Consider the following 113,313-nt stretch of genomic DNA (forward strand, 5'->3'; position numbering starts at 1 on the left):
AAGAGCTATCAGGGATCGCTCTACGTCATGTCGGGTTCGGCACAGGCCGGTGCGGTTCGAGCTAGCATCACGGTCGGGTGCAACGTGTCGTCCGCGACGGTTGTCGACGAGAACAGGACGATCCCCATCAAGAACGGAACGTTCAGCGATGATTTCGCCGACGGCAATGCCGTCCACATCTACAAGATCGACGGAGCCGGGTCGTGCTTGCCGTCCTGATCAGCGGCTGCTGAGATCCCGCTGCCACCCAGCGTCCGACGAGCGGCGCGCAACAACACGGCCGGCCAACGCGAAAGCGGCGTAGGTGGCCGCATCGAGAAAGCTCACCGGACCCCGCACGTGGCCGATCAGCTCTTGAATCGACTGCTGCACAACCGTGTTGGCTTCCACACCGGCATTACCTCGATAATTGCGATTCAACACGGTGACGAGACTTCGCACATCACGCGGAACCGAGATCACCACAGGATCGGTGACCACCGATCTCTTCTCGATCGCATCGAACTGGTTGTCCACGTGAACGTCGTCGGCTATGACATCGGGGAACGAGCCGAGCCGTCGGTGACCGTCCTCGCTCAGTGCGTAGCAACCTGCGCCCCACAGCGCGTGACGGAAGGACGGTATTCGCGACCTCGCCGCGTAATACCGTCTCACCCAGAAGGAGGCGTCGTCGACGGCGTACGTCGACGACGGACGAGCAGCGAGCACGCGGCCCTCGCTCAGTGAGGTGAGTACCTCGACCGCAGCATCGGCCGTGAGCACGACGTCGGCGTCGAGATAGATCCTCGGCCACAGCGTCGCCGATGCGTCACCCGCGTTCAGAGCTGCGACCTTCGACGCGGTCTCGATCTCGATCACCCGCACACCCTCGATCGCACGAGCCCTCTCGGCGGTGTCGTCCGAGCACCCGTTGCACACCACGAGGATCTCGACGATTCCCTCCGCGGCAAGCGATCCGAGCGGAACGAGCGTCCGGGTGATCACCGACGACTCGTCGTGCGCCGGCACCACGATGGACCCCATGTCCGGCCGCCGCGGCAGGGTGCGACGCGGCAGAGACGGCCAGGCCTCCCGATTGGCCACCATGCGGGCGGTGCCATGGTTCCCGCGCACCGCCTCCGAGAGGACGACCACGATCAGGAAGGCGAGAGCGTAGAAAGCCGAGTGGTACTTCTCGATGTACTTGACTCGGTTCACTGCCATGAGGCTCGTCAGGGCTGTGCTGGTTCCCGAGCCGCCGCCGTGATGGCAGGCATGCGCAGCCGGGTCGTACATCACCGTCCACCCGCGGTCCCGCGTGCGGCGGAAGAAGTCGGTTTCCTCCGAGTACAGAAAGAACTGTTCGTCCCATTCGCCGACTGCATCCATCACATCGCGGCGCACGAGGAGCGCTGCACCGGTGGACCATTCGATGTCCTGCGGGTACTCGTATCGCCAACGGTTGTAGAGGGTTTCGCTCGACCATTCCGGTCTCCGAGTCACATGGCTTCCCACCATGGCGTCGATGGTCGCCGAGAGCAGGGAGGGCTCTCTACGGATGGACGTGTACGTGGTGCCGGACTCGTCGACGAGGCGTGGAACGACAACTCCCACAACCGGATCGATCAGATGACCGAGCATCGAATGCACGGCGTCCGCGGCGAGGACGAGATCCGGGTTGAGCACGAGGACCGATTCACAGACACCGAGATGAGCTCGTGCTGCGTTGATTCCTCCGGCATAACCAGTGTTCGCTCCCGGCCGTACCAGCTGGACGTCTCCATGCGCCGACACACGCTGACGCGTGTCGTCCGTCGACTCGTTGTCGACCACCACCAACCTGGCCGAGATTCCCCTCGTGGCGCGTCTGACGCTGGCGATCAGGTTGTCGATCACGGCAGCACTGTCGTAGGTCACCACGATCACCGCCACCTCGACGGGCACACCGACCGACGCAAATTTCGTCATGCCACACCATCAGCACTCTCGGCGAAGGACCGCCCACACGTGCAGCTCAGCGCGTCATCCAATCGCTCCCCACAGATGCACACCCACCCGAGCTGCCGCGCCGGGTTCCCCACGACGAAAGCATGTGCGGGCACGTCACGCGTCACCACAGCTCCCGCGCCCACGAAGGCATGGTTCCCGATCGTTGTTCCGCACACCACCACGACACCGGCCCCCAGAGTGGCGCCGGCTCGCACGAGGGTCTTCGACAGTGCGTCACCGCCGCGTCGGATATGGGCACGCGGCCTCGAATCGTTGGTGAAGGTGACCGACGGTCCGAGGAACACGTCGTCCTCGATCGTCACTCCTTCGAAGATGCTCACACGGTTCTTCACCGTCACGCGATCGCCGACCACGGCACCGCCTTCGATGTAGGCGTGGTCGCACACATTGCACTCCACCCCGACAACAGCGCCGTCCAGGACGTGTGCGAACGCCCATACCCTGGTGCCCGAGCCCACCTCGGAGCTCTCGCAAAGCCCCAGTGGGTGCACGAACGGTCCCTCGGGTTGCTCGGTGTCGGAGCCCGAATCGGACGGCATCGCGGTTCTCCAACTGGCGGAGTGACAGGCTGATCGAATCAGAACGATTGTGCACCATCGGTTTGCTATGTGTACCCGAAAAGGGTGAATCAACCGTTTCGATTTCACGCCGCAGCAATCGAACTCATGCACGGTGTCGAATGTTCGATGTCCGAAACCTAACCAAGGAGTTTTTGTGCCTATCGCAGCAGTCGACTACAACCACGTCCGACTCACCGTCACCGACATCGAGAAGTCGCGCGCGTTCTACGATTCCGTCTTCGGCTTCGACGTGGCCTTCGAGCTGCCCCCGAACCCGGACGAGGCGACCAAGGAAGCGCTCGCGTTCCTCTTCGGCGGCGTCATCTACAAGTTCGGCGGCGGATTGCTCGGCTTGCGCCCGGTTGCCGACGACTCGTTCCACGAGGACCGCACGGGCCTCGACCACCTGAGCTTCACGGTCGGTAGCTTGCAAGACCTGCACGACGCAGCCAAGGTGCTCGACGACTTGGGCGTCGCGCACGAGGGCGTCAAGGATCTCGGTGACGCCGGCATGGCCATCCTGGAGTTCCGCGACCCCGACAATATCGCGCTGGAAATCGCCGGCCCGAACAACTGACGTATGCCGCCTAGCATCTACTTTCCGATAAGGAATGTAGATGCTAGGTTGGAGTCATGGATCAGAACGAAGCCCGAGCCCAGCTGGACGCCGTGCGGCGTGCACACCGCGATTCGGCCCGACCGTCACTCCCCATCGCCGTCACCGTCGGTGCTGCCGTGCTCGCCGGTGTGGGAGTCGCCTTGCTAGGCCGGCCGGATGCAGTCGCAATCACGAGGTTGCTCAGCGTTGCCCTTCTCGCAGCGGCCTACCTGCTGCCCACCCTCTATCGCACGCGACGGGGCCTCGACGGGTATCAGGGGCAGGTACGCCAGACCAACATCGTCTGGTCGATCAGCTTCGTGACCCTGTTCGTCTGTGGTCTGAACGCCGACACCACACTCGCGGTCGTGTACCTCGTGTTCGGCATCGTCGTAGCCGTGACCTACTTCTTCGCCCTCCGCGGGTGGGGACTACCCAAGTGACTGCCATCCTCGACGAAACCTTGTCCGCACCAACACGTCTGAAGATCTGCGGATACCTGTCAGGTTGTACGGAAGCGGACTTCAAGGTGGTCCAGGACTACTGCGCCATCTCGCAGTCCAGCCTGTCCAAGCATCTCACCACGCTCAGCGACAAGGGTTACGTAGAAATTCGCAAGGTCAGCGCTGCCCGCTACACGAAGACCCGGTTGAGCTTGACCGACGCCGGACGTCGCGCCCTCGGGGAACACGTCGAGTACCTACGATCGATCGCCGAATCGGTTGCGCAGGGCTAACTCTGCTTCTTCCTCGCCTCGCGAGCCGCGGTACGAGCGTCGACGTCTGCTCGGTCCATCACATCGGCCTCGGCCAACGTGGGCGCACTGCCACCCAGCCGTGCCGGCACCCAGTACTCCCCCGCCGGGTGTTCGTAACTCTTCTGGAGTTCGGCGAGCATTCCCTGCATCGTCGCGCGAAGCAGAGCGGTCAGTTCGGGCGCGGGCAGGTTGGGCGGAATGGGCTGACCGACCGCAATCGAGATCGGGGTGTTCGTGCGTCCGAGCCGCTTCGGAAAGCCCTTGGTCCATACACGTTGTGCACCCCAGATGACGGTCGGGATGATGGGCACCTGCGCTTCGATGGCCATCCGTGCCGCGCCGGACTTGAATTCCTTGATCTCGAAACTGCGGCTGATGGTCGCCTCCGGGTAGACCCCGACCAATTCACCCTTCTTCAGGTCCTCGACGGCTGCGCGATACGAATCGGCGCCCGCCGCCCGGTCGACCGGAATGTGCTTCAGCGCGCGCATTATCGGGCCGGAGATCTTGTTGTCGAAGACCTCCTTCTTGGCCATGAACCGGATGTAGCGCTTGACCGAGCGTGGTGCGATGCCCGCGTAGGTGAAGTCCAGGTAACCGGTGTGATTGACGGCGATCACCGCGCCACCCCTGGCGGGGATGTTGTTCTCGCCCGTGATCGTGAACTTCAGGCCCTCCGCTGCAAAGACGGTGCGGGCGATGCCGATGACGGTGCGGTAGACGGGTTCCACGGATGCAGCGTAACCGCTCATTCGTACAAGGCGGCCGAGCTCGACGCTTTCTACCGTGAGTTCATGCATCCGCAACCGATGATCGCCGTCTCGGACATCGACGCCTCTCGATCTTGGTACCGAGTCACGTTGGGCCTGGTCAGCGGACACGGAGGGCACGACTACGAGCAACTTCTGTTCGACGCGACGATGGTCCTCCAGTTGCACCGGCTGGACGAGACCCATCACCACGAGCCGATCGGCGCCGCGGGGACACCCCTCGGAAACGGTGTTGCCTTGTGGTTCGCGGCAGCGGACTTCGATCAGGCGACGGACCGCATACGCGCAGCCGACCCCGTGGTGGTCACCGAAGCCCACCACAATCCCAATGCCGGTCACCGCGAGATCTGGATTCGAGATCCCGACGGGTACCTGGTGGTCGTCGCAGGAACATGAGATCTCAGCGCGGCGCCGGAACCCACTTCCGCGCCGCGAGAGCCAGACCCAGAGTGGGCACAGCGAGTGCTCCCACGAGCGGGATCAGTGCGGTAACCGTGGATCCCGTCGCCACGTACGCGAAGACGGCGACCGCGACCGCCTCGGACAGAAAGCCGGACACCGACGTCACCGTGGCACGTGCCTCACCCTCGATCGAATCCTGTAATCGTGCCTCGGCGACGATCACGACGTTGTACATCAGTCCGTATGCCACTGCGAGAGCGATGAATCCGCCGATCTGCCCCGATACGGGCACCTCCGCGAGCGCCACCGACGCGACGCCGAGCATCACCGCGACCGTTCGATTCGACATGCGCGACGTCCGGCCGGCAACCGCGGTACCGAGCGCCTGGGCGGTCGCGGGAAGTGCGACGAGAAGCGCGGCGCCGGTGAGGGATGCGCCTTCGTCGTCCGCCGCGAGAGGGAAGTACTCGTCGAACGCCAGCAGGCCGGTCAGCATCGCGACGAAGAGCACCGCGCGCCGTACGACCCTGTGTCGCGCCGCCTCCCCGACCCCCTCCCGGAGCATTGCGAGGTACGAGGCACTGTCGTCGCCGAAGTAGGCGGGAGGGTCGGGGAATCCAGCGGCGATCGCAGCTTGGACCAGAACGACTGCGACACTGACCCATCCGACGAGCTGTAGGCCGTTCTCCAGGGTCAGAATCGGGGCGGCGACGAGGTAGGCGAGCACGGTCGTCACCATCGACGTCGCTTCCGCGATGCCCATCAGCCCGGCGTAGGAGTCGGGCCGACCCTGACGAACCAACTCGTCGTAGACGAGCGCCTGGTAGGTACCGGAGACGACGGCGGTGCTCGCCCCCCAGAGCACGAACCCTGCCGCGAACCACCAGTACGACGTGCCGACGGTGAACGCGGCAAAGGCGGCCGACACGAGGAGTGACGCAAAGACCATCAGTGCGCGCCGCGAGTAACTGTCGGCCCATGCGCCGGACGGGATTTCGAGAACGAACGCGGTCATCGACCACACGACGAACAACGTCGAGATCTGCGCGGTATCGAGCCCGTTGTCTCGGAAGACGATGGCGTACACCGCGTAGAGCGGCACAATTTCGCCCACAGCCGAGTAGGCAACCGTGCGCACGTCGAAGGCATTGGGGCGTCGTCAAAGCATGGGCCGATGGTAGGACATCCGTGTGCACGACACCAGAGGTTTGTAGCGTGGTGTCCATGGCTACCGATCCCCGCACCGCACGCGAGCGTATGACCGCCGGCGAGAGTTACCGCACCGCAGGTACCGAACTGATCGAAGATTACTGCGCTGCAGACGAACTCATTATCGAATACAACGCGACATCGGCGCGGCAACGGGCCGAACGACACGACATTCTGGAACGGTTGCTTGCCGAGGTCGGGGACGACGTGTCCATCCGCCCGCCGCTGCGGGTCGACTACGGGTACAACATCCGAGTCGGGTCGAGGACGTTCGTGAACTTCGGCCTGGTCGCACTCGACGTCACACCCATCACGATCGGCGACGACGTTCAGATCGGTCCGAACGTCCAACTGCTGACGCCGACGCATCCGCTCGATCCGATGGAACGGCGCGAGGGGTGGGAGGCCGGTGCCCCGATCACGATCGGCGACAACGTGTGGCTCGGCGGCGGGGTGATCGTGTGCCCCGGCGTCAGCATCGGGGCGAACAGCGTGATCGGCGCCGGGTCGGTGGTCACCAGGGATGTTCCCGCGAACTCGGTGGCCGTGGGGAATCCGGCACGGGTGATCAAGACGGTGTGAGCCGTCGCCTGCGCTGACGCGGCCGACAGCATTCACAGGTCGGAGGCATTCTGGCGGTACACATTTCGCGAGTCGTGGCGTCGACCTGGCGCGGCGACGGTGAGTCGCCCGTCGAGCGACTCACCGTGCACACCGTCGTTCACCGAGGTGCGCTGGCCAGTCCCGCACCGATGTCCAACGTCGGGAGCGGCAGTGTCTCGGACGTGGAGGCCAACTCGTCCCACAGGTCGCGTCCGCGCTTGCCCGTTGCCTGCGCGTACAACGCCGCGATGCCCGCCACGTGCGGCGTCGCCATCGACGTCCCGCTGATGGACCGGTAGCGGTCCGGCATCGGCCAGGACGAGTAGACGTCCAGACCGGGACCTGCGATGTCGATCTCACCGCCGCCGATAGGGTTGGTGCGCGCCGAGAAGGAAGCAATCCGCAGGTCCGACGCCAGCGCCGCGACGGCCATGATGGTGGTGGCGTTCGCGGGGCTGCCCACGAACCCGGGATCACCCGGTCGGTGCGCGTTGTTGCCGGCCGCGGCGATGATGAGCACTCCCGCTGCGAGCGCGCGGCGTCCGATCGTCTCGTACGCCACGACCTGCTCGCGCACGTTGGCGCCGAGCGACATCGAGATCACCGCACACCCCTGCGACATCGCCCACTCGATACCGGCGATGATGCCGGTATCGGTGCCGGATCCGGCGTTGCTGAGGACTTTGCCGACGTAGATGGACGCACCTGTCGCCACGCCGTAGCGCCGTCCGGTGCCGGGAGTCTTCGGCCCACACGAGGTGCCGACGCAATGCGTTCCGTGTCCGTTCCTGTCCTGGACTTCCTCGCCGGGCACGAAGGACCGCGACACGATCGGCCGTCCCACGTAGTCCGGGTGAGTAAGATCGAAGCCCGTGTCGAGAACGGCCACACGGACGCCGCTGCCGTCGTAGGGGGAACTGCTGGCGCGGGTGGCCTGGAGGCCCCAGGTGTATCGGCCGGTGTCCGCGAGGTGGGTGTCCGCCGCAGACGCGTGCTCCGACCGGGTGGTGGCCGGGGCTACGAGAGCGCGGATGACGTGCTCCGGTTCGATGGCGAGGATGACGGTGTCGCCGTTCACGTCCATCGATTCGGCCTGTGCCGCGGAGACGGTGGCGACCGCGATGCCGAGTTGTTCGAAGATCACCGCGTCGGCCGGCATCGCTTCCGCACCGCCGAGCGAGTCCGAGTCGACGTCCTCGCTCGACGCGACGCTGGATACGCCGGCGATGTTCCGCAGAGCTGCGGCGCGTTGCTCGGGCGTGCTGTCATCGGTGAAGGTGACGATGTGCCGACCGGTGGGTTCGTCAGTGAGAGTGGCTGTTTCGGTGTCGATCATGACTGTGTCCTTGTCGTTGGTGGGATGTGGTCGGTCATGCCGGCCAAGTGGCATAGCCGTACTTGACGAGGTCGACCATCGGGCTTCCGCCTGCGAAGACGACGCGGGTCGGGTCGAGTCCGTCCTTCTCCTGGCCGCTGCAGACTGCGACCACGGACGGTCCTTCGTTCGGCAGCCACAGCGGTCCGCCGGACCAACCGGGGCCCAGGTCGACACGGGTGGCGAACTCGAGCTCGCGACCGGGGTTGTCGTCGTCGATGTCACGGATGCCCATGTCGAGCTCGACTGCGGGACGCCCCTGGTACGTGCCCGGGTAGCCGGAGGACACGTAGCGCCGCGCGTACAGCTCGTCCTCGGTGCGGAAGGAACTGGCGCCCATCCACCCCAACGCGCGGCCGAGGGGCTGGTACAGCTTGCAGATGATGTAGTCGTGACCGTTGGGAATGTCCTGCGGGCTGAAGCCGTGATACGCCTGCACGTACGAGCTGCCGAAGGGTGCCGTGCCGCTCCGATAGGCCGGGGTGAACTCCATGAACCAGGACGCGGATCCCCAGGGAGCGACGTGCCCCGCGGTGAGCAATAGGTTGGGTCCGACGAGCACACCGGATCCACTCTTGCCGTTGCTGTTTCGGACGTAGCCGACCGTGCACATCGGGTAGATCAGGGGATTGGGTTCCTCGTGCACGAGAGGCTCGTAGAACGTCTCTCCGTCGATCTCGAATGTACCGACGACGGTGGGCGATTCGGCTCGTGCCCACGGTGGGCAGAAACCGGAGGTGCTCGAGCCGGGCATGTCGGTGCCGCTCGACAATGCACTCGGGTCGACTCGGGACTGCTCCTGCCCGGGAATCACGGACAGCAGTTCCTTAATGTCGTCGGGGATCGAATCGAGTTCGTGCAGTTGGTCTGTCGGTAGTGCGCTCATCAGAACTCCTACTCGTCGGTCGTCACCGAGATGGTGACGACCACGAGTCTGAATTTCCGATCGGGGTGGAACACGCGTAGTGCGCTACGCGATTTCCCGGGCCGCGCGACGCGATACGCGGGTCGGGCGACCTAGCGTGGCGGCCGCAACACGTCGGTGCCGACGAACGGAACCAACGCCTCCGGGATCCGTACACTGCCGTCGGACTGCTGGTGGTTCTCGAGGATGGCCGAGATCCACCGCGTCGTCGCGAGCGTCCCGTTCAATGTTGCTGCGGTCTGCGGCTTTCCGGTGTCGTCGCGGTAGCGCACCGACAACCGACGGGCCTGGAACGTGGTGCAGTTGGACGTCGAGGTCAGCTCGCGGTACGTGTTCTGCGTGGGAAGCCATGCCTCACAATCGAATTTGCGGGCCGCCGACGACCCGAGGTCGCCGCCCGCGGTGTCGATGACCCGGTAGGGCACCTCGATGGCGGCGAGCATTTCCTTTTCCCACCCGAGCAGGCGCTGGTGTTCGGCGTCGGCATCCTCGGGACGGCAGTAGACGAACATTTCGACCTTGTCGAACTGGTGGACGCGAATGATGCCGCGGGTGTCCTTGCCGTAGCTGCCCGCTTCACGTCGGAAGCACGACGACCAGCCCGCGTACCGCTTCGGCCCGTCGTTCAGCTCAAGGATCTCGCCCGAATGATAGCCCGCGAGAGGCACTTCCGATGTTCCGACGAGGTACAGGTCGTCCTCGTCCAGGTGGTAGATCTCGGCAGAGTGCGCGCCGAGGAAACCGGTGCCGGCCATGATCTCGGGCCGCACCAACACGGGCGGTATCACCATCGTGAAACCGTTCTTGACGGCCTTCTGCGCTGCCATCTGCAGCAATCCGAGCTGGAGGAGAGCGCCGTATCCGGTCAGGAAGTAGAAGCGCGCGCCGGAGACCTTGGCGCCGCGCTCCATGTCGATGATCCCGAGCGCCTCACCGATCTCGAGGTGATCTTTCGGGTTCTCGATCGCGGGGGGCTCACCGACGGTTTCGAGCGTCACGAAATCCTGCTCGCCGCCCGCCGGAGCACCGTCCTGCACGATGTTGGAGATCGCGCGATGCGCCGCGTCCAGAGCCGCGTCGCCGACGCCCTGCGCCGCCTCGGCTTCCTTGACCTTCGCCGCCAGAGCCGACGCACCTTCGAGCAGAGCGGGTCGCTCCTCCGGGCTCGCCTTGCCGACCGTCTTTCCGAGCGCCTTCTGTTCGGCACGGAGGTTGTCGGCCGCCAGAACCGCCGCCCGACGGGCGGCGTCGGCCTCGAGCAACGCGTCGACGAGGGACGGATCCTCCCCGCGGGTGCGCTGCGACTCGCGGACTGCTTCGGGGTTCTCGCGTACGAATTTGAGGTCGATCACGGCGACGAGCCTAACGAGTCAACAAAGCCAGGTAGTCCTCGCGGCCGAACATGCGGGCAGCGTCGACGGCCGTCGGACTTCCCGCAGTCGCGTCCGCCCCAGCGTCGACCAAGGCACGCACCACGTCGTCCTCGCCCTTGAACACCGCTCCGGCCAGCGGTGTCTGTCCCTTGTCGTTCGCGAGATCGACGTCGGCTCCGCGCTGGACCAGGGCAATCACCGTCGGCGCATGTCCGTGGTACGCGGCGAGCATGATCAAGGTGTCACCCGATTGGTTCGCCATGTCCACCGGAACGCCGGCGTCGACGTAGGAGGCAAGGGCTGCCGTGTCACCCGATCGGGCCATGTCGAAAACGCGGGTCGCGAGATCCATGATCTCGTCGCTCGCCTCGTTGTGACCGGTCATACCGCCACAAAGTACAGGCAGGCATGATGGTGGTGATGTCCACCAAGCCTCGAGAGCCCGGCACCAACCGACCGTCCTCCGGCCTGCCCGGGGTCAACCGACCGGCCTCCGGCCTGCCCGCTGCCTCGGCCGGCACCGCCCGCCGGACACTGGCGCTGTTCGCTCTCGGCGCGATCGTGGCGGCGGTGGTCACCCTCGTCGTCTCGGGCGGGTTCGGGCAGGGAACGTCCCTGGCGACGGAGGCAGGACCGGCGGCAGTCGCAGCCAAGGACAGCTCGTTCGGTTCCGCGGAGCCCGGGGAATGTCTGCAATGGACGCCGACGGACGATCCGAACACCGACCGTCAGGACCTCACGACCGTCGCCTGCGCCCAACCGCACCGCTTCGAGGTGGCATCGAACGTCGACCTGTCGATGTTCCCCGGGGCCGAATTCGGGCCCACCGCGGCCTATCCCGACGGGGCTCGTTTCGCGTCCCTGCGCGACGAACACTGCGTCTCGGCCGTCGAGGAGTACATGAGTGGCCGGTTCGACCCGACCGGTAAGTACAGCGTCGGGTTGATGTACCCCAGCCAAATGGGATGGGCCGACGGCGAGCGCAGCATCAGGTGCGGCATCCAGCAGAGCGGTGCGACGAGCGCCTTGCAGACGATGGTGGGCGGCGTCGCGGATCAAGATCAGTCCACGGTCTGGGACGCGGGAACGTGCGTCGGGATCGCGGCCGGAGTGCCCACCGATCCCGTCGACTGCTCGGAGCCGCACGCCTTCGAGGTGGTGTCGGTCGTCGACCTGACGCCCCAATTCCCGAACGGGCTCCCATCCGTCGACGACCAGGACAAATATCTGGAGCAGACATGTACGACGGCGGCGAACGACTACCTCGGTGATCCGGACGCTCTCCGCAACAAGACCCTGACGTTGTTCTGGGACAACGTCGACGCGTCGAGCTGGTTCGCCAACAGTCGACGCGTCAGCTGCTCGATCGGCAAGGAAGTCGAGTCCGGCGGCTTCTCGACCATCGTCGGTTCCGCCAGTGGCGACATCACCATCGACGGCGCAGCTCCGGTCGCCCCGCCTCCCCTCGCCGACGGTCGACGCCTCCCCACGCCGTTGCCGGGGGCCGCACCGTTCCAGAACGGAAACTGACGTGCCGGTCGACATGACCGAGGCCGACTTCGAGAACGCCGTCGGCGACGCACTCGACACATTGCCGCACGAGCTCGCCCGCCACATGGACAACGTGGTGATCCTGGTCGAGGACCAGCACCCGACCGAAGACCTGTTGGGCTTGTACGAGGGCATCGCCCTGACCGAGCGGTACGAGTACAGCGGTCACCTTCCCGACGTCATCACCATCTACCGGCTCCCGATCCTCGACATGAGCGAGGACCTCGAGGACGCCAAACGCGAGATCGCCATCACCGTGGCCCACGAGATCGGCCACCACTTCGGAATCGACGACGAACGGCTCCACCAACTCGGATTCGGCTGACCGGACGCGGAACCGTTTCCGCCGCGCGCGCGTCCAAGGGTGTGAGAGACGAAACGGGGTTCGTTCATGTCCGGTCACATCCTTGTTCAACCCGAGGCCCTGCACGCCGCTGCGGCCGAACTCGACGCCGCAGCCGCCCGCCTCGAGACCAGTCTGTCGGTGAACGGTGTGGCACTGCGGCCACCGCCATCCGGGGCGGAGGAGGTGTCGTTCCTCGCGGCGGGCTACTTCGGCGCCCTGGCCGACGGTTTCTTCCCCGCAGCGCTCGCGTCCATCAGCGAACTGCACGAGGCGGCGGCCACGCTGCGAGCGCAGGCCGCGGGTTACGCGGACGGTGACCGCGTGTTCGGTGAGGCTCTGGCCGCGGGAGGGCCGCAATGACCCTCGGAGTCACCGGTGTCTTCTGGCTGCCCCGCACCGCAACAGGCAATTCCTCGACGCTCATCGCGGGGGCGGGGCCCGTTCCACTGTCTGCCGCGGCCACAGCGTGGACCGGCCTCGCGGCGGCGTACACCGACGCGGCTGCCACCGTGTCGCGCGTGATGGCCGAATTGGCGCCGACATGGGAGGGTTCGACGGCATCCGCCGCGCACAGTCGCCTCGGCGCGTTCGTGGCGTGGACGCACACGACGGCAGAACTGGCGGCCGAGTCGGCGGCGAAGGCGGGCGCTCAGGCGGCCGCGTACTCCACGGCAGCCGTGGTCATGCCGAGCCTGCCCGAAATCGCGGCGGTCAAGGCCACCAAGGCGGCTGCGTACGGCGCAGGAGGAGCGCTGAACGGGTCTGCCCAGGCCGCGGAGATGGCCGACAAGGCACTCGACGTGCGCGCCGCGTTGGTGATGGAGGGGTACGAAGCCGCGACCAGCGTGCTCGCCGTGCACCGATCCGTCCCACCGCCGCCGCAGATCACGGTGGCCATCGGCGCGGGCGCAGGAACGGGTGTCGCTGCCACGCAGCGCTACAGCGACTCCGAACACGACGTCGACACCCACCCCTCCCGTACCAGTCCGGCGCAGGCCACCATTGCCGCAGCACTGTCCAACGCCCAGAACCCGGCGACGGTGCAGTCGACGGTGTCGCAGGTGGCGAACGTCGGAAGCGGAGCCGCGAACAGCGTCATGTCGACGATCGGCGGGCTCGGGTCGTCCACACTCCCCGCGACGGCGGGATCCACCGGCGCCGGGCAGTCCGCGTACGTACCGCGGTCGTCGGCGGGCACCGCTGCGGCCTCGTACGGCGGTGTGTCGGGTCTCGCCGGGGTGGGCGGCAGCGGGTTCGCAGCGGAGGGGTTCGCGGTCGAGCGCACCCGCGGTTCGTTCTCGACCGGTCCGGCTCTCGACTCCGGCGTCGGCGCTGCGGCGTCCGGTGCGGTGATCGGAGCGCACGAGAACGTGGGCCAGGGCAGGGTCGCCGGCGGAGCGATGCCCGTGTCGTCGGTTCGGCCCGAGGACGATCACCGGATCGAGACGCGATTCGCCGATCGCATCACCCACGAGTCCGACGGCATCGCGGTGATCCCGCCGGTCATCGGTTCCGATTCGGACGTGTGAGATGGCGCTGGAAGGCGGGTTGATCACCATGGGCGCAGCAGTCGATCTGCACCTCGACGACGACGAGATGGCCTTGGTCATGCACGATCTCGGCATCGACGAGCTACCGGGAGTGTTGGATTGGCGGCCGCCGCATCGCGACGACGACGAACGCCGTCCGGCATTCGCACGCGTGCTGCCGGAGCTGCGCACCCGCGGGGTGATCGACGGTTCGGGGCACGTCGAAGCTGTTCTTGCACAACATCTTCGGACGCTGTACCGGTCGACGTGGGACGTGGAAGTACGCACCGTCACCCGAACTCGGACGGGGCCGATCATCGAACGGCGTTGCCTCTCCTCAGGTGTCGACGGACTGGTTGTTGCCGACCGCACCTCGACGGGGTACCGAATTAGGACAGCCGGCGTCGGCATGGTTGTCGACAGAGCTGCACCGCTTCGTTTCTCGGGCATCTCGGCTCCCACAGACACCATGGCCGCTGCCCTCGACCGACCGCAGCCGGCAACGTGGGTCGCTCTCGGCTGCGACGACGCGACTGCGGTGATTCTCGGAGAAGTGTTGTCTGCCTCCGATACTCACGTCGAGATCGTGATGGTCGGTCACCGGGGACCGATCCCGGAACGGATCGGGACGCCCATAGCGCTCTTCGAAACTCCTCGCGGACGGATATTGGCCACCACCTCGTACGCGGCGGACGGCACCGCATGGACAGCGTTGGCTCCCGGCACCGACGCTCGGATCCGGTCCGAAATCCAGACGTTGATCGACCTGTTCTGAGTGTGTCGGTGGTGGGTTGTAGGTTGCGCGGTATGAAGGAGTTGGGGGACTTCACCGACATCGACGACCGGCAACTGGTCGTCGACGCTGTCACGCTCGCTGAACACGAAAACACCGTCACAGCACAGAAACTGGCGCACCTCGCCGAAATCGACCGCCGCGGACTCGCCCTCACACTCAACGCATCGAGCATCACCCGCTGGTGGGCCAGAGGCACCCGCGTCACCGACGGCAACGCCGCCCGCCAACTCGACCACGACCACTGGCTGGGTGCCTGGCCCATCGTGCACCGAGCACTGTTCGACGCCGACATCCACCACGCCCACACCGTCGCGATCCACAACGGACTCGACGCGGTGATGGCAGCCGACGCGTTGTCCCAGGAACGGCAGACCGAAGTCGTCGCCGACCTCCTCCACGTCGCCCGCACCGGCACCACCCACACCATCGGCCGCCGCGCCTCCACCCTCGCCCTCGCCGCCGCCCGGGACGCCCACGCCCGCGCCGAAAAAGCCCGCGCCGCAGCCGAGGAAGCTCGCGCCGCAGCCGAGCAGGCTCGGCGCACAGCCGAGCAGCAAGCCCGGCGCACGGCCGGGTCGGACGACGAGTCCGATCCCGAACCAGACCCCACGCCACCGCCACCTGCCCCGGACCCGCTGCCGTTGCCCACCCCGCCGGTCCCGCCGTCGGAGAACGCGGCCCTCAACCGGCTCTCCATCCACCCCCTCCCCAACGGCCGCCACCGCCTCGACGGCGACCTCGACACCCTCACCACCGACACTCTCCGAGCCGCCCTCGACCCCCACTGCGCCCCGGTACCCGGACCCCACGGCGAGCGCGACCCCCGACCGCCCGCCCAACGCACCGCCGACGCCCTCGCCACCCTCCTCGACCGACACGTCCGCGGCGGACACAAACCCACCTTCGCCGGGACGATCGACCTCGCCGCGCTGACCCGCCGCAACCCCGCCGACACCGGCCGCGACAGCTCCGACACCGCGGGCACCGACACCGGCCCCACCGACACGGGTCCGAACGACACGGGTCCGAACGACACGGGTCCGAACGACACGGGTCCGAACGACACGGGCCCTGCGCACACCGCACCGGGCCACGACCACTCCGAGGGCGACCGCTCCGAGGACGACCGCCTCCTCAGTTCGCACTCGGCCACACCTCCCGGCCGCGTCCCACCCGCGTTCACCACCCCACCCACCGACACCGACACCGACACCGGCACCGGCGACTGGCCGTTCCAGCTCGCCTGGACCGGACCCGTCAGCCACGCCCTCGCCCTGCTGGTGACCTGCGACGCGCACATCGACCCCATCGTCGTCGACGGCGCCGGCGTCCCGCTCGCCATGGGACGTACGGTCCGCACCGTCACCGCCGACCAACGCACCGCCGTCACCGTCCGAGACCGGTGCTGCATCCTGTGCGGCCGACCACCCCAGTGGTGCCAAGTGCACCACCTGATCCACTGGGCGCACGGCGGACCGACGGACCTCGACAACCTCGCCCTGCTCTGCGGAGAATGCCACCGACACGTCCACCAACACGGCTGGGAGATCGTCCTCGGCGACGACCGACACCCCCGCATCATCCCGCCCGCGAGCACCGACCCGACCCGACCCGCCACCGAGACCTACCACCGACAACGACGACGAGACGCCGCGTGAGTCAGCCCATCGGGTCGTCGAGCACCTCGACGCCCCGAGTGTCGGGCGGTTGCGTGTGGAACGGCGGGGTGAAGGTCGACCAGCGAACGCAGTCCCATCCGTCGGCGGTGGGTACGAGCTCGACGGTCTCCGTGTTGCCCAAGTGGTTGGCGGCGGCAAATTCGGCGTCGACCGCTCCGATCTTGGCTGCCACCAAGCGAATTGCCGCACCATGGCTCACGACGTACACGTTGCCGTCAGCCGTGCGGTCGCGCAGAGAGTCCAGCACGGGGAGGTAGCGGTCGAACACGTCACGAGCAGACTCGCCCCCACTCAGCCGTGCGTCGACGTCACCGTCCAGCCACCGTCGATATACGTTCTGGAAGGCCTCGTGCGCCTCGTCGTCCGTTCGGTCTTCGAACTCGCCGACGTACGTTTCCTGCAACCCGTCCACGACCTGCAATTCAACACCGGTCGCCTCCGCGATGTAGCCGGCGGTCTCCTTGGCGCGCAACGCAATCGACGAGACGACCGCTGCTGTCCGGCCGCTGATGACCTTGCCGAACGCGGCGGCCTGAGCATGACCCTCCGGCGTCAACGCCGCCCCGGGAGGCAACGTGTCCAGCCGCTTGGCGACGTTCGAGAAGGTCTGGCCGTGACGCACCAGAATCAGCTTGTCCGTCATCGGTCCACGTCCCGACCGGTGCGCAGACCGTCGAGCCATGCGGCGCCCAACGTGTCGGTCGGCGGCCCGCTACCGTCTCCCGCTTCCGTCGTCGACGGCCAGGACCCCAGGAATCGGATCGGCATCTTCCGGTGCAACGCAGTCAGCGCCGCGGCGACCTCCGAGTCGTCGATGTGACCCACGCAGTCGACGTAGAACCGGTAGGTACCGAACGATGTTCGGGTAGGCCGTGATTCGATGAAACGGAGGTCGATGTCTCGCATCCCGAACTCGGCGAGCGCGGTGTGCAGAATGCCGGGTACGTTGTCCGGCTTCAACACGATCGCGGTTCGATCGGAACCTGTTCGCTCGGGCGGTGATTGGGGCCGCGTGACGTACACGAACCGCGTTCGAGCACCGGCGACGTCGGCGACGGATTCGGCGAGCGACGTCAATCCCAGACGAACTCCCGCCAATCCGGTGGACACCGCGGCATCGGCCAGGCCCGCCGCCACGTCCTCGGCCGCACCCGCGTTCGACGACGCGAATTCCACGACCGCGTTGGGCATGTGCTTCGCCACCCACAGCCGCACCTGTGCCGCCGCAACCGGATACGCGCGAATCGACGTGGCGTCGGCCAGCGTCACCCCGGCTCGCCCGAGGATGGAGAAGGTCACGTCCAACTCGGTTTCGGCCATGATTTGCAGCCGGTCGCCGGTGACCAACGCGTCGAGCGTCGGATTCACCGACCCCTCGACGGAATTCTCGATGGGAACCACGGCACCGTCCACCGAGCCGTCCCGCACGAGTTCGAGGGTTGCCGGCGGGCTCTGGGCGCTCACGCGTTCCACCGAAACCCCGAAGGCACCGGCTTCCTCGAGCTTCGCCAACGCCATCTCGGTGAAGGTTCCCGACGGTCCGAAATAGGCGATGCGCACACCCGAAGGTTACGTGGTCCGCCCCCGCGCACCGGCGATTACGGCGTCGAGCGCGGTTGCGATCTCGCCGGCGTGTTCCGTCTCGATCCCGAGCAGCACCGTGCGGGTGGCGGCGGCCGCGTCCGGATGCAGCGACGTGAGCACGTCGATGTTCGGATTCAGCAGACCGGTGCGGATGTCGTCGCCGCGCAGCGCGGCCACCGTTCCCGAGATCACCGACAGCACCTCGGTCGCCGTTGCGCACCTTGCCACGAAGCCGCCGTCGAGGTGTGCGACGACGGCCAGGAAGTCGGCCTGCTCGTCGGCCGAGGCAGAAGTCAACCCGGGCGTGTGGCCGGCCAGGGCGATCGACGCGACATCCGCCCCCGGGGAGAAGACGGTCAGTGAGGGCCGCAGCCGCAGTGCCAGCACGTCGTCGAGCAGGTCCGCCGGAACATCGACGGTCAGACGATCGACATCGGCGAGTGCGAGAGTCGAAGGGTCCACTTCGAGGGACATCGGCGTGACAGCGGGTCCGATCATCGGGTGAACGGCAGCCTCGGCAGCGCTGGGCCAGAGGAGTTCTTCGAACAGCGCTCGCGGGTCGCGCCGAGGCCGCACACCCAAGGTCAGCATCGTCGGCACCCAGCCGACTCTAGACGCAGCTCTTGCGGATACGAACCCGGTAACTTACGTTAGCCATACCTAACTAACGCTTCTGGAGGTCGCATGACCAGCGTCGCCACCCTCGGCCCGTCCACCGCCGAACGTGTACGCAGCGCCTGCCTGCGGGCGGAGCATGCCGTACTGGCCGTCGAGGGCAGCGCCCCCGCCGTCACGTCGGTCCACCATCTGCGCTCGCCGGGCGAGATGGTGCTCGTCGTCCCTGCTGGATCGACCGTCGGCGGGCCCGCCGTGCTCGAACTCACCGACCACGCACCCGTCGACCTGCGGGAACGGGTGCGGTCCCTCGTCTGGATCAGCGGTGACCTCCGCCGGGTCCCCGACTCGGTCGTGCGGCCCGTCGCGTCGGCTGTCGCTGCTGAGTACCCCCACCCCGGACTGCTCGACGTCGGCCACACCGGCACTCTGCTCCGCCTCATCATCAACTCTGTCGTCGTGGCCGACGGTTCGGGCGCCGAACCCGTTCCGGTCGAGGACCTGCTGCGTGCCGAGCCCGACCCGTTCTGGGAAGTCGAGACGGAGTGGCTCCAGCATCTCGACAGCGACCACTCGGAACTCGTCGCGAAGATCGCACGACGGCTTCCGCCGTCCATGCGTCAAGGTGTCGCCCGCCCGCTCGGCATAGACCGCTACGGCGTTCGGCTCCGTGTCGAAGGTCCGCACGGTGACAACGACGTGCGCATTCCCTTCGCCGCGCCGGTCGACGACGTCGCGGGGCTCAGCCAAGCAATTCGCGTCCTCATGGGGTGCCCGTTCCTGAACGGTCTGCGCGCCCGCGACTGAGGGCGGCTGCGCCACACGGGTGTGAAAAAGAGTCCTCCTGCACGCTTTCTCACACCCGTGTGGCGCAGCCGCATAATCGACACCGTGACCCCGACCGAATCACCACGCTCCATCCGCATCGAGATTGCGGTCGTTCTCGTGGTGACGTTCGCGCTCAGCGGCGCATCGAGTGTGCTGTCGCTGATCGAGTCGGCGATGCAACCGGGCTCGCTCAGCGATCAAACCGTCGCCATCAATGTCACTCAGTCGAATCTCGGCATCATCGACCTGCTGCGACAACTCCTCGGTATCGCACGACTGGCCGCGTGGGGCGCGTTGGGTCTGTACCTGTTGTGGCGCAGCGGAATCGGACCCAAGGCGGTCGGTCTCGCACGGGCAAAGCGCAAGGACATCCTGCACGGAGTGCTCCTCGCCGCCGGCATCGGGATTCCCGGTCTCGCGTTCTATCTGGTGGCCCGTGCGCTCGGATTCAACGCAACCGTCCTGCCGAGCACCGTCGACGACTACTGGTGGCGGCCCGTCACCCTCACGCTCTCTGCGGTCGCGAACTCGTTCGCCGAAGAGGTCGTCGTGGTCGCGTATCTCATCTCGCGCCTGAAGGCTCTCGGCTGGTCGTCGAACAAGTCCCTGGCCGCGTCGGCGCTGCTGCGCGGTAGCTATCACCTGTACCAAGGACTCGGCGGTGGAGTGGGCAACCTGGTCATGGGCCTCATCTTCGGCCGGTACTTCCAGAAGACGGGCCGACTGTGGCCGCTGGTGATCGCCCATGCGCTGATCGACGTGGTGGCGTTCGTCGGTTTCAGCCTGCTCCGCGGCCATGTTTCCTGGCTCCCCGGCTGAGCGCGATTACAGTTGCTCGGATGAACGACCGTGAGGAACCACCCATCGCACGTCGGCGCGGTGGCCCACCCCAATGGTCGAATCAAACGCCCCGGCCGAATCAGACGCCCCGGCCGAATCAGACGCCCCGGTCGAACCAGCCGAGACCTGCGCAGCGCCCCAACGAGATCCCCCGCGCGTGGTCCGACGCCCCGCCCCCGCATCGCCCTGATCCCTACGACCGCCCCCAGCAGTACCGCGAACCACAGCAATACCGTCAGCCCCAGCCCTACCGAGAACCACCCCGGCGTGAACCGCCAGCCGCTCCGCCCGTCAGGAAGCCTCGGAAACGACGACACTGGGGTCGCCGAATCGGCGTCGCCCTGCTCGTTCTGCTTCTGCTGATCGTCGGGGCCGGCGTCTGGGCCGACACCTCCCTCACCCGCGTCGACGCCCTGACCGACTACGAGGGGCGCGGCGGCGACACGCCGGGCACCAACTGGCTCGTCGTCGGATCCGACAGCCGCGCCGGGCTGACCGACGACCAGGAAGCGCAGCTCGCGACCGGCGGCGAAGTCGGCAACGGACGCACCGACACTCTCCTGCTGATCCACATTCCCCGGTCCGGTCCGACCACCATGGTCAGCCTGCCGCGCGACTGGTACGTCCCCATCCCCGGCAACGGCACCGACAAGCTCAATGCCTCCTTCGCCATCGGCGGCGCACCGCTCACCGTCCAGACCGTCGAGAACGCGACCGGACTGCACATCGACCACTACGCCGAGGTCGGGTTCGGCGGCTTCGCCGGAATGGTCGACGCGATCGGCGGCGTGGACGTCTGCGTGCCCTACGCCATCGACGACCCCCTCGCAGGTCTGAACGTCGCCGCCGGCTGCCAGACGCTGTCCGGGCCGCAGGCCCTCGGCTTCGTCCGCAGCCGCGCCACCGCGCTCGCCGACCTCGACCGCATGAACAACCAGCGTCTGTTCCTCTCGGCGCTGCTGTCGAAGGCGACGAGCCCGTGGACGCTGATCAACCCCTTCCGGGTGCTGCCGCTCGTGAGCGACACGGTGAAGTCGCTGACGGTCGACGACGGCGACCACATCTGGAACCTCGCCGCACTCGGGTGGGCCCTGCGCGGGGAGATGGTCACCACGACGATTCCGGTCAGCGGTTTCGAGGACGTCGACGGATCGGGCAACGTATTGCTCTCCGACCGCGATCGTGCGTCCCAGTTCTTTCAATTACTCGCCGACGATCAGCAGATTCCTCCCGAGCTGAGAACGTCGGGCTGACGGGTAACCTGCTCTCCATGACCAGCGCCATGCAGAACAGCGATTTCCACGTCTTGCTGCGCGAGCAGGTACGCCACGAGTTCACCGCGTCGCAGCAGTACATCGCCATCGCCGTCTACTTCGACGGTGCCGACCTGCCTCAGCTCGCCGCCCGCTTCTACGCCCAGGCGAACGAGGAGCGCGGCCACGCGATGATGATGATCCAGTACCTGCTCGACAAGGATCTCGAGGTCCGTGTCCCCGGGGTCGACGACGTCGTCCACGAGTTCTCCAAGGTCCGCGAGCCGGTCGAGCTGGCGTTGGCGCAGGAACAGAAGGTGACCGAGCAGATCACGACGCTGGCCCGCACGGCACGCGACACCGGGGACTACCTCGGCGAGCAGTTCATGCAGTGGTTCCTCGCCGAGCAGATCGAGGAGATGGCGGCGATGACGACGCTGCTCACCATCGTCGACCGCGCCGGCGACAATCTTTTCCACATCGAGGACTTCGTGGCCCGCGAAATGAACAAGGCCGGCGACGCGTCCGTCGGCGCCCCCCGCGCCGCCGGCGGAATGGCCTGATTACCGCAGCGTGACCTGACGGCTCCGCAGGCCGTCACGCGCGCGTCGTTCGTCGGTCGTCATCGGCGTCGTGTCGGCGAGAGCCTCGTCGAGTCGACGGCCCAATTCCTGTGTGCCGGTTGCCCATTCGTCGGGGTGAAGCTCCGGGTCCAGATCGAACACCGGAACCAACAGGCCGTGCGTGCGGAACGATCCCGCGAACCGCGATCCCTCACCGAGGTCGAGGTGACCGGCCGACTGCAGACGGGCGAGCGCGTGCATCAGGGCGTCCTCGTCCTCCGGGCGGACCCACCGCAGGTGCGCCTTGTCGCCGGCGTCGACCCAGTACGCCGCGCTGACTCCGTCGGCGGTGATGCGGGCGGACGGAAGGATGGCCGAGTTGGCCTGTTCGATCGTGGCGGCGACGTCGTCGTCCGGGGTGGTGCCCTCGGGGATCCACCAGCCGAAGTCCTTGTGCACGGTGATGTCGAGCGGGGCCGATCCGTCGACCACGTCGATCAGCCGCGGGCCGTCTGCGGTTCCGGCCTTCAACGACTGACCGGGCTCGGCGGTCTTGGCCCAGTCGATGGACGTGCCGACGTCTAGGGAGAGATCGTTCGACTGCACCTGTACCTGCAGGGCGACGAACGCCTCGGCGTCGCCGGAGGAGTCACGGACCAGCGCTGCGACAGCTCCCGGGAGAACACTTGCCAGCGTGAACGACCGGGACGTGTCGGTGACCGGGAGTGGAGCCGTCGCCGAGGCCACGAACTCGCGGAGTGCGATCAGATCGCACTCGAACGCCAGTCCTTCGAACGGCCGCACCGGCGCTGCGGCGAGGGCCTCGCGCTCCGCCTTCCGCTGCTCCTCGAGCTCCTTGCGTGCGCTGCCTTGCTTCGGTCCACTGTTTCTCTTGCTCTTACCCACGAGCACTGAACTTACAGCGCGGCGCTGTCCAGCCACGCCAAGGTTCGGCCGGGGTGGTTCGTCGCCACCCAGCGGACGCCGGTGTCGCGGCAGTACTCGAGGTCGGCGCGGTCGTCGACCGTCCAGCAGTACGTCGCACGTCCGGCCGCCGCGGCGCGGTCGACGAGGTCGGGGTGCTCGCGCAGCGTGCGGATCGACGGACCGATCGCCGTGGCGCCGACGGTCGTCGCGGCACCGCCGCCCACGTAGCGGGATGCACTGCCGAGCAGAACCGTCGGGAGCAGAGGTGCGGCTCGGCGAATGCGCCAGACCGCCGACGGGGCGAACGACATGATCACCGCTCGTGACAGTGTCGCCGAGCCCGGGCGAGCGATACCGAAGCGATGGAGCTCCGCGAGCACGGTGTTCTCGATCAGACCGCCGTAGCGCACCGGGTGTTTGGTCTCGATGAAGATCTTGGCGGGCTTGGTCTTCCAGTCCAGGACGAGCTCGATGAGCTCGGAGAGCAGCAGTACGTTCGCGGGGTCGTCCGCGGTTCCGTAGTCGAACCCGTTGAGCGATTCGTACGTCATCGCGCTGACGATCCCGGTGCCGTTGGACGTGCGGTCGATGGTGCGGTCGTGCACGCACACCACCTTGCCGTCCCTCGTCAGCCGGACGTCGCATTCGAGCCCGTCCGCGCCTTCCCGCAACGCTTGCTCGTACGCGGCGAGGGTGTGTTCGGGCCGTTCCCCGGACGCCCCGCGGTGGGCTACGACCAGGGGAGTCATCCGACCGCCACCGTCCACCGAGTGATCTCTCGTTCGCGCCCGCGCACGCTCCGGTCCTGTACGCGCCGGATCACGAGAAGCGTGACGACCGCAGTTCCGGCCGCGACCAGATCCGCGAACCCGGTGAACAGGACGCCGTACGCCTGCGCCTGCAGCCCGTCGCGCAGGCGCCACAGCAACACACCGACGACCACGAACCAGTTGACGACCCACGCGGTCCACCACCATCGAACGATCGGGTGGCGTGTCAGCTCGGTCAGGAACACGCCGGGCATCACCAGATTCAGTACGGGCAGGAGCGACCCGACGACGATGACCCACCAGCGCCGCGGATCCAGTTCACCGGCCGCCGCGAACATCTCGCGGCGAGCCACCCGAAGCCAGCAGACGCACGCCAGGATGGCGAGCGCGCCCACGACGACCGACAGCACCGACAGGCAGAGCTCGGCGGCGTCGGACAGGACGAGCTCCAGCGGTGAAATCAGCTGCGAGCGGTTCTGCAGCAACACCCCGAACCGAAAGAACTCGGCGAGCGCCGCCGCGACGAGCAACACGGTGGCGGCGACAAGGAGCCGTGGCGCTCTGCCCGCCATCGATTCCAGTGGTGTCTGCGTCGGTGTCGGCGGCGTGCGGGGTGTGTCGCGCAATCCCCACTGCGGCGTCTCGCGGTAGGACGGGGTGGGCTTCGGGGCGGCGGTGCGCCTGCGCGGACGCGACGGGATCGGACTGCGAGCAACCCACCTGAAACTGTGGACGGGCGCCCGGCCGCCATCGCGTACCGGAGCCAGTAGTACGCCGTTGCAGCGGCGGCACCACGTCGCGGGGGCTGCGCCGACCGCCCAGCGGGTACCGCAGCGCGCGCACACCTGGAAGTAACTCACGGCCGGGTCAGTACACCGACGCGGGACGGCCGTCGTCCGTGATCAGCGGGCGGCCGGCCTGCTGCCACGCCACCATGCCGCCGTCGACGTTGGTCGCTTCGACTCCCGAGTGCAGCAGAAACCGCACTGCCTGTGCGGATCGGCCGCCGCCCTTGCAGACGACGTAGAGATCGGCGTCGGGGTCGAGCTCACCCATGCGGGTCGGCACATCCGCCAACGGGATGTGGATCGCGCCCGGGGCGTGTCCTTGCTCCCATTCGTCGTTCTCGCGTACGTCGAGCAGAATCGCCGTCGACGACGGTTCCGGCACATCTCCGACGTGCACCGTCGGTACGCCTCCTGAGGTCACTTCACGATCCTGTCACGACGCGCGTTTGCCGTGCCACCGACGGCGCCTCGAATTCCGACCTTGCCGCCACAACATGCAGTTATCCCCAGTTTCCACAGGTCGATCCACAGAAACCGGTAACGCGCAGGTTTCCATCCCCAGACCCCTCGGTCCGGTATTGGGCCCCGCTACTGTCGGCCGTATGGAACTGCGTGTTTTCACCGAACCACAACAGGGCGCGACGTACGACGAGCTGCTGCGCGTCGCCAAGGCCGCCGAGGACCTCGGCTACGGAGCGTTCTTTCGATCCGACCACTACCTGGCAATGAGCGGCGACGGCCTCCCCGGTCCCACCGACGCATGGATCACCCTCGCCGGGCTCGCGCGTGACACCTCGACCATCCGGCTCGGCACCCTGGTCACGTCGGCGACCTTCCGCTACCCCGGACCTCTCGCCATCTCGGTCGCTCAGGTCGACGCCATGAGCGGCGGCCGGGTCGAGCTCGGGCTCGGCGCCGGGTGGTTCGCCGAGGAGCACGCTGCGTACGGCATTCCGTTCCCGTCCGTCGGCGAGCGATTCGACCGATTCGAAGAAGCCCTCGCGGTCGTCACCGGACTGTGGAAGACGCCCGTCGGCGAGACGTTCACCTTCGACGGCCAGCACTACCCGATCACCGATTCACCGGCGCTCCCCAAGCCGGCACAGTCGATCCCGCCCGTCGTGATCGGCGGTATGGGCAAGAAGCGCACCCCCGAACTCGCGGCTCGGTACGCCGACGAATTCAATCTTCCGTTCGCCTCGACGGACGCCGCGCAGACGCAGTTCGATCGTGTGCGCGCTGCGTGTACGTCTGCCGGGCGCGATCCCGAGTCGATGATCTTCTCCAACGCACTCGTCCTGTGCTGCGGCACCACCGAGGCCGACATCGCCCGGCGCGCAAACGTTCTGGGCCGTGAGGTCGACGAGCTGCGCGCCAACGGCGCCGCCGGGTCCCCCGCCGAGATAGTCGACAAGATCGGCACCTACGCCGAGCTCGGTTCGTCGCGGATCTACCTGCAGACGATGGACCTGTCGGACATCGACCAGCTCGAGCTCGTCGCGAGCGAGGTCATGCCGCAGCTGTGACGTCGGTGCGTCGCCCCGCCCAGCGCGTGACGATCGCGCGCGCGGCGGGGACTTCCACCCACCGGTACATCGCGTCGGCGACCACACCGGTGATCAGCAGGAACACGGCCACCGCAACCGTCGACCCGACGTGCGGAGCGAGCAGCGCGTACGCCCGGTACAGGATCAGCGTGTGCACGAGGTAGATCGTGTAGCTGCGAGTCGCCAGCCAGTGGACGACCCGAGACCGGGCCGGTCGGCCGTCGTACCGCGCGAGCAGAAGCACCGTCCCGGCGATCAGCAGCACCGTCCACAGATGGGCGTGCTGACCGACGTGGAACGCGTCCGTGTCCGTCGCGTACCGAATGGCTTCGAACTGGGCGAGGCCCGCGACCACGGCCCACCGCCACGACACCAGCCGCGCCCACGCCAGGTAGAAGATCTGCCCGAGGAAGACCGTGGGCAGAGTCGCCGCAATCTTGTCGAGCATGGGGACGGTGTACTCGACCGGCACGTTCGCGGTGTAGACGAGCACGACGACGCACAGGAATGCGCCGAGCAGCGGCGGCACGATGGGGCGGGTCAGAAGCAGTTTCCGCGTCGCCACGCAGTACAGGTAGAACAGAATCTGCACGCTGAGCGTCCAGGTGACCCCGAGTACGACCACCTCGGGACGGTGAAAGAACCCCAGAAGGAAGAAGCTCCCGGCGGCGTCTCCGACGCCGATGCCGTCCTGGCGGGAGAACATGCCGTTGACACCGAGCGCCACCAAGAGGATGGCGAGCGCGACCGCGAACCAGAACACGGGGACGAGCCGGGCTCCTCGCGCGAGAAGATACTGCCGCGGTGGGTGGCGCATCGCGGAGGCCGTGGACACCAAGCCGGTCAGGATCATGAAGAACGCGACCCCGACGAACGACAGATGCTGATTGAGTCCGCCGTATCTCACCAGTCCGAACGCGACACCGTCGATGAGCCACCAGCTGGTCTGCAGGTCGTCGACCAGGTAATAGGAAATATGCGAGTAGACGACCGCCAGCACCGCACCCGCCCGGAGCAGGTTCACCCCCGTGAATTCGATGCGGGGGACGGCGGCGGCAGACATTCAGCCGATTGTAAGGTCCCGTTCACTTTCCCGCGGACCTCGGCGGTGTGTTGTTGCGCGTGGTGTACGAATGGGATTGGCTGGGTACATCCGCAGCTGTTCAGCATTTACGAAGAAGAGAAGGGAACCACGTGTCCGAGTACACACTGCCCGACCTCGATTACGACTATGCGGCACTCGAGCCGCACATTTCGGGACAGATCAACGAGCTTCACCACTCGAAGCACCACGCCACCTACGTTGCCGGCGTGAACACCGCTATCGACAAGCTCGCGGAAGCGCGTGACAAGGAAGATCACGGCGCGATCTTCCTGTACGAGAAGAACCTCGCGTTCCACCTCGGTGGTCACGTGAACCACTCCATCTGGTGGAAGAACCTCTCCCCCAACGGTGGCGACAAGCCCGAGGGTGAACTCGCAGCCGCGATCGACGATCAGTTCGGATCGTTCGACAAGTTCCGCGCGCAGTTCACCGCCGCCGCCAACGGTCTGCAGGGATCCGGCTGGGCCGTGCTGGGCTACGACACCCTCGGCAAGAAGCTGCTCACGTTCCAGCTGTACGACCAGCAGGCCAACGTGCCGCTCGGCATCATTCCGCTGCTGCAGGTCGACATGTGGGAGCACGCCTTCTACCTGCAGTACAAGAACGTCAAGGCCGACTACGTGAAGGCGTTCTGGAACGTCGTCAACTGGGCCGACGTTCAGCAGCGCTTCGCCGCCGCGACGTCGCAGACCTCGGGGCTCATCTTCCCGTAGCTCGTTGTGACTCGACAGCCGCGTCCCTACCGGGGCGCGGCTGTCGTCGTTCACGGAAGGTGGCACTCCCAGGGGCTTGTGTGCCAGGTGGTGTTCATGGTTACTTCACGTACGGGCAACGGAGCCCGCGAGTCGGTTCGGTTCGCGCGCGAGGAGTAACTGCCATGACCAGCATCGGTGTCGCCCCCTTCCATTCGGCCGGAGATCTGCGCGGGTTCGTCGTGTCGGGTCGCTGGCCGAACACCACGAAGGAATGGGCGCAGTTCCTGGCCTTCACTGTTCGTGTCGTATCGACCCCCGGCCTTCTCGGCACGTCGACCGTGTTCGGGGTACGCGAGGAACTGCCCGACGACCCCCAGCCCGGCACCATCGGTCTCGTCATGGCGGAAGGGCCCGTGATCGGCGAATCTGCCGTTGCGCCAGGCCGTTTCGCGGGCCGTCAACCGTCCGCGCTCCTCATGCTCCATCCCCCGTCGGAGACGATGCCGTCCCTCCCGGAATGCGTGGGCGCGGCGTCGGGGTGCGTACTGCTCCCGGGACTACCGCACCTCGGACTCGATCACCGTGCGGCGTGGGTGGAAGCCGAGGCCGACGGAACTGTGACGTCCATGGTGAGCCGGGTCGGTCTCGACCCGATCAGTGATCCCGACACCGCAGTTCTGGCCATGCTGCTCGCGTCCTGACTGTCACTCCGCCGGGAGACCAGCGTTCCGACGGTGGAGCGAGCGCATCTCGGCCTCGACGTCGCCGACCGGCCCGCGAACACCGATCGACGGCGCCACATCTCCGATGGACAGCGGCGCCACCGGACCCGGCGGCGCGTCCCATTCGGCGAGCCATGCGCTGAGCTGAGCGCCCGTCACCGCGACGACGGTGTCGCCGAGTCCGACCCACGCGTGCGCCGCCGAGCACATCGCGCAGTGCTCGCCCGAGGTGTAGACGGTTGTGCGTGTGCGGGCGTCGGCGCTGAGGTTGGCCACCGCCCACTCCACGATGGTGAGCTCGGGGTGGCGGGTGGCATCACCGCCGCTCACCCGATTCCGATCCTCGAAGAGCACTCGGCCGTCTGCGTCGACGAGCACCGAACCGAACGGCTCATCGCCGGCATCGAGCGCTTCGCGCGCCAACTCGACGCAGCGACGAATGTGCACGAGATCGTCGTGACTCGGAAAGCTCATGCACCCATTCTGCTGCTCAGGTCATCCTGCCGGCTACAGGCGTTTTCTTTCTCCATGCGCGCCACAGCAACCGCAGAGCAAGTCCGAGTGCAAGGAACGGTGACAGCAGAAGCACCCACCCGAGGGCGCCCTGCGCACCGAAAAAGGCTGCGAGAAAGATCAGACCAGCGATAGTGAGAATCCGCTGCTGCCGTCGACCAGGGCGAGGATTTCCTTCCCGGACGCGGGCGTTCCAGTACCGGGCCATCCGGTAATTTTCCGGACCACCGCGCTGGAATACAACCCGAGTCAGTCGGGACACACTCGACCGCGGAGTTCAGACCTGCTGCACGGTGTTCCTCGTTGGATGTCCGCGCCTTACCCATCGGACCGAAAGCCGAGGGTACCCTCAGAACAGAGTTTGGGTCCCCAAACTTATTGCGAGAGTTGCACTTTCGCGAACGCAACTTTATTGTCGTATTCAGCGAAGGGGAGTAGCCCCCAATCACCGCGTCGACATACTGGCCTTGCGCCCGGTGCGGTGAACCCAGTTGGCAGCTGGGTGGGCGAGACCTTCGGTCCCTGACCGAAGTGTCTTCTGGAGGATTCGATGTTCGCTGCCCTACTGCTCAGTTTCGGTGTCATCTTCGTCGCCGAGCTCGGCGACAAGTCCCAGCTCATGGCCATGACGTTCGCCCTCAAGTACCGCTGGTGGGTCGTCATCTCTGCCATCACGGTCGCCACGACCATCGTCCACTTGGTCTCGGTGGCCGTCGGCCACTTCCTCGGCCTGTCGTTGCCCACGAACCTCATCGGCATCGTCGGCGGCATCGCCTTTCTCGTCTTCGGCCTGTGGACCCTGCGCGGGGACTCACTCAGCGACGACGAGACCACCAAGGCCGACAAGGTCACCAAGTCCGCGTTCTTCGCCGTCGCGTCGGCCTTCTTCCTCGCCGAACTCGGCGACAAGACTATGCTGGCCACCGTCACCCTCGCGTCCGACAACAACTGGGTCGGCGTCTGGATCGGTTCGACCGTGGGCATGGTCGCGGCCGACGCCCTCGCCATCGTGGTCGGGGCGGTGCTCGGCAAGCACCTTCCGGAGCGGCTCATTCAGTACGGAGCGGCCACGTTGTTCTTCGTCTTCGGGGTCTGGCTGGTGCTCGAGGGTCTCTACCCCGAGACGTCGATCGGCGTTATCGCAGCCGTCGCAACGTTCGTCGTCGGCAGCGCGCTGACGTGGTGGCGAATGTCGGTCGAGCGCACCCGTGTCGACGCGTCCTGAGTTCCTCGCGGCGGTCCTGACCAACCCGGTCAACGCCGCAATTCTCGAACGCGGCGGCGAACTCGGCCAACCCGCCTGGTACCTCGCCGCGGGCGCGGTGTTCCAGACGGTGTGGAACCACCTGGACGGGCGAGATCCCGGCGCGGGGATCAACGACTACGACTTCTTCTACTTCGACACCGACCTCTCGTACGAGGCCGAGGACGCCGTGATCGCAAGCGCACGCGACCTGTTCGCCGACCTCGGCGTCGACGTAGAGGTGAGAAATCAAGCGCGCGTACATCTTTGGTACGAGAAGAAGTTCGGGAAGCCGGGCGTGCAATTCAGCTCGTGCGAGAACGCGATCGACCACTTCGCCTCCCCGGTCTGTTCCTACGGCGTGCGCAGGGAACCCGACGGCGCCTTCTCCGTCTACGCCCCGTTCGGGTACGCCGACCTGTTCGACCGCGTCGTCCGGCCCAACACGGCGCTCGCAACCCGTGAGGTCTTCGAAGCGAAAGCCGCACGGTGGGCGCGGGAGTGGCCGGGAGTGTCCGTCGTAGGCTGGCCCTGAAAAACTGTCAGCTACTGGAACTGTCAGCTATCTGAAGAATTCAGCGACGAAGGGAACCTCAGTGGAGATTGCGGGAACAGCGGCACTGGTCACAGGAGGCGCCTCCGGTCTCGGAGCCGCCACCGCCGAACGACTGGCCGGACAGGGCGCCACGGTGTTCGGTCTGGACCTCGCTCAGTCCATCGAGAAGGCTGCCGGTTCCGTCCCCGACGGTGTCACGCTGATCGAAGCCGACGTCACGAGCGACGAGGGCGTCCGCGCCGCGATCGCGCAGATCGCCGAGTCGGGAGTACCGCTGCGCATCGTCGTGAACTGCGCCGGCGTCGGCTGGGCCGGACGCATCCTGTCCAAGAAGGGCCCCCACGACCTCGAGCTCTTCCGCACGGTCATCACCATCAACCTGCTCGGCACCTTCAACGTGATGCGCCTCGCCGCGGACCACATCCAGTCCCTGCCGACGGTCGACGAGGCCGGACAGCGCGGCGTCGTCATCAACACCGCGTCGGTGGCGGCGTTCGAAGGCCAGATCGGGCAGATCGCATACTCCGCATCCAAGGGCGGCGTTGCCGGTATGACGGTTCCGGCTGCACGCGACCTTGCTCAGTTCGGCATTCGGGTGAACACCATCGCGCCCGGAATCGTCGATACCCCGATGCTCGCGGGAGTCGACGCCGAGTACCGCAAGGGCCTCGAAGCGGGCGTGCCGTTCCCGTCGCGTCTGGCCAAGCCGACCGAGTACGCGCAGCTCGCGCAGATGATCGTCGAGCACGACTACCTCAATGGCGAAACCATTCGCATGGACGGCGCGCTGCGAATGGCGCCGCGCTAGAGAAAGTTTTTCGGTCCCACCCATCCGCCCTGCGTGGTGGACCGAATTGCTACCCGAGAGACCCGCTGACGCTACCGACCCCCGACCGGCAGCTTTGGCGGGTCTCTCGCTTTGTGCCCACCATTGTCGAACTATCGACGACCAATTCTCCGGTCCACTCGACGTCCGACGATCCCCACGACGGCGCAGCTCACGACACCGATCAGCAGGTGAACAGCCCAGGCTCCGACGAGCGTCGGACCGCCCCAGGATGTGGCGTAAGAACCGTCGCGTACGACAGCCGGATAGAAGACTCCCCGCACGGCGGTGAGGACGACGAGGACCGCGAACACCGATCCGAACGCCGCGCGTACGACCCACCGCGTCATGCCGCGGGGCCGCGCAGGTCGTCCGCCGTCGGGATGTCCTCGACCGCCCGCTCCGCCATCCACACCCGCAGTGCGCGTGTGGCCTGCACGTCGTCCTCGTTGTACTCGAGCAGGCGGGTCCGCTGGGAGTGGTCGGAGTCGCCGTCGTAGCCGACGGCCTCGCGGTACCAGCCCATCGACGCTTCCCCGCCGGCCTCGGAATCGCGCCACGTGAACCCGGCCACCGGCGCCACCTTCTTCAGTCCCTTGCCCGACGGGCACACGAAGTTCTCCGACACCGCGATGTACATGTCGACCCACTCGGGCCCGTCGATGAACTCCCGGATCTCCGCCTCGGTGGGGACGCCCGGCATACCGTCGAATCGTCTGGCCGAGTCGAGCAGCCACTTGTCCTCGGCCGACCGTGAGTAGCAGTACGCCGCGAACGTCTGTCCGGCGTCGTGCGCGTCGGCGCGCCTGCCCATCAGCCAACCCCAGAACTCGGCGAACGACCGTGCCTCGTCGAGCGTCGGTACCGGTTCCCACGTCAGGAACGCGCGGTACTCGGGAACGGTTCCGTCGCGCCGGTCGAGGAGGGTGCCCCACATGTACGCGCCGTGTTCCTGGTAACTCTCCATGTCGACGTCGACCTCGACGTCCGCCCGCGTCACCGTGACCTCGGCCCTCTTACGGACCAGTGGGACCTTCGTCAGCCATGCCCTCGCCAGCACGACGGCCTCGGCGAAGTCACCGTGCGGCCAGTTCTCGGGGACGCCGCCGGTCCACTGCGCAAGCTCGTCGACTGTCCGAATTCCCGCCGCGCGCAAGGCGTCCGCTCGACCACCGGGAGCAACCAGGCTCACGTCGTGCGCTGCCTCGAGCTGCGCACTGCAGTCGGTCCACCACCGGCACGATCGACACTCCCCGACCCGCGACGGAACCGTCAGTGCCCGACCCTGAGCCACCGCCAGCCGGTCGCCGAAACGCTCGTCGTACTCGCCCGCAACCGCCGCCAGATCGTGGACCAGCATGCAATCGGCTCCGAAGCCGATCACGCCGCCGAGGTCGGAGGCCCCCGCAAGACCCACGACGGCAAGCAGGCGGTGCGCGTGGACGAGCGCCAGCTGATCGCGCAGTTGGGAGCGAACCTTGCGGGTTGCGTCGGGGCGCGGGTCCCAGGCCCCCAGCGGAGAGGTAAGTGCACCGGCACCCGGATCGGTGACCTTGTGATTGACCACCAGGACGGGGGCGTACCCGCCGGCCGGGTCGGCCATCAACATGTCGCACCGCCCGCGTCGACCGTCCACGTCGTCCTCGGCGAACACCGCACCCCAGACGATCGAGGCGCCGGATCGGCACGCAGCAAGGGTGGCCTCGATGCGCGCGTTCCGCGAGGTGTCCGCTGGCACGATCACCGCACCCAGGCCTGCCATCTCGTCCCGGATCACCTCGCGGTGCGCAGCCGCCGCCTCACGGCGCTGGACCACACCGGCGTCTTCCTTCACCCCGCGCAACAACGAGCCGTACGCGGTGTCGAGATAGAGCCGATGACGGCACCGGGTCAGCGACCCGGCGTCGATCGTCACCGGCGGGAGGGCCGGAGGCCGCTCGTCCTCGACTCGTGAGCTCATTCTCGCAGCGTAGAACCAGGGGGTGACACGATTGCCGTGACAGCCCGATAGGCTCGTGCGAAAGCACTACTACAGAGGGGGATCGTTCGCGATGGCCTTGTTCACGAAACGCACCTCCCGTGCCACCCGCAAGGCGGAAGCGAAAGCCCTGCTGCACAAGGCGAAGATCGAAGCCAAGCTCAACGCCAAGAACGAGCGCAAGCAGCTCAAGGAGCTCGTCAAGAACGACAACAAGGCGCTCGCGAACCAGCAGAAGCTCGACAAGGCCGCTCTGAAGACGTACGAGGTTCAGCAGAAGGCTGCCAACGAAGGCAAGCTGACCGTCGGCAAGGTGCGCAAATACATCGCGATCGCCCGCGTGGTGTCGCCCATCCTGATGCCCATCGCCTACAAGTTGTCGACCGTCGTCCGCGCGCAGCTCGACGAGCGTCGCGCCACCCGGATCGGCGTCGGCGTGGGCGAACTCGCCGAGTTCACCGGCCACGGCGCCAAGTTGAGCGCGCGGATCTCCGGTGCGGAGAGGTCCACCAAGCAGATCGAGGCAACGCATTCCGGCGAGGAGGTCGGCAAGTTCGTCTCCGCGATCTCGGGTCGGCTCACGGAGCTGACCACCGCCGTCCGCGCAGCCGAGCAGATGCCGCCCGCCCGCCGCAAGATCGCACACGCCGCCATCAGCAACGAGCTCGACGGCATCGAGGCCGACATCCTCGCCCGCCTCGGCGTGCGCTGACCCAATCGACGCCGTGACACGAGAGCTACGTGGGGGTTCCGTCGGTGCCCTGACCGCAGCTCTCGCGGTCGCGGCTCACGGTGTGGGTGGAGGCGGGATTCCGTCCTCCACGTCGTGGGTGTTCCTCCTCGCGCTGTGCGTGTGCGTCGGGGTCGGCGCCGCGACCGTGTCCCCGTCGGCGCCGTCGCTCCCCGTACTGGTGGGGTGGCTCGCGGCGGGACAGGGTCTCGCGCACTGGGCGCTGTCCCTACACCTCGGCCCGTCCGATGCGGCAATGACGCACCCCTCGATGAGCGCACCGATGTGGGGAGCGCACGCCGCGGCCGTCACCGCATGCGCACTCCTGGTCGTCGCCGCCGAACGTCTGTACGGGCCGATCACCTCGGTGCTGCGTGCGCCGTTGCTCGCACCCCTCTCTCGGCCGTGGGTTGCGGTGACACTGCTCCCGACCAGCGACGTCGCCGCCCTGCCGAACCGAACCGATCTGCAGTTCGACATCTCGAGGCGTGGGCCGCCGGTCGCGTCGTTCTGACGCACCACCCCTTCCACGACTCGAGAAAGCACAACCATGAACACCTCTATTCGGCGTGCCCTCGGCACGACTGCCCTGACCACCGCCGCCCTCCTGGCCGCGAGCGGAGTTGCCTCCGCACACGTTTCCGTCAACGCCCCGTCCGCGGCACAAGGCGGGTACACCGTGCTCGAGTTCCGCGTCCCGACGGAATCGGAGACGGCCAGCACCACTGCCGTCACCGTCGAACTGCCCGGCCTCGCATCGGCCCGTACCGAACCCATCCCCGGATGGACGGCCACGACCGAGAAGGACGGCGGCGACCTCGTCACGTCCGTCACCTGGACCGCCAACCCCGGTGCGGGCGTTCCGCCCGGCGAGTTCCAACGATTCGTCGTCAGCGCCGGACCGCTCCCCGCACAGGACGAGGTGGAGTTCCCGGCCACCCAGACCTACAGCGACGGGTCGGTGGTCGACTGGAACGAAGCCACGCCCGCCAGTGGAGAAGAACCCGAACACCCCTCGCCGACACTCGAATTGGCGGCCGGGTCGGACGACACCGTCGCCTCCGCCGTCGCTGCACCGAGCTCGTCCGACTCCGACACCACCGCCCGGTGGCTCGGGGGCATCGGTCTGGTCCTCGGCGCACTCGGTGCCGCGCTGGGAATCGGAGCCACCGTCAGGAGCCGACGCTCGTGAAACGCCTCGCTGCGCTGATCGTGGGAGTGCTTGCCGCGCTGACGCTGTCGGTAGGAACGGCGTCGGCTCACTCGGTCGCCGTGTCGAGCACACCGGAGAACGCGTCCAGCGTCGACACCGGTCCCGCGCAGGCCAGCGTGACGTTCAACGAGGCCATCCAGTCGCAGTTCGCGTCTTTGACCGTCGTGGGACCGGACGGAAACCTGTGGTCGCGTAGCGATCCCACGGTGTCGGGAGCGACGGTCTCGGTCGACGTCGGCGATCTGGGTCCCACCGGGACGTACACGATCGCGTACCGCGTCACCTCCGCCGACGGTCATCCCGTCAGCGGGACCCGGACGTTCGACCTGACGGCGGCCGGATCCGGAACACCCGGACCGGCCGCCGACGCGGATGCTGCGTCGGATTCGTCGGCGGGCGGAGTTCCGTTGTGGCCGTTCCTCGTTGCGGCGGTCGTCGTCTTCGCGGGCGGTCTGTTCTTCGCCCTGCGCAAGAAGGCCTGAGCGGGTGGGACGGCGGTACGCGGCAGCGGCCGTCGTCCCCACCGGTCTCGTCGGTGTCGCGATCGGTTGGGCACTGTCCCAACCGCTCGGGCCCGACAGCGGCAGTATCGTTCGGGTCCTCTCGCTCCTTCTCGGTTCGACCGTGCTGGGATTCGGTGCGCTGGGCTTGTTCTCCCGTCCGCAGTGGACGTCGATAGCCGCTCTGTCTGCAGGATGGGCTGTGGCAGAGGCGTTTCTGCTGGCGCTGGCTGCTGCCGACGTGTCGGGGCGTCGAGTCTGGTCGGTGCCGGTTCCGGCGTTCCTGAACTTCCTGCAGAACATCTCGGTCGGGCAGATCGGTGTCGCCACCCTGGTGTGCTTGATCGTGATCACCGGCGTCGCCGTCGCCGCCGCGCGATCGGGTGCGGAATGGTCGACGGTTCTCGTCGTCGTGCTCGCGGCGTTCGCGTCGATCGCCCGCCCGATCTCGGGGCACATGTCGCAGCAGCCGTTCGGGTCTCTGCTCGATGTGTTCCATGTCCTGGCCGCATCGGTGTGGCTCGGCATGTTGCTCGCGATGGCGCTGTCACTGCGCAGCAGACGTGATTGGGCGCAGACGCTTCCGCGGTACTCCCGAATTGCGTTCTGGTGTGTGGTGATCCTGTCGATTTCGGGAATTGCCAACGCGCTGATCCGATTACGTACCGTCGACGCCCTCGTCGGTACCGGGTACGGGCACATCGTGATAGCGAAGAGCCTGCTGACCGTGATTCTGGTGGCCGGGGGGTGGCGGCTGCGCCGGATCTGGGTCAGCCGAATCGGCGATCACCGCGTGCGGGAGGAGGAATCCTTCCGGCATGCGGTGATCGAAACTGCAGTGATGGCGCTGGCTTTCGGTTTGGCAGCGGCGCTCGCGACCACGCCCTAGTCGTTGCGTACGGTTCCTGTGTGAACCGCGAGTGGGCCCGGGCGAAGTGGAAGACTCTCGCGCTGGGGGTAGCCCTCGTAGCAGCAGTTGCAGTGGTAGGCGTTCATGCCTTCGACCGGTCTCCTGCGCCGACCGTAGCGGCTCCCCCGCCGGATTTCGGCCGGGTTCCCGACAGAGCCTGGATTCTGGACGTGGGCACACTGTCCGACGACGACACGCATGTACTACTCGCTGCGCCCTACACACTGTCCGAGTACTACGGCTACGGGTCGCCGATCACGACGTCGTCGTCGATTGTCGCCGCACTCGGAACTCCCGGCCCCGGCGGTGTCGGTGACGGTCGCGAGGTGGCCGACGTGACATTGGTCGGCGTCGATGTGGCCGACGGATCCCCCCTGTGGCACACCGCCGTCGGACAGATCGATCAGTGCTCGGCACCCGCCCGAGGCGTCGTTCTTGCGTGTTGGTCTGCACGGCGAGTTGCCTTCGTCGACTCCGTCTCCGGTGAGGCCATCGGTTCGGCAGACGTCGATTTCGACATAGACGACGTGAAAACAGCGGGCGACGACGTGTTCGTGTCCGGGACCGTGCTCCCTCCAGACGGTCGGGACGACGTACGCACCCCCGTTCTGACGCGCGGCACGGTCGACGACACCGACGCGGTTTATCGCCGAGATTTCGAGTCTCTGGGTCACTACTCGTACGCTCAGTCGTTCCCCGTGCGCGGCTTGACCACCGTCGGCACTTCGAACACTCTCGCCGGGCCGGCTGTCACTCGGGTCGTCGACAGCGCCACCGGTGAATCGCTGTTCGCCTACGCCGCGGAGTCGTCGAGTCCCGTCTCGTCGAATATCGTCCGTGCACAGAACGGCGTGCGCGCCGGTCTGATCGGCACGGAGGAGCTGCTCGACAGATCGGGTGCCACCGTTGCCGGAGTCGCGATCCCGTCGTCGTCCGCACTGACCTACGTGGGTGCGCGTGGGGACGACTCGCGGCCACTGTTTCTCGGGGACGGCGCCTACGACGCCGAAACGGGTGCGGAACTCTGGCGCAACCCCGACATGATCATCAGAGAGTCCGGTGGTCCGACCAGCGCCGTGAAAGCCGTGGTCGATCAGACGATCATTGTCACCTCACCCGACACCCGGACCATTACCGGCATCGACGTCACCACCGGAGAACGGCGGTGGCAGACGCCGTGGCAGGACGCGTACTGGGTCCGGGAAGGCGCAACCGACGGTAACTACTACGTGTTCGGCGACTACACCGGCATGCATGCAATCCGCGCTGCCGACGGAGCCGTCGTCTGGTCTCTTCCCCTGCCGGCGGGCGCCGACCCTCGTGAGGTGCGAGTCGGCGGCGCCGCCGGCAGGTTGTCGATCGCGTGGCGAGATCAGTTCACCGTCTACCGGTGACTACCGTCCCGGCACGTACTTCATCGCCTTGACGAACCGCGGCATGACCTGCGCCCACAGCTTCGGCGGTACACGCCGCGCGCCGAGGTTGATCAATCGTGTGGTCGAAACCGTCTGCGACTCGGTGTATTTGAGCAACCCGTCGGCGCCGTGGCGACGACCGACACCCGAGACACCCATGCCGCCCATCGGCGCGGCGGTGGAACCCCAGGTGGGTGCGTAGCCTTCGTCGACGTTCACGGTGCCGGCGTGCAACCGAGCGGCGATGGCCTCGCCTTCGGCCTTCGTACGGGCCCACACACTCGCGTTCAGGCCGTAGGCGGTGTCGTTCGCCTTCGCGACGGCCTCGTCCACGTTGTCCACAGGGTAGATCGACACCAACGGTCCGAAGGTCTCGGTGGCCGCGCATTCCATCTCGTCGGTCACGTTCGTCAGAACCGTCGGCTCGTAGAAGAGCGGACCGATGTCGGGGCGCGCCTTCCCGCCTGCGATCACTCTGGCGCCCTTGACCTTTGCGTCGTCGACGTGGCCGGAGATGGTCTTGACCTGATCCTCGGAGATGAGGCTGCCCATCTCGATGCCGAACTCGTAGTCCGCGCCGAGTGTCATCTTGCGGACGCGTTCACCGAACACGGCCGTGAACTGTTCCGCGACTGCCTTCTCGACGTAGATGCGTTCGATCGAGATGCACAGCTGCCCCGAGTTCGAGAAACACGCGCGCACAGCGGCGTCGGCAACCTCGGCGAGCTTCGCTCCCTTTGTCACGATCATGGCGTTCTTACCGCCGAGCTCGGCGGAGAAACCGATGAGGCGCCGGCCGGTCTGCTCCGCGAGCAGCTGACCCGTCGCGGTCGACCCGGTGAACATGAGGTAGTCGGTGTTGTCGACGATCGCCGTGCCCACCACCGAGCCGGGACCGGGCACGACGGGGAACAGATCCTTGGGAAGCCCTGCCTGGTAGAGCAATTCGACGCAGGCGAGCGCACAGTACGGAGTCTGGCTGTCCGGCTTGAGCACGACCGCGTTACCGGCGAGCAGCGCGGCGATCGCGTCGGACACCGCCAAGGTCATCGGGTAGTTCCACGGGGAGATCACTCCCACAACGCCTTTGGGCTGGTAGTTGACCCGCGTCTTGGTCAGGACCGGCAACATGCCCTGCACCTTCTTGGTCTTCAGCAACTTCTCGGCGGTGCGCGCGTAATGCCGCGCGGTCATCGCGATGTCGAGAACTTCTTCCTGCGCGGCGGCACGCGACTTACCGGTCTCGGCCTGCGCCATGTCGATGAGCGAGGCGCGGTGCTTCAGCACGAGGTCACGGTACTTGTGGAAGATGGCTGCGCGATCCGAGGCGGGACGCGCGGCCCATTCCTTCTGCGCGGCGCGCGCCGTGGCAACGGCAGCGAGAACGTCCTCTTTCGTCCCCACCGGGATGGTCGCCATCTCGCGACCGGTGAAGACCTCGGTGATGGGTTTGGTGGTCCGGGCGGCGACGTCGTCGATGGCGGCGAGAGCAGCCAGACGAGTGAACGTGGCGGTGGTGGGTGCTGGCATCGTTGCTCCCGCAGGTAGGCGTTGATCGAGGTCACAGACAACTTACCGGTAAGTAGGTTGCAAGGCACTTGACCCTCACGCAACGGGAGGAAGCAAGGTGGTTCACGTGGAAGGCAAAAGGACCGTCGGAGCCGTCGCCAGTCTGGTCGGCATCAGTGTCAGGACGTTGCATCACTACGACGAGATCGGTCTCGTGGTGCCGTCGTCTCGCACGAGCGCCGGCTACCGGACGTACAGCGACACCGACGTCGAGCGTCTCTACTCGGTGCTGTCGTACCGAGCGCTGGGCTTTCCACTCGAGGAGATACAGGTTCTCCTCGACGATCCATCGGTGGATGCCGTCGCGCATCTGCGCAGGCAGCGGAGCCTGCTCGACGAGCAGATCGAACACTTGCAGTCCATGGCGACCGCCCTGGACCGACTGTTGGAGGAGAACGAGATGGGGAACAAGCTCAGTCCCGAGGACCAGCGCGAGATCTGGGGCGACAACTGGCCCGGTGAGGAGTACGAGGCAGAGGCGCAGGAGCGATGGGGTGACACCGAGGCCTGGAAGCAAAGCCAGGCGTACACGTCCAACCTCACCAAAGACGACTGGAAGCGCATCAAAGCGGAGACGGATGCACTGGAGACTTCACTGGCCAAGGCCATGACGTCCGGTGTCGCACCCGGGACCGACGAAGCGAACGCTCTCGCCGAAGACCACCGTGCCTCGATCGAGCGGTACTACGCGTGCGATCACCGGATGCACGTCACCGTCTCGTCGCTGTACGTCAGCGACGACCGCTTCCGAAAGCACTACGACGACGTCGCGCCGGGGTTGGCGCAGTGGCTCGTAGATGTGGTGAACGCCAACGCGCGAGGGCACGGCGTCGAGGTCTAGACGAACCCGGCGATACGCCCAACCAGGCCGAGTGCGATCAGCACGACGATGACGCCGACGATGACGAGGAAAACGACGAAAGGCGCCCTGCTGCGCTGCGGTGGCTCATGATTCGGTCCGGTGGTGGACGCGGCCGTGGGCGGGGTGTCTCCGGGTGCCACGCCACCACCAGGCTCGAGGCCGGCTGCCTCGGCTGGATCTGGGTTCGATGCTGACGGGGTCGACATGGGTGGTCCTCACTACGAGTCGAGCACGTGTCTGTGTAAGTCACGGATGCCCCCGGAGCAACCGTGCCAACCGTGGGGTACCGGCTCGATTGCCGATCTCGGCCACCGATGTCCGGTTCGTCCGCGGCATGGAAGGCCGCTGAGCAGGGGCGACCGTCGAATTCGTGAGCTTCGTCATCGCGCGTCGGGCGATGACGCAGTCGAGTACCAGCGCTGGATAGGCTGTGGCGCATGACCACCCCGCCATTCGTTGCCACTGCCGATCTCGCCGACACGATCGGACCGGACATCCGCAGCTGCGACACCCAATTCAGGCAGCTCGGCGCGGTCACGGAGTTCTCCGGTCACATCACCACCATCAAGTGCTTTCAAGACAATCTGCTGGTGAAACAGACCCTGGGTGAGCCCGGCAACGGCGGCGTTCTCGTCGTGGACGGCGACGCGAGCATCCACACCGCCCTGGTCGGCGACATCATCGCCGGACGCGGCGTCGACAACGGATGGTCCGGGGTCATCGTCAACGGCGCAGTGCGGGATTCGGCGATCCTGAAAACCCTGAACATCGGCGTCAAAGCGTTGGGCACCAACCCCCGCAAGAGCACTCAGACGGGCTCCGGCGAGAAGAACGTGACGGTGGAGATCGGCGGCATCACCTTCATTCCCGGCGAATACGTGTACAGCGACGACGACGGCGTGGTCGTCACAGCTCAGCCTTTACCGGCCGCCAACTGAAGCTCCGGCAACTCGACCGGGTACAGCTCGTAGCGTCCGCGTAAGCCCTTCAGCTCCACCTCGCGGGGTTTGCCCAGCTCGATCCGGGACGTCGCGCCGAGCGCGTCCCGCACCGGTTCGCTGACGAGTATTTCCCCTCCCGCCGCCTGGCCGGCGACTCGTGCGGCCATGGCGACGTTGAGGCCGAACAGGTCGTCCCCGCGCCGCACCGAGCTACCGACATGCATCCCCATGCGCACGCGGATGCGGTCCCAGCGCTCCGAGTCCTCCCGCAGGGCCGTCTGGACCTGCACCCCGCAGAGGACCGCTCGCGTCGCGTCCGTGAACGCGATCATGTACCCGTCGCCCTGGTTCTTCACGACGTGGCCACCGTGGTCGGCCACGCACTTGTAGACGAGCCTGTTGTGCCGTTCCAGCAATTTCACCCATCCGCGGTCCCCCAGCTCCTCGTTGAGAGCCGTCGAACCCTCGATGTCGGAAAACACGATGACGACGTCTCCGTCGGCCGACATCCTGGCGAGATCGGGGCGTTCGACACGTGCCCACCCGGCGAGGTCCTCGACGGAATTACGCACCGTGGCGCCCAGTCCCTTGCGCACAACGGAGTCCGCCGTGCGGAACGCAGTCCGGACCGCGAGCGGAGCCAGCCCCGAGCGGCGGCGGCGCCCCGACTTCTGTGCGAGCGCGCGGCGCGCCGTGTGCAGACGGCGGCGGGTCACGACGAGCACGACACCCAACCCGACGATGGCTGCAAGTTCGAGGACCACCACGACAATCCAGACGATCGTGGCGCTCACTGCATTCGACCGTCGCGATGTGTCACAGGAACTCGTTGCCCAGCCATACGACCGCCCTTGAATCTGTTCATGCCCACCGCGGCGGACCGACTAGTCGTTCTTCGGCGACCCGAACGCATACTACGACCGCTGGACCGCTCAGCCGCTGCCCGCCAACGAGAGCTGGAAGCCCAACGTCGTTCGGTCGTCGGGCCGGTACCGGGGAACGACATAGAAGTACAGGAATCCCGACGCTGTCGACGACGCGAATGTCGTGGACGTCCCTGTTGCTGCTGAACGGGCAGGTTCGAGCACCCCCACCTGCGTCAGCCCGGACGACACATCGCCGGTCCCATCCGCCGTGCCACTCCAGATCCCGTAGACCTCGAACACGCGCGGTACCGTGATGCCATAGACCTGGCCGAGTGGTGTGCCGTGAGCTGTTGTTGCAGTGAGTGTTTGACTGTTTCCCTCGAACGAGGACGTCACGGTCACGGACCGCACGGCGTCCGTCACCGAGACCTCGATGTCCTGCACCGACGTCGGTCGACCCACGATCGGCGAACAGGCTGTGAGCGACCCCAAGGCGAGCAGGGTCGTCAGCGTGACCCTCCACATCGTTCGTTGCCGAACCATAGGACGACCCTAGAATATCGGAATGACTTCCGAGGCCGACCGACTCGAAATCATCGACTCGTCGTTCTTCGACGATCCGTACGCGTTCTACGACCGGTGGCACGGCAAGGGACCCGTCCACCACGTGCGGTTGGTGAACGGGCGCGAAGCGTATGTCGTGACGGGTTACGCGGAAGGTCGGGCAGCTCTCGCGGATCCGCGCCTCCACAAGGCCAGCGACCGCGCGGCCGAACTACTTCAGCGGCGTAAATCGAGCGTGCAGTACACGGTGGGTGAGGGCTTGTCGTCGAGCATGCTCAACTCCGACCCCCCGGATCACACCCGCCTGCGGAGCCTGGTCAACAAGGCGTTCACTGCGCGGAGCATCGCCTCCATGCGACCGCGCATCGAGACCATCACCACCGAGCTGCTCGACGCGATGGACCAGGGCGACACGGCAGACCTCATCGAGGATTTCGCAGTGCCGCTTCCCATCACGGTGATCTGCGAGCTGCTCGGCGTTCCGTTCGAGGACCGAGCCGACTTCCGGTCGTGGACGGACACGCTGCTCACCGTGGCGGTGGCGACGGATCAGGGACGAGCCGCGCGGTCGATGTCCGACTACCTACGCGGGCTGATTCAGTCCAAACGCACCACCCCGACCGACGACATGTTGACCATGTTGGTGGACGCTCGTGACGAGGGTGATCGCCTCAGTGAAACCGAGCTCGTGTCGACGGCGTTCCTGCTGCTCGTCGCCGGCCACGAGACCACCGTCAATCTGATCGGCAACGGCGCATGCGCCTTGCTGCACAATCCCGATCAGCTTGCCCTCCTCCGCGACGATCCGTCGTTGATCCCGGGGGCAGTCGAGGAGTTCCTGCGATACGACGGGCCCATCGACTTCGCGACCCTGCGCTATACACGGGAGCCTGTCGTCATCGGCGGAACCGAGATCCCCGCCGACGAATTCGTCTACGTCGCATTGCTTTCCGCGAACAGGGACGGCGAGAAGTATCCGAACCCGGAGGTTCTCGACGTCACCCGCGCCACGGGCGGCCACGTCGCATTCGGGTACGGCATCCACTACTGCGTGGGCGCTCCGTTGGCTCGGATGGAGGCGCAGATCGCATTCACCCAACTGCTGCAACGCTTTCCGCACCTCCACCTGGCGCCGGCCGAACAGAGGTACCGCGAGAGTTATCTCATCCACGGCCTGACGCATCTGCCGGTTCGGCTGCGCTGAGCCGGCGGAAGACTACCCACTGCTGCAACGCGGTCCACGCGTTGTTGGCCAGAAAGTAGATCAGGATCGCTACCGGTACGAACGGCCCGCCCACCAGCACGCCGAGTGGCACCACCATCATGACCCGGTTCATGATTCGCCCCTGAGCAGTGTCGGCCACCACGGGGTCCTGGTGAGCCAGCGAGACTCTCGTCGTGACGAACGTTGCGACGGCGGACAGCACCATCAGCGGTACTGCGACCGCGAGCACTGCCGGACTCCACGCCGCCGTGAGTACCGCGGACAGCGGGGCGCCGAACACGTGTGCGTCGAGAAACGACTGTACGTCTGCGGCGCTGAAGAAGTAGTTCGGAGTCACCGCGTTCTGCGCCGCCGACATCGGGTCGGTTGCGTCCAGGAACGGTACGTGGGCAGCGGTTCCCGTGCGGTCGAACGAGCGGAGAACGTGAAACAAGCCGATGAACACCGGCGCCTGCACCAGCGCCGGGAGGCACCCGGCGAGTGCGTTCACGCCATGCTCCTTGTTCAGCTTCTGCAACTCCTCAGCGAGCCTTCGGTTGTCGCCGGAGTACTTCTCTCGAAGTGCCTTGATCTCGGGCTGCAACTGCCGCGTGATGCGCTGCGTGCGGACTTGTTTCACGAACGGTCGCACCAGCAACAGTCGCACGGTGAAGACGAGAAAGATCACCGCAAGCGACCACGCGAGACCGCTCGACGGGTCACCGACGACGAAGGAAAAGACATTGTGCCAGAACAACAACAGGGCAGAAACGGGATAATAGACGAAATCGAGCATGGGTCACCTCGGAAGGAGTTGGGTCATCGACAGCTGGACGTCGTATGACCGACCCGGAGAATTCAGGCCGGCCGGAGACCGGTTCCTGGTGCGCGAGGTTGGGGCCGCCCCGGTGCGTCGGGGCTCGATTGGCGGCGGAACGAGCCGTGTAGACAACGTTCGTCCGAAGCCGGTCCGGTAGTGGGGGCGAACAGCGCCGAGCGCTCTTGCCCCGCAACGTGAAATGCGAGCGCAGCGACGAGAGCAGCAACTGCGACGGCACCGACGATGCCCACCGAAGTCTGCACATCCGCGGCGCCGAAAAGCGCTGCGAGAGGCAGCGCCATCAGAAGGAGCCAACGGAACGACATGGGTCCGATGCTAGAGCGCACGACCTGGTGCGGCAAGCGCGATCACGGCCGAGCGCTCACCGCTTCGAGCGCCAACCGCCTGATCTCGGCGTGGACCCGTTCGAAGACGACGGTCCCGATGAGCATCGATTCCACGGCCGCAGTGCGGGTTGGCTTGGCGCGCGCATAGCCCACCTCGAGCTCCGCGGTCGCATACGCCGAATCCGCGACGGCGTCCAAGTCGGACAGCGTTACGCCGAAGCCGAAGGTACGCAACGTGCCGATCAGCTCGGCCAATCGATACGGAGCGGGTGCGCCGTCCTCGATTGCCCATTCCCGCGCGCGCAGCCAGTCGTGTACCTCCCCCACGTCGGGTTCGACATCTGGAACGGAGTCGATGCCGTGCATGACCGCCCCGAAGGCGTGGTGCAGCGGAGCACCGTCGTCGTCGACCGCCGCAAGGGTGGCACGGATTCGTGCAATGGGGAGTCCGCCGATGTCGACGAGCGCGCGAATCAATCGCAACCGGTGGACGTGGCCTTCGTCGTACGTCGCCTGGGTGGGCGAACTCTGCGCACCCGCAGGCAGTAATCCCTCGCGGAGGTAGTACTTGATGGACGCGACGGATACCCCGCTGGCTCGGCTCAGTTCTGAGATTCTCACCTTGACATCACCATTGGATAGTAGCACTATCCATTTATGACTTCAGTCCAGAACGGCCGCTTCACGGCACAGATCGACGGCGATTTCGTCGTCTTCGTTATCGGTATGCGCATCAACAAAGTTCGCCGAATCGACCAGTGGATCCGGCCGTTCATGGCCATGCCCCGCATGCTGAGCGAACTCGCCGCCCACCCAGAGCTCGGAATGCTCGGTGCCAGTTCGTCGTTGGGCGGCCGAACGATCACCATGATCCAGTACTGGCGCAGCTTCGAGGCCCTCGAAGCCTTCGCTAAGGATCCGAACAACCCACACCTGCCGGCATGGCGCGAATTCAACAAGCGGGTCGGCGGAAACGGAAACGTCGGGATCTTCCACGAGACGTACCGCGTCGGACCCGGACAGCACGAATCGATCTACGCGAACATGCCCGTCATGGGGTTGGCCGCAGCGGGGAGCGCCGCGCCGTTGTCGGCGAAAAGCACTGCCCGCGCACGCATTACTCGGTAGCGACGGTCACGGACACCCCGCCGACCGTCACGATGTCGCCGACGCGTAGTTGCCGCCCGCGACGCAGCTCCACCTCGCCGTTCACGGTCACTTCGCCGTCGGCAATCACCATCTTCGCTTCGGCGCCCGAGTCGATCATGTTGGCCAGCTTCAGGAATTGACCGAGCCTGATCGACTCGTCACGGATGGGCACGGTCACAGGAACTCGACTCCCTGCGCGAGGGGCAGTTCCGAGCTGTAGTTGACGGTGTTCGTCGAACGCCGCATGTACGACTTCCACGCATCGCTGCCGGACTCACGCCCGCCACCGGTTTCCTTCTCGCCGCCGAAGGCGCCGCCGATCTCCGCGCCGGACGGTCCGATGTTGACGTTGGCGATGCCGCAATCCGACCCGGCAGCGGAGAGGAACCGTTCGGCCTCGCGCAGGTCGGTCGTGAAGATCGACGACGAAAGACCCTGCGGCACATCGTTGTGCAGAGCAATGGCCTCGTCGAGATCCGAGTACGACATGAGGTAGATGATCGGTGCAAAAGTCTCGTGCTTGACGATCTCGGTCTGCCCCGGCATCACCACGATCGCCGGCTGCACGTAGTAACCACCGAGCTCCTCAGCGACCCGCTCACCCCCGGCCACCACCTTGCCACCGTCTCTCGCCGCCTGCTCCAACGCGGACACGTACCCGTCGTACGCTGCTTCGTCGATCAGGGGACCGACCAGAGTGGTTGTCTCCAAGGGAGATCCGATGGGGAGAGTCGCGTACGCCGAGGACAACCTGTCCACGAGGGTGTCGACGATGGACTCGTGCGCGATAACCCGGCGCAACGACGTGCATCGCTGCCCGGCAGTTCCCGCTGCCGAGAACACGATTCCGCGCACCGTCAGATCCAGATCGGCGGTGGGGGAGACGATCGCGGCGTTGTTTCCGCCCAGCTCCAGCAGAACTCGGCCGAACCGCTGCGCGACGCGCGGCGCCACCTCACGACCCATCCGAGTCGAACCGGTGGCGGACACGAGCGCTACGCGTGGATCGTCGACCAGTGCTTCACCGGCGTCGCGTTCACCGATGATGAGCTGCGCAATCTTCGGGTCGACCCCTGCCCGGTCAGCGGCCTGTTCGAAAATCGCTTGCACGGCCACGGCAGTGAGCGGTGTCTTCTCCGACGGCTTCCACACGACGGTGTCACCGGCCACCAAGGCCAACACGGTGTTCCAGGACCACACGGCGACCGGGAAGTTGAAGGCCGTGATCACGGCGACGACGCCGAGGGGATGCCACTGCTCCATCATGCGGTGGCCCGGGCGCTCGGTGGCGATCGTGTTTCCGTAGAGCTGACGCGAGAGACCGACACCGAAATCGCAGATGTCGATCATCTCCTGAACCTCACCGCGTCCCTCGCTGACGATCTTGCCGGCCTCGATGGACACCAACTCGCCGAGCGCATCCTTGTGCTCGCGCAGCAACTCCCCGAGTTCGCGGACGACGCCACCGCGCACCGGCGCGGGGACCGTCGACCAGGTCCGGAATGCCGCCACCGCGTCGTCGACGACGGTCGACGGGTCCGCCGACGGCTGCAGATATCCCAGCGTGCCGCCGGTGATGGGTGACGACGTCACCAGGCCTGCGCCGTCCGGTGTCGCAGCGGCGAACGACGCGTCGGCGCCCATGGCGGTGAGGAGCTCGGCGGTCCTGGTGGTCAGGTCGGAGGTCGATGTCATGGGATCCATTCTGTCCGATCGAGTCAACACAGGACAAATTATGGTCTATCTGTTGTTTGACGAAATATTATCGCGTACGTTGCCATCCATGACACAAGTCTTACGACGTCCGGCCTACCCCGCCCACCAGCCGGTCGACGCGACTGCCGTGCACGAGGTCATCGGAAGCCACATGCTGGCCGATGGCTTCGAGATGGTCCTGGACCTGACGGAGTCGCAGGGATCGACTCTCGTCGATGCCCGCGACGGATCGCGTTACCTCGACATGTTCACGTTTTTCGCATCGAACGCGCTGGGCATGAATCACCCTGCCCTCGTGGACGACGAGCGGTTCCGCGCCGACCTCCTCGAGGCTGCCCTGCACAAGCCGAGCAATTCCGACGTCTACACCGCGGCCATGGCCGGCTTCGTGGACACGTTCGCCCGCGTCCTGGGTGATGCTCGCTTGCCGCACCTGTTCTTCGTCGAAGGCGGCGCGCTCGCGGTCGAGAACGCGCTGAAGGTCGCGTTCGATTGGAAGAGTCGCTGGAACGAAGCGCATGGGATCGACCCCGCGCTCGGGACCAAGGTCATGCACCTCGAGCACGCGTTCCACGGCCGCTCCGGATACACGATGTCGCTGACGAACACCGACCCCATCAAGGTCGCCCGGTTCCCGAAGTTCGACTGGCCGCGCATCTCGTCTCCCTACATCCGTGACGGCGCGGACATGGATGCCCTGGAACAGCATTCGCTCGACGCAGCTCGTCGTGCGTTCGAGGCCGACCTGCACGACGTGGCGTGCCTGATCCTCGAACCCATTCAGGGCGAGGGCGGCGACCACCACTTCCGTCCGCAGTACTTGCAGGGTCTGCGCGCGTTGTGCGACGAGTTCGACGCCTTGCTCGTCTTCGACGAGGTGCAGTCCGGAGCCGGAATGACCGGCAGCGCTTGGGCATTCCAGCAGCTCGGGGTGGCACCCGACGTCATGTCCTTCGGCAAGAAGACCCAGGTCTGCGGCGTGATGGCCGGCGGGAAGGTCGACGAGGTGCCGGACAATGTGTTCACGGTGTCTTCGCGCATCAACTCCACCTGGGGCGGCAGCCTCACTGACATGGTGCGCGCACGCCGCATCCTCGAGGTCGTCGAGTCCGAGGATCTGATCGCTCGGGCGGGCGAGCTGGGCTCGTATCTCCTGACGGGACTGCGTTCATTGACTCTGCGGCACAACCACATCGACAACGTGCGCGGTCGCGGCCTGATGACCGCCTTCTCGATGCCCGACGGCACATCCCGTGACGAGCTCGTCGAGCGGATGCGCACCGAGGAGCACGTTCTGATGCTCGGTTGCGGGGAGCGCAGTGTCCGGTTCCGGCCGGCGCTCACGGTCACCGAGGCGGACCTCGACGCTGCGGTTGCTGCGCTGGATCGGGTGCTCGGATCGCACCACTGACGATCAGCCCTGCTGCGTAGCCGCCCACTCCTCGACGCGACGGTTGCTCTCCTCGTCCGACAGGTCGTCGACGCGAGTCTGCACCGACCACCGGACGCCGAACGGGTCCAGGATCGAACCGAAACGGTCGCCGGAGACGAAGGTGGACACCGGTTCCCGGATCGTTGCACCCGCGTCGGCGGCGCGTGTCACCACGTCGTCGACGTCGGGAACGTACAGTGCAAGCGAGTAGGAGACGGCCGCGCCTGCGGTGGGGGCAACCAGGCCATAAGACTCCATCGAGTCACTCAATGTCATCCTGCCCGAGGCGAATTCGATCTCGGCGTGCGCGACGATGTCCCCGAACCTGGTCACGCCGTGCACCGTGGCTCCGAACACGTCGCGGTAGAAGTCGATGGCGTCGGCCGCACGAGCTACGACGATGTGCGGGGTCAGCGACGTGCGCCCGTGTGGCAGGCCGTCGGTGGTGAATTCTCCGGTAGCTGCTGTTGTGGTCATGTTTCGATTCTCGGACACGAGGGACCGCGCCGTCTTGAACATTTGCGACACGTCCCCGTTCTGCCGAGACTAGGGGGTGGGGCCGAACTCCCGCGCGATCGCTTCCAACTTCTCCAGGTAGCCGGCTTCGACGTCCCCGAGGTTGTCCCCGACGGCGCGAAGCCCCGCGACACCATCGATCGTTTCCCGCACGATGTCCGCCTGACCGGCGTGGCGGGCAGTCTCGGCGGTGACGTGTATCAACGTTCGATGCAGCGTGATCGCGGCCCGCTCTTGCGGCCAGTGTGGAACGTGCCCGCTCGTGTCGAGATCCAGCTCGACGATGGTCCGATCGGAGTGCGCCCACGCCGCCCGGTATCCGTCCAGGATCTGCTCGCGTGACTCACCGGCCACGGCGTACATGTCTGCCTGATCCTCGCCGCCCGCCCACGGCGGTTCCAGCCCGGAGGGTCGGCCGAACGTGTCGCCGAAATACCCGTACTACTCGACGAACGTCAGATGCTTGACCAGGCCCAACAGGTTGGTCCCGGTCGGCGTCATCGGCCGGCGGATGTCGTAGTCGGACGCACCGTCCAGCTTCCACACGATCGCATCCCGCGCGGCCTGTAGGTATCCCTGTAAATCTGCTTTCATGACTTCTGTCGATTCCGGCATGGCTCGATCGTCATGGATAGGAAAGCAACACACAACCACTGCCTGATCGGAGCACGACATGCGCTACACACTTCTTCTCACCAGTGAGGAACCGGCCGCCGGCGACATCCCGGACGACGCACGGACTGCCATGCAGGACGCGTTCGGCACCTACGGACGGGCGCTCGAGGCTGCGGGTGTCCTCGTCGCCGCCGAGGTGCTCGCCCAAACCTCCGAGTCGACGACGGTCACCATGCGCACCGGTTCGCTCCAGGTTCAGGACGGCCCCTTCGCCGAGACCAAGGAGGCCCTGGCGGGGGTGTTCGTCATCGACGTCCCTGACCTCGACGCAGCGCTTGCGTGGGCCGAGAAGTGCCCCGGAACCCAGTACGGAGTGGTCGAAGTACGCCGCGCTGCAACGTCGTTCGTGAACGGTGCATGGACCACCTGATGTCCGATCGTTCCGCAGGCTCCACTCCTGTGACCGACCCGCAAGGGCGGGCGAGCGACGCCGCCCGCACCTCGTACGGCCGCTTGCTCGCCGTCCTGGCGTCGTCCACCGGCGACATCGCCGGAGCCGAGGACGCACTTGCCGACGCGTTCGAGCGCGCACTGACCAGGTGGCCCGTCGACGGGGTTCCGCGCAACCCCGACGGATGGCTGCTGACTGTGGCACGGAACCGGTTACGAGACGGTTGGAAGTCCGCTGCGACGTCGACAAGCGTTCCGCTGGAACCACAGTCACATGAACGCGGTCTTCTCGACGACGTCGACCCCGACGCGATCGGCGACAGACGACTCGAACTGTTGCTCGTGTGTGCGCACCCCGACATCGACCCCGCTGTCCACACTCCGCTCATGCTGGACGTCGTCCTCGGGTTCACCGCGAAACAGATCGCCGCCGCCTTCGACGTGCCCGCGCCGACTGTCGCAGCGCGCCTCGGTCGCGCGAAGAAACGCATCCGAGAGTCGCGTATCCCGTTCGAGATTCCTGATCGCACACAGCTTCCCGCACGCATCGACGCCGTGCTGAACGCAATCTACGGCGCGTACGCCATCGACTGGCCCACCGCCGGAACACAAGTACGAGACGGTCTCGCCGAAGAGTCGCTCTACCTCGCCGATACCGTCGCCGCGATGATGCCGGACGACGCCGAAGCGCACGGACTGGCCGCGCTCATCGGGCTGTCGACGGCCCGGCTGAGAGCCCGCTTCGACGGCGACGGCCGACTGATACCGCTGGCCGAGCAGGACACTGCTCGCTGGAACACGACACTGATCGAACGGGCCGACGATCATCTGCGGCGCGCGCACGCCCTCCGCACGCTTGGACGATTTCAGCTCGAGGCAGCGATCCAGTCGGTGCACTGCGCGCGGCGATTTACGTCGACCACCGACTGGCACACCCTGCGCGCACTCCACGAGACCTTGCAGACCCTCGCACCGACCAACGGCGGCGCTGTGTCACTCGCGGCTGTTGTGGCTGAAATCGACGGTGCCGGAGCTGGACTCGCTGTGCTCGACACACTGAACGCACCCCGATTTCAGCCGGCGTGGGCCACGCGAGCTCATCTTCTCGCGAAACAAGGCGCGTTCGACGAGGCAGTCGTGGCCTACGACAAGGCCATCTCGCTGACGACCGACATCCCGTCGCGGCGGTATCTGGAGGACAAGCGGAACGCGTTGGCCACTTCCGTCGGCGATGAGCGGGATCCCGAGCATTCGAGACGGTAGCGGCCCACCCGTTTCACGCCGTCGTCATCTCCCGGACGATCCGAGCCACGATGTCGCCGGCGGGGGCGTCGGTCACGGCTCGCCAACCGGTCCCCGCCCAGAGGTTCGGCACGTCGGCCCGACCCGCGGCGGTCGCGGCGGCACGGAGCGGCCCGGTCATGGAGTTCAGCTCCGGGTAGCCGGCCGGCGCCGTGGCCGTGAACTTGTCGGCGAACTCGTTGGCCAACCCGCGAGCGGGGCGACCCGAGAACGCGCGAGTGACCATGGTGCGTTCGTACTCGCGATTGAGCAGCGCGCGCCGATGCACGGCGGTGGTCCCCGCTTCGGGACTGCACAGGAACGCAGTCCCCAATTGGGCTGCGACAGCGCCCCATCCGAGGGCCGCGAACACTCCGGAGCCGTCCATGATCCCACCGGCAGCGATCAGGGGGACGTCGACCGAGAGCCCGATGGACATCAGCAGAGACGGCAGTGACAGAAAGAATCCACCGCGCTCGTCGGCGGGGTCGTCGACGAACACCCCGCGATGTCCGCCGGCTTCGCTTCCTTGCACCACCAGCATGTCCGCCCCGTCGGCGACTGCGGTCTCCGCTTCGGAAATAGAGGTGACGGTGCCGATCATCTGCGCACCGATGGCCTTGACGCGGTCCGACAACTCGCGACCGGGGCTTCCGAACGTGACGCTGACCGCGGCCGGTCGGTGGGAGCAGACGATGTCGATCTTCTCGGCGATGTGGTCGTCGTGCCACGTCGGCGGGCCGACCTCGACTCCGAGCTCGGCGGCCAACGGCTCCAATCGTGCTCGATAGTCGTCCAGAACGGAGGGCGACGCGATCTGCTTCGACGGCAGAAAGAGGTTGACTCCGTACGGGTTCGAGGTCAATCGTTCGACCTCGGTGAGTTGCCGATCCAACGCGTCGGGCGTGAGGTTCGCGCCGGCAAGGAACCCGAGCCCACCCGCGTTGGAGACGGCTGCGGTCAGTTCGGGGGTGGACGGCCCGCCCGCCATCGGCGCGCACACGATGGGCAGGCGGGCTGGAAACAGGGCGGAGCTCATGGAGCCGACCCTACTTGCGGCCGGCTTTCCACTGCAGACCGAAGCCGTACATCTTGTCGAGATCAGCCTGGCTTCCCGTCACGTACTTGACTTCACGCTGCACCGACACAGTGCGGCCGTCGCTCTCGATGAGGGCAACCGCGCAGATACGGGCCTTGTTCTCGGCCGAGTCGAGGCGGACCTCCACCTGCGGGCCGGACGTGGGAAACAGCGTCACGACGCCGTCGACCGCAGCCCAGTTGGGCGCGCCCTGATAGATCATCGCGAACACCAGGACACGCCGAAACTGTTCCGGCCGAGCAAGATTGACGTGCATGTTCTCGCCGGCCGCGTTGGCACCGGACCGATCGTCGCCGTCCAGAAGGATGTACGGCGGCGTGTCCAACGCCCCGAAGCTGTTTCCGAGAGCCTGGATGACGCCTCTGGATCCGTCGGCCAGTTCGTAGAGACACCCCAGGTCCAGGTCGACCTGATTGGCCGACGCCGCCAGCTTCGCGAGGAACCCGCCCGACGGTTTCTGTGCCGTCCAGTTGAGGTTGACCCGCATCGGTCCTTGGCCGTCGCCGCCCTTCGCGAGGTTCACTCGAGGAGCAGCCTTGGTCAGGCTGATCGACGTGGGTTGCTCGGTGGAGGGAGGCGGGGTGCTGGTAGACGGGGCGCTGGGGCGCTTGGTGTAGTCGATGCCCATGGCTAGACGTTCACACCGAAATCCCGCGCGATGCCCGCGAGCCCCGATGCGTAACCCTGACCGACCGCCCGGAACTTCCACTCCGCACCGTTGCGGTACAGCTCGCCGAACACCATGGCGGTTTCGGTGGACGCGTCCTCGCTGAGGTCGTAGCGCGCCAACTCGGTGCCGTTTGCCTGGTCGACGACGCGGATGAAGGCGTTGCGTACCTGGCCGAACGACTGTGAACGGGCGTCGGCCTCGTAGATCGACACCGGGAAGGTGATCGTCTCCACCGTCGGCGGCACTGCGGCGAGATTCACCTTGATGACCTCGTCGTCGCCCTCGCCCTCGCCGGTGGTGTTGTCACCGGTGTGCTCGATCGAGCCGTCCGGGGTCTTGAGGTTGTTGAAGAAGACGAAGTACTCGTTGCCGGGCGCCTTCTTGTCCGCTCCGAGGCCGATGGCGCTGGCATCGAGGTCGAAATCCGTGCCGGTGGTGGTACGAATGTCCCACCCCAGTCCGACCGACACCGCAGTCAGGTTCGGTGCTGCCTTGGTGAGGGAAACGTTGCCGCCCTTGGTCAAGCTGACGCCCATGAGAGTTCCTTCCGCGTGCGAAATGTCCGTTTTCGGACCTGTCTCGCCAACGAAGGTGGTTCTCCTCGAGTTCCCGTCGGTTACAACTCGAACTCGGCAGGGTCGATGCCGACGGCATGGCATGCACCCCGTACCGCAGCCTTTTCGTGGTCGTCGAACGTACCGTCGGCCCCGCCGATGATGATGCCGATCTGGATCACCGCGCGGGCCTGATCCGGCTTGGACCTGAGCTTGCCGATGGTCGCCGTGGCCTCGACCTTGCCGAACTCGAAATCACCGGCAAGTTTGCTGCAGTACCACTCGAACTTTTCCTGCAACTCGGCCGGCGGGAAATGGCTCAGCGACTGATTCGACTTGATCAGTCCCGCCGTCTTGTCACGCTCGGCGGCGTCGATACTGCCGTCCGCAGCGGCGATCAGCGCGCACATGGCCATCGCGCCGTTCGCGAACTCCTTGTTCTTGAACTGACTCGTCTTGGTCGCGAGCTGAGTGTTGAGTTCTGCCGCTTTGCTTTTCAGTTGATCCCAGAATGCCATGCACGTTGAACGGGCACGCCGACGAGAAGGTTCCGCTATCCGCCGGCCTGGATCGAGACGTCCTGCCACTCGTTCCACTGGGCCAACCGAGACTCGTAGTCGGCGGTGGCAATGCCGAGAGGTGCCTCGCCGAAGAAGATTCGCAATGGCGGTGTCTCCGCGTCGACAATCTTCAAGATCACCGCCCGGGTGGCCTCGGGGTCACCCGGCTTGGCGGTACGGGAGGCCCGCTGCTTCTGCATCTGTTCGCGAGCATCGGTGTACGCGTCGAGGGGGGTCGCGTGCTTGGCGGAATCGCCGCTCCAATCGGTGGAGAATCCACCCGGCTCGATCAGGGTCACGTGGATGCCGAAGTCCTTCACTTCCTGCGCCAACGACTGGCTGAATCCTTCGAGCGCCCATTTCGACGCGTGGTACATCCCGATTCCAGAGAATGCGGAGATTCCGCCGATGGACGACACCTGGATGATGTGTCCGCTGCCTTGCTCACGGAGGAACGGCAGCGCAGCCTGGGTCACCCACAGAGCGCCGAAGACGTTGGTCTCGACCTGCTTACGGGCTTCGTCCTCGCTGAGCTCCTCGATCATGCCGAACTGGCCGTAACCGGCGTTGTTGATCACGATGTCCAGTGAACCGAAGTGCTTGTGTGCCTGCGCAACCGCGGCGAAGTCCGCCGCTCGATCGTCGACGTCGAGCTGGATCGGGAGAAGCGCGTCACCGTACTTCTCGACCAGGTCCTTCAGGGAGTCGGTATTGCGCGCTGTCGCGGCGACCTTGTCTCCACGGTCGAGGGCCGCGATGGCCCACTCTCGACCGAAGCCGCGGGACGTTCCGGTGATGAACCAGGTCTTCGACATTCTTCCTCCAGTGCGCGACGGGAATGTTCGGGGACGGCGCCCGTGCAAACGCCTCTCGGCGAGTGGTCGCTCGTAGCGACAAATGGGGTGAGGCCCGGGGCTTGCCGACGGACGCCGTCCGAGATGTGTAACGGCACCCCCGTCCGAACTATTCCGTGTACCAGTGAGGCGCCTTCGTCGACTCGTCCGCCACGGCGGAATTCAGTTGCGCCCTCGTCAGGAACAGCGCGCTCGACAGATCGGCACCCTGCAGGCGCGCCCCGCGAGGTCGGCTCCGATCAGGTCGGACCGGCGAAAGTTCTGCCCTTGCCGCGCACGAGTCCACTGACGTCCGTCAGCACGGTGTCGACTCGGGACCGGTGGGTGACCTTCTGCCCCGAGCCGCTGCAGTCGAACACGGCGCAGCCGGGCATGCCTCCCCGCCGTCCTTGTCGAACGCGAGGTCCGACGATCGGGATCACTCACGCGGCGGCTGCATGAACTCGATCGTCTCTCCGTCCGGACCCAGCGCGTACATCACGAGGGTGCCGGCTTTGGCGCCGCCGGCGATCGGCTGCGGCGTTCCCTGCGCCGTCCACCCGAACCCGCTGATCCGCGTCAGCACCGCGTCGATGTCGTCGACCTCGAAGGCGAGGTGCGCGAACCCGGGATAGAACGGCCGCGACGATGTCGGCGACCCCGGTGCATCGCGGTACTCGAGCAGCTCGACGGTCTGCCCCGCGAGCGAGACGACGGCCAGACGCACATGGGCGCCGTGTGCACCCGTCACCTCGCCGAGGAAATCGCCGCCCATCTCACCGGTGCGCTCGACGCTCGCGCCGAGGCCGTCGACCCAGAAGCGCAGCGAACCGTCCAGCGACAAAACCGAGAAACCGACGTGGTCGGCGCGACGGACCGTGAACCCGGGGTTGTCATCCATGGGTCCCAGTGTGCTCGACGCCGTTTCCCGGGTGAGACTGTCCACTACTTTCGGTGAATCCGCCACGAGGGGGCGTCGGGAACACCACCGGTGCTTCGGAATGCCGAGAGCTGCATCAGGTTTCGGTGCTCACGCACCGCCCACCACCCCGTTCTCGAACGCCCAGACGACGATGTGTACCCGCGTTCCCACGTCCAGCTTCCGGCAGATGTTGCCGACGTGCGTCTTCACCGTGCTCTGTTCGAGGTGCAGCGTCCGTGCGATCTCCGTATTGCCCATACCTCGGGCGAGCAAGCGGACCACGTCCATCTCACGCGTGCTGAGATCGTGGTCGGGTATCGGTCGAGGCGCGGGAGCCGTTCTGCGTCTGGCGAATTCGGTGATCAACCGTGGTGTCAGTCGCGGCGACAGCACCGCCCCACCTTCGGCGACGGTGACGACGGCACGAACGAGTTCGTCCGGATCGGTGTCCTTGAGCAGAAAGCCCGAGGCACCGATGTCGAGTGCGGCGAACACGTACTCGTCGAGGTCGAACGTCGTGATGATGATGACCCGAGTTTCCTCGTATCGGGCCAGGATCTCCTTCGTCGCCGACAACCCGTCTCGCTGCGGCATCCTGACGTCCATCAGAACGACGTCGGGTCGCAGATCCCTGACCTGTTGCACCGCATGGGTGCCCGATGATGCGTGTCCCACCACGGCGATGCCGGGGTGCCCGGCGAGGAACAATTCGAACCCCTGTCGGACGACGGGTTGGTCGTCGACGATCAAAACGTCGATCACGGGACTATTCTCCCGTCGACCGGCATGCGTGCCGTCACGCACCATCCACCGTCGTCGTTCGGACCGGCCTCGAGGTTGCCCCCGAGAAGCACGGCGCGCTCACGCATCCCGGCCAGTCCGAGACCTTGACCGTCCCGAGCAGCGGGTCCGTCGTGCCCGGTGTCGGAGACGGTCAGGTGAACCATGCCGTTGCGACGGCACAGTTCGATGTGCACTCGGCTTCCCGGCGCGTGCCTCATCGCGTTGGAGAGCGACTCCTGCACGATGCGGAAGCACGCCAGTTGCACTGCGCTGTCGACACTCTCGACATCGTCGGTGATATCCGTCGTCACGCTCCGAAGCGAGTGCGCCGACTGCTCGACGAGGTCGGCGATGTCGCCGACCATGGGCTGCGGCGGCGTTGCCTCGTCGGAGGAGTAACGGAGAATGCCGACGATCTGGCGCAGTCCGTCGAGCGTGCGCTGCCCGGAGGCGACGACGTCTCTCATCAGTTCCTGTGATTTCGCCGGGTCGTGGTCGATCAGCATGTCGGCCGATCGGGCCTGAACGATCATGGCGGTCAGGTGATGAGCCGCGACGTCGTGGAGCTCTCGCGCCATGGTGCGGCGCTCGTTCTCGACGGCCTCCTCGAGCCGGGCGGTGTGCTGCCGCAGTTCGGCGGTGTTGAGTTCGGCCTGAGAACGGTTGTGTGCGATAACCTTTCCCAGTGCCAGAAGCACCGTGTAGCTGATGACGATGTTCATCGTCGGAACGATCCATCCCGACGCCGTGGTCGAGCTGGCGAGGATGTCGCCGGCGATTCCCACGGCAATCGTGGCAACCAACCGGGCACCCGAGACCCTGATCGCGAGAAGCACGATCGAGCACCAGTAGAGCGGGGTGAATCCGAGATCGCCCACCGTCACCACGAGGGCGCACGTGACCGCGACGGTCACGAGGTAGGCGGCGATCGGGTACCTGCGACGGGCGCACTGTGCCGCCGTCATGAGCAGGAGAGCACCTGCGAACAACGGAGTTCCCCAGCCCTGCAGCTGATCCCGTCCCGAGTCCGCGATGCCGGAGGCGATCAGCAGTACCGTGAAGAGGAGCGACACCGCCAGGGCCGAACCGGGCACGACGACAGCGTGCTGTGGACGCCACCCTCGTAGGTTTCGCATGGTTCGTCCGAGCTTAGTCAACCAGCGCCCGAGATCCACGCACCCAGAGCGGACCGAAGACGAACCACCCCACCGTGATCAGACCGAGGTTCGGGATGACCTCGAGTAGTGCCTTGGATTGCGCGGGGGAGGCGACGGTGACCGAGAGGCCGAGCGTCACGGCCAGCGCGATACCCGCGGCACCCAACCACTTCAGAAACAGCCTCATCTCACGCCGGTACGCCTCGGGCCCCTTCTTCGGTGGCTTCTCCGGGGCCGGGCCGCCCGCGAATCGGTGCGCGAACCGCACGTCCAACCACGCCACCGTCGAGTGGGCGAACACCACGGTCCACCCGAGGTAGATACCGGCCAGCCGGTGGGCGAACCCGACCTCGCCTCCGCGGTGCAGGTCGAGCGCCACCGCGACGACGAGGATCAGGTCGAGAACGGGAAGCAGCGTCAGCATGAGCACACTCAGTGAGCGCCGGCGTAGGACGTATCTGCTGCCGAGGCCGCCGAGCACGAGCACCCAGAAGCCGACTTCGCAGACCGCGATGGTGATCAGAATCGGATTGTCGAGTTCCATGCCGGTCAGTGAAATGGTCCGGGACGCTCCCGACCAGGCCCAGACGCCCGAATCGGGCGATTACCACACCAAAGAAGGACGATTCGGTCCTCCGAAAGTCGTAGCAGAAGTCGCTGCTCGGATGTCGGTCCACACGACTACCGTTGACGCATTCACAGCAGATGGTCACGCAGGAGGACATCCGGTCATGGCAACAACCTCGGTGCCGAGTTCGGTCGACGCGACGGCACCGCGCCGCGGCCGCAAGCCCGACGCGAAGAGCCGCTTTCGCGAGGTTCCTCACCTCGCCGGGCTGGTGTTGGGTGTGCTGTCCATCCTGGTGTTCCTGTGGAGTATTTCGCCGCTTCTGCGTTTCGCCGTTCGCGTGCCGCGCGCGTGGATCGACAACTATCTGGTCGATGCACCCGACACGTCGCTGTCGTACGCGCTCGTCCTCGCGTTGCTCGCCGCCGCGCTCGCGAGCCGGAAGCGGATCGCATGGTGGATCGTCTCCGCGTACACCTTCTTGTTCGTGCTGGGGAACATCTCGCAGGTCGTCGACGACCCCGACGACGTCAGCGCATGGATCGCTCTCGCGGTGCACGCGGCGGTCGTGGTGGTACTGGTACTCGCCCGTCGAGAGTTCTACACCAGAGTGCGGCGGGGAGCCGCATGGAAAGCCCTCGGCGTTCTGATCGCCGGCCTCGCAGTGGGTTCGCTCGTCGGGTGGGGGTTGCTGTGGCTCTTCCCCGGCACGCTCCCCCGAAACGAGACCCTGTTCTGGGCGCTGAACCGGGTGAGCGCGCTGGCCGCTGTCGACAACGAGCAGTTCAGCGGCAACCCCCACGGATTCATGAACTTCCTGCTCGGACTGTTCGCGTTCCTGGCACTCGCCGTGGCCGCGGTCACGCTGTTCCGCTCCCAGCGCTCGGTCAACGCGCTCACCGGGAACGACGAGTCGCTCCTGCGCGGCTTGCTGGACCGTTCGTCGGCGGACGATTCGCTCGGGTACTTCGCCACCCGCCGCGACAAGGCGGTCGTGTTCGCTCCCAGCGGCAAGGCGGCGGTGACGTATCGGGTCGAGATGGGAGTCTGCCTCGCCAGCGGCGACCCGATCGGTAATCCCGAGGCCTGGCCGCACGCGATCGAGGCGTGGCTCGAACTGGCCGGGACGTACGGGTGGTCGCCCGCCGCGATGGGCGCGAGCGAAGCCGGCGCGACGGCCTACAACAGGGCAGGTCTGTCGGTTCTCGAACTCGGGGACGAGGCGGTGTTGAACACCCGTACCTACAGCGTCAGCGGCCCGGACATGCGGCCCGTGCGCCAAGCAGTCAACCGGGCACGGGCCAAAGGCGTGACCGTCCGCATCCGTCGTCACCGGGACGTTCCGGCCGAGGAGTGGCCGTCCATCATCGCCGACGCCGACGGCTGGCGCGACACCGAGACAGAACGAGGGTTCTCGATGGCCCTGGGCCGCCTCGGCGACCCATTGGACGGTAATTGCCTTCTGGTGCAAGCTATTCAGGACGAGGCCGGCAGTGAGCCTCGGGTGGTCGGGCTCCTGTCACTGGTCCCGTGGGGTCTGTCGGGAGTGTCGTTGGACCTGATGCGTCGACACCCGCAGGCGCCCAACGGGACTGTCGAGCTGATGGTGACCGAGCTGGCGACCCAGTCGGACCAGTTCGGTGTCACCAAGGTGTCGCTGAACTTCGCGGTGTTCCGCGCTGCGTTCGAGGAGGGCAGCCGGATCGGCGCGGGTCCTGTTCTGCGCGTGTGGCGTTCGACACTGATCTTCTTCTCGCGGTGGTGGCAGCTCGAGGCTCTGTACCGATCCAACCTGAAGTACCAGCCGGAGTGGGTGCCGCGGTTCCTGTGCTTCGAGGACAATCGTGACATCCCGAAGGTCGGCATCGCCTCGGCCATCGCCGAGGGTTTTCTGACCCTGCCGTCGTTCCGCGGCGCACCTCAGCACACCGGTGTGCACGAACAGGTTCCGGCCGGGATCGTCGGACTGCATGCGGACGGTTCTGCCCCCCTAGGCGCAGCACTCGACGACGAGGAAGCCGTGGGTCGCAGACGGCCCGAGCAGGTTCGGGTCCGTATGGCAAAGCTCGAGCGCCTGGCCGAGCAGGGTATCGACGCATACCCGGTCGCCTACCCGCCGACCCATACGGTAGCGGCCGCGGTCGGTTCGCCGCAGGGCACCACCGTGCGAATTGCCGGGCGGCTGTTGCGCATTCGTGACTACGGCGGCGTCCTGTTCGGAGTGGTGCGCGACTGGTCGGGCGACATCCAGGTGCTCTTCGATCGCGATCGCGTCGGCGACCGGCTCACCGAATTCGCCGCCGACTTCGATCTCGGTGACCTGATCGAGGTCAGCGGCGGCATTGGACGCAGTCGACGCGGAGAACTCTCGCTCCTGGCCACGGACTGGCGCATGAACGGAAAGAGCCTGCACCCGTTGCCCGACAAGTGGAAGGGACTGACCGACCCCGAATCGCGTGTGCGCCAACGGTACGTCGACATGGCGATCAACCCCGAGGCGCGCAAACTGATGGTGGCGCGCAGCGCGGTGGTCAAGTCGCTGCGCGACTCACTCGGTGACCGCGGGTTCATGGAGGTGGAAACCCCTATCCTGCAACAGATTCACGGCGGTGCAAACGCCGCGCCGTTCGTGACGCACATCAACGCGTACAACCTCGACCTGTATCTGCGCATCGCGCCGGAGCTGTATCTGAAGCGTCTGTGTGTCGGCGGTATGGAGAAGGTCTTCGAGATCGGCCGGGTGTTTCGCAACGAGGGTGCCGACTTCAAGCACAACCCGGAGTTCACCATTCTCGAGGCGTACGAAGCGCACAGCGACTACGAACGCGTGATGGTGATGTGCCGCGAGCTGATTCAACGCGCTGCGGTCGCGGCCCACGGTCGGGAGATCGTCCTCCGACCCGGTGACGACGGTGAGATGGTCGAAATCGACATCTCCGGTGAGTGGCCGGTGAAGACCATGCACGGGGCCGTCGCCGAGAAGCTGGGTGAGGACGTGTCCCCCGAAACGCCGCTCGAGGAGCTGCAGCGACTCTGCGACGCGCACGACATCCCGTACCAGTCGACCTGGGACGCGGGCGCCGTCGCGCAGGAGATGTACGAGCACCTGGTCGAGGACTTCACCGAGTTCCCGACCTTCTACACCAACTTCCCGACGTCGATGTCGCCGTTGACGAGGCCGCATCGCAGCATCCCCGGGGTGGCGGAGAAGTGGGATCTCGTCGCATGGGGAGTCGAGTTGGGCACCGCATACAGCGAACTCACCGATCCGGTGGATCAGCGCGCGCGTCTCACCGAGCAGTCACTGCTCGCCGCCGGTGGCGACGCCGAGGCCATGGAACTGGACGAAGACTTCCTCCAGGCCCTCGAGCGTGGAATGCCGCCGACGGGCGGACTCGGAATGGGCGTCGACCGGGTCGTCATGCTCATCACCGGCGGCAGCATTCGTGAGACGCTCGCGTTTCCGCTGGCCAAGCCCCGAACGTGACGCAGTTGTTTCACATGAAACAAACCATTGTGTTGTGTAGCGGGCTGGGCGGCACCCCTCTCGATTGGCTCGACACCGCGGCAATCCTGCGCCGCCGTGGTCACCACGTCGTCATCGTGGAGAGGCCCGGATACCGCCTGGACCATCCCCGGCCGGGATGGGTGCCGACGGTCCACGACGAGGTTGCCACCATTCTCCGCGCAATCGAGTCGGGTGCCGGTCCTGTCGTTCTCGTCGGCCATTCGATCGCGAGCATCTACACCGAGGCGTTCCTACGGCTGCACCCCGAGAAGGTGTCGCGGTTGGTGCTGCTGGACGCCGCGATCGAAAGTGCGCCACTCGGTGTGCTCCCCCGATCGGTGCGACTCCACGCCGCCCGAATGGGAGCGTCCGTCGCGGCGCAGACCGGCCTGCAGTATCTCGGTGCCGGCCCGAGCCGCGTTCTGCTCACCCGAGCTGTGCCACCCGACGGGTGGGATCCCGAAGTCGTTCGGCAGGTGCTCGCAATTTATCGACGGCCGTCGTTCCTGGCGGCGGCGATGGCCGAGTACGCCGTCTTCTCCGACCTCGTCGACGAACTCGACGAACTGCGTCGACAGGTTCCACTACCCACGTCCTCGGTCACCGTGGTGGCTGCGCACACCGGTTTTCCCACACCCTGGGGACGGTCGTGGGTTCGCCGTCAACGCGAGTTCGCCCGGTCGCTTCGTGCCCGGTTCGCCGTGGTCGAGCCGTCGTACCACCACATCATGATCGACCAACCGCAGCGCGTTTCGGACCTGTGCGTCGGGCCCGTCGTCTGATCAGCCGATCCGGCCGCCGACTGGCAGGATGAGCGCCATGAGACGCCTCGTATCCGCTCGGCTCGACGTCGACATCGTCGAACCCACGACTCTCGAGTTCCAGATCGCCGTTGCGCCGCACCCGGGGACGACGGTCAGCGAGACGTTGTCGTTCCTCCTCGACGGCACCCAGATCTACGCGCAGGAGATCAGCGGCGAGCACGGCAACCGCATTCACAAATTCGAGTGCGGCGTCGGCAACCTGCAGACGTACTACGACGCGACCATCGACGGGAACACGTATCCCGCGCCCGTCACCGACTACGACCAGTCCGTGTACCTGCGGCCCAGTCGCTACGCGGAATGCGACAAGTTCTTCGGCTTCGCAGCCACCGAGTTCGGCCAGTACTCGGAATCCTCCGTATTACTGGAGAAGGTCTCGGCCTGGGTCGGTGCGCGCTTGCAGTACGTTCCCGGCAGCAGCGACCCCATCGACGGTGCCGCCGACACGCTTCTCGCCGGTCGCGGTGTGTGCCGCGACTACAGCCACCTCGTCGTGGCGATGCTGCGGGCGGTCAACGTCCCCGCCCGGCTCGTCGCGGTGTACGCACCGGGCTGCGATCCGATGGACTTTCACGCCGTCGCCGAGGCGTTCGTGGACGGTGTGTGGCGCGTGGTCGACGCGACGTGCCTCGCACCCCGCTCGACGCTGGTGCGTATCGCCACCGGACGCGACGCCGCCGACACCGCGTTCCTCGACAACCACGGGGGTCGGATCATTCTGAACAGCGCTCAGGTGACCGCCATCGTCGACGGGCCGCTCCCGATCGACGACATCACCGAGCTCGTGTCGATCACCTGACGCCGTGCAACTTCTGCTGATCAGGCACGCACTTCCGGTTCGGTCGACGGCGGACGCCGATCCCGAGCTCACCGACCTTGGCCTCGAGCAGGCGAGACGAATCCCGTCCGGACTGGCTGCATTTCGTATCGCCCGCGTGGTGAGCAGCCCCCAGAAGAGGGCGGTGCACACTGCCGAGCCGCTGGCCGCGTCGACGGACCTCCCCGTGGACATCGTCGACGGACTGGCCGAGTACGACCGCGACTTCCCCGGCTACATCACCATCGAAGAGGCGCGCACGACGTTCCCTGCCGAGTTCGAGCGCATCAAAGCCGGTCACCTTCCCGCTGCCGTCGACGCCGACGCGTTCCGGTCCCGCGTTCTGGGGGCCGTCGCCGATCTCGTGTCGAGCTCGGATCACGACGCGACGGTCGCGGCATTCGCGCACGGCGGCGTGATCAATGTCGTCCTCGAGAACATCCTGCACACCCAGCGGCCGCTGACGTTCCCCATCGACTACGGCTCGATCACGCGCATCCTGTTCTCCCGCAGTGGAAGACGCACCGTCGCCGCGGTGAACGAGACTCAGCACGTGTGGGACCTGTTACCGCGCAACCGTCCATAGATTCACAATGGTTTCTTAAACTGCCAGGTGACGACGCTGTATGACGAACAACGCCGCCGCGGAGTGCGTGTTACCCACTTGTCACAGGTTAGCCTTGGCCTCACTATGGCCACTTCGTCTGCACACGGCTCGTCGCCGCGCACCGGTATCGTCGCGCGACCCGTCGTCGCCGTTCTTCTGATCGTCCTTCCGCTGCTGGTTGCAGGGATCTACGCACTCGTGAGCGGAAACGGGGTATCGGCAAGTTCGACGACCGGTACGTCCGAGGCGTCCACACCGACCGCCGACGGGGACACGGCGACCCCCGCCTCGGGCGATCCTCTGGCCAAGACGCGAACCGCGTTGACCGGCGCCTCACTGCCCCTCACGCTGCTTTCGAGCGGACTGACTCAGCTCACCGACGCTGCACCTCAGCTCACGGGGGGCGTCACTCAGCTCTCCGACGGACTCACCGTGGCGCGCACCGGTTCGGTGCAGCTGGCCGACGGCGCCGGCCAGCTCGACGCGGGCTTCGGTCAGCTGCGCGGCGGCATCACTCAACTGGGCGACGGCGCCCAGCAGATCAGTGGCGGCGTCGACACGGTCACCACCCCGCTTCTCGCCATCGGTGCGAAGCAGGCCGAGGTGACCGGCGTGATCGCCGACGTCGCCAACAAGATCGAGGCCGTGAACAATCCGATCACGACCGACGCCGCGAACCAACTACGCGGCCTGATCGACACCCTGAACACGCAGGGTGTCGGACCCAGCACGGTGGACCAGCTCAACCAGCTGCGTGACGGCGCCAAGCTCCTGGCTTTCCAGCTCGCCGACTCGTCCAGTGATTTCAACGTCGGCGTGTCCCAACTCGCGGACGGCGCCTCGCAGCTCTCCACCGGAAACGCACAGCTGCGCGACGGAATCGTCCAGCTCGACGACGGCGGCAAGCAGCTCAAGGCCGGCACCGATCAGATCGGTACTGCGGTGACCCCGATCAACGGCGTCGTCACCAGCCTGCAGACCAACGTCAAGACCGCCACGGATTCGCTCCCGGCCGCATCGGCCACCTCGTCGGCAACCACGACGACCGCCGACGGCCAGACGCAGACCACGCTCGTGGTCGGCAACACCGACACCGGCGCGTCGAACTATCTGCTCGCGGCCCTCGTGGCCGTCGGTGCAGTGGCCGGGGTGAGCCTGCTGAGGTTGCTCACCCGCGGCGGGCGCCTCGCGCGCCTCGCTCCCGTCGTCGCCGTTCTCGCACTCGCCGCGGCGACCTCGATCGCGTACTCCTACGTCGGTAGCGACCTCGGAGTCGGCGGGATCGTCGGCGGTATCGCGTTCCTGCTGTTGTCGTCTGCGGCCTTCCTCGCCGCAGCCGGAGCGATCCAGGTGCTGTTCGGTCGCGCGATCGGTCAGTCGGTGAACCTCGTGCTGCTCCTGGTGCAGTTGGTGCTGTGCGGTGCCGCGTTCGTCTCGTCACCCGACAGTTCCGTGTTCGGGAAGGCCGCGTCCTTCACCCCGCTGGGATGGGTCGGCACCGGGCTGGACCGCATTGCGTCCGGGTCGCTCGGCGGCACCGGGCTCTTGGCCGTGATCGTGATGGTGGCGATGCTCGGACTGTCCGGACTGGTCTACGCCGTGGTCAACCGGTCGGACGAGCCGCGGAACGTCGAGTACGCCTGACCCCCACAGCGGCGATCACGGCCGAACTGTTCGAAATTTTGCGTATCTCGAACAGTTCGACCGTGATCACCGAGACTCGGGGGTGAACCGGGTCAGACCACCAGCGTGAGCGGGTGAATCGCAACCTCGCCGAGATGCTGGCCGGCCTCGGCCATGGCCTGCTGGAATGCGGCAGCCTCCATGTGAACGTCGAGGTCAGCCTTGGACTTCCACGACTCGATGGTGACGAATGTGCCTGGCGTCGCCTGCGATTCGTACAGAACGTACGAAATGCAGCCCGGCTCGTCGCGGCTGGCGACAGCCAGCTTCGACAACGCGTCACCGACTTCCTTCTCGAACCCGGCCTTCGCCGGAATCGTTGCAACCACGCTGAGATCGGCCATGCTGTTCCCCCTCGGGAATCGAAGTGACTACTTTCGTAGGCTTGGTCATGAACGTACGCGAATCAGAAGGCCGAACATCGAGAAACGAGGCACCCCCGTGACATTCGGGCAATCGACAAGTGCGTCGGAGCGCGCAACGCGTCGGGAGTGGATCGGCCTGTCCGTCCTCGTACTGCCGATCGTCCTGGTCTCGATGGACATCTCGGTGCTCTATCTTGCGTTGCCGTCGATCGCGGACGACCTGAGTCCGTCCAGTTCGCAACAACTCTGGATTCTGGACATCTACAGCTTCATTCTCGCGGGCCTATTGGTGACGATGGGGTCAGTCGGTGACCGAATCGGAACGCGTCGGCTGCTGATGATCGGGTCGGCCATCTTCGGACTCGCGTCCGTGGCGGCAGCGTTCTCGCACACCCCCGAGCTTCTCATCGCGTCGCGGGTGTTGTTGGGGATCGGCGGCGCCACCCTCGCCCCGTCCACACTGGCTCTGCTGCGGATCATGTTCGTCGACCCCGTTCAGCGCGGCGCAGCCGTCGGCATCTGGACGGCCGGTTTCTCCGGCGGAGCGGCACTGGGCCCGGTCATCGGCGGAGTGCTGCTGGAGTACTTCTGGTGGGGTTCGGTGTTTCTGATCAACATCCCGATCATGGTGGTGCTGTTGATCTTTGCCCCGGTCGTACTGCCGGAATCGAAGAATCCGAACCCCGGCCGGTTCGATCCGGTGAGCGTCGTCTTCTCCATCGCCGCGATGCTGTCGATCGTCTACGCCGTCAAACACGCTGCCCAGGAAGGTGTCGACCTACAGGCGCTCGTCGTTCTCGCCGTCGGCCTCGTGATCGGGGCGTTGTTCGTGCGCCGTCAACGGGCCACCGCCACCCCCATCATCGACTTCACCCTCTTCCGGGTCCCCGCGTTCTCCGTCGCGGTCCTGGTGATCCTGGTGTCGGTGTTCGTCATCAGCGGCTTCAACCTTGCTCTCTCGCAATACCTTCAGCTGGTCAAGGGCCTCGGTCCGCTCGAGGCAGGGCTGTGGTCGCTCATCCCCGCGGTGGTGACGACCGTGGCGTCGGTGTCGGCACCATTGATCATGAAGCGTCGCAGTCCGGCGGTGATCCTGGTGGGCGCACTGATCGTCATGGGTCTCGGCAGCGCCGTCATTGCGTTCGTTGCCGTCCCCGGTGACACCGGCTCGGGTTTCACCCTGGCCATCCTGCTGATCGGCATGGCCGTCGCCGCGCTCGGGGTCGGGACCGGAACCACCCTGGGCTCGGACCGGGTGCTCGCGACCGCAGCACCGGAGAAGGCCGGCGCAGCCGGGTCGGTGTCGGAGACCGGCGCGGAGATCGGCGGCGCGCTGGGCATTGCACTTCTCGGATCCATCAGTGCCGCAACGTATCGCATCGCCATGGGCGACGAAGGAACCGTCGACAACACGCTGTCGGGCGCGTTGGCTACCGCCCGGTCACTTCCGGCGAACGAGAGTGCCGAGTTGGCCGACCGTGCACGAGAAGCCTACGTCGACGGCATCGTGGCGGCCGCCGGCTCGACAGTTCTCATCATGGTGGCGGCGGGCGTCACGGCTGTCGTTCTGTTCCGAAAGGGTCAGGCCGCATCGCGCAGGTAGTTCGCCAGCCAGGACGTTGCCGTGGCACCGTTCGGGTCGACTCGATAGTTGCGGTAGTCGGTGTGCACCTGCGAGCGGTAGAAGGTCTGAATCTGCTCGACCCGATCCTCGTTGGCTTGGTCCGTCAGCTGACCGGCCAGCGCGGGCAGGCCGCCGACCGCCGACAGGTCCGCGAGGAGCGCCTGCGCTTCCGACACGTACTTGCCGATTGCAGACGGCGTCGGATCGGACGAGACGGCGAGGAAACCGGCCAGACGCGCCACGAAGTCCTCACGCGGGGTGGAGCAGTACAGATCGCCGACCGCGCAGAACGTGCGCGTGACCGGACTGACGTAGCCGAACCCGCCGATGCGCGGACCGCCGACACCGGAGCCCACCACTTTCGGTCCGACCAGGGCGTCGGTGTCGGACCGCTTCGGGTCGGAGATCAGGCCGACCGCAGCGATCTTGTCCGCGGGGACGATGCCCGCGCCGGTTCCGATCGACGCGGCGAGGTCACCGGCGGCGTCGGCGCCCTGGCTGTATCCGATGATGCCGAACCGGGTTCCGGGGCAGGCGTCGGCCTTGGCCTTCAGCAGCCCACTCGCGTTCGCGACGGCCTGCGCCTCGGAGGCGCCGTAGGCATCGCCTTCCCAAGGGAAAGCCGTGGCGGGGTACGTGACGTAGTCGGTCTCGATGTTTCCACCGTCGATCGCGTTGGTGACAGCGGTCAACATTCCAGGCTTGGGAGCTTCGCCGACGCCCGTCTCCCAGGTTCCGGGGATGGCGACGACGTAGAGCGACGGGCACGAACCGGGCGCGGCGTGCGCCGTGGCGGCAGTGCCGACAACGCTGCCCGCGACGACTGCGGCAACGGCGCCGATCACCGCAACCGTTCTGACGGACAGGGACTTCGTGGCACGCATCTTTCGAACCCTCACTTCGTATTCACCCGACGATCGACATGCTCGCACTCCGCTGTGTCGAAAAGATGCACGAATGGTAAACGATCGTGACGAACAGGTGCCTGCGCTACGAAGTGCACACTGGAGAGATGAACCCGCTCAGCTCAGTTCAGCAACGCGTGGGCGAGAGCATCTTCGCTCGGGTCGCCGGCGACGAAGGTCCGGCTCGGCGCGACCGGATCCACCAGTCGGTCGGCCCCCGGCGCTACGGGCCCGACTCGGCCATCTATCGGGTGAACAGCGACGCGTCGATGTTCGTCGGCGGAATGCGGGCGCTTCTGCTGCAGTCGCTGCACCCGCTCGCCATGGCTGCGGTCGACCAGCATTCCGGCTACCGGGGTGACCCCTGGGGCCGCCTGCAGCGCACCAGTACCTTCCTCGCCGAGACCACGTTCGGGACGATCGAGGACGCGGACCGGGCCATCAAGATCGTGCGCGCAGTACACAAGCGCATCACGGGTACCGCGCCCGACGGACGGACCTACGCGGCGTCGGATCCGCACCTTCTCCGGTGGGTGCACGTCGCCGAGATCGACAGTTTCCTGCGGGCACACGACCGCTACGGCGCGCACCCGCTCGACGCGTCCGGTCGCGACGCCTACGTTCGCGAGACCGCATTCGTCGCGCGCGGACTGGGCGCTGTGGACGTACCCGAAACCACCGCCGAACTCGACGAAGTGCTCGCGTCGTACCGGCCCGAGCTGAAGGGAACTGCCGCGGCACGGCGGACTGCGCGGTTCATCCTGCTCAATCCGCCGATCCCCCTTGCCGTTCGTCCGGCGTACGGGCTGATGTCGTCTGTCGCCGTCTCGATGATGCCGCGGTGGACGCGATTGCCACTGAGGTTGCCGTGGCTACCGGTCACCGAGGCGACGGCTGTGCGGGGCAGCGGGATTGCGGTCACTACGGCTATTCGGTGGGCGATGGGTCCGGGGCCGGCGGCACGCGTACCCGCTTGATAGACGCGGCAAGCGACAGCACCGTGGTGGCCAAAATCCGGATAACCGACCTGACGGTTCTGTTCGTGGGTACGATCCGGGAAATGCCACCTATGCGGAGGTTTTTATGAAACGCGTTTCCCGCCTCGCCGTCCCGATTACCGCCGCCGCCATCGCCGTGACAGCCCTGTTCGGCGCACCGTTCGCGTCCGCCGCCCCTGCCACAATCTGCCAATACAAGGTGAGCAACTCACCTAACGGGCTCTTCATCCGATCCGCACCCAACTCGACCGCGCACACCATGGACAAGGTCCCCAACGGGACCGCCGGGGTCGGCAGCCTGGCCACGACGAACGGATTCAGATCGTTCCGCGGCGGGTGGGCCAGCGCCGCGTATCTGACACTGGTGTCCGGAACGTGCGTCTCGATCGGCACGTGACGAACCTGTAGAGGCGGCGCCTCGCGGCCGACGTTCGCACGCGCCGGCCAGAGGCCACACTTGCGATGTCGCGAGCCGCAGCCCCTACCGCTGAGGCGCCTGCGTCGGCACGATCGGCGACGGCAATGCAGTCTTCCCCTCGAGGTAGGTGTCGACGGCCGCGGCGCAGGACCGGCCTTCGGCGATGGCCCAGACGATCAGCGACTGTCCGCGTCCCATGTCGCCGGCGACGAACACGCCGTCGACGTTGGTGTTCCACTCGTTGGTCCGCGTCACGTTGCCGCGCTCGTTGAGATCGACACCGAGGTCGGTGAGCAGACCCGGCTTCTCGGGGCCGGTGAATCCCATGGCGAGAAGCACGAGGTCGGCGTCGAGGTGGAACTCGGAGCCCTCGACCTTCTCGAACTTGCCACCTCTGAACTCGACCTCGACGGCGTCGAGTCCGGTGACCTGCCCGTCCTGGCCCGTGAAGCGTTCGGTGTTGACGGAGAACACGCGTTCGCCACCCTCTTCGTGCGCTGACGACACCCGGAACTGCAACGGGTACGTCGGCCACGGCGTCGAGTCCGCACGGGTCTCCGGTGGCCTGGGCATGATCTCGAACTGGTGGACGCTCTCGGCGCCCTGACGGTGCGAGGTGCCGAGGCAGTCGGCGCCGGTGTCGCCGCCGCCGATGATGACGACCTTCTTGCCCTTCGCCGAAATCGGCGGCTGGCCGTTCTCGCCGAGGACGTCGTCGCCGAGCTGCACTCGGTTGGCCCACGGCAGGAACTCCATGGCCTGGTGGATGCCCCAGTATTCGCGTCCCTCGATCGGGAGGTCGCGTGCCTTCGTGGCGCCGCCCGCGAGCAGGACTGCGTCGAACTCCTCGCGCAGCTCGTCCGCGGTGACGTCGACGCCGACGTTCACTCCCGCGCGGAAGACGGTTCCTTCGGCCTCCATCTGTGCGAGACGACGGTCGATGTGGCGCTTCTCCATCTTGAACTCGGGAATCCCGTAGCGCAGGAGTCCGCCGATGCGATCGGCACGCTCGAACACGGTGACGGTGTGGCCGGCGCGCGTGAGCTGTTGCGCCGCAGCGAGACCGGCGGGACCCGACCCGACGACAGCCACCTTCTTACCGGTGAGGAACGTCGGGTAGACGGGCGCGACCCAGCCCTCGTCGAAGGCGCGGTCGATGATCTCGACCTCGACCTGCTTGATGGTGACGGGATCCTGGTTGATCCCCAGGACGCACGACGCCTCGCACGGCGCGGGGCACAGCCGACCGGTGAACTCCGGGAAGTTGTTCGTGGCGTGCAGCCGATCGATGCTTTCGCGCCACCGGTCCTTGTACACCAGGTCGTTCCACTCGGGAATCAGGTTCCCGAGTGGGCATCCGTTGTGGCAGAACGGGATTCCGCAGTCCATACAGCGGCTGGCCTGCGTCCGGAGTGTGTCCTTCGAGAAGTCTTCGTAGACCTCTTTCCAGTCCATCAGTCGTAGGTCGACCGGTCGCCGCGTCGGCAGCTCCCGTGCGGTGTTCTTCAGAAATCCCTGCGGGTCACCCACGAGCTGCCTCCATGATCGCCTCGTCGACGTCCGCGCCGTTCTTTTCGGCCTCGGAAATCGCGAGCAGTACCTTCTTGTAGTCGCGCGGCATCACCTTGACGAAGTGATTGACCTGCTGCGACCAGTCGCCGAGGATCGCCTCGGCCACAGCGGATCCGGTCTCCTCGTGATGGCGACCGATCGCGTCCTTGAGCCAGTTGAACTCCTCGCCCTCGAGTTCTTCGAGGTCGACGAGTTCGGTGTTCAGGTTGGCCTCGAACGTCTTCTTCGGATCGAAGACGAACGCGACACCGCCGGACATACCCGCGCCGAAGTTGCGTCCCGTGTCGCCGAGAATGACGACCTTGCCACCGGTCATGTACTCGCACCCGTGGTCACCGACGCCCTCGACCACGGCGACGGCACCGGAGTTGCGGACGCAGAAGCGCTCGCCCACGACTCCGCGGATCAGGGCCTCACCGCTGGTGGCGCCGAACAGGATCACGTTGCCGCCGATGATGTTCTCCTCGGCGACGAACCCGTCGGGCGCGTCCAGCGACGGCCGCAGGATCAGACGTCCACCCGACAATCCCTTGCCGACGAAGTCGTTGGCGTCTCCCTGCAGTCGCAACGTCATGCCTCGGGGTACGAACGCTCCGAAACTGTTGCCGGCGCTGCCGGTGAAGGTGATGTCGATCGTGTTGTCCGCCAACCCGTCCGCGCCGTAGACCTTGGTGAGCTCGTGCCCGAGCATGGTGCCGACGGTCCGGTTGACGTTCGCGATCTTCGTCTCGAACCGAACCGCCTCACCCTTGTCGAGTGCGTTGCGGCTCTGGGCGATCAGCTGCTGATCGAGTGCCTTGTCCAGGGAGTGGTCCTGGGTTCCGGTGTTGTAGAGGTCCTGGTTCATGAACGCCGACTCCACCTCGTCCAGGATGGGCGAGAGGTCGAGCTTCGACGCCTTCCAGTGCTCCTTCGCGGCAGTTGTGTCCAGCATGCCGACCTGACCGATGGCCTCGTTCAGCGTGCGGAAGCCGAACGCCGCGAGGTACTCGCGTACTTCCTCGGCGATGTACATGAAGAAGTTCTCCACGAACTCCGGTTGACCGGCGAAGCGCTTGCGCAGCAACGGGTTCTGCGTGGCGACGCCCACCGGGCAGGTGTCGAGGTGACACACCCGCATCATGATGCAGCCGGACACGACGAGAGGAGCCGTGGCGAAGCCGAATTCCTCGCCGCCCAACAGTGCGGCGACCATGACGTCGCGGCCGGTCTTGAGCTGACCGTCCACCTGGACCACGATGCGATCACGAAGTCCGTTGAGCAACAACGTCTGCTGCGTCTCGGCCAGGCCTAGCTCCCACGGCGCACCCGCATGCTTGACCGAGGTGAGCGGCGTCGCGCCGGTGCCGCCGTCGTGCCCGGAGATGAGCACCACGTCGGCGTGCGCCTTGGACACACCCGCAGCCACGGTGCCGACGCCCATCTCGGAGACCAGCTTCACGTGGACGCGCGCCGACGGGTTGGCGTTCTTCAGATCGTGGATCAGCTGAGCGAGATCCTCGATGGAGTAGATGTCGTGGTGCGGCGGCGGCGAGATCAGTCCGACGCCGGGCGTGGAGTGCCTGACCTCCGCGATCCACGGGTACACCTTGTGAGCCGGAAGCTGGCCGCCCTCACCGGGTTTCGCACCCTGCGCCATCTTGATCTGGATGTCGGTGCAGTTGGTCAAGTAATGCGACGTGACGCCGAAGCGTCCCGACGCGACCTGCTTGATGGCAGACCGTCGGGAATCGCCGTTGTCGTCGGGGGTGAACCGTGCGACGTCCTCGCCGCCCTCACCCGAGTTGGACCGTCCGCCGAGGCGGTTCATGGCGATCGCCAGTGTCTCGTGCGCTTCGGCCGAGATGGAGCCGTAGCTCATCGCACCGGTCGAGAAACGCTTCACGATCTCGGACGCGGATTCGACCTCGTCGACCGAGATCGCTTCGCGCCCTTCGGTCTTGAACTTGAACAGTCCGCGCAGCGACGCGAGCCGCTCGGATTGGTCGTCGACCAGCTTCGTGTACTCCTTGAACACCGAGTACTGCCCGGTGCGCGTGGCGTGCTGAAGCTTGAACACGGTGTCCGGGTTGAAGAGGTGGTACTCGCCGTCACGGCGCCACTGGTACTCGCCGCCCGTCTCGAGTTCGCGGTGCGCGCGTTCCTGCCTGTTGTCCAGGTAGGCGATGCCGTGGCGCGACGACACGTCGGCCGCGATCTCGTCGAGACCGATGCCTCCGAGCTGCGAGCGTAGCCCGCGGAAGTACTCGTCGACCACGCCCTGCGACAGGCCGATCACCTGGAACAGTTGCGCTCCGGTGTAGGACGCGAGTGTGGAGATGCCCATCTTGGACATCACCTTGAGCACACCCTTGCCGGCGGCCTTGATGTAGTTCTTCACCGCGGCGTCGTACTCGATGCCGGTGATGGAACCCCGGTCGATCATGTCCTCGATCGACTCGAACGCCATGTACGGGTTGACCGCTGCGGCGCCGAAGCCGACCAGCGTGGCCATGTGGTGAACCTCGCGGGCGTCTCCCGCCTCGATGATCAATCCGACCTTGGTGCGCGTCTTCTCGCGGACCAGGTGGTGGTGCACCGCCGCGACGAGGAGCAACGACGGGATCGGTGCGAGTTTCTCGCTCGACTCGCGGTCGGAGAGGACCACGATTCGGGCGCCGCCCGCGATGGCAGCAGAGACCTGCACGCGAATGGTTTCCAGCGCCGCGGCCAGACCCTCGCCGCCCTCGGCGACCGGGTACAGCCCGCGCACCACGACCGACCGGAGATCGGGCTGGCTGTTGTCGTCGTTGATGTGGACGAGCTTCGACAGCTGATCGTTGTGCAGGATCGGCGACGACAGGGTGATCTGCTTGCACGCGTCGGGACCGGGATCGAGCACGTCGCCCTCGGGTCCGATGGTGCCGCCGAGGCTGGTGACGACCTCCTCGCGGATCGCGTCCAGCGGCGGGTTCGTCACCTGGGCGAACAGCTGCGAGAAGTAATCGAAGATCAACCGCGGGCGAGTCGACAGGATGGCCACGGGCGTATCGGTTCCCATGGATCCGATCGCCTCGGCACCCGACTTGGCCATCGGCGCGAGGAGAACGTTCAGCTCCTCGGTGGTGTAGCCGAAGATCTGCTGACGGATCAGAACGCGATCGTGCGTCATGTGCACGTGCGGGCGGTCCGGGAGATCGTCGACGTGGATCAGGCCATCGTCGAGCCACTGCTGGTAGGGGTGCTCGGCGGCGAGCTCGTCCTTGATCTCGGCGTCGGACACGATGCGGCCCTTCGCGGTGTCCACGAGGAACATCCGGCCGGGCTGCAGACGCACCTTGCGCACGATCTTCGACGGTTCGATGTCCAGGACGCCGACCTCCGACGCCATGATGACGAGACCGTCGTCGGTGACCCACAAACGGCTGGGACGCAACCCGTTTCGGTCCAGGACGGCGCCGATGACGGTGCCGTCGGTGAAGCACACCGACGCCGGTCCGTCCCACGGCTCCATCAACGCGGAGTGGTACTGGTAGAACGCACGCCGAGCGGGGTCCATCGCGTCGTTGTGCTCCCACGCCTCCGGGATCATCATCAGGACGGCGTGCGGAAGGCTGCGACCGCCCAGGTGCAGGAATTCGAGCACCTCGTCGAAACGTGCCGTGTCGGAGGCCCCGTTCGTGCAGACGGGGAAGATCTTCTCGAGGCTGTGCTCGCCGAACACACCGTCCTGGATGAGCGCTTCGCGCGCCCGCATCCAGTTCTCGTTTCCGGTGACGGTGTTGATCTCGCCGTTGTGAGCCACCCGACGGAACGGGTGCGCAAGCGGCCACGACGGGAAGGTGTTCGTCGAGAAGCGCGAATGCACCAGTCCCAGAGCGCTTTCCACACGCTCGTCCTGCAGGTCGAGGTAGAACTGCTTGAGCTGCGGGGTCGTCAGCATGCCCTTGTAGACAATGGTGCTCGCGGACAGCGACGGGAAGTAGACGGACTCACGGCCCGGTGCGTCTCGGCCGGGTCCGTCGGTACCGAGCTCGTGCTCGACGCGCTTGCGCACCACGAAGGCGCGACGCTCGAGGTCCATGCCCGACAGAGTGCGGTCCTCGGACCCGAAGAACAGCTGACGGAACGTGGGCATTGCGTCACGGGCGAGTGCACCGAGTGCGCTGTCGTCGGTCTCGACCTCGCGCCAGCCGTAGAGCGTCAGACCTTCTTCGACGAGAATCTTCTCCACGCCGTCGACGGCGAGGGCAACTTCGGATCGCGCCTGGGGAAGGAATGCAATGCCGGTGGCGTACGACCCTTCCGGCGGCAGCTCGAAGTCGACGACCGCGCGGTAGAACGCGTCGGGAACTTGAATGAGGATGCCTGCGCCGTCACCGGTGTTCGGTTCGGCTCCCGCGGCCCCGCGGTGCTCCAGGTTGATCAGGGCGGTGATCGCCTTGTCGACGATGTCTCTACTACGGCGTCCGTGCATGTCGACGACAAATGCGACACCACACGAGTCGTGCTCGTTGACGGGGTCGTAGAGGCCGCGTGCTGCTGGGTAGCGGTGGCCGGGAAGTTGCATGGTGCCTTGCCTTCTGACGGGTCGAGCTGTGGTCCGCGGTCGTCCGACGAGCTCGGAGGACGCCGTGGAGCGAGGTGAGTGCGAACTCGTCGTTGAATCAGCACTCGGATCTTCTTCGGCAGCGGGATAGGCCGACGTGTTTCGGGCAGGGCTGGAACTGGTGGGTCCACCCCATACAGCCAAACGATAAGTCAGGAGTATGCGGATTCCGCAAATAAGGGCACGCTAACGGGGCGTGGGCCTGCGGCTGGGAACGAAACAGGCCACGGTCTCGTCGAGATCGTGGCCTGTTCGTGTGTGGTGGGCGAAGGGGGACTTGAACCCCCACGTCCCGAAGGACACTGGCACCTGAAGCCAGCGCGTCTGCCATTCCGCCACTCGCCCGAGCGACCGGACGAGGCTAGCACGGGGCCCGCGGGAGGCCGAAATCTGCGGCCCGGCGGCAAAGGCGAGGGCGTCGCTACGTATATCATGCGAGAGCAGTAGTGAGCCCGAGACACGCTCGGCTTCTATTCAGAGGGACGGGGAGGTCAGTCGTGGGAATGGTCCAGAGGTTCGAACGGAAGCTCCAAGGAGCCGTCGGCGACGCCTTTGCCCGCGTATTCGGCGGTGGTGTCGTGCCGCAGGAGGTCGAAGCAGCGCTGCAGCAGGAAGCGTCCGACCAGGTCGAAGAGCTCGACGGAGGTCACCTCCTCGCCCCCAATGCCTACGTCATCACGATCAACGAGTCCGATCACGAGAAGCTGTCCCAGGACCGCGAGCTCACCACGAAGGCGTTCTCCCGCCACCTGGACGGGTTCATCCGCGATCAGGGATGGCAGACGTACGGAGACGTATCCGTTCGATTCGAAGCCTCGCCCACGCTGCACACCGGCCAGTTCCGTACCGCGGGTTCGGTCGACCCGGATGCGGGCAGGGCGCCTCGCCCGACCGCGCCGCCGGCCCCGAGCCGTCCCGCGGTCCGGCAAACGGTGCCGCCGCCACAGGCCGCTGCTCCCCGCGTCAGCCCTCCCCCGGTGACGCCTCCCGCGGCTGCACCTCCCGCATCTGCACCTCCCGCGCCTGCTCGCCCCCAGCCTGCAGCACGGCAACAGCCCCCGGCGCGGCCACAACCCGCAGCCCGACCCCCGGCGCGGCCACAACCAGCAGCCCGACCGTCGGCGATCCCGCCTGTCGCGGCTCCGATTGCCGCTGCAATTCCTGTTGCCGCAGCCGTATCGCTCTCCAGATCTGAAGCATCGCCGGAACCGGAGTCTCCCGTCGTCCCGGAGGAGTCGGATGCTCCCGCGTCGTCTGCTCCCGCGGCTTCGGTGGCAGAACCACAGCCTGCCCCGGAACCACACCCGGCCCCAGAACCACCGCCTGCCCCAGAACGACAGTCGGCCCCAGAACAACTCTCCACCCCGGAACCACAGCCGGCCGCACCACCGACCATCAACCCGCCGTCGATCACAGGAGCGCGCTCCATGCCTCAGAACCCCAGCAACGATCCCGATCGCGACGGCGACGAGCGCTACCGGGAGAACCGGGGCGAGCGACCGGAGGGTTACCCCGCGGCGGCCGCAGCCGGCCACAACGGCAGCTACCGCAACGGCAGCAACTACGGCGGCGCACCGTATGGCCCCCCGCCAGGACAGCCGTACGCCGACGCGCGCGGCGGTGACGCCTACCCCGAGCAGCCCGGGTACGAACAGGGGTACGACCGCCGCGGGTACGACCAGGGCCGCGAGCAGCCCGGCTACGACCAGCCCGGCTACGACCAGCGCGGCTACGACCCCCGGGCCTACGATCAGCGCCCCCACGATCAGCAGGGTTACGACCAGGGCGGTCACGACCCCCGCGGCTACGACCAGCAGGGATACGACCAGCAGGGTTACGACCAGCAGGGTTACGACCAGGGCGGCTACGACCAGCGCGGTTACGACCGCCAGGGCCGGCAGTACGACCAGCGCGCCTACCAGGACTACCCGCCGGCGCCCGGTGGCGCTCCCCGTGGTGGCTACCCGGCGCAGGACTACGACCGGGGTTACCGGGGCGGTCAGCGGCCCGCATACGACCAGCCCGCGTACGACCAGCGCGCCTACGCACCCGCGCCGGCATACGACCCGGCCGGTCCCCCGACTGCGGGCTACCAGGCACCTGCCTACGGTGCGGACGATTACGACTACGCCGATCAGGACTACGCGGCGCAGCAGGGCCTCTCGGTCACCCTCCAACTCGAGGACGGCAGCGGCCGATACTTCCAGTTGCGTGAGGGCAGCAACGTGATCGGGCGCGGCCAGGACGCACAGTTCCGCCTCCCCGACACCGGAGTGTCGCGTCGCCACATCGAAATTCGGTGGGACGGCCGCGTCGCGATGCTCTCGGACCTCGGTTCCACCAACGGAACCACGGTCAACGGGGCTCCGGTGCAAGACTGGCAACTCGCCGACGGCGACGTCATTCGCGCCGGCCACTCGGAAATCCTGGTCAGGATCGTCTGATAACTTCCGACCGGCCTCCGGCCTGCCCGCTACATTCCGACCGGCCTCCGGCCTGCCCGCTGTCCGATCTCATCCCCTCGAGGTGACCCGCCGACCCGGCGTCACCCTATGATGCTGCGAGTAGTCGATGCCCGCGAGACAAGAGGAGGTGAACCGCGTTGCAAGGGTTGATTCTGCAACTCACACGAGCGGGTTTCCTTCTCGTGCTGTGGCTTTTCGTGTGGGGCGTCCTCCGTACCCTGCGGTCCGACATCTACGCGGCGTCGGGCATGCGGGTTCCCGCCCGCGGTTCACGCAAGTCCGCGGTTCCGGGTGCGCTGCGCAGCAAGCAGAAAGTCGCCAAGTACCTGGTGGTGACGCAGGGGTCTCTTGCGGGCACCCGAATCACGCTCGGCACGCAACCGGTTCTGATGGGCCGTGCCGACGACTCGACCCTGGTGCTCACCGACGATTACGCCTCGACGCGTCATGCGCGTCTGTCGCCGCGCGGCGGTGATTGGTACGTCGAGGACCTCGGCTCCACCAACGGGACCTACCTGGACCGAGCGAAGGTGACCACTGCCGTGCGAGTTCCCATGGCCACACCCGTGCGGGTGGGCAAGACAGTGATCGAGCTGCGCCCGTGACCCTGGTTCTTCGCTATGCGGCGCGAAGCGACCGCGGTCTCGTGCGGTCGAACAACGAGGATTCCGTCTACGCCGGTGCCCGCCTCCTCGCGCTCGCCGACGGTATGGGCGGCCACGCCGCCGGTGAAGTCGCCTCGCAGCTGATGATCGCCGCTTTGGCGCACCTCGACGACGACGAGCCGGGCGAGGATCTTCTCGGCAAGCTCGAGGACGCCACCCGCGAGGGCAACGCATCCATCGCCGAACAGGTCGAAGAAGACCCCGAACTCGACGGTATGGGCACCACCCTGACCGCAATCCTGTTCGGCGGCAAGAAGATCGGGCTCGTGCACATCGGCGATTCGCGCGCCTACCTGCTGCGCGACGACGAACTGGCCCAGATCACCCGCGACGACACCTTCGTGCAGTCTCTCGTCGACGAGGGACGCATCACCGCCGAGCAGGCACACTCGCATCCTCAGCGGTCGCTGATCATGCGGGCCCTCACCGGTAACGAGATCGAACCCACGCTCACGGTTCGCGAGGCACGCGCCGGAGACCGCTATCTCCTGTGCTCGGACGGTCTGTCCGACGTCGTCAGCAGCGAAACCATCGCCGACACCATGCGCGAGGGCGAGAACGACGAGTGCGCCGACCGACTGATCGAGCTGGCACTGCGCAGTGGCGGTCCGGACAACGTGACCGTCGTGATCGCAGACGTGATCGACCTCGACTACGGACAGTCTCACCCGATCGTGGGGGGCGCCGCGTCCGTCGACGACGAAGAGGACGCACCGCCGCCCAACACTGCCGCCGGCCGGGCCGCGGCGATGCGCCCGCCGCGTACGCAACCCAAGCGGGTCGTCACACCGCCACCGCCGGCGCCGGAGAAGAAGTCGCACAAGCTGCGCTGGACCCTGGTCGGGCTGGGGGTGGTCATCATCGTCGCCATCGCCGGTTCGGTGGGCTACTACCTCCTGCGCAGCAACTATTACGTGGGTGAGAACGACGACCGTGTCGCGGTGATGCGCGGTGTCCCCGGTTCGGTTCTGGGTTACTCGCTGCAGGAAGTCGATCTCGTCGGCTGCGTCCAGGAGACCACCGCGGGAACCGTCGACTCTCGGACGGTGGAGTTCCGTTCACCGGCCGACGCGAACGGCGACTGCACCGTGCTCGGAATCGACGACCTCCAGCCCTCCGCCCGCGAACAGGTCCGCTCCGGCCTTCCGTCCGGCACCCTCGACGACGCGAAGCAGCAGGTGTCGCGTCTCGCCTCGGGCGACCTGCTGCCCTCGTGCGACGCGCCGACCACCACGACCGCCCCGCCGACGACCACCGAGGCTCTCCCCCCGGTCCTCCCGACGCCGGCACCCGTTCCCGGCGAACTCCCTGCGCCGGCACCCACGACGGAACCGGCACCGACCGCCACCTCCGCGCCGACGCAGACTCCCGTCCCCGGAGTGACGTGCAGGGCGGGACGCTGATGTCGGTTCCGAATCCCCCTACCGCCGGCACTCCCGCAGGTTCCAGTGGTCCCAGCTCGAGAGTGTCGGGGTCGTTTCCCAGCCCGGCCGGCGGTTTCGCCCCGGCTCCGGTGCAATCGACGAAACGGGGCGTCGAGATGGCGCTCCTCGGTGGTGCCGTACTGGTGGTCACCCTGTCCCTGATCCTGGTCGAGGCCAGCCAGGAACAGGCCATCACCTGGGACCTGGCGAAGTACGCGCTCGCGTATCTCGCTCTGTTCTCGATCGCTCACCTGGCCGTGCGCCGGTTCGCCCGGCACGCCGATCCGCTGCTGCTCCCCATCGTCGCGATTCTCAACGGCCTCGGTCTGGTGCTGATCCATCGCCTCGACCTGTCGGACCAGCAGACCGCGACCTATTACGGCCTCCCGACGCCGTCGCCCGACGCGAACCAGCAGGTGCTGTGGACGACGTTGGCGATCGCCGGATTCGTCGCGGTCCTTCTGTTCGTTCGCGACTACCGCACCCTCGCTCGCTACGGCTATACGCTCGGTCTCGCAGGCCTGATCTTCCTGGCCTTGCCGGCGGTGCTTCCGTCGTCCTTCTCCGAGGTCAACGGATCGAAGATCTGGATCAGGTTGCCGGGCTTCAGTATTCAGCCCGGCGAGTTCTCGAAGATCCTCCTTCTGATCTTCTTCGCGTCGGTGCTCGTGGCCAAACGTGAGCTGTTCACGACGGCGGGAAAGCACTTCGCGGGCATGGATTTCCCGCGTGCACGCGATCTCGGTCCGATTCTCGTCGCGTGGATCGTGTCGATCGGTGTCCTGGTGTTCGAGAAGGACCTCGGCACATCACTGCTGATCTTCACCACCGTGCTGGTGATGATCTACATCGCGACCGAGAGAGTCAGCTGGCTGGTCATCGGTCTGACGCTGCTTCTCGCCGGATTCTTCTTCGCCTACCAGTTCTTCTCCCATGTACGCGTGCGCACCGATACCTGGCTCGACCCGTTCGCCGACTACAACGACACCGGGTATCAGATCTCGCAGTCGCTGTTCGGTCTCGCGACGGGCGGTCTCTTCGGTACCGGGCTCGGCAGCGGACGCCCCTCGCAGGTGCCGTTCGCGAAGACCGACTTCATCATCGCGACTATCGGTGAAGAGCTCGGACTGGTCGGACTCGCCGCGGTCCTGATGCTCTACCTGGTGTTCGTTCTGCGCGGTCTTCGCACCGCTCTGGCCGTGCGCGACAGCTTCGGCAAGCTCCTGGCCGCCGGTCTCTCCTTCACGGTCGCGGTGCAGCTGTTCGTCGTGGTCGGTGGCGTCACCAAGCTGATCCCGCTGACCGGTCTGACCACTCCGTTCATGTCCTACGGTGGATCGTCGCTGCTGGCGAACTATGTTCTCGTCGCGCTGCTGATCAAGATCTCCGACGCTGCGCGAGCTCCCGTCGTTCCGCAGAAGAAGGGTCCGGCGCCGATCGCGGACGCACCCACCGAGATGGTGAAGCGCGCGTGAACACACCGCTCCGCCGAGTCGCGATCGCCGTGATGGTTCTCGTGGTCGCATTGCTCGCGAACGCCACGTACGTGCAGGTGATCAAGGCCGACAGCCTCCGCACCGATCCGCGCAACTCTCGCGTCCTGCTCGACGAGTACTCACGTCAGCGCGGTCAGATCTCCAGCGGCGGCCAGGTATTGGCGTCGTCGGTCGCCACCGACGACCGCTACAAGTACCTCCGGACCTACCCGGCCAACCCGGCGGCACCGTCGAGTCCGTTCGCGAACGCGCCCGTCACCGGTTTCTACTCGATGCTCTATGCCAGCAGTGGGCTCGAGCGGTCCGAGGACGAGGTGCTCAACGGCTCCGACAACCGGTTGTTCGGCAAACGATTCACCGACCTGCTGTCCGGCCGTGACCCCCGCGGCGGCAACGTCGTGACGACCATCGATCCCGTGATGCAGCAGGTCGCGTACGACCAGCTCACGTCGAAGGGCTACACGGGTTCCGTCGTCGCCATCGAACCGTCCACCGGGAAGATCCTCACGATGGTGAGCACTCCCAGCTACGACCCGAACCTGCTGTCCAGCCACGACGGGACGCAGAGCACCCAGGCCTGGGAGGCGCTGCAAGCCGACCCCACCAACCCGTTGGTCAATCGCGCTGTGTCGCAGACCTATCCGCCCGGGTCGACGTTCAAGGTGGTCGTCACCGCTGCGGCCCTCGCGGCCGGTGAGACACCGGAGGACCAGCTGACCGCGGCGTCCAACATCACCCTGCCCGACACCAGCACCACCCTCGAGAACTACGGCGGGCAGTCCTGCGGCGGCGGGGCCACCGCATCGCTGCGAGATGCGTTCGCGCGCTCCTGCAACACCGCCTTCGTGGAGCTCGGAATCAAGACCGGAGCCGACGCTCTGAAGTCCACCTCGTCCGCCTTCGGTATCGGCGAGGACGCCGCCGGCGTGCCGATTCCCGTCGCCGACAGCACGGTCGGAGACATCCCCGACGACGCCGCGCTGGGCCAGAGCAGCATCGGTCAGCGCGACGTCGCACTGACGCCGCTGCAGAACGCGGAGATCGCGGCAACCGTCGCCAACGGTGGCGTCCGCATGGCCCCGCACCTGGTCGCGTCCCTTCAGGGTCCGGATCTGTCCACCCTCTCCACCACCGATCCGCAGTCACTGGGCCAGGCCGTGTCGCCCGAAGTCGCGTCGACACTGACATCGCTGATGGTCGGGTCCGAGAACGCGACCACCGGAGTGGGCAAGATTGCGGGTGTGCAGATCGCATCGAAAACCGGAACGGCAGAGCACGGCAGCGATCCGCGCAACACGCCACCACACGCGTGGTACATCGCGTTCGCACCGGCCGAGAGCCCGAAGATTGCGATCGCCGTGATCGTCGAAGACGGTGGTGATCGCGCGTTGGCCGCGACCGGGGGATCCGTCGCCGCGCCCGTGGCCCGTGCCGTCATCGCAGCTGGATTGCAGGGGAGGTGAACCGATGACCAGTGGACTCGGCAACGGAGCCATGATCGCCGGGCGCTACCGCCTTCAGCGTCTCATCGCGACCGGTGGCATGGGACAGGTCTGGGAGGCGATGGACTCGCGGCTGGATCGTCGCGTCGCCGTGAAGGTCCTGAAGCCGGAGTTCTCGGACGATCCCGAATTCCTCGAGCGCTTCCGCACCGAAGCCCGCACGACTGCACTTCTCAATCACCCCGGTATCGCGAACATCTACGACTACGGCGAGGTGCGCGACCGCAACGGCCAGTCCGTGGCGTACCTGGTCATGGAACTCGTGGTGGGAGAGCCGCTCAACGCCGTGCTCTCCCGTATGGGCCGACTCCCGTTGGTGCACGCGCTGGACATGCTCGAGCAGACCGGCCGCGCGTTGCAGGCAGCGCACTCGGCGGGGATCGTGCACCGGGACGTCAAGCCCGGCAACATCATGATCACCCCGACGGGTCAGGTGAAGATCACCGACTTCGGCATCGCGAAGGCCGTCGACGCCTCGCCGGTCACCCGTACCGGAATGGTGATGGGCACGGCGCAGTACATTGCCCCGGAACAGGCTCTGGGCCAGGACGCCACCGCGTCGTCGGACGTCTACTCGCTCGGTGTGGTCGGGTACGAAGTCGTGGCCGGAACCCGTCCGTTCGTCGGTGACGGCGCCCTGACCGTCGCGATGAAGCATGTGCGCGACGTGCCGCCGCCGCTTCCGACCGATCTCCCACCGCAGGTCCGTGAGCTCATCGAGATCACGATGACGAAGGATCCTGCGGCGCGGTACGAGAACGGCGGCGAGTTCGCGGACGCCGTGGCAGCCGTCCGCGCCGGGCGACGTCCGCCGGCGCCCGGTTCCGCTCCGAGCGGGACCGCACGTGTGTTGCCGCCCGGCGCCCCGACGGCGGCCGTCTCGAGCACCCGCATGATGTCCACTCCCACCGGTGAGTACGCGGCGCCCGCACCGCTTCCGGCGGCACCCGCCGAGCGCACCGGCCTGACCTCGGGCCAGAAGGCACTCGCGTGGGCGGCGGGAGGGCTGCTCGCGCTCGCGGCGGTCGTCGCCGCGGTGCTGTTCGTCATGACGAGCGGCGAGGACTCGCCCACACCGCCGCCGGTGACCACCACCGTGCCCGCGCCGACGACGACACAGCGGACCACGACGGCCGAGCCGACAACCACCGAGGAAACGACGACCACCACGGAACCGACCACCACCACCACGACAACGACCACCACCACGACGACGACAACGGAGCCGACGACCACCACGACGGAGCCGACCACCACCACGACCACCACGAACGGCGGCGGTTTCCAGTTGCCGACCTTGAACAACCCGTTCGGGCTGCGTGATCAGCCGGGAGGGCCGCGATGACCACGCCACGTGAACTCTCGTCTCGCTACGAACTCGGTGAGATCCTCGGATTCGGCGGTATGTCGGAAGTGCATCTGGCACGCGACATTCGTCTCGGCCGGGACGTCGCGATCAAGGTGCTGCGTCAGGATTTGGCGCGCGACCCCACGTTCTACCTGCGGTTTCGCCGCGAAGCGCAGAACGCAGCAGCGCTGAACCACCCGGCCATCGTCGCGGTGTACGACACCGGTGAGGCCGAGACGGACACCGGCCCACTGCCGTACATCGTCATGGAGTACGTCGACGGCGACACGTTGCGCGACATCGTCCGGAACGAAGGACCGATGCCGCCGAAGCGTGCCATGGAGGTCTTCGCCGACGTCTGCGCGGCGCTGGACTTCAGCCACCGCAACGGCATCGTGCACCGTGACGTCAAGCCGGCCAACGTCATGATCAACCGCGCCGGTGCGGTCAAGGTGATGGACTTCGGCATCGCGAGGGCGATCGCCGACAGTTCCAGTCCGATGACGCAGACCGCAGCGGTGATCGGCACAGCGCAGTACCTTTCGCCCGAGCAGGCGAGGGGCGAGCAGGTCGACGCACGCTCGGACGTGTACTCGCTCGGCTGCGTCCTCTTCGAAATTCTCACCGGGGAGCCGCCGTTCACCGGTGACTCACCCGTTGCCGTCGCGTACCAGCACGTGCGCGAAGATCCGCCGCTGCCGTCGTCGGTCAACCCCGGCGTTCCGCGTGAGCTGGATTCGATCATTCTCAAGGCGATGAGCAAGAACCCGGCCAACCGCTACCAGAGCGCCGCAGACATGCGCAGTGACATCGTCAAGGTGCTCAGCGGTGGCCGGCCCAGTGCGCCGATGGTGATGAACGACGAGGACCGCACCACCATTCTCGGTTCGGTCGACGCTCCCCGCGCGCGCCATTCGGCGGTGGACGCCACTGCTGCTCCCCGAGTCGCAGCACGGCACGGGCGAGACGACGACGAAGACGAGACCGGCAAGCGCAGCGGAGCGAGGGTGGCGCTGTACGCGTTGGCGGCGGCCGTCGTCGTCGCCATCGTCGGTGCGTTCCTGTGGTCGCTCGGTCCCGGTGCCGACGCGAAACAGGTCACGCTGCCCGACGTGGCGAACCAGTCGTCGGAACAGGCGCAGTCGACGCTGAACGCGGCCGGCCTGCGCCCGCAGATCGAGCAGAAGTCGGACTCGACCGTGCCGTCCGGAACAGCGATCGACACCCGCCCCGTTGCGGGCGCATCGATCGAGGAGGGCAGTTCGGTCGTCCTCGAGATTTCCACCGGTCCCGAACAGATTCAGGTGCCGCAGCTGGCCGGCCTGTCGCAACAGGCTGCGGCGCAGGCACTCTCGGACGCAGGCCTTGCCCTCGACGCAACGGTGGCGCGCGCGCCCTCGGCGCGCACCGATGTCGACAAGGTGATCCGGCAGGAACCGTCGACCGGCTCCACGATGGCCGCCGGATCGTCGGTGCGCATCACCCTCGGCGCCGGGCCCGAACAGATCCGGGTGCCCGACGTGACGGGCCAGGCAATCACCGTCGCGCAGCCCAACCTCGAAGGCGCCGGGTTCCGGGTCAAGGTCGTACAGGTGGATTCCCCGCGGCCCAGTGGTGACGTGGTCTCCTCCAGCCCGGCCGGCGGAACGACGGCGACCGACGGCGACGAGATCACCGTCAACGTGTCCAACGGAAGTCAGTTCTCCATGCCGGCCGTGGTGGGCCTGACCCTCAATCAAGCAGTCGAGGCGATGCAGGGTGCGGGATGGACGGGGACGGTGTCGGACATCGACCAGAACCTTGTCGGCACGCTCGACACCTACCAGGTGGGCAAGGTGCAAGACCAGAGCGTTCCGCAGAACGCGGCCATAGCGAAGAACACGCGGGTCACGCTGACGATCGGACGGCTGGGTCTCTGACCGCCGGGTCTCTGAACCACTGAGTCTTTACGAGGTCAGGACAGTCGCTTCGAGGGTGCGCAGCAGTTCCTCGGACGGGGCCTCGCCACATACTGCCAGCCAGTTGGCCAGCATGCGGTGTCCGCCCTCGGTCATCACCGATTCGGGGTGGAACTGCACGCCGTGAATGGGCAGTTCCCGGTGGCGCATGGCCATCACGATGCCGCTGTCGGTGCGTGCGGTCACTTCGATCTCGTCGGGAATGGTGTCTTCACGGACGGTGAGCGAGTGGTATCGGGTTGCGCGGAACGGGTCCGGAAGGCCGGCGAGCACCCCGCCGCCGCCGTGGTGAACGACGCTCGTCTTGCCGTGCAGCAGTTCCGGGGCGCGTTCGACGGTTCCGCCGAACGACGCACCGATGGCCTGGTGGCCGAGGCACACCCCGAGAAGCGGAGTCTCCGCGGCTGCGCACGCGGCAACCATGTTCATGGTGACGCCCGCGCGGTCCGGTGTTCCCGGACCGGGGCTGAGTAGAACTCCGTCGTACTCCTTCGCGACGCTCGCGGCGTCCATGACGGCAGGATCGTCGTTTCGCAGCACCGTGGCGGTGGTTCCGAGCTGACCGAGGTACTGCACGAGGTTGTAGACGAAGCTGTCGTAGTTGTCGACGACGAGAATTCGCATACGGCCAGCGTAGTGCGTGCTTCGGTTCGGTAGCGTGTACGCATGCCCAAGTCCAAGGTCCGCAAGAAGACCGACTACACGATCAACCCGGCATCGCGCACGCCGGTCAAGGTCAAGGCCGCGCCGTCGAGCGCCATCTACCTCACCGTCATGTTCGGTCTGATGGTCCTCGGACTCGTCTATCTGATCGTCTACTACCTCGCGCAGGACAAGATCGGCTGGATGGGCAGTCTCGGTGCATACAACCTGCTCATCGGCTTCGCGTTCCTCGTCGTCGGGCTGGTCCTGACGATGCGTTGGCGTTGAGGTTCGAAATTACATCGGTGTCATTCATCCACAGTGTGGATAACTCCTGTGGATAAACCGTCTTGGGCCACCCCGCTGCCGGCCGTGGTGTTCCTCGCGGTCGGTGCGGTCGCGATGGTCGGCGCCGCCGTCTTCGCCGCGTCGGACGCTCCCGGACGGTTCCTCATCGGCCTCGCGGCCCTGGCCCTGGCTGTCCTGGCCCTGTTGGCCGGACTGCAACGACCGCGGCTGACGCTCGACGGGGACGAACTGGTGGTGAAGACGATCCGCGGCGTGCGGTCGTACAACCGCGCCGACATCGAGCGGATCCGGATCGTCCCCTACCCCCGCATGGGTCGACGCGTACCCATGCTGGAGATCGACATCGAAGCCCCGCAGGAACGCCTGCTCATCTTCGGACGGTGGGATCTCGGCGAGGATCCGCGCGGAGTGTTCGACGTGCTCGACGCACGGGGTTTCGTGCCGGACGAATTCTCGGAGCGCTAGCACCGACAACCCCAACGCCTACAACCCCAGCGCCTACAGGCCCAACTGCGCGCGCAACGTCAACGCACGCAACACGATCACCGCCACCGCGATCGCCGCGACCACACCGATGGTGACCCAGCCGAGTGTGCGACCGTGCCGTGGGTCGGAGCCGGTGGTGTACAGCAGACCGGCCGTCGCCAGCGTGCCTGCGGCCAGACCGCCGAGGTGTCCCCAGAGCGAGATGCCGGGGATGGAGAAGCTGATGACGACGTTGATGCCGATGACGATCAGAACGGGTGTGGGGCTGCGCTTCATGCGGAGCAGGATCGCGACCTGTGCACCGAGGAGACCGAACACGGCGCCCGACGCTCCGGCCGTGACGGCGTTCACCTGGAACACCATGACCGCCGCGGATCCACCGAGAATCGACACGACGTACACGGCGAGGTAGCGGGACCGGCCCATGATCAGTTCGCAGTCGCGACCGATGACGTACAGCGCATACATGTTGAGCGCCAAATGAATCGGCCCGAAGTGTAGAAAGCCGGAACCGATGACGCGGAAGAAGTCGCCGTCGGCGACCGCAGGCGGATACAGAGCCCATGCGGTGAAGAGTCCGCTGATCTGGTTGCGCATCGGGTTGCCCGACTGAACGGCCGTGAGCGCGTAGACGAGAAAGTTGAGCGCGATCAGGGTGTAGGTGACGACGGGCGTGCCGGATCGCAGGGTTCCACCGGCGACCGTGCGCGCCGTGCGGAGGGATTTGTTTCCCTCGGCAACGCAGTCGACACAGTGCTGCCCCACGGCGGCGGGGCGCAGGCATTGCGGGCACGCCGGACGCTCGCACCGAGTGCACGACAGGGCCGTGGGTCGGTCCGGATGCCGGACGCACCCGGGCTGGGGTGGCGTCGGAGGCGCACCCCAGCCGGGTTGGGTCATGGTCTCAGCTCAGGAGATGGTGATGGACTCGATCACCACGTCGTCGACCGGGCGGTCGCCGCGAGCGGTCGCGACGTTGCCGATGTCGTCGACGACCTTCTGCGACGCCGGATCGACGACCTCGCCGAAGATGGTGTGCTTACGGTTCAGGTGCGGCGTCGGTCCGACGGTGATGAAGAACTGCGATCCGTTGGTACCCGGGCCGGCGTTGGCCATGGCGAGCAGGTACGGACGGTCGAAGCCGAGCTCGGGGTGGAACTCGTCGCCGAACTTGTAGCCGGGGCCGCCGGTGCCGGTGCCCGTGGGGTCACCGCCCTGCAGCATGAAGCCACTGATCACACGGTGGAAGATGGCGCCGTCGTAGAACGGTCCGTCGGACGTTCCCTTCGCGTTCTTCGTCGAGTAGTCCTTGGTTCCCTGCGCGAGGCCGACGAAGTTCTCGACGGTTTTCGGCGCATGGTTGCCGAAGAGGGCGATCGCGATGTCGCCCTTGTTGGTGTGCAGCGTTGCCGTTTGGGTCTGATTCGGTGAAGTCACGCCCTCCATGGTGCCACTCTCGGTTCTGATGCCGACTTTCCGGGCAGGGCCCATCCGTGTGGAACAGTGGTCCCATGACGCCCACTGTGGACACCAAGACGGTCAAGACGGCACTCGGGTTCGCCCAGGAGGCGGCGCTCACGCTGGCCAAGGGCCCCGCGGCCACCGGCTTCGTCGTGACCAAGAAGGGCGCGGGTGCACTGCGCGATCGGCGCAAGGCCAGGAAGGCAGCTGCGCCGCAGTCGTCGCGGCGCATCACCCCGGTTCGCGCGCTGGCCGTCGTGGGCGGCGTCGTCCTCGTGACCGCCGGTGCTGCGGTGTTCGGTCGCCTGCGTGGTCGCGAACTGCCGCCCGTCGCCGACGCACCCCCGAGCCTGGGCACACCCTCGACCAACGGCGCAGCCGTGAGCCCCACAGTCTAGAAGGCCAGTCCCAGCAGCACCCGCAGCACGTCGCCGGCGTCCACGCGTACCCGAGCGGGTGTGGTCGGTGCGCCCGAGACGACGGCGGCCACGTTGGCCGCACTCACCGTCCCGGCGTCGAGATACTGGCCGTGCCCGTCGGCCCCGGTCGACGCCAGTACCCGAGCGCCGGGCAGCAGATTCGGGTCCCGGCCGAACCATCCGGTGTCGGCGACCGCGTCGGTCGGTGACTCGATCACGTAGACGTTCCCGGCGTTCAGGTCGGCCGCGCTGCGGACGTCGACACCCGGGGAGCCCATCAGCACCACGTCGTCGACGGCCGTGTCCGACGTCAGTGCGTCCGCCACCACCACCGAACCGTAGGAATGCCCGACGGCGGTGGTGTGCGAATCCGCCGGCAGGCCGTCCAGAAACGTCGCCAGAGCGTCTCCCGCGACATCGGCGGAGCGCCCCGACAGCACGCTGGTATCGGGATCGAGCAAGCTCCAACCCAGTTGTGGCGCTTCGTATCCGAGCCACGTGACCCCCGCGTCGCCCGGTCCCACGATGCCTGCCACTTCGGCGTCGTACCTGCCGATGCTGTCCTGCACTGTGGACCCGAGTCCGGGTACGAACACCGCGACGTTCGCAGCGGAGTCCACGTCGCCGACTGCGATCGCTGCGATCGTCTCCTTCTCCCCGGAGTTGTCGAGCAGGAGAAGCTGTCGGTTTCCCTTGTCCAGCACGGCTTCGATCGAATCGAGGGCATGCAGTCTTCTCTCGGTCTGTTCCAGTCCCGCGTCCGCGTTACTGATTAGTCCTCCGAACACGTTGTCATGGAGCGTGTTTCGCAGACGGTCGGCTTCGGCCAGCAGTCGAGCGCGCTCGGCGACGAGGAGCCGCCGATTCGCCTCGTCGCGCGCTACGGCCGTCGGAAGCGGATCCGGATCGACGGCAGACAGCGTGTCGACGAGGGTCCCCTCCACCACCTGCAGGCGAGCGAGGGCTGCCGACAAATTCCCCACGAGACCTAGCGGCAGGATCGACTCGATGTCGTCGGCGGCGTCGGTCAGCGCTCGGCGCACGATGTCGGCGTCCCGCAGCGACTCTCGCAGCTCGCCCACCGCTCCGCGCACTACTGCGCGCGCGGCATCGGCCGCGGTGCCGCTCCACCCGTCGAGCCGTCCGACGTCGTCGAGACGGTCCGTGAGTGTCGTCAGGTGCAGTCGGCCGTCGTCGACGGCCGCGGCAGCCGCGCGGATGGTGTGGGGTGCCCACCGGCGCGAATCCAGCATGTTCTCGGTCATGAAGTCGAGTAGACGACGGCGGCCGGGTTCGCCGCCGATGCTTGTCCACAGGCTCGAGAACGCGACTTTCGGCCGATACCGCCGAGACGCGCAGTGCTCCATCGTTGATGCATGACGTTCGTTGCAGTTCCCACCGCGGCCCGAGAACGTGCCCTCGGCCCCGATCTGGCCCGCGGGTTCATGTTGCTGTTCATCGCGTTGGCCAACTCGCACTATTTCCTGGTTGCGCACGGCTATTTCGGTGGCTACCCGTATGGCGGGGGGACTGTCGACGGTGTGGTCGCCTGGCTGATCACCACGTTCGTCGACGGACGCTCGTTCCCGATGTTCGGGCTGCTCTTCGGGTACGGCGTGGCCCAGATCGTCCGCCGCCAGGGCGATGCGCCCCGCCGGACGGTCCGCCGGCTCCTCTGGCGCAGGGCTCTGGTGCTGATCGTGGTCGGCTTCTTGCACGCGACCCTGCTCTACGCGGGCGACATCCTGACCGCGTACGGCGTCCTGCTCCTCGTCGGCGCCTGGATGGTGCACTGGCGTGGCCGGTGGCTGCTGCTCGTCGCCGGGGCGATGCTGGTGCTGATTGCGCTACCGTCCGCCGACAGTCTGGCCACGTCCGTACTCGGCCCCGATCCGTCGGCCCTGCCCCGGACATGGGCCGACATCGTGGGCCGAGCCGAGGTCTCGGCATTCGTCGCGACGCTGGGGCCGATCGGGTTCCTCGCCCCCTTCGCAGTCGGGCTCTGGGCCGGCCGTCGGCGAATCCTCGAGCGACCCGAACAGCACCTTGCCTTGCTGCGCACGGTCGCGGCCGTCGGCATCGTCGTGGCGGTCCTCGCCGCTCAGCCGGTTGCTCTGGTTCACCTCGATGTGCTGCCGCTACCGGACGCATCGACGCGCAACGTGATCGGGCCGCTGCACGACGTGTCCGGACTGCTGGGAGGACTCGGTTACGCGGCGATCGTGACGCTCATCGGGCGGCGTGTCCCCCGCGGCCGCGTCGTCGAGGCCATCCGAGCAACGGGCCAGCGGTCGATGACCTGCTATCTCACGCAGTCGGTGGTCTGGACGGTGGCTTTCACTCCCGCGTTGCTCGACCTGTCCGACGATCTGTCCGTCCTCGGCGTCGCCCTCCTTGCCGTCGCCACCTGGGTGTTCACGGTTCTGCTCGCCCACCGAATACAGAGGTCGGGGTCGAGGGGACCGTTCGAGACGCTCGTCAGACGTGTCACCTACGGACCGACGTCACACGTCCGGTGACTTCGCCGGACGGGCTCGCTTCGCGCGATACAGCTCCGCGTCGGCCGCTCGATAGATCTCCGACCATCGCCGCACCGTAGGCATGCAGACCACCCCGTAGCTCCATTCGGCCGGATGCGACGCGCGCAGGGCGCCGAGCAGTTCCTGTGCCTCCTCTTCGCGCACGCCGGGCATGAAGAGGACGAACTCGTCTCCGCCGAGCCGTCCCAGTACGTCGCTGCGCCGCAACTCCGATCTCCACGCCGCCGCGACGCGGTTCAGCAGAACGTCGCCGGCGATGTGCCCGTACTCGTCGTTGATGGCCTTGAAGTTGTCGAGATCCAGCACGGCCATGCTGACCGGTAGTCCGCGCGCGGCGAACACCGGCAGGGTCTTCTCCACGGCGCGCTCGAGTCCTTGGCGGTTCAGCAGACCCGTCAGCGGATCGTGGGATGCGGAGTGGCGCATCTGGCGGGCGAACGCGCCGAACGTCTCCGCGGATCCGACCACGGCCAGAGCGATCAGTGGATACATCACCCACGGGGCGTCGAACGACGAGGCCGCCGACGAACACACCACGGCAACGGTCAGAACCGACGTCCACGCCCACCCGGATCGTTCGGGCCAGTACGCGCCGACGTGCATCCCGAGGAACATGGCGGCGAGGACGCACGTCAGGTGTGTCACGTAGTCGTCCGTGGCCGAGAACGACACGCACAGAGCGGCGATCGCGACACTGGTAACGCCGCCCAGCACTCGCCCGCGCAACGGCGCGGACCAGACGACGCCGGCCGCGGCGAAGCCGAGTACCCCGGCGAGAACCATCCGCCAACCGTTCGCGTCGAGGCCCGAGCCGAAGAACGACGCGCCGGCGGCGACGAAGAGAACGGACGTCACGAGCAGGTAGCCGAGCATCGCTGTGGCCGCGTCGCCCAGCCTGCCTCCCGTCACAGCATCATTATCGGGGACAGTCGGGATTTGGACGCATCTGGCGAACGAAAAATGGCCCCCCATTACCGGGAGACCATTCCGTGACGCAATTGTGGAGCCTAGGAGATTCGAACTCCTGACATCTGCCTTGCAAAGGCAGCGCTCTACCAACTGAGCTAAGGCCCCGGGTCGGCGTCCGAAAGACGATGCCACACGGCTGCTTCGGCACGAATGAACCGAACCGCAACCACGGTGACCGCTACTGACACCACGGCCGATGCCGAGAAGAACAATCTCATCGGAGATGATCCTTTCTCGGCGACGAACCGCCGGGTGGGCCTAGGAGGACTTGAACCTCCGACCTCTTCCTTATCAGGGAAGCGCTCTAACCGCCTGAGCTATAGGCCCGTGATGCATGGATCGCGACGTATCTCGAACCGAGGGACGAGATTACCGCACGGGTGGGGCGAAGACCAAAACGCCTCAGTCCCGGTCGGCCAGCGTCACTTCCAGACCGCCGACCAGGTCGGACGACAGGTTGTAGATGAACGATCCGATCGTCGTGAGTGCCGTGAACAACACCACGTTGATCAGCCCGATGACGGCCGCATAGCCGAAGATCTGGCCGGCGGACACCAGGCCCGAATCACCGGAATTGGCGACGATGTCGGTGAACGCGTTGTTCAACCGGTCCCACACGCCCATGCCGTCGAGCACGGCGTAGAGGAGGCCGACGGCCACCATCCACACGAAGAACAACGAAACCGAGATCACCAAGGACAGCTTGAGCATCGACCAGGGATCCAGCTTGCGGATCTGCACGGTCGCGCGCAGCGGGTCGCCCGCCGCGTCCGGAGCCACCGCAACCGCAGCGGCGGGACGGGCTGCTTGAGGCTCGGGCGACGGGTGACGGACCGACGACAGGTCCGGCATGTCCGTGGGGAGATCGTTTCGGGCGATGTTGCGCGTCGGCCCGTCGATCACCGCGGCCTTGGTCTTCGCTTCCTCGCGGCTCCGGTCACGGGTGCGATCGTCGGCGCCACCCGCAGCGGCGTACGGCGCCTGACCGGGAATCGATGTGGTCCGCTGCTGCAGATTCGTCTGCGGTTGCTGCTGCGTGGGCGGAGCCTGGTCCGGTCGCACCGCGTCACCCGACGGCTGCTGTGGCCCGCGCTGCCATGGAGGTCCTCCGCCGGACGTCGACGGGTTCTGCTGCATCGGGGGCCGCTGCTGCGTCGGAGCGTGACGCTGCGGCGGACCCTGATTCGGTCCCTGCGGCGCACCCTGATTCGGACCTTGCGGCGGACGCGGACGGCTGGCCGGTCGCTGTCCCTGCGGCGGCCCCTGGTGAGCGGGCAACGACGGAGCCGGCGCGCTCGCGTTGGACGCTCCCGGCTGGTCGTTCTCCCGCGTGGGCTGCTCGGGCTGCTGCTCTGTATCCGGCCGGCCGTTGCTCGGCTGGCTGGGCTGGTTGGAACTCACCTACGACCCCTCGACTTCGTCGACTTCATCGGCATTACGTGCGATCGCAAGAAGGGTGTCGCCTTCACCCAGGTTCATCAACCGGACGCCCTTGGTCTGGCGCCCCGCCTTTCGAACCTGCTTCGCGGCAGTGCGGATGACACCGCCGCTGGACGTGATCGCGTAGAGCTCGTCATCGTCGTCGACGATGAGCGCGCCTACTAGGGTGCCACGACGGGGGTCGTACTGGATCGTCAGCACTCCCTTACCGCCACGCCCCTGCTGCGGGTAATCCTCCATCGCGGTGCGCTTGGAGTATCCACCCGAGGTCGCGACGAGAAGGAACATGCCTTCCTTGACGACGTTGAGCGACAGCAGCTGGTCCTCGCCGTTGAACCGCATGCCCTGCACGCCGGATGTGGCGCGGCCCATCGGGCGCAGCACCTCGTCCGTCGCGGAGAAACGGATCGACTGGCCGAGCGCAGAGACCAACAGCAGGTCGTCGTCCGAGCTGCACAGCACGGCCCCGACCAGCTCGTCCTCACCGCGAAGATTGACCGCGACGATGCCGCCCGAACGGTTGGAGTCGAAGTCCTCGAGCTTGGACTTCTTGACCAGACCACCCTTCGTGGCGAGCACGAGGTACGGCGAATCCTGATATGTCTGAATCTGGATGACCTGCGCAATGCGCTCGTCCGGCTGGAACGCCAGCAGGTTCGCAACGTGCTGACCGCGCGCCGTCCTCGACGCCTCGGGCAGCTCGTACGCCTTGGCGCGGTAGACGCGGCCCTTGGTGGTGAAGAACAGGATCCAGTCGTGCGTCGAGCAGACGAAGAACTTGCTCACGATGTCGTCCTGCTTGAGGCCGGCCCCCTGCACCCCCTTGCCACCACGCTTCTGCGAGCGGTACAGGTCTGTTCGGGTCCGCTTGGCGTAGCCGGTCTCCGTGATCGTCACGACGACGGATTCGCGCGCTATCAGATCCTCGTCGGTGACGTCGCCGTCGGAGGCGATGATGCGGGTGCGACGGTCGTCGCCGAACTTGTCGACGATGGCCTTCAGCTCGTCCCGCACGATCGACCGCTGGCGTTCGGGCTTGGCCAGGATGTCTTCCAGGTCGGCAATCTCGAGCTCGATCGTGGCCAACTCGTCGATGATCTTCTGACGCTCGAGCGCCGCGAGTCGACGCAGCTGCATGGCGAGAATCGCGTCGGCCTGAATCTCGTCGACATCGAGCAGCTCGATCAGGCCGGTCTTGGCCTGGTCGGCGTCCGGTGACCGACGAATCAAGGCGATCACTTCGTCGAGGGCGTCGAGCGCCTTCACGAGACCGCGCAGGATGTGGGCCCGCTCCTCGGCTTTACGCAGGCGGTACCGGGTCCGTCGAACGATGACATCGAGCTGGTGGGTGACGTAGAGCCGAATCATCTGATCCAGACGCAACGTTCGCGGCACACCGTCGACGATGGACAACATGTTGACGCCGAAACTCGTCTGCAGCTGGCTGTGCTTGTAGAGGTTGTTCAGCACCACTTTCGCGACGGCGTCGCGGCGCAGTTTCACCACGATGCGCATACCGACGCGATCGGACGACTGATCCTCGATGTCCGAAATACCGGCGATCTTGCCGTCTTTGAGCTGCTCCGCGATCGAGGCGATCATGTTGTCCGGGTTGACCTGGAAGGGCAGCTCGGTGATGACGATGGTCGTGGTGCCGCGGCTGTCCTCCTCGATGTCGACCACACCGCGCATGCGCACCGATCCGCGGCCGGTGCGGTAGGCGTCGTCGATCCCCTGGCCGCCGACGATCAATCCGTGCGTGGGGAAGTCGGGTCCCTTGACCCGCTCCATGCACGCTTCGAGCGTCTCTTCCTCACTCGCTTCGAAGTTGTCGAGCGCCCAGTAGACGGCGTCCGCGAGCTCTCGAAGATTGTGCGGCGGAACGTTTGTCGCCATACCGACGGCGATGCCGCCGGAACCGTTGGCGAGCAGGTTCGGAAAACGGCTGGGCAGAACCGTCGGCTCGAGGGTGCGGCCGTCGTAGTTCGGCGTGAAATCGACTGTCTCCTCGCCGATGTCGGCGAGCATCTCCATGGCGAGGGGGGTGAGGCGGCATTCGGTGTTGTGACTGACGAATCCGTTCGTGACGAACGAGTGATCGTCGGTATCGACGCGGATGCTGTAGACCGGAACCTCACCGGCCTCGACAACCGACTTGACCGGCGCGTAATAGAAACGGCCGTCCGTCAACTCCATGGCGATGGTTGCGGCATCGATGTCGGTGATGTGGCCCAGGATCTCCGCGCTGCGGTGCTCCCACCGCGACAGGCGGTCGATGTTGTTCCGCGCCAACCAATGTCGGTTCTTCGAGTCGGAAGCACCGTGGGCACGAAGGAACTCGGCCAGACCGGGCACGCGGTCGGCGCTCATCGAACGCGACTCCGATTCCGGGCTCGCCAGCGCGGCATCGGAGAGAAGCGCCCTCAGCTTGGTCTGCTTGACACCGCCGAACCCGATGCGGGTTGCGAAGAAGCGCGCTTCGCGTCGACTGCTGACGACTACCTTGTGCTCGCCCGTCGCGTGCAGGTACCGCTTGCTGACCACGCCGAACTCGAGCAGCATCTGCTGCACGTCCTTGGCCAGCTGCGGACTGCGCGTCGAGTACGACACCTGAATGGTGTTGCGCGGCAGCACGGAACACGAACCGTCGCCCTCGAACAGCGCCTGAAGAAACACCCGCTTGAGGCTGGTCGGCATCTGCCAGACGACCTCGGGGATGGATTTCGCTGCACTGCGGTGCCCCATGAGGACACCGAGCGGCGACGCCGCGAACGCTGCCATGTTCTGGATGTCGAGCTCGTGCAAGCGCGACCCCGAGGCGATGGTGCGCTCGTAGGTGTAGCGCGGACCGCCGACCGCGGTGTCGTAGGCGGCAACGACCGTCTTGAAGAACTCGGCGTCCACGTTGTTGAACCCGGCACGCGTCTGCGAGGCGAAACCCTCGCTGACGAATGCCCCGAACAGCATGGCAAGTGCTACCTCGGACCAGTCGGAGGAACCGAGCTCCTGCGCCGGTACCCGCTGCATCGCAACGTGATCAGAAGGGGTGATCTCTTCCAGCAGCTTCCACAGCAGGGCGGGAACGCCGCCGACATCGACCAGGCACAGAACCGGGTGGTTCGCCGTTCCCGTGACTTCGTAGCCCTCCTTGGTGGTGAGCTGCAGAGTGCGATGTGTACCGGAATGAAAGAGGGCGTCGGCGCGCACGGCATCACCGTGGCGATCGAGAACCTTGAGGTCGATCTCGTTGTCGCTGTTCGCCGCCGCTCCCGGAACGATATCGGCGATGCGAACACTCTGTCCCATGGGAAGGCGCACCACCGTGTCGCCGGTGACGCAGTAGCGCATCGCGGCTGCCCCGTCGTTGCCGCGCGACCCGAAGTTGCCCTGCCCGTCCACGAGTGGGTACCGCAGCGACCACGGCTGCGCCATCCGCACGAGGGTGTCGTAGATCGAACTGTCGCCGTGGGGGTGGTAGTTACCCATTGTCTCGGCGACGGGTCGGGCCGACTTCACGTAACCGCGGTCGGGCCGATATCCGTTGTCGTACATGGCGTACAGCACACGGCGGTGCACCGGCTTGAGCCCGTCGCGCACCTCGGGAAGCGCACGACCGACGATGACGCTCATGGCGTAGTCGATGTAGCTGTTCTGCATCTCCTGCTGAATGTCGACAGGTTCGATGCGGTCCGAGGTGGGCCCGTCTCCGCCATTGGGCGGCAACGTGGTGTCGGTCATGCGAAAAACTCCTTCGTGCGGCTACGCCACTCGGGTGTGAAAAAGAGTGCTGGGGGACGCTTTTTCACACCCGTGTGCGTAGCGCCTATACGTCGAGGAAACGAACGTCCTTGGCATTACGGGTGATGAAGCTGCGGCGTGCCTCGACGTCTTCACCCATGAGGATGGAGAAGAGTTCGTCGGCGGCTGCGGCGTCGTCCAGGGTGACCTGCCGGAGGACGCGAACGCTGGGATCCATTGTCGTTTCCCACAATTCCTTGGCGTTCATCTCGCCGAGGCCTTTGTAACGCTGGATACCGTCGTCCTTGTTGATCTTCTTGCCTGCGGCGATGCCGGCTTCCATCAGGCCGTCGCGTTCACGGTCGGAGTAGGCGAACTCGGGGTCCGCGCCGCGCTGCCACTTGAGCTTGTACAGCGGCGGCATCGCGAGGTAGACGTACCCGTGCTCGATGAGCGGGCGCATGAACCGAAACAGCAAGGTGAGCAACAGAGTCGAGATGTGCTGGCCGTCGACGTCGGCGTCGGCCATCAGCACGATCTTGTGATACCGAACCTTGGCGATGTCGAACTCGTCGTGGATACCAGTGCCGAACGCGGTGATGATCGACTGGACTTCGGTGTTCTTCAGGACGCGGTCGATACGCGCTTTCTCGACGTTGATGATCTTTCCGCGCAGCGGCAGGATCGCCTGGTACATCGAATCGCGGCCGGACTTGGCGGAGCCGCCGGCGGAGTCGCCCTCCACGATGTAGATCTCGCACTTGCTCGGATCGTTGGAACGGCAGTCGGCCAGCTTGCCCGGGAGGCCTCCGATTTCCGTTGCGCTCTTGCGCCGCACCAGATCTCGCGCACGACGAGCCGCTGTGCGCGCCAGCATCGAGGACACGGCCTTGGTGATGATCAGCTTCGCTTCGGCCGGGTTCGCTTCGAACCAGTGCGCAAGGTGTTCGTTGCACGCCTTCTGCACGAACGACTTGACCTCGGTGTTGCCGAGTTTGGTCTTGGTCTGACCTTCGAACTGCGGCTCGCCGACGCGGACGGAGATGATCGCGGCGAGGCCTTCGCGAATGTCGTCACCGCTGAGCTCGCCGTCTTTCTCCTTGGTCAGCTTCTTCTCTTTCGCGTACTTCTTGACCACTGTCGTGAGCGCGGTGCGGAACCCTTCTTCGTGGGTGCCGCCTTCGTGCGTGTTGATCGTGTTCGCGAAGGTATGCACCGACTCGGAGTACGTCTGGTTCCACTGCATCGCCACCTCGAGCTCGTGGCCGGGACCCTTCGCCGTGAACCCGATGACCGAGGGGTGCTGCGGTGTCTTGGCTCGGTTGATGTGCTTGACGTAGTCCTCGAGACCGCCCGGGTAGTGGTAGGTCTTCGTCTTGGACTTGTGCGGCGCGCTGGACTCGGCCGCTTGTTCGCTGGCACTCTTCGGTGCCTCGGCGACGTCGCTGTCCGCAGCCTCGTCCGCGACGATCTCGACGTCGCTGGCGCGCTCGTCGGTCAGCACGATCGTGAGTCCCTTGTTCAGGAACGCCATTTCCTGCAACCGCCGAGCCACCGTGTCGAAGCTGTACACGGTGGTCTCGAAGATGTTCGGATCGGCCCAGAACGTGATGGAGGTACCCGTCCGCTTGGTCGGCTCACCCTTGATCAGTTTTCCCGGAACCGATACCGAGTACGTCTGCTCCCAGTGGTACCCGTCGTTGTCGACCTCGGCCAGCAGGGTGGTCGACAGCGCGTTGACGACCGAGATACCGACGCCGTGCAGGCCGCCCGACACCGCGTAGGAGTCCGAATCGAACTTTCCGCCGGCGTGCAGCTGGGTCATGACGACCTCGATGGTCGGCACTCCCGACGCGTGCATTCCGACCGGGATGCCGCGGCCGTCGTCGATGACGCGAACGCCGCCGTCCGCCAGCAGCGTGACGTCCACCGTGGTGGCGTGCCCCGCCATGGCTTCGTCGACGGAGTTGTCGACGACCTCCCAGATCAGGTGGTGCAACCCTCGTTCACCGGTGGAACCGATGTACATGCCGGGTCGCTTGCGCACCGCTTCCAGTCCCTCGAGGACCGTGATCGACGACGCGTCGTACTCGTTCTTCTTCGCGCTCTTGCCTGAATCCTGGGCAGCCACTGTTAGCCGGTTCTCCTTCTCGCCTCGTCCACTCGCGCGCACACGCGCAGCAGCGGTGGCGACGGTGAAGATTTCGACCCGATCCGCGTCGGCGGTTCCAGTACCGCTCCATACTACCGGTACGCGCACGCGAGGGTTGCACGATGACACCCCGAAAGGGTGTCTCATTGCGTCACAGGCGAAGTTTTTTCGGGTTCACCGGCTCGAGTTGTGGGTGGAACCGGGAGAAGGGCAGCTGCGTCTAATCCTTACAGGTCCAGAATCAGCCGGCGACCGTCCGAGCGCGACACACACGCGAGCATGTGATCGGTGCGGTCCTCGTCCGTCAAACGTGTGTCGCGGTGCTCGGGGCTTCCCGCCAGGACCCGAACGCGGCAGGTGCCGCAGAACCCTTGTCGACAGGAATAGGGAACCGACGGCAAGACCTCGGCGATGGCGTCGAGCATCGACCGGTCCTCCGCGACCTCGATCACGGCTCCCGTCCGAGCGAGCTCCACCGTGAACGCGCTTCCGGCAACGACGGGCGGTGCCGAGAAGCGCTCGTAGTGCAGGTGGGTGGCCCTGGTCGACGCGATTCCGGTTCGTACCTTGTCGATCATCGGCGGCGGGCCGCAGCAGTAGACGGCTCCGCCGTCCGGAGCGTCGGCGAGAAGGTCGGTGACCTCGGGGAGTCCGTGAACATCGTCGAAACGAACCGTCACCCGATCCTGGTCCCACAACCCGACCTCGTCGAGGAACGGCAGGCTGTCTCGGGTGCGCCCGGAATACACCACACGCCAGTCCATTTCGAGTTCCTGAGCCCGCCGCACCATCGGAATGATGGCGGTCATGCCGATCCCGCCTGCGACGAACAGAGCCGACCCGGAGGCGACGAAAGGAAAGGCGTTGCGCGGCCCCGTGATCGACACCCGATCACCGAGTTGCAGACGGTGCATCTCGACGGACCCACCGCCGCCGGTCGGCACTTCGCGGACCGCGATCGTGTAGGCGTCCGTCTCGCGTGGGTCACCGCAGAGCGAGTACTGACGGCGTCGACCCGATGGCAACACGAGATCGAGGTGGCTTCCCGGCTTCCACGCCGCGAGGGCACCTCCGTCGGGAAGTCGGAACGTCAGCCGCACCACTTCTTCGTTGTGGCACACCACGTTTCGTTCGCTGAGCACCATCGTCTGCGTGTGGACCCGATCCGGGGCGGGCACCGCCTTGTAGTCCGTGGTGTCGAGTGCAGCGAAGACGCGGTCGAGTCCGTCCGTCATCTGAGCGAGCATCGCGTCCATCTTGCTCTGCCCGTTCAGGTCGCTGGGAATCTCCCGCCCGACCCGAAATCCCTCGACGAGCTTCTGCACCCCCCGCAGAGTTGCCTTCATGCGGATGCCGTCATGCCGACGCGGCACGCGCCGCCGGTGACGCGGCGAGATACGCCACCGCAACGGCAGTCGACCCTTCCTGTGACGGATGGTAGGACTTCGAGAAGTAGTGAGACGACACCTTCACGACGTCCCACATGGACGGGAACAGACCTCGCTTGGTCACGGCCCGGAAATCTCGGCCACGAAATTCCCGGTGTGAGTCGTCGATCGTCGGATCGTTCTTCATCAGGAACTTGACCCCGCGGCGCCACATGATCACGACCATCGGCAGAACCTGGATGTAGGTACGGATGCGACGCGATCGCCGGGTGTCGAAGTACTGCAGCACCTCGAACGCGACGGAGCGGTGCTCGACCTCTTCGGCGCCGTGCCATCGCACGAGATCGAGCATGGTCGGATCGATGGCGGCCGAGTCCAGTCGCTTCTCGGTCAACACCCAGTGTCCGAGAAACGCCGTGAGATGTTCGATTGCAGCGATGTACGACAGTCGTTCGACCAGGCTGTTCTTCGTGTCCGTGGGCCTCTTCCCCAGTGCTGTCCGGAAGATGTACTCCATCTGCTCGACGTACCGGGTCGGGTCGAGGCCCTTGTCCGTCAGGAAGGTGTGCACACCGGAGTGCGCCTGCGCGTGCATCGCTTCCTGTCCGATGAAACCGACGACGTCGCGTCGCAGCTTCTCGTCGTTGATCAACGGCAACGCTTCCTTGAACACCCGAACGAACCATTCCTCACCTTCCGGGAGGAACAGGTGCATCACATTGATCAGATGCGTCGCGACGACGTCGTCGTCGAAGTAGTGCATGCGCATGGCAGACCAGTCGAAGGACACGTTGCGGGCCTGCAGGTCGACGTCACCGGGGTCCACTTCCGGTGCCGCAACCACCTCTGCGGTCCGCGCGCCGGCCACCGTGCCGGCCGACGGCCGGAACAGAGGCTGAGATTTGATTGCCATCGCTATTCGTCCTTTCGGAAGACGCTGTCGCGTTCCATTCCTGGTTGCGGCAGGCACCCGCCCATTCCCGCTGCGACCGGCCGAACTGTTTCAGCGTGCGATGAACGACCGTGTCGTTCCTCGTTCGTTCGCCATCCGAGTGTATGACGAAAGTCCTATCCACTTAACAGTTGTTGAGTTTGTTTTTCGGGGCCACAACAATCTTGTCGTCTGCCCGCAGCCGCAGCGCTGTCTACTGGAAAACAGAGTCAGCCATAGGTGTCGCGAGGCCCTCGCCCCGACACGTGCCGATCGCCCTTGCGCCAGCTCGGGGCCGTCGGACCGGTGATCCGTAGCTGTTTCACCACGCCGTGCCCGACCGCGGCCGCGATTTTCGCCAGGATCTGCGACTGCATCATCCGCAGCTGAGTTGCCCACGCCGTCGATTCGGCGGACACCACGAGTATCCCGTCCCGCAGTGTCGTCGGTTCTGCGTGTGAGGCAATGTCCTCACCGACCACGTGCGCCCACCGTCCGAAGACCGTTCCCTCGTTCACCTTCTCGGACCACCCACGGTTCTTCGCGATCGACGAGGCCAGTGATCCCAGTGCTTGTGGATCGCGGTCGTCCGGACGCGCCCCGGACCACGTTCTCGATCGCGACCTGCCGCCGGTCCGCAACGGCGACGATCGACCCTGCCCGACGGACTTCCCGCTGGCCTTGGCTGCGGCGCGCGCATCCTCGAGGGCGCGACGCGCGAGGTCGATGCCCTTCAGTTCAGGCTCGGGCGGGGGATCGCCGGGTCGCGCAGCGGAGTCGGACGATGTCTCGTCGCTCATGCATCCTCCCGTTCGTCGCCGCTCACTGTAGTCAACTCCGAGACCCGGCCACCATCGATGTCGTGGGCACGAACACCGAGGTGTCGAGCGTCGAGGCCTCCGGGAATGTCGGCCTCCACCGCCGCGGTCACGAGCACCTGTTCCGCCGTTCGCGCCACCGCGGCAAGTGCCTCGCGGCGCGTCCGGTCCAGTTCGGCGAACACATCGTCGAGGAGCAACACCGGGTCGCTTCCGTCCGATCGCAACAACTCGAAGGCCCCCAGTCGGAGCGACAGGGCGAAGGACCACGATTCACCGTGACTGGCAAAGCCTTTCGCGGGGTCCGCCCCGAGAACCAATTCGAGATCGTCACGATGCGGTCCCACCAGACAGACCCCACGCTCGATCTCTCGCTGACGGACCGTCGAGAGTTGCATCAGGAAACTGGCCTCGAGAACGTCGACGTCGTCGTCCGCCGGTGCCCGATCGGGATCGGAGAACTCGGGCGGGAGGGCGTCCCCGAGGCTGCATCGGTACGCCACGTGAGCCGGCCTCGAGCCCGGGGCGATCGACGCGTACGACCGAGCGACGAACGGCGCCACGTCGTGCACGGCTCGCAGTCTCTGCTCGAGCAGTTGCGCACCGAAAGCTGCCAGCTGAGCGTCCCAGACATCCAGTGTGGCAAGAGCATTGGATCCATCGGTCGATGTCTGCCCGCGACGCAAGGCGGCACCCGCCGTCTTCAGCAGCGCCGATCGCTGGCGAAGTACTCGCTCGTAATCCGCGCGCACTGCCGCCATCCTGGGCAACCGCGCCGTCAGAAGCTCGTCGAGAAACCGGCGTCGTTCCGCCGGGTCTCCGCGTACGAGAGCCAGATCCTCCGGAGCGAAGAGCACCGTGTTGAGGATTCCGAGTATCTCGCGCGGCCGCCTCGTCGGTGAGCCGTTTATCTTCGCGCGGTTGGCTTTGCCGTTGTTGATCTCGACGTCGACCGTGAGTTCACGACCCTGGTTGACCACCGCCGCCCGCACGACGGCTCGGTCGGTTCCGGTCCGCACCAACGGTGCGTCCGTCGACACACGATGCGACGACAGAGTCGACACATACCCCAGCGCTTCGAGCACATTGGTCTTGCCGTGACCGTTCGGCCCCACGAACACCGTCACACCCGGTTCGAGGTCGACGGACAGCTGCTTCCACGAACGGAAGTCGACCAAGGATGCCGAGCGGACGAACACTTACGCGCCGGTACCCTCGGTGTTCGGAGCCCGCTGTACCGCGTGCCCGCCGAACTGGTTGCGCAGTGCCGAAACAGCCTTCATGGCAGGGGAATCCGTCTGCCGGGATGCGAACCGAGCGAACAACGCAGCGGAGATGACCGGAGCGGGCACCGAATGCCGGATGGCCTCCTCGACGGTCCAGCGGCCCTCACCGGAGTCCTGCGTGAAGCCGGAGATATCTTTGAAATCCGGGTCCTCCTGCAGCGCCTTGACGAGGAGATCCAAGAGCCAGGACCGCACGACGGTTCCCTTGGTCCACGCTCGGACGACACCGGTCACGTCGGTGATCAGGTTTTCGGCGGCCAGCAACTCGTAGCCTTCGGCGTACGCGTGCATGAGGCCGTATTCGATTCCGTTGTGCACCATCTTGGCGTAGTGGCCGGCACCGACGGGGCCGGCGTGGACGAAGCCGTCCGCCCGGTCGCCTTCGGGCCGCAGCGCGTCGAAGATCGGGAGCGCACGCTCGACGTCGGCGTCGTTGCCACCGACCATCAGGCCGTACCCGTTGTCGAGGCCCCAGACACCGCCCGATACACCCGCGTCGACGTACCCGATCCCCTTGGCGTCCAACAACTCCGCGTTAGGACCGTCGTCGGTGAATCGCGAGTTACCGCCGTCGATCACCAGGTCACCCGGGGACAGGACACCGGCCAGATTCTCGATCGTCTGACGCGTGATGGGTCCGGACGGGACCATGACCCACACGATGCGCGGAGCCGGAAGTGCCTCTGCGAGCGCCTCGAGCGACGGGACGTCGGTCACCTCGGGACGAGGGTCGTATCCGACGACGTCGATGTCGTGCCGACGCAGTCGCTCCCTCATGTTGAAGCCCATTTTTCCGAGGCCGATGAGTCCGAGTTGCATGGTCGTGGGTCCTTCGATCGTGGGTCGTGAAGTAGGAGCTCAGCCCGGAAGTCGTACCGGCATAAGAAGATACGTGTAATCGCTCTTGGGGGCAGCGAATGTTCCCGAGGCATCCGGTTCGAGCGGCTCTTCCCCGGCGGGTCGCAACACCGCAGGACGACTCGGCGTGGTGAATCCGAAGGAGACGTTGTCGGTGTGCAGCGAGTTCAGCCCGTCGATGAGGTACCCGGGGTTGAACGCGATCACGAGCGGTTCGCCTTGGAACTGCGCTTCGATCGCCTCCTCGGCACGGCCGGCGTCGTCACCACCGGCAGAGAGCATCACGCCACCCTCGGTGAACTCGAGGCGAACTTGGGCGCCGCGTTCGGCGAGCAGTGCCACACGCTTGATGGCTTCGAGAAGTGGTGCGATCGGCACCGTGGCCACCGCGGTGTGCTCGGCGGGCAGAAGCTGACGGAACTTGGGGAATTCGGCGTCCAAGAGACGCGTGGTGGTGCGTCGCCCGTCGCTCACGATGCCCAGCAGTCCGTCGTTACCGACGTGCGACCCCGATCCCAATGCCAGTTCGACAGCCGATTCTGCCCCTCCGCCAATGGTTTTCGCGGACTCGGACAAGGTCTTCGCCGGAATCAGCACGGCGGCAGCGGTGCCCGTCGCGGCGGGCGACCACTCCAGTTCACGAACCGCCAGACGGAATCTGTCCGTCGCGGCGAGCACGACGGACGAGCCCTCGATCTCCATGCGGATACCGGTGAGCATCGGCAGCGTGTCGTCCCGGCCGGCGGCAACCGCGACCTGGCCGATGGCTTCGGCGAACAGATCGACGGGCACGGTTCCCGTCTGCTGCGGCAGCTCTGGAAGTTGGGGGTAATCCTCGACCGGCATGGTCGGCAACGAGAACTTGGCGCTACCGCAGGTGATGATCACCTTGGTGCCCTCGGCGCCGACGTCGACCGGCTTGTTCGGAAGCGATCGGGTGATGTCCGCCAACAACTTTCCCGATACGAGGACCTGCCCGGAACCGGCGACCTCCGCTGGAACGCGCACCTGCGCCGAGACTTCGTAGTCGAATCCCGAGACGGTCAGACCCTGCTCGTCGACCGTCAGCAGAACGCCGCCGAGGACGGGCACCGCGGGACGGGACGGCAACGATCGCGCAACCCACGCCACTGAATCCGAAAAATCTTCTCGAGCGACTCGAAACTTCACACTGCCAAGCTCCATCGCCCGGTTGATCCTCTCGATCGAACATGTTCGCTCACGGGAACCGTTGAGCCCAGCACACCGTATGCCTTCGTGAGCGTAGTGGAAAGCCGAACGGACGGTGGTTGCCCGGTTTGCAGGGCAGTCCCGAACCCCTGTGAACGGATCCTTCCCCGGGTGCTGCTTTTCAAGAGTCTTCTTCAGATGAAAACAAACAGTAGTAATAGGTCCTGTGGAATCTGTGGACGAAGGGTTGTCGTTGCAGGTGGCTCGGCGTGGTGTCCTCGGGATGAACAGTGGACGAACCACGGCGTTCCCGGGGTGGGTCTGTGGACCGATCGTGACTTCTCCGACGGATGCAGGTTTCATCCCCGGGTAGTGCACGTTATTCACAGTGTTATCCACAGGTGTGAATCATTCGTTCGGACGATGGTTTTGCCCCCGAAGTTCGTACCGACGGTCGTCTCAGCGCTTGGAGCGCTGCTTCACCCGCGCCGTCAGCTCCTGAACCTGGTTGTAGACCTTGTGCCGTTCGGCCATCTCCTTGCGGATTTTCTTGTCCGCGTACATGACCGTGGTGTGGTCGCGTCCGAAGGTCTGACCGATCTTGGGCAGAGACAGGTCCGTCAGCTCACGGCACAGATACATGGCGATCTGGCGGGCCTGCGCCAAGGCACGGGCCTTTCCGGGCCCACACAGTTCCTCGATCGTGGTGTCGAAGTACTCGGCGGTGACGGCCATGATCGTGGCTGCGTTGATCTCGAGCGACGCCGAGTCGGGGATCAGGTCGCGCAGCACCACCTCGGCCAACGCGCGGTCCAGGGACTGCCCGTTCAGCGACGCGAATGCGGTGACTCGGATGAGGGCACCCTCGAGCTCTCGGATGTTTCGCTCGATCCGGCTCGCGATGAGTTCGAGGACGTCGTGGGGGACGTCGAGACGGTCCATCTTGGCTTTCTTGCTCAGGATGGCGATGCGCGTCTCGAGCTCGGGGGGCTGTACGTCGGTGATCAGGCCCCACTCGAAGCGGGTGCGCAGTCGTTCCTCGAGGGTGGCGAGCTGCTTCGGAGGGCGATCGGAGGAGACGACGATCTGCTTGTTCGCGTTGTGGAGGGTGTTGAAGGTGTGGAAGAACTCCTCCTGGATACCCTCCTTGCCCTCGATGAACTGAATGTCGTCGACGAGAAGTACGTCGGTCTCGCGGTAACGCCGTTTGAAGGCGACCTTGCGGTCGTCACGAAGGCTGTTGATGAAGTCGTTCGTGAACTCTTCCGTGGAGACGTACTTGACCCGCATCCCCGGGAACAGTCGCTGCGCATAGTGGCCCGCGGCGTGGAGCAGGTGCGTCTTGCCCAACCCTGATGCGCCCCAGACGAACAGCGGGTTGTAGGCGCGAGCGGGCGCCTCGGCGATTGCGACGGCGGCTGCGTGTGCGAAACGGTTGGACGCTCCGATGACGAAGGTGTCGAAGGTGTACTTCGAATTGAGGCTGGTGCTCCCCGAGGGGGTCGCTGCGGTGCGCGGCGGTGCCGTGTAGGACGTCGGCCACGAGTTCTGGACACTGGTGAGGGCGTCTCGGTCGTCGTCGACCTCTTCGTAATCGCCGTAGTCACTGCTCTCCGAGTCCGACGGTTCACCGGTTTCGGACGCTTCGGTGAGCAGTCGCCGGCGGTAGACGGGACCGCTGGGTGTCTCGTGCATGGGAGTGGTGTGGAGTCCGGTATCGGTCAGCGTTTCGAGATCGACACGGTCCACCTCGTCGGTAGCCATGTCCTCACGGCTGGCGAGCCGGACACCGAGTCCTTCGACGCTCTGACCGAGGTGACGGCCGAGGGCAGTGAGGATGGGTTCGCGAAGACCACGCTCTACCGCTTCCTGCACGAACGGCGACGGAACGGACAGCAGCGCGAATCCCTGCGCCAGCGTCAGTGGTTTGACGAGCGCGAGCCACGCCTTCTGTGATTTGGACAACGCGTCGTCCGACAGTGTGTCGGAGGTCAGCTCTGCGACGACTCTGGGCCACACTTCCGCCAAGAGATCGGGGTCGTCGTCCACGGTGCCTCCAAGTCGACTCGCCGTCGGAAGATCGCGGGCCCCTGTGAAACAAGAGCGTAGGCGCTCGGTGAACGCTGCGCCGCGGCGGACGAAGCTCGAATATGCCACCCGACCTGTGTTTCCACATAATTATCCACAGCTGTGGACAAAGAACACCGGTGTAGCTTCGAGGCGTCTCACGGGCGATGGTGTGCCGTCAGCGCGTCTCTGACCTGCACTTGTTCGGTTCTGCCCGAAGACGGATGACAGCACTGACGCAATCGGCACAGCCGAGCCGTGCCGAATTCAGGGCCGAAAGTGTTGTTTCGGTACGGGTGTACCAGTTGCCTGTGCATAACCGCATCGGCGCGACAACTCTGCTCGATCCCGCGCTAGAAGGTAACAACTCACCAAAGAATCGACAAGACTTCGGTGACAGTCCACCGGGCAACAGGTGAACTCGCGGCAACAATGCGCGAGTTTGACCTCGTCAGTCGGCGTCAGTACCCTCGAACGGTCACCCAAGGCGAGGTGACGTTGTCGCGCTGCGGCGATGCCGATTCCGAATCGGACATCCCACAGGCCGAACGTTTTCGCCGTTGGTGACCACCGACTCGAGTCCTTCCGGATTCGCGACTACCTGTACATCCCGATGTTTCACGACATCGACTTTTTCGAGGAGTATCACCGTGGCCAAGGGCAAGCGGACGTTCCAGCCGAACAACCGGCGTCGTGCTCGTGTGCACGGATTCCGCCTGCGTATGCGTACGCGTGCGGGCCGTGCCATCGTGTCGTCGCGCCGTCAAAAGGGCCGCGCTTCCCTCACGGCCTGACGACTCGCGACGCGGAGGCTCGGGTGTTACCCGAGCCGAGCCGCCTGCATCGCTCGTCCGAGTTCTCGGACACGGTGCGGCACGGCCGGCGCACAGGACGACGCGACGTCGTGGTGCACGTACGCATCAGGGACGACGCGTCGACACTCGTGAGCCCGGTCGGTGCACGTTTCGGATTGGTCATCAACAAAGCTGTCGGGCCGGCGGTGATTCGACATCGAGTCGCGCGCCGGCTTCGTCATGTCTGCAGCTCTCTCGTCCCGCTCGTCTCGACGGACGTCGACGTGGTGTTGCGTGCGTTGCCGGGTTCGGCCACGGCCACGTCGGCCGAGCTCGAACGTCAGGTGGCGTCGGGGCTCCGCAAGCTCGGCGGGTTGAGCGCGGATCGCGAGCGGCAATGACTGCTCTCCGCACGCTCCCCGCACGAACATTGATCTTTCTCATCGAGCTGTACCGCACCTATGTCTCGCCCCTGCGAATGCCCACCTGTCGATTCACACCGACGTGCAGCGAGTATGCAGTGGATGCGCTACGGGAGCGTGGGGTGATCGTGGGGTCGATTTTGGCAGTCGTACGTCTGCTGAAGTGCGCACCCTGGCACCCTGGTGGGTGGGACCCCGTTCCGCTGCGGCGACGGGACCGACTTCGCACCGCGGACGACCGAGCTTCACAGCAGGACCACGCTTCGGCGATGGTGGACGAACAGAGGAGTACATAGAGCCGTGCTCGATATCATTTATTACCCGGTCTCCTGGATCTTGTGGTTCTGGCACAAGGCCTTCGGGTTCGTGCTTGGCGCCGACAACGGGTTCGCCTGGGCACTGTCCGTGGTGTTCCTGGTCTTCACGCTGCGCTTGATCCTCTACAAGCCCTTCGTCAAGCAGGTGCGAACCACACGGCAGATGCAGGAGTTGCAGCCGCAGATCAAGGCGCTGCAGAAGAAGTACGGCAAGGACCGCCAGAAGCTGGCGACCGAGATGCAGAAGCTCCAGAAGGAGCACGGATTCAACCCGATCA

General features: G+C 66.1%; 116 protein-coding genes, 3 tRNA genes and 3 pseudogenes (2 of these 122 running past the window's edge). 59 read left to right on the forward strand and 63 right to left on the reverse strand.

Going from position 1 to position 113,313, the window contains the following annotated elements; translation table 11 throughout:
- A protein-coding gene (locus IEW02_RS00210) for a hypothetical protein (protein WP_188542715.1) crosses the window boundary here: on the forward strand, window positions 1–219 show its final stretch. Its footprint begins 1,242 nt before the window's first position; 219 of the gene's 1,461 nt are visible here — the last part of the coding sequence; its start codon lies beyond the left edge, outside the window; its stop codon occupies window positions 217–219.
- Here IEW02_RS00210 and IEW02_RS00215 read toward each other — a convergent pair whose 3' ends face one another.
- Window positions 220–1,947: a glycosyltransferase family 2 protein gene (locus tag IEW02_RS00215; RefSeq protein ID WP_188542716.1), complete on the reverse strand. Its 1,728-nt coding sequence runs from the start codon at window positions 1,945–1,947 to the stop codon at window positions 220–222.
- Window positions 1,944–2,528 carry an acyltransferase gene (locus tag IEW02_RS00220; protein WP_188542717.1) on the reverse strand — a complete coding sequence of 195 codons (585 nt, stop codon included), beginning with the start codon at window positions 2,526–2,528 and terminating at the stop codon, window positions 1,944–1,946. Before IEW02_RS00220 ends, IEW02_RS00215 begins: the two co-directional genes overlap by 4 nt.
- 175 nt (window positions 2,529–2,703) lie before the next feature.
- On the opposite strand from IEW02_RS00220, the gene IEW02_RS00225 reads away from it, so the two are divergent.
- Genes IEW02_RS00225 through IEW02_RS00235 form a run of 3 tightly spaced genes read left to right on the forward strand, consistent with a single transcriptional unit; the run spans window position 2,704 to window position 3,883 of the window.
- Complete coding sequence (locus IEW02_RS00225; protein WP_188542718.1) at window positions 2,704–3,126, forward strand: VOC family protein; 423 nt, start codon at window positions 2,704–2,706, stop codon at window positions 3,124–3,126.
- 56 nt (window positions 3,127–3,182) lie between these two features.
- On the forward strand, window positions 3,183–3,590 hold the full coding sequence (locus IEW02_RS00230) for a hypothetical protein (protein ID WP_188542719.1): 408 nt from the start codon (window positions 3,183–3,185) through the stop codon (window positions 3,588–3,590).
- Window positions 3,587–3,883, forward strand: a complete 297-nt coding sequence (locus tag IEW02_RS00235; RefSeq protein ID WP_188542720.1) for a transcriptional regulator — start codon at window positions 3,587–3,589, stop codon at window positions 3,881–3,883. Before IEW02_RS00230 ends, IEW02_RS00235 begins: the two co-directional genes overlap by 4 nt.
- On the opposite strand, the gene IEW02_RS00240 is transcribed toward IEW02_RS00235, so the two are convergent.
- Window positions 3,880–4,635, reverse strand: a complete 756-nt coding sequence (locus tag IEW02_RS00240) for a lysophospholipid acyltransferase family protein (RefSeq protein ID WP_188542721.1) — start codon at window positions 4,633–4,635, stop codon at window positions 3,880–3,882. The genes IEW02_RS00235 and IEW02_RS00240 overlap by 4 nt on opposite strands.
- 63 nt (window positions 4,636–4,698) lie before the next feature.
- Here IEW02_RS00240 and IEW02_RS00245 point away from each other — a divergent pair, with 63 nt between their 5' ends.
- On the forward strand, window positions 4,699–5,070 hold the full coding sequence (locus tag IEW02_RS00245) for a VOC family protein (protein WP_188542722.1): 372 nt from the start codon (window positions 4,699–4,701) through the stop codon (window positions 5,068–5,070).
- 4 nt (window positions 5,071–5,074) lie between these two features.
- Here the strand turns inward: IEW02_RS00245 and IEW02_RS00250 are convergent, their stop codons facing one another.
- On the reverse strand, window positions 5,075–6,214 hold the full coding sequence (locus IEW02_RS00250) for an MFS transporter (RefSeq protein ID WP_188542723.1): 1,140 nt from the start codon (window positions 6,212–6,214) through the stop codon (window positions 5,075–5,077).
- A gap of 86 nt (window positions 6,215–6,300) precedes the next feature.
- Here IEW02_RS00250 and IEW02_RS25395 point away from each other — a divergent pair, with 86 nt between their 5' ends.
- Window positions 6,301–6,867, forward strand: a complete 567-nt coding sequence (locus tag IEW02_RS25395; protein WP_188542724.1) for a sugar O-acetyltransferase — start codon at window positions 6,301–6,303, stop codon at window positions 6,865–6,867.
- 139 nt (window positions 6,868–7,006) lie between these two features.
- Here IEW02_RS25395 and IEW02_RS00260 read toward each other — a convergent pair whose 3' ends face one another.
- The 4 genes from IEW02_RS00260 to IEW02_RS00275 form a co-directional block, all read right to left on the reverse strand.
- Window positions 7,007–8,224 (reverse strand): S8 family peptidase, encoded by a 1,218-nt coding sequence (locus IEW02_RS00260; protein ID WP_188542725.1) that lies wholly within the window; start codon window positions 8,222–8,224, stop codon window positions 7,007–7,009.
- Between the two features lie 34 nt (window positions 8,225–8,258).
- Window positions 8,259–9,149 (reverse strand): trypsin-like serine peptidase, encoded by an 891-nt coding sequence (locus IEW02_RS00265; RefSeq protein ID WP_188542726.1) that lies wholly within the window; start codon window positions 9,147–9,149, stop codon window positions 8,259–8,261.
- Between the two features lie 131 nt (window positions 9,150–9,280).
- Window positions 9,281–10,540, reverse strand: coding sequence for a serine--tRNA ligase (gene serS / locus IEW02_RS00270; RefSeq protein ID WP_188542727.1), 1,260 nt, complete (start codon window positions 10,538–10,540; stop codon window positions 9,281–9,283).
- A gap of 10 nt (window positions 10,541–10,550) precedes the next feature.
- Window positions 10,551–10,946, reverse strand: a complete 396-nt coding sequence (locus tag IEW02_RS00275; RefSeq protein WP_188542728.1) for an ankyrin repeat domain-containing protein — start codon at window positions 10,944–10,946, stop codon at window positions 10,551–10,553.
- A 35-nt stretch (window positions 10,947–10,981) separates the two neighbouring features.
- On the opposite strand from IEW02_RS00275, the gene IEW02_RS00280 reads away from it, so the two are divergent.
- The 6 genes from IEW02_RS00280 (at window position 10,982) to IEW02_RS00305 (ending at window position 16,441) form a co-directional block, all read left to right on the forward strand.
- Entirely contained in the window at window positions 10,982–12,091 is a 1,110-nt protein-coding gene (locus tag IEW02_RS00280; RefSeq protein ID WP_188542729.1) for a septum formation family protein, read from the forward strand.
- 1 nt (window position 12,092) lies between these two features.
- Window positions 12,093–12,437, forward strand: a complete 345-nt coding sequence (locus tag IEW02_RS00285) for a metallopeptidase family protein (RefSeq protein WP_188542730.1) — start codon at window positions 12,093–12,095, stop codon at window positions 12,435–12,437.
- Window positions 12,438–12,503: 66 nt separating this feature from the next.
- Entirely contained in the window at window positions 12,504–12,818 is a 315-nt protein-coding gene (locus IEW02_RS00290; protein WP_188542731.1) for a PE domain-containing protein, read from the forward strand.
- Complete coding sequence (locus IEW02_RS00295) at window positions 12,815–13,987, forward strand: PPE domain-containing protein (protein WP_188542732.1); 1,173 nt, start codon at window positions 12,815–12,817, stop codon at window positions 13,985–13,987. Before IEW02_RS00290 ends, IEW02_RS00295 begins: the two co-directional genes overlap by 4 nt.
- 1 nt (window position 13,988) lies before the next feature.
- Window positions 13,989–14,762 (forward strand): ESX secretion-associated protein EspG, encoded by a 774-nt coding sequence (locus IEW02_RS00300; protein WP_188542733.1) that lies wholly within the window; start codon window positions 13,989–13,991, stop codon window positions 14,760–14,762.
- Window positions 14,763–14,794: 32 nt separating this feature from the next.
- Window positions 14,795–16,441 (forward strand): HNH endonuclease signature motif containing protein, encoded by a 1,647-nt coding sequence (locus tag IEW02_RS00305; protein WP_188542734.1) that lies wholly within the window; start codon window positions 14,795–14,797, stop codon window positions 16,439–16,441.
- A 1-nt stretch (window position 16,442) separates the two neighbouring features.
- Here the strand turns inward: IEW02_RS00305 and IEW02_RS00310 are convergent, their stop codons facing one another.
- From IEW02_RS00310 to IEW02_RS00320, 3 genes are read right to left on the reverse strand one after another with little or no spacing between them, the layout of a single operon-like run.
- Complete coding sequence (locus IEW02_RS00310) at window positions 16,443–17,105, reverse strand: histidine phosphatase family protein (protein WP_188542735.1); 663 nt, start codon at window positions 17,103–17,105, stop codon at window positions 16,443–16,445.
- Window positions 17,102–18,022 (reverse strand): prephenate dehydratase, encoded by a 921-nt coding sequence (gene pheA / locus IEW02_RS00315; RefSeq protein WP_268236685.1) that lies wholly within the window; start codon window positions 18,020–18,022, stop codon window positions 17,102–17,104. The genes IEW02_RS00310 and pheA overlap by 4 nt, the downstream gene beginning before the upstream one ends.
- 9 nt (window positions 18,023–18,031) lie before the next feature.
- Window positions 18,032–18,637 carry a hypothetical protein gene (locus tag IEW02_RS00320; RefSeq protein ID WP_229745819.1) on the reverse strand — a complete coding sequence of 202 codons (606 nt, stop codon included), beginning with the start codon at window positions 18,635–18,637 and terminating at the stop codon, window positions 18,032–18,034.
- Between the two features lie 93 nt (window positions 18,638–18,730).
- Between IEW02_RS00320 and IEW02_RS00325 the strand changes: the two genes are divergently transcribed.
- The 4 genes from IEW02_RS00325 (at window position 18,731) to IEW02_RS00340 (ending at window position 22,145) form a co-directional block, all read left to right on the forward strand.
- Window positions 18,731–19,468, forward strand: a complete 738-nt coding sequence (locus tag IEW02_RS00325; protein ID WP_188542737.1) for a DUF2470 domain-containing protein — start codon at window positions 18,731–18,733, stop codon at window positions 19,466–19,468.
- Window positions 19,469–19,543: 75 nt separating this feature from the next.
- On the forward strand, window positions 19,544–20,308 hold the full coding sequence (locus IEW02_RS00330) for a CPBP family intramembrane glutamic endopeptidase (protein WP_229745820.1): 765 nt from the start codon (window positions 19,544–19,546) through the stop codon (window positions 20,306–20,308).
- A gap of 20 nt (window positions 20,309–20,328) precedes the next feature.
- Window positions 20,329–21,582, forward strand: a complete 1,254-nt coding sequence (locus IEW02_RS00335) for an LCP family protein (RefSeq protein ID WP_188542739.1) — start codon at window positions 20,329–20,331, stop codon at window positions 21,580–21,582.
- Between the two features lie 17 nt (window positions 21,583–21,599).
- On the forward strand, window positions 21,600–22,145 hold the full coding sequence (locus IEW02_RS00340; protein WP_188542740.1) for a ferritin: 546 nt from the start codon (window positions 21,600–21,602) through the stop codon (window positions 22,143–22,145).
- On the opposite strand, the gene IEW02_RS00345 is transcribed toward IEW02_RS00340, so the two are convergent.
- From IEW02_RS00345 to IEW02_RS00360, 4 genes are read right to left on the reverse strand one after another with little or no spacing between them, the layout of a single operon-like run.
- Window positions 22,146–23,051, reverse strand: coding sequence for a DUF5926 family protein (locus IEW02_RS00345; RefSeq protein ID WP_229745701.1), 906 nt, complete (start codon window positions 23,049–23,051; stop codon window positions 22,146–22,148). It lies immediately after the preceding gene.
- A gap of 11 nt (window positions 23,052–23,062) precedes the next feature.
- Entirely contained in the window at window positions 23,063–23,821 is a 759-nt protein-coding gene (locus tag IEW02_RS00350) for a glycerophosphodiester phosphodiesterase (protein WP_188542742.1), read from the reverse strand.
- A complete protein-coding gene (locus tag IEW02_RS00355; RefSeq protein ID WP_188542743.1) occupies window positions 23,818–24,702 on the reverse strand; it encodes a DUF4328 domain-containing protein in 885 nt (294 codons plus the stop codon). The genes IEW02_RS00350 and IEW02_RS00355 overlap by 4 nt, the downstream gene beginning before the upstream one ends.
- 7 nt (window positions 24,703–24,709) lie before the next feature.
- Window positions 24,710–25,051 carry a rhodanese-like domain-containing protein gene (locus IEW02_RS00360; protein ID WP_188542744.1) on the reverse strand — a complete coding sequence of 114 codons (342 nt, stop codon included), beginning with the start codon at window positions 25,049–25,051 and terminating at the stop codon, window positions 24,710–24,712.
- A gap of 181 nt (window positions 25,052–25,232) precedes the next feature.
- Between IEW02_RS00360 and IEW02_RS00365 the strand changes: the two genes are divergently transcribed.
- The gene (locus IEW02_RS00365) at window positions 25,233–26,156 is read left to right on the forward strand and encodes an LLM class F420-dependent oxidoreductase (protein WP_188542745.1); all 924 of its coding nucleotides are present in this window, start codon (window positions 25,233–25,235) and stop codon (window positions 26,154–26,156) included.
- Here the strand turns inward: IEW02_RS00365 and IEW02_RS00370 are convergent.
- On the reverse strand, window positions 26,140–27,240 hold the full coding sequence (locus IEW02_RS00370) for an acyltransferase family protein (protein ID WP_229745702.1): 1,101 nt from the start codon (window positions 27,238–27,240) through the stop codon (window positions 26,140–26,142). The genes IEW02_RS00365 and IEW02_RS00370 overlap by 17 nt on opposite strands.
- Before the next feature lie 131 nt (window positions 27,241–27,371).
- Here IEW02_RS00370 and IEW02_RS00375 point away from each other — a divergent pair, with 131 nt between their 5' ends.
- Together IEW02_RS00375 and IEW02_RS00380 are read left to right on the forward strand one after the other, a co-directional pair.
- Window positions 27,372–27,995 carry a superoxide dismutase gene (locus tag IEW02_RS00375; RefSeq protein WP_188542746.1) on the forward strand — a complete coding sequence of 208 codons (624 nt, stop codon included), beginning with the start codon at window positions 27,372–27,374 and terminating at the stop codon, window positions 27,993–27,995.
- 164 nt (window positions 27,996–28,159) lie between these two features.
- Window positions 28,160–28,678 (forward strand): peptidase, encoded by a 519-nt coding sequence (locus tag IEW02_RS00380; protein WP_188542747.1) that lies wholly within the window; start codon window positions 28,160–28,162, stop codon window positions 28,676–28,678.
- A gap of 3 nt (window positions 28,679–28,681) precedes the next feature.
- Here IEW02_RS00380 and IEW02_RS00385 read toward each other — a convergent pair whose 3' ends face one another.
- Window positions 28,682–29,173 carry a nucleoside deaminase gene (locus tag IEW02_RS00385; protein WP_188542748.1) on the reverse strand — a complete coding sequence of 164 codons (492 nt, stop codon included), beginning with the start codon at window positions 29,171–29,173 and terminating at the stop codon, window positions 28,682–28,684.
- A 589-nt stretch (window positions 29,174–29,762) separates the two neighbouring features.
- Between IEW02_RS00385 and IEW02_RS00390 the strand changes: the two genes are divergently transcribed.
- From IEW02_RS00390 to IEW02_RS00400, 3 genes are all read left to right on the forward strand, one after another.
- Window positions 29,763–30,437 (forward strand): TMEM165/GDT1 family protein, encoded by a 675-nt coding sequence (locus tag IEW02_RS00390; protein ID WP_188542749.1) that lies wholly within the window; start codon window positions 29,763–29,765, stop codon window positions 30,435–30,437.
- Window positions 30,421–30,990: a nucleotidyltransferase family protein gene (locus IEW02_RS00395; protein WP_188542750.1), complete on the forward strand. Its 570-nt coding sequence runs from the start codon at window positions 30,421–30,423 to the stop codon at window positions 30,988–30,990. Before IEW02_RS00390 ends, IEW02_RS00395 begins: the two co-directional genes overlap by 17 nt.
- 61 nt (window positions 30,991–31,051) lie before the next feature.
- A complete protein-coding gene (locus IEW02_RS00400) occupies window positions 31,052–31,819 on the forward strand; it encodes an SDR family NAD(P)-dependent oxidoreductase (protein ID WP_188542751.1) in 768 nt (255 codons plus the stop codon).
- A 131-nt stretch (window positions 31,820–31,950) separates the two neighbouring features.
- On the opposite strand, the gene IEW02_RS00405 is transcribed toward IEW02_RS00400, so the two are convergent.
- Both IEW02_RS00405 and IEW02_RS00410 read right to left on the reverse strand, forming a co-directional pair.
- A complete protein-coding gene (locus tag IEW02_RS00405; protein ID WP_188542752.1) occupies window positions 31,951–32,187 on the reverse strand; it encodes a hypothetical protein in 237 nt (78 codons plus the stop codon).
- A complete protein-coding gene (locus IEW02_RS00410) occupies window positions 32,184–33,797 on the reverse strand; it encodes a TM0106 family RecB-like putative nuclease (protein WP_188542753.1) in 1,614 nt (537 codons plus the stop codon). The genes IEW02_RS00405 and IEW02_RS00410 overlap by 4 nt, the downstream gene beginning before the upstream one ends.
- 91 nt (window positions 33,798–33,888) lie before the next feature.
- Here IEW02_RS00410 and IEW02_RS00415 point away from each other — a divergent pair, with 91 nt between their 5' ends.
- From IEW02_RS00415 to IEW02_RS00435, 6 genes are read left to right on the forward strand one after another with little or no spacing between them, the layout of a single operon-like run.
- On the forward strand, window positions 33,889–34,527 hold the full coding sequence (locus tag IEW02_RS00415) for a DUF6474 family protein (protein ID WP_188542754.1): 639 nt from the start codon (window positions 33,889–33,891) through the stop codon (window positions 34,525–34,527).
- A gap of 13 nt (window positions 34,528–34,540) precedes the next feature.
- Window positions 34,541–35,059 (forward strand): hypothetical protein, encoded by a 519-nt coding sequence (locus IEW02_RS00420; RefSeq protein WP_229745703.1) that lies wholly within the window; start codon window positions 34,541–34,543, stop codon window positions 35,057–35,059.
- Between the two features lie 36 nt (window positions 35,060–35,095).
- Complete coding sequence (locus IEW02_RS25000) at window positions 35,096–35,737, forward strand: YcnI family copper-binding membrane protein (RefSeq protein WP_229745704.1); 642 nt, start codon at window positions 35,096–35,098, stop codon at window positions 35,735–35,737.
- Window positions 35,734–36,240 carry a copper resistance CopC family protein gene (locus IEW02_RS25005; RefSeq protein WP_229745705.1) on the forward strand — a complete coding sequence of 169 codons (507 nt, stop codon included), beginning with the start codon at window positions 35,734–35,736 and terminating at the stop codon, window positions 36,238–36,240. Before IEW02_RS25000 ends, IEW02_RS25005 begins: the two co-directional genes overlap by 4 nt.
- Before the next feature lie 4 nt (window positions 36,241–36,244).
- The gene (locus IEW02_RS00430) at window positions 36,245–37,147 is read left to right on the forward strand and encodes a CopD family protein (RefSeq protein WP_229745706.1); all 903 of its coding nucleotides are present in this window, start codon (window positions 36,245–36,247) and stop codon (window positions 37,145–37,147) included.
- A 20-nt stretch (window positions 37,148–37,167) separates the two neighbouring features.
- Window positions 37,168–38,562, forward strand: coding sequence for an outer membrane protein assembly factor BamB family protein (locus IEW02_RS00435; RefSeq protein WP_188542757.1), 1,395 nt, complete (start codon window positions 37,168–37,170; stop codon window positions 38,560–38,562).
- Here the strand turns inward: IEW02_RS00435 and IEW02_RS00440 are convergent, their stop codons facing one another.
- Window positions 38,563–40,113 carry a succinic semialdehyde dehydrogenase gene (locus IEW02_RS00440; RefSeq protein WP_188542758.1) on the reverse strand — a complete coding sequence of 517 codons (1,551 nt, stop codon included), beginning with the start codon at window positions 40,111–40,113 and terminating at the stop codon, window positions 38,563–38,565. It lies immediately after the preceding gene.
- Window positions 40,114–40,219: 106 nt separating this feature from the next.
- On the opposite strand from IEW02_RS00440, the gene IEW02_RS00445 reads away from it, so the two are divergent.
- Window positions 40,220–40,993: a MerR family transcriptional regulator gene (locus tag IEW02_RS00445; protein WP_188542759.1), complete on the forward strand. Its 774-nt coding sequence runs from the start codon at window positions 40,220–40,222 to the stop codon at window positions 40,991–40,993.
- On the opposite strand, the gene IEW02_RS00450 is transcribed toward IEW02_RS00445, so the two are convergent.
- A complete protein-coding gene (locus IEW02_RS00450; protein ID WP_188542760.1) occupies window positions 40,990–41,220 on the reverse strand; it encodes a DUF6480 family protein in 231 nt (76 codons plus the stop codon). The two genes, IEW02_RS00445 and IEW02_RS00450, sit on opposite strands and share 4 nt — an antisense overlap.
- 231 nt (window positions 41,221–41,451) lie before the next feature.
- On the opposite strand from IEW02_RS00450, the gene rraA reads away from it, so the two are divergent.
- Window positions 41,452–41,952: a ribonuclease E activity regulator RraA gene (gene rraA / locus IEW02_RS00455; protein ID WP_188542761.1), complete on the forward strand. Its 501-nt coding sequence runs from the start codon at window positions 41,452–41,454 to the stop codon at window positions 41,950–41,952.
- On the opposite strand, the gene IEW02_RS00460 is transcribed toward rraA, so the two are convergent.
- Window positions 41,928–42,749 (reverse strand): adenylate/guanylate cyclase domain-containing protein, encoded by an 822-nt coding sequence (locus IEW02_RS00460; RefSeq protein WP_188542762.1) that lies wholly within the window; start codon window positions 42,747–42,749, stop codon window positions 41,928–41,930. The two genes, rraA and IEW02_RS00460, sit on opposite strands and share 25 nt — an antisense overlap.
- Window positions 42,750–42,887: 138 nt before the next feature.
- The gene (locus tag IEW02_RS00465) at window positions 42,888–43,364 is read right to left on the reverse strand and encodes a hypothetical protein (RefSeq protein WP_188542763.1); all 477 of its coding nucleotides are present in this window, start codon (window positions 43,362–43,364) and stop codon (window positions 42,888–42,890) included.
- 22 nt (window positions 43,365–43,386) lie between these two features.
- Here IEW02_RS00465 and IEW02_RS00470 point away from each other — a divergent pair, with 22 nt between their 5' ends.
- A complete protein-coding gene (locus IEW02_RS00470) occupies window positions 43,387–44,589 on the forward strand; it encodes a cytochrome P450 family protein (RefSeq protein WP_188542764.1) in 1,203 nt (400 codons plus the stop codon).
- Here IEW02_RS00470 and yidC (IEW02_RS00475) read toward each other — a convergent pair.
- From yidC (IEW02_RS00475) to IEW02_RS00485, 3 genes are all read right to left on the reverse strand, one after another.
- Window positions 44,549–45,385, reverse strand: coding sequence for a membrane protein insertase YidC (gene yidC, locus IEW02_RS00475; protein ID WP_188542765.1), 837 nt, complete (start codon window positions 45,383–45,385; stop codon window positions 44,549–44,551). The two genes, IEW02_RS00470 and yidC (IEW02_RS00475), sit on opposite strands and share 41 nt — an antisense overlap.
- Window positions 45,386–45,447: 62 nt before the next feature.
- Window positions 45,448–45,735, reverse strand: coding sequence for a DUF6412 domain-containing protein (locus IEW02_RS00480; RefSeq protein WP_188544092.1), 288 nt, complete (start codon window positions 45,733–45,735; stop codon window positions 45,448–45,450).
- Between the two features lie 42 nt (window positions 45,736–45,777).
- Window positions 45,778–46,377, reverse strand: coding sequence for a MerR family transcriptional regulator (locus IEW02_RS00485; RefSeq protein ID WP_188542766.1), 600 nt, complete (start codon window positions 46,375–46,377; stop codon window positions 45,778–45,780).
- Between the two features lie 36 nt (window positions 46,378–46,413).
- On the opposite strand from IEW02_RS00485, the gene IEW02_RS00490 reads away from it, so the two are divergent.
- Window positions 46,414–46,884, forward strand: a complete 471-nt coding sequence (locus IEW02_RS00490) for a DUF4188 domain-containing protein (protein ID WP_188542767.1) — start codon at window positions 46,414–46,416, stop codon at window positions 46,882–46,884.
- Here IEW02_RS00490 and IEW02_RS00495 read toward each other — a convergent pair.
- The gene (locus tag IEW02_RS00495; protein ID WP_188542768.1) at window positions 46,874–47,083 is read right to left on the reverse strand and encodes an RNA-binding S4 domain-containing protein; all 210 of its coding nucleotides are present in this window, start codon (window positions 47,081–47,083) and stop codon (window positions 46,874–46,876) included. The genes IEW02_RS00490 and IEW02_RS00495 overlap by 11 nt on opposite strands.
- Complete coding sequence (gene amaB / locus IEW02_RS00500) at window positions 47,080–48,609, reverse strand: L-piperidine-6-carboxylate dehydrogenase (RefSeq protein ID WP_371829895.1); 1,530 nt, start codon at window positions 48,607–48,609, stop codon at window positions 47,080–47,082. The genes IEW02_RS00495 and amaB overlap by 4 nt, the downstream gene beginning before the upstream one ends.
- A gap of 79 nt (window positions 48,610–48,688) precedes the next feature.
- On the opposite strand from amaB, the gene lat reads away from it, so the two are divergent.
- Window positions 48,689–50,032 carry an L-lysine 6-transaminase gene (gene lat, locus IEW02_RS00505; protein WP_188542770.1) on the forward strand — a complete coding sequence of 448 codons (1,344 nt, stop codon included), beginning with the start codon at window positions 48,689–48,691 and terminating at the stop codon, window positions 50,030–50,032.
- Between the two features lie 3 nt (window positions 50,033–50,035).
- On the opposite strand, the gene IEW02_RS00510 is transcribed toward lat, so the two are convergent.
- Both IEW02_RS00510 and IEW02_RS00515 read right to left on the reverse strand, forming a co-directional pair.
- The gene (locus tag IEW02_RS00510; RefSeq protein ID WP_188542771.1) at window positions 50,036–50,530 is read right to left on the reverse strand and encodes a VOC family protein; all 495 of its coding nucleotides are present in this window, start codon (window positions 50,528–50,530) and stop codon (window positions 50,036–50,038) included.
- 69 nt (window positions 50,531–50,599) lie between these two features.
- Window positions 50,600–51,163 (reverse strand): annotated as a pseudogene (locus tag IEW02_RS00515) (DinB family protein).
- Between the two features lie 79 nt (window positions 51,164–51,242).
- Between IEW02_RS00515 and IEW02_RS00520 the strand changes: the two are divergent.
- Both IEW02_RS00520 and IEW02_RS00525 read left to right on the forward strand, forming a co-directional pair.
- Window positions 51,243–51,614 (forward strand): YciI family protein, encoded by a 372-nt coding sequence (locus tag IEW02_RS00520; protein WP_188542772.1) that lies wholly within the window; start codon window positions 51,243–51,245, stop codon window positions 51,612–51,614.
- Window positions 51,614–52,897 (forward strand): RNA polymerase sigma factor, encoded by a 1,284-nt coding sequence (locus tag IEW02_RS00525; RefSeq protein ID WP_188542773.1) that lies wholly within the window; start codon window positions 51,614–51,616, stop codon window positions 52,895–52,897. Before IEW02_RS00520 ends, IEW02_RS00525 begins: the two co-directional genes overlap by 1 nt.
- Before the next feature lie 13 nt (window positions 52,898–52,910).
- On the opposite strand, the gene IEW02_RS00530 is transcribed toward IEW02_RS00525, so the two are convergent.
- The 10 genes from IEW02_RS00530 to IEW02_RS00570 all read right to left on the reverse strand — a co-directional run bounded on the left by IEW02_RS00530 (window position 52,911) and on the right by IEW02_RS00570 (window position 60,037).
- Entirely contained in the window at window positions 52,911–53,954 is a 1,044-nt protein-coding gene (locus IEW02_RS00530; RefSeq protein ID WP_188542774.1) for an NAD(P)H-dependent flavin oxidoreductase, read from the reverse strand.
- A gap of 10 nt (window positions 53,955–53,964) precedes the next feature.
- Entirely contained in the window at window positions 53,965–54,642 is a 678-nt protein-coding gene (locus tag IEW02_RS00535) for a TerD family protein (protein ID WP_188542775.1), read from the reverse strand.
- A gap of 2 nt (window positions 54,643–54,644) precedes the next feature.
- Entirely contained in the window at window positions 54,645–55,220 is a 576-nt protein-coding gene (locus tag IEW02_RS00540; protein ID WP_188542776.1) for a TerD family protein, read from the reverse strand.
- A gap of 80 nt (window positions 55,221–55,300) precedes the next feature.
- Complete coding sequence (locus tag IEW02_RS00545) at window positions 55,301–55,756, reverse strand: tellurite resistance TerB family protein (RefSeq protein ID WP_188542777.1); 456 nt, start codon at window positions 55,754–55,756, stop codon at window positions 55,301–55,303.
- A gap of 35 nt (window positions 55,757–55,791) precedes the next feature.
- The gene (locus IEW02_RS00550; RefSeq protein WP_188542778.1) at window positions 55,792–56,613 is read right to left on the reverse strand and encodes an SDR family oxidoreductase; all 822 of its coding nucleotides are present in this window, start codon (window positions 56,611–56,613) and stop codon (window positions 55,792–55,794) included.
- A 278-nt stretch (window positions 56,614–56,891) separates the two neighbouring features.
- The gene (locus IEW02_RS25310) at window positions 56,892–57,026 is read right to left on the reverse strand and encodes a hypothetical protein (RefSeq protein ID WP_268236686.1); all 135 of its coding nucleotides are present in this window, start codon (window positions 57,024–57,026) and stop codon (window positions 56,892–56,894) included.
- Window positions 57,027–57,070: 44 nt separating this feature from the next.
- Window positions 57,071–57,532 (reverse strand): VOC family protein, encoded by a 462-nt coding sequence (locus IEW02_RS00555; protein ID WP_188542779.1) that lies wholly within the window; start codon window positions 57,530–57,532, stop codon window positions 57,071–57,073.
- A 129-nt stretch (window positions 57,533–57,661) separates the two neighbouring features.
- Entirely contained in the window at window positions 57,662–58,315 is a 654-nt protein-coding gene (locus tag IEW02_RS00560) for a response regulator (protein ID WP_188542780.1), read from the reverse strand.
- Entirely contained in the window at window positions 58,312–59,430 is a 1,119-nt protein-coding gene (locus IEW02_RS00565) for a sensor histidine kinase (RefSeq protein ID WP_188542781.1), read from the reverse strand. Before IEW02_RS00565 ends, IEW02_RS00560 begins: the two co-directional genes overlap by 4 nt.
- A 55-nt stretch (window positions 59,431–59,485) precedes the next feature.
- Window positions 59,486–60,037 carry a hypothetical protein gene (locus IEW02_RS00570; RefSeq protein WP_188542782.1) on the reverse strand — a complete coding sequence of 184 codons (552 nt, stop codon included), beginning with the start codon at window positions 60,035–60,037 and terminating at the stop codon, window positions 59,486–59,488.
- A gap of 187 nt (window positions 60,038–60,224) precedes the next feature.
- Between IEW02_RS00570 and lysX the strand changes: the two genes are divergently transcribed.
- The 5 genes from lysX (at window position 60,225) to IEW02_RS00595 (ending at window position 67,461) form a co-directional block, all read left to right on the forward strand.
- Window positions 60,225–63,548, forward strand: coding sequence for a bifunctional lysylphosphatidylglycerol synthetase/lysine--tRNA ligase LysX (gene lysX, locus IEW02_RS00575; protein WP_188542783.1), 3,324 nt, complete (start codon window positions 60,225–60,227; stop codon window positions 63,546–63,548).
- Between the two features lie 14 nt (window positions 63,549–63,562).
- Window positions 63,563–64,351 (forward strand): alpha/beta fold hydrolase, encoded by a 789-nt coding sequence (locus IEW02_RS00580; protein WP_188542784.1) that lies wholly within the window; start codon window positions 63,563–63,565, stop codon window positions 64,349–64,351.
- 37 nt (window positions 64,352–64,388) lie between these two features.
- On the forward strand, window positions 64,389–65,192 hold the full coding sequence (locus IEW02_RS00585; RefSeq protein WP_188542785.1) for a transglutaminase-like domain-containing protein: 804 nt from the start codon (window positions 64,389–64,391) through the stop codon (window positions 65,190–65,192).
- A 4-nt stretch (window positions 65,193–65,196) separates the two neighbouring features.
- Entirely contained in the window at window positions 65,197–65,796 is a 600-nt protein-coding gene (locus IEW02_RS00590) for a histidine phosphatase family protein (protein ID WP_188542786.1), read from the forward strand.
- A 105-nt stretch (window positions 65,797–65,901) separates the two neighbouring features.
- The gene (locus IEW02_RS00595; RefSeq protein WP_188542787.1) at window positions 65,902–67,461 is read left to right on the forward strand and encodes a phage infection protein; all 1,560 of its coding nucleotides are present in this window, start codon (window positions 65,902–65,904) and stop codon (window positions 67,459–67,461) included.
- A 92-nt stretch (window positions 67,462–67,553) separates the two neighbouring features.
- Here IEW02_RS00595 and IEW02_RS00600 read toward each other — a convergent pair whose 3' ends face one another.
- Complete coding sequence (locus IEW02_RS00600) at window positions 67,554–67,844, reverse strand: putative quinol monooxygenase (protein ID WP_188542788.1); 291 nt, start codon at window positions 67,842–67,844, stop codon at window positions 67,554–67,556.
- Between the two features lie 97 nt (window positions 67,845–67,941).
- On the opposite strand from IEW02_RS00600, the gene IEW02_RS00605 reads away from it, so the two are divergent.
- Window positions 67,942–69,468: an MFS transporter gene (locus IEW02_RS00605; RefSeq protein ID WP_229745707.1), complete on the forward strand. Its 1,527-nt coding sequence runs from the start codon at window positions 67,942–67,944 to the stop codon at window positions 69,466–69,468.
- Here IEW02_RS00605 and IEW02_RS00610 read toward each other — a convergent pair.
- Entirely contained in the window at window positions 69,447–70,373 is a 927-nt protein-coding gene (locus tag IEW02_RS00610) for a cutinase family protein (RefSeq protein ID WP_188542790.1), read from the reverse strand. The two genes, IEW02_RS00605 and IEW02_RS00610, sit on opposite strands and share 22 nt — an antisense overlap.
- 128 nt (window positions 70,374–70,501) lie before the next feature.
- On the opposite strand from IEW02_RS00610, the gene IEW02_RS00615 reads away from it, so the two are divergent.
- Together IEW02_RS00615 and IEW02_RS00620 are read left to right on the forward strand one after the other, a co-directional pair.
- Window positions 70,502–71,371, forward strand: coding sequence for an oxygenase MpaB family protein (locus IEW02_RS00615; protein WP_188542791.1), 870 nt, complete (start codon window positions 70,502–70,504; stop codon window positions 71,369–71,371).
- 106 nt (window positions 71,372–71,477) lie between these two features.
- The gene (locus tag IEW02_RS00620; protein ID WP_188542792.1) at window positions 71,478–71,789 is read left to right on the forward strand and encodes an SH3 domain-containing protein; all 312 of its coding nucleotides are present in this window, start codon (window positions 71,478–71,480) and stop codon (window positions 71,787–71,789) included.
- 84 nt (window positions 71,790–71,873) lie between these two features.
- Here IEW02_RS00620 and IEW02_RS00625 read toward each other — a convergent pair whose 3' ends face one another.
- The 3 genes from IEW02_RS00625 to IEW02_RS00635 form a co-directional block, all read right to left on the reverse strand.
- Entirely contained in the window at window positions 71,874–73,340 is a 1,467-nt protein-coding gene (locus tag IEW02_RS00625; RefSeq protein ID WP_188542793.1) for a glutamate synthase subunit beta, read from the reverse strand.
- A complete protein-coding gene (gene gltB / locus IEW02_RS00630) occupies window positions 73,333–77,931 on the reverse strand; it encodes a glutamate synthase large subunit (protein WP_188542794.1) in 4,599 nt (1,532 codons plus the stop codon). The genes IEW02_RS00625 and gltB overlap by 8 nt, the downstream gene beginning before the upstream one ends.
- A gap of 298 nt (window positions 77,932–78,229) precedes the next feature.
- Window positions 78,230–78,315, reverse strand: a tRNA-Leu gene (locus IEW02_RS00635).
- Window positions 78,316–78,473: 158 nt separating this feature from the next.
- Here IEW02_RS00635 and IEW02_RS25010 point away from each other — a divergent pair.
- Window positions 78,474–78,758: pseudogene (locus IEW02_RS25010) on the forward strand (DUF3662 domain-containing protein); the annotation flags it as partial.
- A 175-nt stretch (window positions 78,759–78,933) separates the two neighbouring features.
- Here IEW02_RS25010 and IEW02_RS25015 read toward each other — a convergent pair.
- Entirely contained in the window at window positions 78,934–79,359 is a 426-nt protein-coding gene (locus tag IEW02_RS25015; protein ID WP_229745857.1) for a hypothetical protein, read from the reverse strand.
- A gap of 686 nt (window positions 79,360–80,045) precedes the next feature.
- Here IEW02_RS25015 and IEW02_RS25520 point away from each other — a divergent pair.
- The 7 genes and pseudogenes from IEW02_RS25520 to pknB form a co-directional block, all read left to right on the forward strand.
- Window positions 80,046–80,414 (forward strand): annotated as a pseudogene (locus tag IEW02_RS25520) (FHA domain-containing protein); the annotation flags it as partial.
- 158 nt (window positions 80,415–80,572) lie between these two features.
- The gene (locus IEW02_RS00645; RefSeq protein WP_188542795.1) at window positions 80,573–81,040 is read left to right on the forward strand and encodes an FHA domain-containing protein FhaB/FipA; all 468 of its coding nucleotides are present in this window, start codon (window positions 80,573–80,575) and stop codon (window positions 81,038–81,040) included.
- Complete coding sequence (locus tag IEW02_RS00650; protein ID WP_188542796.1) at window positions 81,037–82,503, forward strand: PP2C family serine/threonine-protein phosphatase; 1,467 nt, start codon at window positions 81,037–81,039, stop codon at window positions 82,501–82,503. Before IEW02_RS00645 ends, IEW02_RS00650 begins: the two co-directional genes overlap by 4 nt.
- Window positions 82,504–82,565: 62 nt before the next feature.
- Window positions 82,566–83,999: an FtsW/RodA/SpoVE family cell cycle protein gene (locus tag IEW02_RS00655; protein WP_229745822.1), complete on the forward strand. Its 1,434-nt coding sequence runs from the start codon at window positions 82,566–82,568 to the stop codon at window positions 83,997–83,999.
- Window positions 83,996–85,483 (forward strand): peptidoglycan D,D-transpeptidase FtsI family protein, encoded by a 1,488-nt coding sequence (locus IEW02_RS00660; RefSeq protein ID WP_188542798.1) that lies wholly within the window; start codon window positions 83,996–83,998, stop codon window positions 85,481–85,483. The genes IEW02_RS00655 and IEW02_RS00660 overlap by 4 nt, the downstream gene beginning before the upstream one ends.
- Window positions 85,484–85,487: 4 nt before the next feature.
- The gene (locus IEW02_RS00665) at window positions 85,488–86,867 is read left to right on the forward strand and encodes a serine/threonine-protein kinase (RefSeq protein ID WP_188542799.1); all 1,380 of its coding nucleotides are present in this window, start codon (window positions 85,488–85,490) and stop codon (window positions 86,865–86,867) included.
- Window positions 86,864–88,789: a Stk1 family PASTA domain-containing Ser/Thr kinase gene (gene pknB / locus IEW02_RS00670; RefSeq protein ID WP_188542800.1), complete on the forward strand. Its 1,926-nt coding sequence runs from the start codon at window positions 86,864–86,866 to the stop codon at window positions 88,787–88,789. The genes IEW02_RS00665 and pknB overlap by 4 nt, the downstream gene beginning before the upstream one ends.
- Window positions 88,790–88,816: 27 nt before the next feature.
- Here the strand turns inward: pknB and IEW02_RS00675 are convergent, their stop codons facing one another.
- Window positions 88,817–89,452 (reverse strand): aminodeoxychorismate/anthranilate synthase component II, encoded by a 636-nt coding sequence (locus IEW02_RS00675; RefSeq protein WP_188542801.1) that lies wholly within the window; start codon window positions 89,450–89,452, stop codon window positions 88,817–88,819.
- 42 nt (window positions 89,453–89,494) lie between these two features.
- Between IEW02_RS00675 and crgA the strand changes: the two genes are divergently transcribed.
- Both crgA and IEW02_RS00685 read left to right on the forward strand, forming a co-directional pair.
- The gene (crgA, locus tag IEW02_RS00680; protein ID WP_188542802.1) at window positions 89,495–89,758 is read left to right on the forward strand and encodes a cell division protein CrgA; all 264 of its coding nucleotides are present in this window, start codon (window positions 89,495–89,497) and stop codon (window positions 89,756–89,758) included.
- Between the two features lie 48 nt (window positions 89,759–89,806).
- Complete coding sequence (locus tag IEW02_RS00685) at window positions 89,807–90,244, forward strand: PH domain-containing protein (RefSeq protein WP_229745708.1); 438 nt, start codon at window positions 89,807–89,809, stop codon at window positions 90,242–90,244.
- Between the two features lie 33 nt (window positions 90,245–90,277).
- On the opposite strand, the gene IEW02_RS00690 is transcribed toward IEW02_RS00685, so the two are convergent.
- A complete protein-coding gene (locus tag IEW02_RS00690; protein WP_188542803.1) occupies window positions 90,278–91,165 on the reverse strand; it encodes a rhomboid family intramembrane serine protease in 888 nt (295 codons plus the stop codon).
- A 9-nt stretch (window positions 91,166–91,174) separates the two neighbouring features.
- Window positions 91,175–91,711, reverse strand: a complete 537-nt coding sequence (locus IEW02_RS00695) for a peptidylprolyl isomerase (RefSeq protein WP_188542804.1) — start codon at window positions 91,709–91,711, stop codon at window positions 91,175–91,177.
- Between the two features lie 65 nt (window positions 91,712–91,776).
- Between IEW02_RS00695 and IEW02_RS00700 the strand changes: the two genes are divergently transcribed.
- A complete protein-coding gene (locus tag IEW02_RS00700; RefSeq protein WP_188542805.1) occupies window positions 91,777–92,124 on the forward strand; it encodes a hypothetical protein in 348 nt (115 codons plus the stop codon).
- Here IEW02_RS00700 and IEW02_RS00705 read toward each other — a convergent pair.
- Window positions 92,121–93,410: an alpha/beta hydrolase gene (locus IEW02_RS00705; protein WP_188542806.1), complete on the reverse strand. Its 1,290-nt coding sequence runs from the start codon at window positions 93,408–93,410 to the stop codon at window positions 92,121–92,123. The two genes, IEW02_RS00700 and IEW02_RS00705, sit on opposite strands and share 4 nt — an antisense overlap.
- A gap of 111 nt (window positions 93,411–93,521) precedes the next feature.
- Here IEW02_RS00705 and IEW02_RS00710 point away from each other — a divergent pair, with 111 nt between their 5' ends.
- Window positions 93,522–94,664 carry a DUF418 domain-containing protein gene (locus IEW02_RS00710; protein ID WP_188542807.1) on the forward strand — a complete coding sequence of 381 codons (1,143 nt, stop codon included), beginning with the start codon at window positions 93,522–93,524 and terminating at the stop codon, window positions 94,662–94,664.
- On the opposite strand, the gene IEW02_RS00715 is transcribed toward IEW02_RS00710, so the two are convergent.
- The 13 genes from IEW02_RS00715 to dnaA form a co-directional block, all read right to left on the reverse strand.
- Window positions 94,650–95,594 (reverse strand): GGDEF domain-containing protein, encoded by a 945-nt coding sequence (locus tag IEW02_RS00715; RefSeq protein WP_229745709.1) that lies wholly within the window; start codon window positions 95,592–95,594, stop codon window positions 94,650–94,652. The two genes, IEW02_RS00710 and IEW02_RS00715, sit on opposite strands and share 15 nt — an antisense overlap.
- 92 nt (window positions 95,595–95,686) lie before the next feature.
- Window positions 95,687–95,759 (reverse strand) — tRNA-Ala (locus IEW02_RS00720).
- Between the two features lie 148 nt (window positions 95,760–95,907).
- Window positions 95,908–95,981 (reverse strand) — tRNA-Ile (locus IEW02_RS00725).
- Between the two features lie 75 nt (window positions 95,982–96,056).
- Window positions 96,057–97,055 (reverse strand): DUF3566 domain-containing protein, encoded by a 999-nt coding sequence (locus IEW02_RS00730; RefSeq protein ID WP_229745710.1) that lies wholly within the window; start codon window positions 97,053–97,055, stop codon window positions 96,057–96,059.
- Window positions 97,056–100,832, reverse strand: coding sequence for an intein-containing DNA gyrase subunit A (gene gyrA / locus IEW02_RS00735; protein ID WP_188542808.1), 3,777 nt, complete (start codon window positions 100,830–100,832; stop codon window positions 97,056–97,058). It abuts the gene before it with no gap.
- 85 nt (window positions 100,833–100,917) lie between these two features.
- Window positions 100,918–102,963: a DNA topoisomerase (ATP-hydrolyzing) subunit B gene (gyrB, locus tag IEW02_RS00740; RefSeq protein WP_188543912.1), complete on the reverse strand. Its 2,046-nt coding sequence runs from the start codon at window positions 102,961–102,963 to the stop codon at window positions 100,918–100,920.
- Window positions 102,964–103,211: 248 nt separating this feature from the next.
- On the reverse strand, window positions 103,212–104,330 hold the full coding sequence (locus IEW02_RS00745; protein ID WP_188542809.1) for a PDR/VanB family oxidoreductase: 1,119 nt from the start codon (window positions 104,328–104,330) through the stop codon (window positions 103,212–103,214).
- Between the two features lie 10 nt (window positions 104,331–104,340).
- Window positions 104,341–105,285, reverse strand: a complete 945-nt coding sequence (locus IEW02_RS00750; RefSeq protein ID WP_188542810.1) for a metal-dependent hydrolase — start codon at window positions 105,283–105,285, stop codon at window positions 104,341–104,343.
- A gap of 248 nt (window positions 105,286–105,533) precedes the next feature.
- On the reverse strand, window positions 105,534–106,103 hold the full coding sequence (locus IEW02_RS00755; RefSeq protein ID WP_188542811.1) for a DUF721 family protein: 570 nt from the start codon (window positions 106,101–106,103) through the stop codon (window positions 105,534–105,536).
- Window positions 106,100–107,320 (reverse strand): DNA replication/repair protein RecF, encoded by a 1,221-nt coding sequence (gene recF, locus IEW02_RS00760; RefSeq protein WP_188542812.1) that lies wholly within the window; start codon window positions 107,318–107,320, stop codon window positions 106,100–106,102. Before recF ends, IEW02_RS00755 begins: the two co-directional genes overlap by 4 nt.
- Window positions 107,321–108,226 carry a phosphogluconate dehydrogenase (NAD(+)-dependent, decarboxylating) gene (gene gnd, locus IEW02_RS00765; protein ID WP_188542813.1) on the reverse strand — a complete coding sequence of 302 codons (906 nt, stop codon included), beginning with the start codon at window positions 108,224–108,226 and terminating at the stop codon, window positions 107,321–107,323.
- 39 nt (window positions 108,227–108,265) lie between these two features.
- Entirely contained in the window at window positions 108,266–109,450 is a 1,185-nt protein-coding gene (gene dnaN / locus IEW02_RS00770) for a DNA polymerase III subunit beta (protein WP_188542814.1), read from the reverse strand.
- A gap of 444 nt (window positions 109,451–109,894) precedes the next feature.
- Window positions 109,895–111,484 (reverse strand): chromosomal replication initiator protein DnaA, encoded by a 1,590-nt coding sequence (gene dnaA, locus IEW02_RS00775; protein WP_188542815.1) that lies wholly within the window; start codon window positions 111,482–111,484, stop codon window positions 109,895–109,897.
- A gap of 668 nt (window positions 111,485–112,152) precedes the next feature.
- On the opposite strand from dnaA, the gene rpmH reads away from it, so the two are divergent.
- The 4 genes in view from rpmH to yidC (IEW02_RS00795) are tightly spaced (at most 23 nt apart) and all read left to right on the forward strand, a layout consistent with a single transcriptional unit that may run on beyond the window.
- Complete coding sequence (gene rpmH, locus IEW02_RS00780; protein ID WP_188542816.1) at window positions 112,153–112,296, forward strand: 50S ribosomal protein L34; 144 nt, start codon at window positions 112,153–112,155, stop codon at window positions 112,294–112,296.
- 23 nt (window positions 112,297–112,319) lie between these two features.
- The gene (gene rnpA / locus IEW02_RS00785; protein ID WP_188542817.1) at window positions 112,320–112,697 is read left to right on the forward strand and encodes a ribonuclease P protein component; all 378 of its coding nucleotides are present in this window, start codon (window positions 112,320–112,322) and stop codon (window positions 112,695–112,697) included.
- Complete coding sequence (gene yidD / locus IEW02_RS00790; protein WP_188542818.1) at window positions 112,694–113,014, forward strand: membrane protein insertion efficiency factor YidD; 321 nt, start codon at window positions 112,694–112,696, stop codon at window positions 113,012–113,014. The genes rnpA and yidD overlap by 4 nt, the downstream gene beginning before the upstream one ends.
- A 4-nt stretch (window positions 113,015–113,018) precedes the next feature.
- Window positions 113,019–113,313 carry the 5' portion of a membrane protein insertase YidC gene (gene yidC / locus IEW02_RS00795; protein ID WP_188542819.1) on the forward strand. 884 nt of this gene lie beyond the right edge of the window, so only the first 295 of its 1,179 coding nucleotides appear in the window; the start codon lies at window positions 113,019–113,021; the stop codon falls past the right edge of the window.

Source organism: Rhodococcoides trifolii (genome assembly GCF_014635345.1).
Lineage (GTDB): Bacteria > Actinomycetota > Actinomycetes > Mycobacteriales > Mycobacteriaceae > Rhodococcoides > Rhodococcoides trifolii.

Coding starts and splice junctions, on each gene's coding strand:
- IEW02_RS00745 (WP_188542809.1), bottom strand. CDS start 104,330: ATGAAGGCAACTCTGCGGGGGGTGCAGAAGCTCGTCGAGGGATTTCGG.
- IEW02_RS00585 (WP_188542785.1), top strand. CDS start 64,389: ATGAGACGCCTCGTATCCGCTCGGCTCGACGTCGACATCGTCGAACCC.
- IEW02_RS00530 (WP_188542774.1), bottom strand. CDS start 53,954: ATGAGCTCCGCCCTGTTTCCAGCCCGCCTGCCCATCGTGTGCGCGCCG.
- IEW02_RS00665 (WP_188542799.1), top strand. CDS start 85,488: ATGACCAGTGGACTCGGCAACGGAGCCATGATCGCCGGGCGCTACCGC.
- IEW02_RS00710 (WP_188542807.1), top strand. CDS start 93,522: ATGACGTTCGTTGCAGTTCCCACCGCGGCCCGAGAACGTGCCCTCGGC.
- IEW02_RS00690 (WP_188542803.1), bottom strand. CDS start 91,165: ATGACCCAACCCGGCTGGGGTGCGCCTCCGACGCCACCCCAGCCCGGG.
- IEW02_RS00620 (WP_188542792.1), top strand. CDS start 71,478: ATGAAACGCGTTTCCCGCCTCGCCGTCCCGATTACCGCCGCCGCCATC.
- lysX (WP_188542783.1), top strand. CDS start 60,225: ATGGCAACAACCTCGGTGCCGAGTTCGGTCGACGCGACGGCACCGCGC.
- IEW02_RS00470 (WP_188542764.1), top strand. CDS start 43,387: ATGACTTCCGAGGCCGACCGACTCGAAATCATCGACTCGTCGTTCTTC.
- IEW02_RS00325 (WP_188542737.1), top strand. CDS start 18,731: ATGACCAGCGTCGCCACCCTCGGCCCGTCCACCGCCGAACGTGTACGC.
- pknB (WP_188542800.1), top strand. CDS start 86,864: ATGACCACGCCACGTGAACTCTCGTCTCGCTACGAACTCGGTGAGATC.
- IEW02_RS00300 (WP_188542733.1), top strand. CDS start 13,989: ATGGCGCTGGAAGGCGGGTTGATCACCATGGGCGCAGCAGTCGATCTG.
- IEW02_RS00290 (WP_188542731.1), top strand. CDS start 12,504: ATGTCCGGTCACATCCTTGTTCAACCCGAGGCCCTGCACGCCGCTGCG.
- IEW02_RS00335 (WP_188542739.1), top strand. CDS start 20,329: ATGAACGACCGTGAGGAACCACCCATCGCACGTCGGCGCGGTGGCCCA.
- IEW02_RS25395 (WP_188542724.1), top strand. CDS start 6,301: ATGGCTACCGATCCCCGCACCGCACGCGAGCGTATGACCGCCGGCGAG.
- IEW02_RS00350 (WP_188542742.1), bottom strand. CDS start 23,821: ATGACTCCCCTGGTCGTAGCCCACCGCGGGGCGTCCGGGGAACGGCCC.
- IEW02_RS00295 (WP_188542732.1), top strand. CDS start 12,815: ATGACCCTCGGAGTCACCGGTGTCTTCTGGCTGCCCCGCACCGCAACA.
- IEW02_RS00610 (WP_188542790.1), bottom strand. CDS start 70,373: ATGCGTGCCACGAAGTCCCTGTCCGTCAGAACGGTTGCGGTGATCGGC.
- gltB (WP_188542794.1), bottom strand. CDS start 77,931: ATGCAACTTCCCGGCCACCGCTACCCAGCAGCACGCGGCCTCTACGAC.
- IEW02_RS00700 (WP_188542805.1), top strand. CDS start 91,777: ATGACGCCCACTGTGGACACCAAGACGGTCAAGACGGCACTCGGGTTC.
- IEW02_RS00365 (WP_188542745.1), top strand. CDS start 25,233: ATGGAACTGCGTGTTTTCACCGAACCACAACAGGGCGCGACGTACGAC.
- IEW02_RS00600 (WP_188542788.1), bottom strand. CDS start 67,844: ATGGCCGATCTCAGCGTGGTTGCAACGATTCCGGCGAAGGCCGGGTTC.
- IEW02_RS00520 (WP_188542772.1), top strand. CDS start 51,243: ATGCGCTACACACTTCTTCTCACCAGTGAGGAACCGGCCGCCGGCGAC.
- IEW02_RS00750 (WP_188542810.1), bottom strand. CDS start 105,285: ATGGCAATCAAATCTCAGCCTCTGTTCCGGCCGTCGGCCGGCACGGTG.
- IEW02_RS00490 (WP_188542767.1), top strand. CDS start 46,414: ATGACTTCAGTCCAGAACGGCCGCTTCACGGCACAGATCGACGGCGAT.
- IEW02_RS00440 (WP_188542758.1), bottom strand. CDS start 40,113: ATGCCAGCACCCACCACCGCCACGTTCACTCGTCTGGCTGCTCTCGCC.
- IEW02_RS00480 (WP_188544092.1), bottom strand. CDS start 45,735: ATGTCGTTCCGTTGGCTCCTTCTGATGGCGCTGCCTCTCGCAGCGCTT.
- IEW02_RS00220 (WP_188542717.1), bottom strand. CDS start 2,528: ATGCCGTCCGATTCGGGCTCCGACACCGAGCAACCCGAGGGACCGTTC.
- IEW02_RS00340 (WP_188542740.1), top strand. CDS start 21,600: ATGACCAGCGCCATGCAGAACAGCGATTTCCACGTCTTGCTGCGCGAG.
- IEW02_RS00580 (WP_188542784.1), top strand. CDS start 63,563: ATGAAACAAACCATTGTGTTGTGTAGCGGGCTGGGCGGCACCCCTCTC.
- IEW02_RS00570 (WP_188542782.1), bottom strand. CDS start 60,037: ATGGAACTCGACAATCCGATTCTGATCACCATCGCGGTCTGCGAAGTC.
- IEW02_RS00265 (WP_188542726.1), bottom strand. CDS start 9,149: ATGAGCGCACTACCGACAGACCAACTGCACGAACTCGATTCGATCCCC.
- IEW02_RS25000 (WP_229745704.1), top strand. CDS start 35,096: ATGAACACCTCTATTCGGCGTGCCCTCGGCACGACTGCCCTGACCACC.
- IEW02_RS00260 (WP_188542725.1), bottom strand. CDS start 8,224: ATGATCGACACCGAAACAGCCACTCTCACTGACGAACCCACCGGTCGG.
- gyrA (WP_188542808.1), bottom strand. CDS start 100,832: ATGACCGACACCACGTTGCCGCCCAATGGCGGAGACGGGCCCACCTCG.
- IEW02_RS00450 (WP_188542760.1), bottom strand. CDS start 41,220: ATGTCGACCCCGTCAGCATCGAACCCAGATCCAGCCGAGGCAGCCGGC.
- IEW02_RS00390 (WP_188542749.1), top strand. CDS start 29,763: ATGTTCGCTGCCCTACTGCTCAGTTTCGGTGTCATCTTCGTCGCCGAG.
- IEW02_RS00545 (WP_188542777.1), bottom strand. CDS start 55,756: ATGGCATTCTGGGATCAACTGAAAAGCAAAGCGGCAGAACTCAACACT.
- IEW02_RS00230 (WP_188542719.1), top strand. CDS start 3,183: ATGGATCAGAACGAAGCCCGAGCCCAGCTGGACGCCGTGCGGCGTGCA.
- IEW02_RS00305 (WP_188542734.1), top strand. CDS start 14,795: ATGAAGGAGTTGGGGGACTTCACCGACATCGACGACCGGCAACTGGTC.
- IEW02_RS00705 (WP_188542806.1), bottom strand. CDS start 93,410: ATGACCGAGAACATGCTGGATTCGCGCCGGTGGGCACCCCACACCATC.
- IEW02_RS00675 (WP_188542801.1), bottom strand. CDS start 89,452: ATGCGAATTCTCGTCGTCGACAACTACGACAGCTTCGTCTACAACCTC.
- lat (WP_188542770.1), top strand. CDS start 48,689: ATGACACAAGTCTTACGACGTCCGGCCTACCCCGCCCACCAGCCGGTC.
- crgA (WP_188542802.1), top strand. CDS start 89,495: ATGCCCAAGTCCAAGGTCCGCAAGAAGACCGACTACACGATCAACCCG.
- yidD (WP_188542818.1), top strand. CDS start 112,694: ATGACTGCTCTCCGCACGCTCCCCGCACGAACATTGATCTTTCTCATC.
- IEW02_RS00755 (WP_188542811.1), bottom strand. CDS start 106,103: ATGAGCGACGAGACATCGTCCGACTCCGCTGCGCGACCCGGCGATCCC.
- IEW02_RS00465 (WP_188542763.1), bottom strand. CDS start 43,364: ATGGTTCGGCAACGAACGATGTGGAGGGTCACGCTGACGACCCTGCTC.
- IEW02_RS00385 (WP_188542748.1), bottom strand. CDS start 29,173: ATGAGCTTTCCGAGTCACGACGATCTCGTGCACATTCGTCGCTGCGTC.
- IEW02_RS00695 (WP_188542804.1), bottom strand. CDS start 91,711: ATGGAGGGCGTGACTTCACCGAATCAGACCCAAACGGCAACGCTGCAC.
- yidC (WP_188542765.1), bottom strand. CDS start 45,385: ATGCTCGATTTCGTCTATTATCCCGTTTCTGCCCTGTTGTTGTTCTGG.
- IEW02_RS25310 (WP_268236686.1), bottom strand. CDS start 57,026: ATGCCCGGCTGCGCCGTGTTCGACTGCAGCGGCTCGGGGCAGAAGGTC.
- IEW02_RS00535 (WP_188542775.1), bottom strand. CDS start 54,642: ATGGGCATCGACTACACCAAGCGCCCCAGCGCCCCGTCTACCAGCACC.
- IEW02_RS00215 (WP_188542716.1), bottom strand. CDS start 1,947: ATGACGAAATTTGCGTCGGTCGGTGTGCCCGTCGAGGTGGCGGTGATC.
- IEW02_RS00595 (WP_188542787.1), top strand. CDS start 65,902: ATGGCCACTTCGTCTGCACACGGCTCGTCGCCGCGCACCGGTATCGTC.
- IEW02_RS00280 (WP_188542729.1), top strand. CDS start 10,982: ATGTCCACCAAGCCTCGAGAGCCCGGCACCAACCGACCGTCCTCCGGC.
- gnd (WP_188542813.1), bottom strand. CDS start 108,226: ATGCAACTCGGACTCATCGGCCTCGGAAAAATGGGCTTCAACATGAGG.
- dnaN (WP_188542814.1), bottom strand. CDS start 109,450: ATGGAGCTTGGCAGTGTGAAGTTTCGAGTCGCTCGAGAAGATTTTTCG.
- rraA (WP_188542761.1), top strand. CDS start 41,452: ATGACCACCCCGCCATTCGTTGCCACTGCCGATCTCGCCGACACGATC.
- IEW02_RS00525 (WP_188542773.1), top strand. CDS start 51,614: ATGTCCGATCGTTCCGCAGGCTCCACTCCTGTGACCGACCCGCAAGGG.
- IEW02_RS00380 (WP_188542747.1), top strand. CDS start 28,160: ATGACCAGCATCGGTGTCGCCCCCTTCCATTCGGCCGGAGATCTGCGC.
- IEW02_RS00370 (WP_229745702.1), bottom strand. CDS start 27,240: ATGTCTGCCGCCGCCGTCCCCCGCATCGAATTCACGGGGGTGAACCTG.
- IEW02_RS00320 (WP_229745819.1), bottom strand. CDS start 18,637: ATGCTGACCTTGGGTGTGCGGCCTCGGCGCGACCCGCGAGCGCTGTTC.
- IEW02_RS00415 (WP_188542754.1), top strand. CDS start 33,889: ATGGCCTTGTTCACGAAACGCACCTCCCGTGCCACCCGCAAGGCGGAA.
- IEW02_RS00310 (WP_188542735.1), bottom strand. CDS start 17,105: ATGACGGACAAGCTGATTCTGGTGCGTCACGGCCAGACCTTCTCGAAC.
- IEW02_RS00275 (WP_188542728.1), bottom strand. CDS start 10,946: ATGACCGGTCACAACGAGGCGAGCGACGAGATCATGGATCTCGCGACC.
- amaB (WP_371829895.1), bottom strand. CDS start 48,609: ATGGATCCCATGACATCGACCTCCGACCTGACCACCAGGACCGCCGAG.
- IEW02_RS00540 (WP_188542776.1), bottom strand. CDS start 55,220: ATGGGCGTCAGCTTGACCAAGGGCGGCAACGTTTCCCTCACCAAGGCA.
- IEW02_RS00550 (WP_188542778.1), bottom strand. CDS start 56,613: ATGTCGAAGACCTGGTTCATCACCGGAACGTCCCGCGGCTTCGGTCGA.
- IEW02_RS00405 (WP_188542752.1), bottom strand. CDS start 32,187: ATGACGCGGTGGGTCGTACGCGCGGCGTTCGGATCGGTGTTCGCGGTC.
- IEW02_RS00555 (WP_188542779.1), bottom strand. CDS start 57,532: ATGGATGACAACCCCGGGTTCACGGTCCGTCGCGCCGACCACGTCGGT.
- IEW02_RS00410 (WP_188542753.1), bottom strand. CDS start 33,797: ATGAGCTCACGAGTCGAGGACGAGCGGCCTCCGGCCCTCCCGCCGGTG.
- IEW02_RS00245 (WP_188542722.1), top strand. CDS start 4,699: ATGCATCCGCAACCGATGATCGCCGTCTCGGACATCGACGCCTCTCGA.
- IEW02_RS00510 (WP_188542771.1), bottom strand. CDS start 50,530: ATGACCACAACAGCAGCTACCGGAGAATTCACCACCGACGGCCTGCCA.
- IEW02_RS00615 (WP_188542791.1), top strand. CDS start 70,502: ATGAACCCGCTCAGCTCAGTTCAGCAACGCGTGGGCGAGAGCATCTTC.